The sequence below is a fragment of the Streptomyces sp. NPDC000345 genome (genome assembly GCF_042898825.1).
In the GTDB taxonomy this organism is placed as follows: Bacteria; Actinomycetota; Actinomycetes; order Streptomycetales; family Streptomycetaceae; genus Streptomyces.
Genome location: NZ_JBIAZE010000015.1, coordinates 112,952 through 217,943, shown reverse-complemented (window position 1 = coordinate 217,943; position 104,992 = coordinate 112,952). Strand labels below are relative to the sequence as shown.

The following is a 104,992-nucleotide window of genomic DNA, read 5'->3' as shown; positions in this document are numbered from 1 at the left end:
GGGCGGCGAGCGCGGTGTCGAGGTCGGCCGCCCGGGGGCGGTTGTGGGGCAGCCTGCCGAGGAGGGCCGCCATGCCGCAGGTGTTCGTGAGCGCGAGAAGACCGGGCCGCCCGCGATACCCGGCCGAGATCAGCTGGAGGAGCGCACGAGCAGACCGAGGACGATGCCGGTCAGGACCGGGCTGCCCGCGGTGAAGCGGACCGGGCGTTCCATGCTCCAGCCGGCGCGGGAGCCGCAGGCGACCGGCGTGTGCACGTCGTGTCCTCCTGCGGCCCAGGCACCGGTGCCGCCGGTGAGCGTGGCCGTGGGGACGCCCTGCGCGGCCGGCACGCCCGGCCGTCGGGGCCGGGCCTCCCGACGTGGGGCCCGGGAGCCCGCGCCGGGCAACCGGGCCGATCTCGTCGTCCTCGACCGGGACCCCTTCGCGGCCCCGCCCGAGGCCATCGCCGACACCCGCGTCCGCCTCACCCACGTCGACGGCCGCCGCGTCCACGCGGCCCCCGACGCCTGACGGCCCGCGGGGTTCTCCGGACCCCTCCCGGACTACCCGGAAGCGGTGAAGCGGGTCCGCCACAGGTCGCGGAGCAGCGCGATCTCGGCCATGTGGTGGATGAACTCCAGGTTGGATCCCGCCAGCACGTCGACGAACGGGTCGTCGGGATCCGAGCCGTACGGGTACTGCGGGAAGCCGACCGTGTCGAGCTGTTCGTCGGTGACGGCGCCGACGCTCTCGCGCCAGCGGTCGATCACGGTCCAGAACCGCTCGAGCGCCAGGGTGGCGGAGGGGGTGAAGTCGACCAGCAGCTTCGGATCCTGCCGCCGTGCGCCGAAGGTCCACTCCCAGCCGCCCGCGAAGCAGAAGTGCAGGTGCGCCAGCCGCCATGCGATGGTCGTGACCGGCGTCGTGTCGGGCTCCGGCGTGCCGGTGTGGGCGAGGACCTGCTCGACCCGCTCGACGCTCACGCTCCAGTCCTCGGCGATCCTGGCGACGGTCATGCCGCCGGCGGCCTGCCGGGCGACCTCGGCGTACTCGCTCGCCGGGATGTCCGGGGCCCCCAGGTCCAGCACCCACTCCCCCGGCCCGAAGGCCCTGGGCGTCGCCGCCTCCCCCCTGCGCCGGACCGACCAGCAGCCGGGCACCGGCTCCCACAGGTACTCCTCGTCGCCGAGACCCGTCAGCCGCACCTCGGCCATCTCCCTGGCCTGGTCGAACTGTTGGAGCAGTAAGCCCAGGCGGTCCGTCCGCGTGCCCCCGGTCTGCATGCCAGGCTCCCCTCACCCTCACGTCCGGCACCTCGTGGCGCTCAGGCGGAAGGTAACGGCTCGCCTCACGGGGCGCGACCGATTTCCTCGCGGACGGAGAAAGCAGCCATGGACATGGTAGCCATGTAACCTATCGGCCATGAGCAAGGGTCCCGCGCAGGCCACGCCCGGCTTCCTGGTGTGGCGTCTGTCGACGAAGTGGCGCGTGGCGGTCGACCGGGCGGTGGCTCCGCTCGGCCTCACCCACGCGCAGTACGCACTGGTGACGTCGCTGTACGGCATGCAGCGCCGGGGCGAACGCCCCAGCCAGCGCCGGCTGGCCGACCACACCGGTCTCGAGCCGCTCTACGTCTCGAAGCTGGCCCGCGCCCTGGAGGCCGGCGGCCTGATCGAGCGGACCCGGGACCCCCGGGACCCGCGCGCGGTGCAGCTCGCGCTCACCGAGCAGGGCCAGGACGTCGGCCGACGGGCGATCAAGGTCGTCCAGGGGCTGCTGGAGCGGCTGCTGGAGCCCCTCGGCGGTCTGGACAGCGCCCGGACGCAGGCGTTCACCGCCGAACTCACCGCCCTGCTCGACGTACCGCTCGATCTCGCCGAGACCCCGGGGAAGGCAGCGGAATAGGCGGCCACCCGGCGCGGTTGACGGCCGCGGAGGAGGTCACGAGTGGACATGACATACACCACGGCGTACGACACGGCGCAGGAGTCCGGGTACTACTCCCACGGCACTCCGGCCGAGCGCTGGGAGCGCGCGCGGCTGTTCTTCGACGCGCGGGACTACACCGCGGCCGCGCGGGTGCTGGACGGGCTGGTCGAGGAGGTGCCGGAGCAGACCGGTCCCCGGCTGCTGCTGGCCCGCGCCTACTACCACTCGGCCCAACTGGGCCGCGCCGAGACCGAGTTGCGCCGGATCGTCGAGCACGACCCGGTGGAGCACTACGCCCGGCTGATGCTGGGCCGCACCCTGGAACGGCAGGGACGGCACGCGGAGGCGGCACCGCATCTGCGGATCGCCTCGGCGCTGGCGGGGGACTTCCCGCAGGACTGACCGGCACGGAAGGAGCGGCCCGGCGGCGGACTTCGCCGCCGGGCCGCTCCCGTGTGCGGGCGTCGGGACCTTCGCCGGCCCCACCCGCCGGCGCGGGTTCACGCCGCCGTCGGCCGCCCCCGCCGGTGCGCGATCTCCCCGAGCACCACGTCCAGCACCCAGAACCCGGCGAGCGGGATGCCGAGGAGCGGGACGAAGTAGCCGAGCACGGCGATCACCGCCAGCAGCGGGACCAGGACGTACGGCGGGACCTTCGCCCAGGCGCCGCGCGGGACCGGGCGGCCGAAGGCGCCGCCGCGGCCGCGCTGCCACCACATGCGGTACCCCCACACGATCAGCAGGACCAGGGACAGCGCGAGCAGCATCAGCGCGATCTGGTTGGCGAGACCGAACAGGACGCCGGTGTGCAGGTCGATGCCCCAGCGGGTCAGTTTGGCGAGCAGCGGGAAGTCGTCGAAGCGCAGTACGTCGGTGACCTCGCCGGTGGCCGGGTCGATCGCGACGGAGTCCTGCTTCTCGGGCCAGCTGCGCTGCACCTGCTTCACGACGTACGCGGAGGTCGCGTCGGCGGGCGGGACGATCTCGACCGGGTCGCCCAGCCCCTCGGCCCGCGCGGCCGCCAGGATCTTGTCGAGGCCGACGCCGTGCTCGCCGTCGCCGCCCGCACCGGAGGCCGCGTCGTGGCCGGCGTGCTCACCGCCGCTCACCGTGGCCGAGATCGACGGGGTGGCCTGCTTGAGGGAGGTGCGCAGCTCGTCGATGTGGGCGCCCGCGTAGGCCGACCAGGTCAGACCGGTCGCGGACAGGAAGAAGAAGCCGGCGGCGGCCCAGACGCCGACGGTGCCGTGCAGGCCGAGCGTGCGGCGGCGGCCGCTGGTGCCGCGGACCTTGCGCAGGGCGCGGCGGCGGGAGAACCACAGCACGATGCCTCCGGCGGCTATGACCCACAGCCAGCTCGCGGCGAACTCGCTGTAGAGGCGGCCGGTTTCGCCGAGGTGCAGGTTGCGGTGGAGTCCGGAGATCCAGGTGCGCAGCGGCAGCGCGCCGGTCGAGCCGTACTGCTCCAGCGCGCCGCGCACCTTGCCGGTGTACGGGTCGACGAACACGGCGAGGGTGTGCTCGGGGTCGACTCCCTCCACGCCGGACAGCATCACCCTGGTGCTGGCGTCGGCCTCCGGGGAGGGCCGGACCGCCGCGACCGTGCCCTCGGGGTGCGCCTTGCGCGCCGCGGCCACCTGTTCGGAGATCGGCAGTCGGGCGTCGCCGACCGAGACGGTCATCTCGTGCGCGTACACGATCTTCTCGGCCTGGAACGCGCCCGCGTACAGGAAACCGGTGACGGCGGCGACCAGCAGGAACGGAGCGACCAACACGCCCGCGTAGAAGTGCAGGCGCAGGACAAGGGGGCGCAACGGGGCCCATGGACCGGGGGACTTCGGGGCGGGCGCTGCGGCTGCCTCGGGGGCCTCGTCCGGGGTGGTGGTCGGGGGGGCGGTGGACATCGGCGGGCTTCTCCGGGGTCAGGGGGACGTATTGAGCCGTGACGGTCCAGTAGTCGGACCGGGCCGGGGCCGAGTTCCCGCCACTTCCAGTGACCTGCGTCACATGGACTGTGGCCGTGGCATGCTGGCCCGATGGCAGCTCCCCCTCCCCGCACGCCCCTGGTCGACCGCATCGAGGAACTCCTCGCCCCCGGCGGCCCGTTGCCCATCGTCGCGGCCGGCGACCCGGTCCTGCGGCGCGGCACCGAGCGCTACGAGGGACAGCTCGGCCCGGCGCTGCTGGCCCGGTTCGTCGAGGCGCTGCGCGCCACCATGCACGCGGCTCCCGGCGTCGGTCTGGCCGCGCCGCAGGTCGGCGTGGAGCTGCGGATCGCGGTGATCGAGGATCCGGCACCGGTGCCGGAGGAGGTGCGGGTGGCCCGCGGCCGGGTGCCGCAGCCGTTCCGGGTGCTGGTCAACCCGTCGTACGAGCCCGTCGGTGCGGCCCGTGCCGCGTTCTTCGAGGGCTGTCTGAGCGTGCCCGGGTACCAGGCGGTGGTGGCCCGCCCCGCCGAGGTCCGCCTGACGGGCGAGGACGAGCGGGGGCGGGCGCTGGACGAGGTGTTCGCCGGATGGCCCGCCCGCATCGTCCAGCACGAGACGGACCACCTCGACGGCATGCTCTACCTCGACCGGGCCGAACCCCGCTCGCTCGCCGCCAACCAGGCGGTCCTGGAACGGTGGTCACAGCCGACCCCGGCGGATGCGGCAAGAGCGCTGACATTCGACCTGCCCCACTGATCCGCCCGCAGCCACACCCCGCCGCCCCCGACGGCAGCCGTGGGCGCGGGTCGGGCGTGCCAGGGGCGTGGCGGCCGTCGTCGGGTGGGGCGGTGCGGGAGGTACGCGCGACCCGCACACGTCACGGCCGAGGGGCACCGGCCCGCCCCGGCCCCGCGCACCCGGCGGCCGAGAGCCCTAACGCCTGGCCCCTCGTCGCGGCGCGGCGGGTGGGGTGCGGGGGCCGTTGACCGGGGCGGCGGCTGCTGTGGGCGCGTGGCTGGGGCCCCGCACCCGGCCTGCACGGCCTCCTTCCACGGTGGCCGGGCAGCCGCGCGGCATCGGCACCGGGCCGGCGCGCAGCCCTCCCGCGCACATCAGCCGGGAATCGCCGCTCAACCCGGCGCGCAGCCTCGCGCACATCAGCCGGGGAACACCGCGTGCCCCGACGCGCCCCCGCCCCGCGCACATCGGCCGTGGAACGCCGGACGACCCGGCGCGCCCCTCCCGCGCACACCCCCGCCGGAGCGCACCAGCCACTCCCGGCGGCCCGCGCCCCGCCCGTACCCCGGCCGAGGGACACCGGTCCCCCGGCCGGTCGGCGGAGGGGGTCAGTTGTCGCGGTAGGCCTCCAGCAGCCGCAGCCAGACCTCGCTGATCGTCGGGTAGGACGGGACCGCGTGCCACAGGCGGGCGATCGGGACCTGGCCGGTGACGGCGACGGTCGCGGAGTGGATGAGTTCGCCGACGCCCGGGCCGGCGAAGGTGACCCCGCGCAGGATCTCCTCGTCCAGGTCGACGACCATCCGGGCGCGGCCCCTGTAGCCCTCGGCGTACAGGCCGGCCCCGGCCACCGACGTCATGTCGACGTCGACGGCCCGCACCCGGTAGCCGGCCTGTTCGGCCTCCGCGAGGGAGAGGCCGACCGCGGCCGCCTCGGGGTCGGTGAAGACGACCTGGGGGACGCATTCGTGGTCGGCCGTCGCGGCGTGGGCGCTCCACGGCTCGGTCCCGTCCAGGGGGGTGCCGGCGGCGCGGGCGGCGATGGCGGCGCCCGCGATCCGGGCCTGGTACTTGCCCTGGTGGGTGAGCAGCACACGGTGGTTGACGTCGCCGACCCCGTACAGCCAGTCGGTGCCGGTGACGCGCAGGCTGTCGTCGACGGTGAGCCAGGAGCCGGGTTCGAGGCCGACCGTGTCGAGGCCGATGTCGTCGGTGCGCGGGGCACGGCCGGTGGCGAAGAGGATCTCGTCGGCCTCGATGCGGTCGCCGTCGCCGGTGACGACCACGACGGTGCCGTCCGAGCGGGTCACCGACTTCACCGAGGTGCCGGTCCGTACGTCCGCTCCTGCCTCGCTCAGCGCCTCGGCGACGAGTTCGCCGGCGAAGGGCTCCATGCGGTTCAGCAGGCCCTTGCCGCGCACCAGCACGGTGACCTGCGCGCCGAGGGCCTGAAAGGCGGTGGCCATCTCGGTGGCCACGACCCCGCCGCCGACCACGACGAGCCGGCCGGGCACGGACCGGGCGCTGGTCGCCTCGCGGCTCGTCCAGGGCTTGACCTCGGCGAGGCCCGGCAGATCGGGCAGGACGGCGCGGGTGCCGGTGGAGACGACGACGGCATGGCGGGCGGTGAGCGTGCGGTCCCCCACCGTCACCGTGCGGGGGCCGGTGAGTCTGCCGTGGCCGCGGTAGAGGTCGGCGCCGATGCCGTTCAGCCAGTCGGCCTGGCCGTCGTCCGTCCAGTCGCCGGTGTACCAGTCGCGGCGGGCGAAGATCGCCGCGGCGTCCAGCGGGCCCTGTACCGCCTGGCGCAGGCCGGGCAGGCGGCGGGCGTCGGCCCGGGCGATGACCGGTCGCAGCAGGGCCTTGCTGGGCATGCAGGCCCAGTACGAGCACTCGCCGCCGATCAGTTCGCTCTCCACGACCGCGGTGGTGAGACCGGCCGCGCGGGTGCGGTCGGCGACGTTCTCCCCCACGGGCCCGGCCCCGAGCACCACGACGTCGTACGCGATGGTTTCCGTTTCCGTCATGGGGTCAGTCTGGTGGGTGGTGTGCGGGGTGGCCACACGGGTAGGGGCGCGGAATACGCGGCAGGCCGCCCGTGTTGTGCGGACGGCTTCACCCCATGCCGGGAGGCACCCGGCAGGAAGCACCGGGAAGAAGGATTCAGGTCATGAGCAGCACCGTGGAGCTCACCAAGGAGAACTTCGACCAGACGGTCACCGACAACGACTTCGTCCTGATCGACTTCTGGGCGTCCTGGTGCGGGCCGTGCCGTCAGTTCGCCCCGGTCTACGAGAAGGCCGCCGAGGAGAACCCGGACCTGGTCTTCGGCAAGGTGGACACCGAGGCGCAGCCGGAGCTGGCCGCGGCCTTCGGCATCCAGTCCATCCCCACCCTGATGATCGTCCGCGACCGGGTGGCGGTGTTCGCCCAGCCCGGCGCCCTGCCCGAGCCCGCCCTGGCGGACGTGATCGGACAGGCGCGCAAGCTGGACATGGACGAGGTCCGCAAGGCCGTCGAGGCCCAGCAGGCCGAGGCCGCCGGCGAGTAGTCCCGGACCCGGTGCGCGTGGCCCGGATCCGGTACCGCGGCAGGCCACGTCTGCGCGACGGGCGAACGCCGCCCGTCGCGGAACTAGAAGGGGTACGGCGCCACGTCCCCGCGCACCGTCGTCCAGCGCACGTCGGTGAAGGCGTCCAGGTTGGCCTCGCCGCCGAAGCGGGCGCCGGTGCCGGAGGCGGCGACGCCTCCGAAGGGAGCCACGGCCTCGTCGTTCACCGTCTGGTCGTTGATGTGGACGATGCCGGTGGGGATGCGCTCGGCGAGGTCCAGGCCGCGGGCGGCGTCACGGGTGACGATGCCCAGGGAGAGCCCGTAGGCGCTGCGGGCGGCCAGCGCGGCGGCCTCGTCGGGGCCGGTGAAGGGCCGCACGGGGGCCACCGGCCCGAAGACCTCCTCCGCGTACGCGGGTGTGGCGTCGTCCACGCCCGCGAGGACGGTCGGCCGGTAGAAGAGGTTCTCGTGGGTGCCGCCCGCGGCGAGTTTCGCGCCGCCCGCCGTGCTGGCCTCCACCAGGCCGTGCACCTTGGCGAGCTGGCCGCCGTCGATGAGCGGGCCGAGGTGGACCTGCGCGCGGTGCGGGTCGCCGACGGCCAGGGAGTCCGCCTTGGCCGCGAGCCGTTCGACGTACTCCTCGTAGAGCGAGGCGTGGACCAGGTGCCGGCCGGTGGTCATGCAGATCTGGCCCTGGTGGAAGAACGAGCCCCAGGCGGCCGTGGAGATCACGGCGTCGAGGTCGGCGTCCTCCAGCACGATCAGGGCGGAGTTGCCGCCCAGTTCCAGGTGGGCGCGCTTGAGGTGGCGTCCGGCGGCCTCGCCGACCGCGCGGCCCGCGGCGGTGGAGCCGGTGAAGGAGATCACCGGCGCGAGCGGGTCGGCGACCAGGGCGGCGCCCGTCTCGGCACCGCCGGGCAGCACCTGCAGCAGGCCCTCGGGCAGTCCCGCCTCGGCGAAGACCGCGGCCAGGGAGAGGCCGCCGCAGACCGCCGTGCGGGGGTCCGGCTTGAGCACGACCGCGTTGCCGAGCGCGAGGGCGGGCGCCACCGAGCGGATGGACAGGATCAGCGGGGCGTTGAACGGGGAGATCACGCCGACCACGCCGACCGGGACCCGCCGGGTGTACGACAGCCGGGGCGCCTCGCTGGGCAGGACCTGGCCGGCCGGACGGGAGGCGAGGGCGGCGGCCTCGTAGCACTCCTGGGCGGCGACGTGCAGTTCGAAGTCGGCCTTGCCGGCGATGGAGCCGGACTCGCGGACGATCCACTCGCGCAGTTCACCGGCGTGCGCCGTGAACAGGTCACCGGCCTTGCGCAGCACGCCGGCGCGGACGAAGTGGGGCAGGCGGGCCCACTCGGTCTGGGCGGCCCGGGCGGCCTCGGCGGCCGGGGCCACGTCCTCGGCGGCGGCCAGGGTGACCGTGCCGAGCGGGTCGCCGGTGGCGGGTTCGGTGACGGTGTGCTGCCCGCCGGTCAGGGCGCGGGACGGCGAGGTCTGCCAGGTCTGGGGGTCGAGCAGCGGCATGGATGGCTCTCCGATCGGTGACCCGCGGGACGCACGGCGCGCAGGGGGCGGCGGTCCCATCTGGTTGAGCATGCAACATCCTAGTCCTGTCGGACGCGCCCTCCTCGGGTCAACTGGTTTCGCGCTGCACGACAGTTGCTCCGAACAGGTCGTGCGACTCGGGCTCGGCGCCCGGGTTGCGCACCGCGCGGTCGACCAGCGAGGCGAGGTCGCGGCCGGAGGGCAGCGCGATGCGGACGGTACTGAGCCGGGGCCGCAGCAGCCGGCCGAGCATCAGGTCGTCGGCGCCGATGACGGCCGTGTCCGTGGGGACACGCACCCCCGCGTCCTGAAGGGCCCGCATCAGCAGCATCGCGTATTCGTCGTTGTAGGCGAAGACGGCGTCCAGGCCGAGTTCGCTCCAGCGGGCGGCGAGGGCGGCCGCGGACTGCTCGGTGTAGGCGAGGGGCAGTTCGGTGACGGTGGCGTCGGTGCCCTGCAGGGCCTCGCGGGCGCCGGCCAGGCGGGGCGCGGAGAAGATCTCCAGGCCGGGCTCCTCGGGCACGACGACGCCGATCCGCCGTCTGCCGCGGGCGTAGAGGTGCCCGGCGGCGCTGCGGCCGACGCCGGCGTGGTCCAGCAGCAGCGCGTGGGCGCCCTCGACGGCCTCGGGGCTGAGGGTCACCACGGCCCGGGCCCCGGACCGTTTGAGGATGGCGACCCCCTCAGGACCGATGCCGGGGGTGGGCACGAGCACGGCCACGGGCCGCAGTTCGGCCCAGGCCCGGGCGGCGTCGTCGCCGCGCAGCCCGGTGGCCCCGTACTGGACGACGGTGTAGTCGAGGCGGCTGAGTCCGCCCTGGAACTCGTGCACGAACTGGCTGTAGAGCGGTCCCGCCGGGACGGGCAGCGTGGGCATCAGGACCATACGGCTGTGCCCGGCGCGCAGACTGCGGGCGGCCGCGTGCGGCACGTACCCGAGTTCCTTCGCGGCCTCGTGGACGCGGCGCCGGGTGGGTTCGCTGATGCGTACGGCGCTGGTGTTGTTCAGGACGTAGGAGACGGTCGCGCGTGAGACGCCGGCCAGACGGGCCACGTCGGCGCTCGTGGGCACGGAGCGCGGCGCCGGCGACTTCGTCGGCGCGGGCGTGTTGGGTATCTGCACCATGACGTACGGCATCTTGGCAGAAGCTGTGACCCGCGGTACGCGCGGGGGACACCCAAGATTGATGAACCGTCAACATACCAGATGGTCGGGCCCTCTGACCAGGAGGGCCGTTCGCGACCCGCCGTCAGGCGCCCGTCACCCGGTCGACCAAGTCGCTCCAGCCCCGCTCAAGACGCTCGAGCGGCGCCCCGCACTGCCGGGTGAGATGGTGCACCAGACCCGGGTTGAGGTAGCCCATCAGCGTGTGGGCGAGCAGCTCGTGGTCCGCGTCCGGCAGCACCTGGCGCAGCAGCAGCGCGAGGTGGCTGTGGTGGACACGGCGGGCGGGCACCGCGTAGCGGCGCTCCGGGCCCGGTTCGGCCGCCAGCAGCAGGTCCATCTCGTCGACGCAGCGCCTCAGCATGGCCGTACCGAACGCGCGCAGCCGTTCCACGGGCGGTGCGCCCGGCCCGAGTGGCGGGGGGCCGCTCAGGAAGGCGGCCTGCATCTTCTGCTCGGAGTGGTCCAGGAGGGCGGTGAGCAGGCCGGTGCGGTCGCCGAAGCGGCGGAAGACCGTCCCCTTGCCCACGTTCGCCGCGGCCGCCACCGCCTCCATCGTCACCCCGGCGGCGCCGTGTTCGGCGATCAGCCGGGCGGCGGCGTCCAGCAGCCGGGCGCGGTTGCGCGCGGCGTCGGCGCGCAGGCACGGCTCGTCGCCGGCGGGCCCGAGCCGCAGCAGCTGCTGGGGCTCGCCGATCCTCTCCTCGGGCTCCGGACACGGGGGCAGAACGCTGGACATGAACTCAGCGTAAAGCACCGGGAATGAAACTGGACCGCGGTCCGGTTAGGGTGCTAGAACATTAAACGGACCCCGGTCCGGATCGTAAACGCAATGTTTCAGCCCTTGGGAGTACCCATGTCTGTCCGCATCCTTGCGCTCGTCGGCAGCCTTCGCGCCGGTTCGACCAACCGCCAGCTCGCCGAGGCGGCCGTCAAGGTCGCTCCGGAGGGCGCCGAGGTCGAGCTCTTCGAGGGCCTGGCCGACATCCCCTTCTACAACGAGGACATCGACGTCGAGGGCAGCGTCCCGGCCGCCGCCGTCAAGCTGCGCGAGGCCGCCCAGGCCTCCGACGCCTTCCTGCTCTTCTCCCCCGAGTACAACGGCACCATCCCCGCCGTCCTGAAGAACGCCATCGACTGGCTGTCCCGCCCGTACGGCGCCGGCGCCTTCGGCGGCAAGCCCGTCGCCGTCGTCGGCACCGCCTTCGGCCAGTTCGGCGGCGTGTGGGCGCAGGACGAGGCCCGCAAGGCCGTGGGCATCGCCGGCGGCAAGGTCATCGAGGACCTCAAGCTCTCCATCCCGGGCTCCCTGACCCGCTTCGCCGAGACCCACCCGGTCGACGACGCCGAGGTCGCCGCCCAGCTGACCGAGGTCGTGGCCCGTCTGCACGGCCAGGCCGGCGAGCTCGCCGCCTGACCTCGGGCACGTCCCCGGCGTCCGGTACGTCACGAGGGGGCCGCGGCACCACTGCCGCGGCCCCCTGCCGTACCGCCCGCCGGACGGCCCGGCCCGTCGTTTCCCGCGGGTAACGACTGTCGAAAGTCGTTCAACCCGCAGACCGCCGCCCACCCGGTCTGATAAGGCTTGAGAGATGCAGACCCTTTATCGACGACTGCTCGACCTGATGCCCCGAATCGGCGTTCAGGTGACCGACCTCGGCCCGGGGGCGGCGGTGGTGTCCCGGCGCGGCGGCCCGTACGAGGTGACCGACGTGGGCCAGGGGACGAAGGTGCTCTCCCGGCGCGGCGGCCCCTACCGGGTGACCGGCGTGGACAAGGACACCTGGATCCTGCGGCGGACGCGGGGCGGTGTCCGGACCGAGGTCGCCGAGAAAGGTGTCGTGCCGCTCGGGGACACCGGCGCCATGCTGCTCATCGAGGACCCGGAGCACCAGGACGAGCGCAAGCTGCAGCTTTCCGCTGCCGAGTACCTGTGCGTCCAGCATGTCACCGCCATGCTCGGGCTGTACGGCGTGAACTGCGTCTTCGACGTCGGCGCCAACACCGGCCAGTACGCGAAGCGGCTGCGCAGGGCCGGCTACACCGGCCGCATCGTGTCCTTCGAGCCCACGTCCGAGACGTTCGCCCGGCTGGCGAAGGCCGCCGAGAACGACCCCGACTGGCTGGTCTTCCCGTGCGGACTGGGCCGCGAGGAGACGACCGCCGAGATCCACAAGAGCTGGATGACGATGAACTCCCTGCTGCCGCCGAGCGACTACGGCAAGGAGCGCTACAGCAGGTTCAAGAAGTCCGACACCGAGGAGATCCGCATCCGCCGCCTCGACGAGGTGATGGACGAGGCGCTGGACGGCCTCGCCGACCCCGTCCCGTATCTGAAGATGGACACCCAGGGCTACGACCTGGAGGTGTTCGCCGGGGCCGGCAAGCGTGTCGCGGACTTCGTGGGCCTGCAGTCCGAGGTCGCCTGTCTGCGGCTGTACGAGGGCAGCCCCGGGATGGGCGAGGCCGTCGCCGTGTACGAGGCGGAGGGCTTCGGCATCACCGGGATGTACCCGGTGACCCGCGAGGCGACCACGGGTCGCGTGATCGAGTTCGACTGCGTGATGATGCGCGCGCAGGCGGCACCCGAGCAGGCCTCCTAGGTCCGGCCGTCACCTTCCCGTCGCCGCCCGAAGGGCGGCCGTGCGGCGTCGTGGGGCGCTCCCGCGCGAGCGAGGCCGCGCGCTCCCGGCGGGCGCCACCCGCCGGACGGCGGGGAGGTTCCGCCGGACGGCGGTGCTCCCGCGGGCCCGGGCTGCGCGGATCATGGCCGCACGAGTCGCGATTCCGCGTGAGGAGAAGCCATGACGCCCGTTCCGCCGCCGTTCGATCCCGAACTCGCCGCCGCGCTGGAGCTGATCAAGGACGTGGTCCAGCCCGGGATGGCCCCGGAGGACATCGAGGCCGTCCGTCAGGGGCCGGGCCTCGCGCTGCTGACCGACCTGGACCTGACGGCGGGCGGTGCCTTCGAGGCCGAGGACCGGGCGGTGCCGGGTCCGCAGGGCGCTCCCGACATCTCGCTGCTGATCTGCCGCCCGGCCTCGCCGGCCTCCGACCGGCCGCGCCCGGTCGTCTATCACGTGCACGGCGGCGGCATGGTCATCGGCAACAACCGGGTCGGCGTCGACGTGGCCCTGGACTGGGCGCGCGAGCTGGACATGATCGTGGTGTCCGTGGAGTACCGGCTGGCGCCGGAGCACCCGCACCCGGCCCCGGTCGAGGACGTCTACGCCGGTCTGCTGTGGACGGCGGAGCACGCCAAGGAGCTGGGCGGGGACCCGGAGCGGATCGTGATCGCCGGGGCCAGCGCGGGCGGCGGCCTCACCGCGGCGCTCGCCCTGCTGCTGCGCGACCGGGGCGGCCCGCGCCCGATCGGCCAGCTGCTGATGTGCCCGATGCTGGACGACCGCAACGACACCGTCTCCGCACACCAGATGGCGGGCCTCGGCGTCTGGGACCGCACGGCCAACGAGACCGGCTGGGGCGCGCTGCTCGGCGAGCTGCGCGGTGGCCCGGACGTCTCCCCGTACGCGGCGCCGGCCCGCGCCGAGGACCTGTCCGGGCTGCCCCCGGCCTTCCTCGACGTCGGCTCCGCGGAGACCTTCCGGGACGAGGCCGTCGCCTACGCCTCCCGGATCTGGCAGGCGGGCGGGATCGCCGAGCTGCATGTCTGGCCGGGCGGCTTCCACGGCTTCGACGGGTTCGCCCCGCAGGCCGCGCTGTCCAGGTCGGCGCGGGCGGCCCACGTGGACTGGCTGCGCAGGCTGCTCGCCGAGTGACCCGCCTCTCCCCGGGGCCTGCGGCCCAAACGCCGGGCGCCCCCGACGGGACGGGCGGCCCGCGGCTCTCCTCACCGGCGGACGCGTGCCGCATCATGGCCGTATGAAAGAGCTGGCCGGGCGCCTGACCGCGCTGGATCCGGATGCCGGTGCCGCCGTACGGGTCATCGCCTACTTCGACCGGCTGGCCGAGGGCCGGGCCGGGGTGGAGGCGCTGGTGCGCGGGGCCGCCGTCCTGGCCGGGGTGCCCGCGCGGCTCGTCGACGCCGACCGGCGGGTGCGGGTCCGGGTCGAGGCCGACGGCACCCGCCGGGACTCGGACCTGCCGCCGGATGCGGAGTGGCCGTCCGCCGCGCTGACCCCGGACGGGGCGCCCGCCCTGTGGCTGGAACGCTCGGGTGCGGCGCCCAGCGTGGTCGACGCGGTGATCCTGGAGCGGGCCGCCGGAGCCGCGCGCCTCGTGCTCGACCGTACGCGCGGACGGGCCCCGCTCGACGATCCCGCCCTGGTCGAGACGCTCCTGGACGCCACGGCCCCGGAACCGGCCCGCCTGCACGCGGCCCGCCGCCTCGGCCTCGACCCGTCGGCCGCCGCCCGCGCCCTCGCCACCCCGGGCGGACGGCCCCGGGTCGTCCCGGCGACCGGGGAGGAGCACGGCGCCGCCGTGTCCGCGGGCGGCAACGGCGTCGGTGGCCCGGCGCGCGTCCCCGCGCCGGCCACGCCGGGCGGGCGGCCTCGCACGGTCCCGCCGGAGGGGCCCGCCGCCGAGCCGCCCGGCGTGCGGACCGGTGTCGGTCCGGCCGTCCCCGTGCTCGGCCTGCCGAGTTCCTGGAACGCCGCGCGCACCGCGCTGCGGTTCACCGCCGAGGGCACCGCGCAGGACCCCGGCCCCCGGGTGGTGCACGCCGACGAACTCGGCGGGATCGCCCTGCTGGCCGACCTCGTCGCGCCGGGCGCCGAGCCGCCGCCGGACGTCCAGGCGGTGGAGGCCGCCGCCGCGGACGCGCCCTGGCTGCTCACCACGCTGTACGCCGTCACCGCGACGGCGAGCCTGCGGGCGGCCGCGGCCGAGGCCAACGTGCACCACTCCACGCTCCAGGACCGGCTGGTGCACGCCGAACACCTGCTGGGCTGGCCGGTGCGCACCCCCCAGGGCCGGCTGCGGCTGCACCTCGCCCTGACGATGCGGCGGCTGGCACGGCCGTAGGACGGTCCCGCCCAGGACCATCTCCTCCCGCGGACCCGCCTTCAGCACCCACCCCCGGGCCCCGCCTCCGGCGCGCGTACGCCATCGGCTCGGCCGGCCGTACGAGGCGCTGCCGCCCCCGCGCTCCGGCCGGTACCGGGCATCGGGGGCGAGCCGGGCTCGCCCGGCACGGGTCCACCGCACCCCGGGCGCGGGCGACCGGGCGGCGGCAGGGCCCGAGGCGGTGGGCGGCGGGTGGTTGCCCGAACCGGCGTCGACACGCAGGAGGGGGCGTCCGCCGCACGGACGCCCCCTCCTGGACGGTCTCAGACCTTGGCCTGCTCGGGCTCGGGCGCCGGGTCGGACTCGCCCGCGCCGGAGGCGGCGGCGCGGGCCGCCGGGATCACGGCGGCGATGCCCGCGGAGACCAGGGCGAGGCCGCCGCCGACGAGGAGCGCGGTACGGAACCCGTCCTCGGAGGCGAAGGTGTGGCCGCCCATGGTCGTGGTCATCTGGGAGAGGATCACGCCGATGACGGCGGAGCCGATGGAGGTGCCGAGCGAGCGCATGAGGGTGTTGAAGGCGTTGGCGGCGGCGGTCTCCGTCAGCGGGACCGAACTCATGATCAGGGCGGGCATGGCGCCGTAGGCGAGGCCCACACCGCTGCTGGTGATGATCGTGACCAGCATGACGCCCCACGCGGAGCCGATCAGCGCCATGGACGCGAAGTAGCCGGCGGCCAGCACCAGGACGCCGCAGATCAGGGTGAACTTCGGGCCGCGGGCGTTGGTGAGCTTTCCGCCGAGCGGGGAGACCAGCATCATCGTCAGACCGCCGGGCGCCATCCACAGACCGGCCGCGAGCATCGACTGGCCGAGGCCGTAGCCGGTGGCCTCCGGGAACTGCAGCAGCTGCGGCATCACCAGCATGCTCGCGTACATGCCGAAGCCGACGAAGACCGAGGCGACGTTCGTGAGGAGCACCCGGGGACGGGCCGTGGTGCGCAGGTCGACCAGCGGGTCGGTGGTGCGCACCTCCCACACCCCCCAGCCGGCCAGCACCACGACGGCGGCGGCGAACAGCCCGAGCGTGACGGCCGACCCCCAGCCCCAGTCGGCGCCCTTGGAGACCGCGAGCAGCAGACACACCAGACCGGCGCCGAGGCCGATCGCCCCGGGCAGGTCGAAGCGCTGCCCCTTGGCGCCGGCGGGGACGTCCGGGACGAGCAGGAAGATCAGGACGGCGACGACGGCGGCCAGGGCGGCGGAGCCCCAGAACAGCGCACGCCAGTCGGCGTACTGGGCGACCGCGGCGGCCAGCGGCAGACCGATGGCGCCGCCGATGCCCATGGAGGCGCTGACCAGCGCGATGGAGCCGCTGAGCCTCTCGGCCGGTACGACGTCCCGCAGCAGCGCGATGCCGAGCGGCACCATGCCCATGCCCATGCCCTGCAGACCGCGCCCGACGATCATCGTCACGACGTCGGAGGCGAACGCGCACACCACCGAGCCCGCGACCAGCGGCACGGAACAGGCGAGCAGCATGCGGCGCTTGCCCACGAGGTCGCCGAGACGGCCGACGACCGGCACGCACACCGCCGCCACCAGCAGGGTGACCGTGATCACCCAGGCCGCGTTCGAGGACGTGGTGTCCAGGATCTGCGGCAGTTCGGCGATGAGGGGCGTGACCAGCGTCTGCATGATCGCCGCCGTGGTGCCGGCGAAGGCCAGCGTGGCGATCACGGCGCCCGGGCGGGCCGTGGGCTGTCGAGCGGGGGCGCCCATGAGGGACTCCTCGGGAAGAGTACGAAGGATGTGCATCGTACATGCCTTATGCATCAAGCACATGGCGTGGTCCATACACACCGGTATGCCAGGATGGGGCGCATGGAGACGCCCGCCCACGAGGTCGAGTACGAGCAGATGCTGCTCAGCCGCCACACGTTCCTGAACCAACGGGGCGGCCGCCGCAAGAACAGCCTCATGGAACGCAGCGCCTACATCCTGCTGAGCCGGATCAGGGTCCAGGGGCCCATGTCCATCGGCGAGCTCAGCGAGGCCTTCGGCCTGGACGCCTCCACCCTGAACCGGCAGACCGCTGCGGCGATGCGGGCGGGCCTCATCGAACGCATCCCCGACCCCGAGGGCGGGATGGCGCGCAAGTTCCGGCTCACCGACGAGGGCACGCGGCTGCTGGACGCGGAGCGCGAGGGGATCGTCGACGTCCTGGAGCGGGTGATGCACGACTGGTCGGACGACGACATCGCCGCCTTCGCGGGCTATCTGCGCCGGTTCAACAACGGCATCGAGGCGATCGGCGGCCGCCCGTGGCCGCGCCCTTAGGGCCTGTCCTTCGGATCACGCCGCGGACGCGGGGTCCGGCACGCACTCCCCCAGAGGGGGGACCCCCGGCGGCGTACGCGGTTCATCCCGCGTTTCGAGCGAGCCGGAACCCCACGTCGTCCACCCGGAACGTCGGGTGGCTACGACGCCGTACGGAAGCCCGGCAGCTCCAGTGCTCGTCGAACCAGCCGCCGCCCCGCAGAACGCGGTAGGTGCCGTAGACCTCGGCGTCGTAGACGTCCCAGCACCACTCCCAGACGTTGCCGAGCATGTCGTACAGGCCCCAGGCGTTGGGGAGTCTGGCGCCGGTCTCGTGGATCCGGTCGCCGGAGTTCTCGCGGTACCAGGCGATGTCGTCCAGCGGGCCGTAGCGCGGACCCTCGGTGCCGGCCCGGCAGGCGTGTTCCCACTCCGCCTCGGTGGGCAGCCGGTATCCGTCCGCAGAGGCGTCCTGCACGACGGTCTCGCCGTCGGACCGCAGCTCGTACACGGGGGTGCAACCGGCGCGCAGGGACAGGGCGTTGCAGAAGCGCACCGCGTCCCACCAGGACACGTCCGCCACGGGCAGCCGGTCCTCCCCGCGGGCGTCCGCCGGCGCACCGGTGACGCGCGCGTACAGGTCCCGGGTGACGGGATGGGCCCCGAGCAGGCAGCCCGCCACCTCCACGGTCCAGGCGCGGCGCGAACGCCGGTCCGACAGCGTCACCTTCCCCGGCGGCACGGCGATCATCCGGTGCTGCGGTCCCCTGTCCATGGTGAAGATGATCTCACCTGCGCGCCCCGGGCGCCGGGGGAAGCACCGTTCGCGGGCGGGCGGCCCGGGGCATGCTCGCTCCCGGGGCACTCGTCACCGTACGGCGCCCCGCAGGGTGTCCGGGGGAACTCGGACCTACCGACCCGACACAGGGGGGAAGATCCGTGGGGTGGATGACCGAGCAGTTCGGGGAGTCCCACGAAGGGATCGCGGGCGCGGTTCTCGCCGGGGGCGACGAACCCAAGCCGGTGTACCTGGACTTCGGCAGCGGCACCGACAGCGGTGCGGAGACCGGCGAATGGTGGGCCTACGACGGCCGGTCGGGCCGCCCGAGGGCCGCCGCCTTCCGCGCGGCGTGCGCGTGCGGCTGGCGGGGCGAGCCGTATCCCATCGACTGGGAGGAGTTGACGGACGGCCGCCGGCCCGATCCGGACACCGGCGACGCCTACCGCGACTGGAGTGAGCACATCCGAGGCGTGGAACGCCGTACCGTGCCCCTTCCCGACGAACTCACCTACCTGATGCACGCGTTGGAGGACCAACTGGCCGCACTGGCCGATCAGGCCCCGGTCGCCGCCCTCCGGGCCGCCACCGCGCTCCAACGCATCACCGCCGACATCGCGCAGGAGGCGGCGTACGCGATCCAGGAGGACGAGGTGCCGTGGGACCGGATCGGCACGGCCCTGGGGCTGACCCCGGACCGGGCCGAGTCACTGCTGACGCACTACCTGCTGCGGCAGTAGCGACGAGTCCTGCGACACGGTGTCCCGGCCGACGGCGACGGTCCCGTGGTCGCGGCCGACGCCGGCCACCGGCCGGCGGACCGGCGGACGTGGGTGCCCTGGAAGTCGAACGGCGCCTCCTCGGTCCACAACCGCCGGATCACCGTGCAGGCTTCGGCGAGGCTCTCCACGGCCTCCGCGGTGCCGGTGAAGGGCAGGCCGTGTGCCGCGTACGCACGGCGGGCCGCCGGAAGGCCGGGGCGCGAGCCGACGCCGATGCCGAAGTCGAGCCGTCCGCCGGAGACGACGTCGACGGTCGTGGCGATCTTGGCCGGCATCGCGGGCGGCCGGAAGCGGTCGCTCGTCACCATGACGCCGAGCCGCAGTCGCCGGGTCCGGGCGGCGAGGGCCGAGAGCAGCGTCCACCCTCGTAGGCCGGTCCGTCCGGGTCGCCCCCGATCGGCATGCGCTGATCCAACAGCCATGCGTGCTCGATCTCCGGGATCACGTCCGCGTCCCGCCAGACCCGCAGGACGTCGGGGTAGTCGACCTGCATGGGCGCGGTCGTGATCCCGAAGCGGGGCCGGGACGGGTGGGACATGGGGCGGCCGCTCCTTTCGGCGAGGGTGGTGTTGCGGACGGCGCTGCGGGCGGTCAGCGTCGGCGCAGCGAGGCGTCGAGCAGCGCGGGCGGGGTGTCGTGCTTCTCGTGCGCGGCCAGGTCGGTGCCGGGGGCGACGACGGCGTCGATCGCGTCCAGGACGTCGGCGGAGAGCACGGTGTCGGCGGCGGCGAGCTGCGCGTGCAGGTGGTCGAGCGTGCGGGGCCCGATGAGCGCACCGGTCACGGCGGGGTGCGCGGTCACGAATCCCAGCGCGAGCTGGATCATGGTCAGACCCGCCTGGTCGGCGACCTCGGCCAGCCGCTCGACGGCGTCCATCCTGGCCCGGTTGGCGGGGACGGTGAGGTCGAAGCGTTCCGGCATGAACGCCGAGCGGTGGGTGGTGACCTCCCGGCCCGCGCGGACCGCGCCCGACAGCCAGCCCGAGGCCAGCGGGCTCCACACCAGCACACCGAGCCCGTACTGCTCGGTCACGGGCAGCACATGGGCCTCGACGCCGCGCTGCAGGACGGAGTAGCTGGGCTGTTCGGTGACGTAACGGCCGAGGCGGTGCTCGCGGGCGGCCCACTGGGCCTGCACGATGCGATGGGCGGGGAAGGTCGAGGAGCCGAAGTAGCGTATCTTTCCCGCGCGTTGCAGATCGGTCAGCACCGAGAGGGTCTCCTCGTCGTCGGTGCTCGGGTCCCATCGGTGGATCTGGTAGAGGTCGACGTGGTCGACGCCGAGCCGGCGCAGACTGTCGTCCAGGGCGGTGACCAGCCAGCGGCGCGAACCGCCCCGGTGGTTGCGCTCCTGCCCCATCGGCATGCCCGCCTTGGTAGCCAGCACGATGTCGTCACGGCGGCCGGCGACGGCCTTGCCGACCATCTCCTCCGATTCGCCGTCGCCGTACATGTCGGCGGTGTCGATGAGGTTGACCCCCGCCTCCAGGGCGGTGTCGACGAGGGCGGTGACCTCGTCCTGGGTGGTCCGCCCGATCCTGCCGAAGTTCATCGCGCCGAGCGCGAGGGAGCTGACCTGCACACCGGTGCGGCCCAAGGTGCGGTACTGCATGACCGTGTTCCTCCATTGCGGATGAGGCGTGTCGACATGGCACGACTTGGCCGTCACCCCGCCGCTCTGCCATCATGAGCAAACGGAACGACGTCCCGTTTCGACGATACGGAACAGTGTCCCGTTTATCAAACCTGTCAGGAAGGGAACGCACGGTGAACGACGGCGACGGTGGCGCGGGGCAGGCGGCACGCCCCAGGAGGGCGGACGCCCGGCGCAACAAGGAGGCCTTGCTGGAGGCGGCCGCCGCGGTCTTCGTCGCGTCGGGCGTGGAGGCGCCGGTGCGCGACATCGCGGCCAGGGCCGGCGTCGGCACGGCCACGATCTACCGCCACTTCCCGACCCGGGCGGACCTCGTCATCGCCGTCTACCGGCACCAGGTCGAAGCCTGCGCCGAGGCCGGACCGGCCCTGCTCGCGAGCGCCCCGACCCCCTACGCCGCGCTGGGGCAGTGGATCGGCCTCTTCGCCGACTTCCTGGTCACCAAGCACGGCCTCGCCGCCGTGCTGCAGTCCGACAACCCCGGCTTCGAGACCCTGCACACCTACTTCCTCGACCGGCTCGTGCCCGTGTGCGGCGAGTTGCTCGACGCCGCGGCCGCCGCCGGCGAGATCCGCTCCGGCATCCCCGCCTACGCGCTCATGCGCGGCGTCGGGAACCTCTGCATCGGCGCGGAGAGCGATCCCCGCTACGACGCACGCCGGCTGATCGAGCTCCTGGTCGCGGGACTGCGCCGGCCGGAATGACCGTCAGCCGGCCCAACTGCCCCGGGGAGGAATGGGGATGAAGAGGCATCCGGGTTGAAGGACGGGACTATGTCCAGCATCCTGCCCTCATGTCTCTCACGGCCCCCGTCCCCGACCTGTCCGACCTGCGCGGCTACGCCGTCGACTGGGCCCTGGTGGACGTGGAGACGTCCGGGCTGACGCCGCGCCGCGACCGGGTGCTGTCCGTGGCGGTGGTGACGCTGGGTCCGGACGGGGAGCAGACCGGGGAGTTCTCCACCCTGCTGAACCCCGGCTGCGATCCGGGACCGGTCCATGTGCACGGTCTGACGGCGCAACGGCTGCACGGGGCGCCCACGTTCGACCAGGTGGCCGGGCAGATCGGCGCGATGCTGCAGGACCGGGTGATGGTCGCGCACAACGCGCAGTTCGACTACGACTTCCTCGCGCACGAGTTCGCGCGGGCGGGGCTGTGGCTGCCGGTCTCCCAGCGGCTGTGCACGCTCGCGCTGAACCGGCGGGTCGATCCGCCCGTAGGCGACCTCAGGCTGGGCACGCTCGCGGCGCACTACGGCGTCCCGCGGACCAGGGCGCATGACGCGCTCGACGACACACGCGTCCTGGCCGGGGTGCTGCGCGCGTCCCTGCGGGAGGCCGGGCGGCTCGATCTCCCCCTGCCGCTCGTGGCCTGTCCGCCCCGGCAGGACCCGCGGTTCGCGCCCAGACCGGCGAAGACCGCCTGCGCGTTCGTCAACCCCGGCCGGCTCGCGGCGGGCGGTGCGCTGGTGCAGGGCATGAAGGTCGCCGTCACCGGGGAGACCCGGACCGCGCGGGCCGAGCTGGTGGCACGGGCCGCCGCCGCGGGGCTGAACACGGTGACGTCGGTCAGCCGGCACACCAGTGTCCTGGTCGCGGGCGACCCCGCCTCCGGCACCGCCAAGGTCCGCCGTGCCCTGGCCGAGGGCGTGCCCGTCGTCGACGAGCACAGCTTCCTGCGCCTGCTGGACGACGTACGCCCCGGAACCCCCCACGAGGGTTCGGCCCCCGCCCCCGCTCCGGCCCCTGCTCCCCCGTCCCCGGTGGAGGCCGTACCCGCCCCCCGGAAGCCGGACCCGGCCGACTCCGTCCGGCCCATCCCGGCCGGACACCCGCAACCGCAACCCGCACCGCCCGCACCCCTGTCCGAGTCGGCGCCCCTGCCACCGGCCGCATCCCCGGCGCCGGCACCCCGACCGCCCGCACCCGCCGCACCGTCCGCCCCGGTCCCCCGGCCCGAGTCGCGGACCGAGCCGACCGCCCCGCTCCCGTCACCGGCACCGCCCCGGCGCCCCGCGAGGCCGGGCGGGCCCCTGACCGGCCGGCGTGTCCTCGTTCTCGGCGGCACGCATCCCGAAGCCGTCGCCGCCCGCGCCCGCGTCGTCGAGCTCGGCGGGGCGGCCGCGATCAACCTGTCCGCGAGCGTCACCGACGTCGTCCTGCTGGCCGGCGGCGACAGCGACCGCCGCATGTGCCGGATCATCACGCTCGCGCTGCCCACCCGCACGCCGCAATGGCTCGACGCGCCGGTGGTGGCACACCGGCCGGACGCCGGCGAGCCCCGCACGGCCGCCCACGTCCTGCCGCGGGGCGGGGTCGTCGACCTGCCGTACCCGGACGGAGGGGCGGCGACCGCCCGGTGGACGGTCACCGCCTCCTGGGCGGCGCAGACGGTGTGCGAGATCGACGTCGTCGCCTTCGTGGTGGACGAGGACGACCAGGTCGCCTTCGACGAGGACTTCGTCTTCTACGGCGCTCCGGAGAACCCCGGCGGGACGGTACGGCTCCACAGCGACGGGCCCACCGAGCAGACCGTCGGCATCGCTCTGGCCATGCTGCCGCCCTCGGCCCGCAAGGTCGTCGTCGCCGCAGCCATCGACGGCACGTCCACCTTCGGCGACGTCGGCGCCGTCCAGATCAGCGCCGGCCCCGGCACCAGCGCGGCGCCCCTGGTCCAGGCCACCCTGGACGCCGCCACCACCGAACGCACCCTGCTCCTGGCGGAGATCTACCGCCGCGGCCCCCGCTGGCGCCTGCGGGCCGTCGGCCAGGGCTACGACCACGGCCTCGACGCCCTGGCCCGCGGCTACGGCGTCGACATCGCCGACTGACCCGTCCGGCGTGCGGGCCGTCAGGCCCAGGCCGTCACCGGCGTGAACGAGCTGTCCTGCCGGAACAGGTCCGTCCCGTCCGACTGCTCCACGCGCAGCTGGTAGTTGTAGTGCCGCAGGTAGTAGCCCGGATAGTTGTACGACTCGAAGCGCACCGAGCCGCTCGTCGTGCCCGTGCGGGCGACGAAGGTGGCGTCCTTGGCGAAGGTCGCCGTGCCGTCGTTCGCGTCGAAGCGGCCGCGGAAGGAGTAGTGGCGCAGGTAGTTGCCGGCGGCGTCCCGGAAGGAGTAGCCGTTCGAGTCGGCGAGTCCCGCCACGACCGTGAAGGTGGACGCCTGCTTCTCCGCGGTGGTGCTGGAGCCGGTGACCACCGGCAGGTTGAGCAGCGAGGACTGCTCCTGCCAGTACCGCGTGGTGTAGTTGGCCGACTGGAAGGAGCGGGTGGCGTTCTTCGTGATGCTCACGCCGCCGGACACCGTCTCCTTGACGACGGTGAAGTGGCGGGCGGTGCCCGAGATGGCCGGCAGGGCCTTGGGCGCGCTCCAGGTGGCGAAGGAGTCGTAGCTGTCGCTGTAGTAGTAGTTGCCGTCGCCGTAGCCGTCGAAGAAGATCCGCCAGGCGCCGTTGTCGAGCTGGACCAGGGCCGGGCCCTCGCGGTAGCTCCCCCAGCCGGCCCAGTCACCGGTTCTGGAAATCGTGTAGGGGCCGGTGAGGCTGGTCGCGGTGGCGTACTCGATGTACTTGGTCGTCTCGTTCTTGGTGAAGGCGTGGTAGGTCGAGCCGGTCTTCACGATGAACGTGTCGATGTGGTTCGCCCCGATGCCGGACAGGGCGACCGGCGAACTCCACGCGGTCAGAGAGGAGTTGGTGGCCTTCAGCAGATACGGCGTGAAGATCCACTCGTCGCTGGTCAGCGAGCAGGACACGATGACGTTGACACTGCCGTCGCTGTCGACGAACCACTCCGGCGCCCAGGCCCGCGAGAGGTTGGTGATCGGGACCGTGTAGTCGTACAGGAACGTCCAGTTGACCCGGTCGGAGCTGCGGGCGAAGCCGATCGTGGTGCTGACGTCCTGCCAGGTGTGGGTGGTGTAGGTCAGGTAGTAGTAGCCGTTGGTGTGCTTGAAGATGCTCGCGTCCCGGATGCGGCCCGCGGGCGGGGTGTACGCGGAGGACTGCACCAGCCGGAAGTCGGTGGCGTCGTCGGACTGGTAGACGTTCACCGTGCCGTCGTTGCTGTTGAGGAACGGCACGATGGTGTAGCGGGTGGCGGAGCCGCTGGGCGGGGCGGCGGCGAGGGCGGTGCCGAGCAGACCGGGCAGCTCGCCGAGGACGAGCGCCGAAGCGGGCAGGACGGCCATCGCACGCAGCAGGGCACGGCGGGAGGGGGAGGCGGCGGGGCGGGGTGAGGTCATGGTCGGCTCTCTTCACTGCGGCTCAGTGGTCCGACATACCGAACAAGGTTCGGAAAGTCGATCAGAAGGTAGGGGTGGGACAGGAGCACGTCAATGCTTTGCGCAGGAACGGAAGACGCCTGTGGTACCGCTGTGCCGGGCAGCCGATCGCCCCGTCCCCGCGTGCCGTTCCCCCATCGGCCCGCGAGACGTTACCGTTCGGTAGTGGCAGACGACGTCGTCCCGGAGGTGCCCCCGTATGACACCCGACCGTGCCGCCGGCCTCGCCGAGACCGCCCGTGCGCTGGCCGCGGGGGAGGTCTCCTCGCGCACGCTGGTCGAGCGGACCCTGGCCCGGATCGAGGCCACGCAGGGCACCCTCAACGCCTTCCGGATCGTCCGGACCGAGGCCGCGCTCGCCGAAGCCGACGCTGCGGACCGGGAGTTGGCGGCCGGCACGCGCAGGCCCCTGCTGGGCGTGCCCGTGGCCGTCAAGGACGACATGGACGTGGCCGGTGAGCCGACCGCCTTCGGCTGCGCGGGCACCCACCCCGCCGTCGCCCGGGACGGGGAGGCGGTGCGGCGGCTGCGCGCGGCCGGGGCCGTCATCGTCGGCAAGACCAACACCTGCGAACTCGGGCAGTGGCCCTTCACCGAGGGGTCGGCCTTCGGCGCGACCCGCAACCCGTGGAACCCCGAGCACACCCCGGGCGGATCCTCCGGCGGTTCGGCGGCCGCGGTGGCGGCGGGCCTGGTGCCGGCCGCGCTCGGGTCGGACGGCGCCGGTTCGGTCCGCATCCCGGCCTCCTGGACGCATCTCGTCGGTATCAAGCCGCAGCGCGGGCGGGTCTCGACCTGGCCGCGCGGCGAATCCTTCCAGGGCATCACCGTCAACGGCACCCTCGCCCGCACGGTGGGCGACGCGGCCCTGCTCCTCGACGCGGCGAGCGGCAACCACGACCTCGACCCGCACCGGCCGCCCGCGATCGACGCCTCGGCGGCGGTGGGCCGCGACCCCGGCCGGCTGCGGATCGCGCTCGCGCTGAAGCCGCCGTTCACCGCGGTGCCCGCCCGGCTGGCGCCCGAGGTCCGCGCGCGGGTCGTCGAACTCGCCTCGCACCTCGCCGGCCTGGGACACGAGGTCGAGGAGGCCGACCCGCCGTACGGGCGGATCGGGCTCACCTTCGTGCCCCGGGCGACCGCGGGCATCGCCGAATGGGTGGCCGAGGCGCCCTTCCCCGCCCTCCTGGACCCCCGCACCCGCGGCGCCGCCCGGCTGGGCCGGCTGCTCGGCGGGGCACCACTGCGGGCGGCGCGCCGCGCGGAGGCGGTCCTGCACCGTCGTATCGGCGGCTTCTTCGCGTCGTACGACGTCGTCCTCGCGCCCACCACGGCCGCTCCCCCACCCCGCATCGGGGCGATGATGAACCTGAGCGGGTTCGCCACCGACCGCGCGATCATCGCGGCCTGTCCCTACGCCTGGCCGTGGAACGTGCTGGGCTGGCCCGGCGTCAACGTGCCCGCCGGCTTCACGCCGGACGGTCTGCCGGTCGGCGCGCAACTGCTCGGCCCGGCCCACAGCGAACCGCTGCTGCTCTCGCTCGCCGCGCAGTTGGAGGCGGAGCTGCGCTGGTACGAGACACGCCCGCCGGAAACGGCCGGTGTGCAAACCCCGGCGGTGTAACGGCGTTCCCGCCCCTACCCTGTGACCATGGACGATACGATGGTCGGGCTCATGGGACGGGTCACCGGAACGGTCGGGCCCGGGCTCGTCGGCGAGGTGATCGTCCGCGTGCGCGGCGGTGCCGAGCACTTTCTCGCCTACCCCGCCTCCGGCACGGAGCGCATCGAGCGGGGGACGATGGTCACCGTGGTCGAGTACCTGGCGCCGCGGACCGTCTACGTCTCGGCGGTGTACGGCGGTTGAGGCCGCGCGGGCCCGTGCGGCGCCGTGTGTACCAAGCGGGCAACAGGGGTTCCCCGACGTCTGTACACGGCTCGTGCGCGGGCCCACACTCCCGTTACGTTCGGTGCCCGCGGGCACCCTGCACTGGGGGAGTGCATGCCGATGGATGTCGGTTTCATCGCGGGGTCGGTGGTCGGTGCCGCCCTCGTTCTGATCGGTCTCTTCAAGCTGATGTGGCGTGTCGCGGAGCCCAACGAGGCGCTCATCATCTCCGGTTCGAAGCACCGGCTGGAAGGCCTCGAGGAGGGGATGGGATTCCGCATCGTCACCGGGCGGGGCACGCTCGTGCTGCCCGGTGTCCAGGCGGTCCGCAAACTCTCGCTCGACCTGAACCAGACGGAACTGCACGTGGACTGCGTGACGCACCAGGGCATTCCGCTGAAGGTGCGGGGCGTCGTCATCTTCAAGGTGGGCGACGACTTCGTGTCGATCGCCAACGCCGCCCGCCGCTTCCTGGACCAGCAGAAGCTGATGGCGGAGCGGGTGCACACCGTGTTCGCCGGCCATCTGCGGGCCATCGTGGGCGGGTTGACGGTCGAGGACATGATCCGCGACCGGGAGAAGCTGACCGGCCAGGCCCGTGCCGCGTGCGGCACCGAGATGGAGAAGCTGGGCCTGATCGTGGACTCGCTCCAGATCCACGAGATCGAGGACCCGACCGGGTACATCAAGAACCTGTCGGCCCCGCACCTGGCGGCCGTACGGCGGGACGCCCGCATCGCGCAGGCGGAGGCCGACCGGTTCGCCACCGAGGCCGAGCAGCAGGCGTTCGCCCGGATGGCCGAGGCCACCCGGGACAGCGAGATCCTCAAGTCCGGTTACCAGGCCGAACAGGACAAGGCCGCCGCCTCGGCGCGGCAGGCCGGGCCGCTCGCCGACGCCGCGGCGCGCCAGGAGGTCGTGGTCCAGGAGACACGGGTCGCCGAACTCGAGGCGCGCCGGCGCGAGCAGCAGCTCCAGGCGGACGTGCGCAAGCCGGCCGACGCCAAGGCGTACGAGAAGCGGACACTGGCCGAGGCCGAGCGCGACGCCCGGATCTCGGTGGCCGAGGCGAAGGCGGCGGAGACCCGGGCCACGGGTGAGGCGGAGGCCGCCGCGACACAGGCGAAGGGTCTCGCCAAGGCCGAGGCCAACCGGGCCATGGGGCTCGCCGAGGCGGAGGCCATCAAGGCACGGGCCGCCGCCCTCGCCGAGAACCAGGAGGCCGTCGTCGCCCAGCAACTCGCCGAGAAGTGGCCGGAGATCGTCCAGGCCGGCGCGTCCGCGTTCGGCAACGTCGACAACATGGTGCTGCTCAACGGCGCCGACGGCATGGCCGATCTGTTCGCCAAGGCGCTCACCATGGGCGGGACCGGGCTGGGGCTGGCACGGCAGCTGCTGGCGTCCATGAACCAGAACGGGCAGGCGCCGGGCGGACCTCCGTCCGTCAACGGGTCCGCCGCCCCGCCGTCGGAGAAGGTGCCCGTCGAGGACAGGTGAAGGGACGCGGTCACGGAGGCAGCCCTTAAGGTGCCTCCGTGACCGCGTTTACCGATGAGAACGTTCCCGGCCGCTTCGGCCGCACCGCCACCACCGAGGCCGACCCGCGCGAGGTGGGCCGGGTCCGTACGGAGTACTCGCCCGCGCACGACGGCGACCCGGATCCCGGTGAGATCGTGTGGACCTGGGTGCCCTTCGAGGAGAACGACGGCCGGGGCAAGGACCGCCCGGTGCTCGTCGTCGCCCGTGAGGCGGGCGGCACCTTCCTGGCCGTCCAGCTCTCCAGCAGGCGCCACGACGACGACCGGGACTGGGTGGCGATCGGCAGCGGCCCCTGGGACCGCTCCGGGCGGGACTCCTGGGTGGACGTCGACCGTGTCCTGCGGCTGCACGAGGACGGCATGCGCCGGGAGGCGTGCGCGCTGGACCGGATGCGGTTCAGCCTGGTGCGGCACCGGCTGCACGAGCGCTACGGCTGGACCTGAACCCGCCCCACGTCGAACGCCCGCTCGAAGGCGCCGCGCACCGCGCTCCCCGGCGTGCGGTCCAGCACCCCGAACACCACGTGCTCGAAGATCCGCCCGAACCGCGCGCCGGGAGCGAGCAGCGCCCGGAACGCCTCCGCCACCTGCGCGGGGTCGTTGTGGAAGACGCCGCAGCCCCACGCGCCCAGCACCAGCCGCCGGTAGCCGTGCGCGGCGGCCGTCTCCAGGACCCGCTCGGCGCGGACGGCGAGGGCGCGCGGCAGCTCCGGCGCCCGCTCGGGCACCGTGCGCAGCACCACGCCCGCGTTCGGCGCGGCGGCGGTGAGGAAACCGGCGGTGTACGGCTCGTCCAGCAGCCGGCCCCGGTCGTCGCGGAAGACGGGCACGGCCGGTGAGTGGATGACCCGGTCGGTGTAGAACGGGTCGCGGTGGGCGCGGTGGTGCTCGTAGAACCCGCGGGCCCGCAGCAGGCAGGTGTACAGCGCGGAGGCGCGGCACAGGGCCTCCTCCTGCGCCTGCGCGCCGTTCAGGAAGCCGCCGCCGGGGTTGCGGGCGGAGGCGAAGTTGAGCACCGCGACCGGGGTGCCGGCCAGCCGGCGGGCGGCTTCCAGGCTGCTCTCTCCGGTGACCTCGACGGTCGTGGCCCCGGCGGACGGGGCGGCAGCGGGCGGGTCCGGCACCGGGACCGGTTCCGGTCCGACCATCCGGGTGCCCGCCCGGGCGGCTTCGACGGCCGCCGCCAGGGACACCTCCCGTCCGTCGGACACCCGGTAGGCGCCCGCCGCGACGATCTCCTCCGTCTCGCGGGCGATGCCGCGCAGCCGCGCGCTCACGGCGCCACCCCCGTGCACCCCATGAGCGTCCCGGTCTCCCCCGTCGTCGTGTTCACGCACGCATCGTGAGCGATGACGGACAGGCGGTGCAACGAGATTTTCCCGGCGCCGGGAACGCCCGGGGAATTCTGGGCCAACAGCGTGCAAGCGGCACGGATTCGAAGGCCACCTGATCGATATACTCCGATTTGCACCCTTGTGCGTTTCGGGTCGAGGGTCTTGGGTGGGACAGATGTGATGCCGGTCCGGCGGCCCGGATGCCGGTCCGGTGGCATGGTGGAACCTCAGGAGGATCCCGACATGTCCGATTCGGTCAGCGACTGTACCGACAGCCCCACCGACTGTACGGAGCATCGCGACACCCTCTCCGAAGCCGAGGTGGAGGCCCTGGTCAGGGGCATCTGCTTCAAGACCGGTCCACCCCGGACCGTGGGCGTCGAACTGGAATGGCTGATTCACGAGCTGCGCGAGCCGCAGCTCCCCGTGACACCCGAACGGCTCGCGGCGGTCTACGCCGCTCTGGAGACCGTGCCCGTGCGGTCGGCGCTCACCGTCGAACCCGGCGGCCAGCTGGAACTCAGCTCGCCGCCCGCCGGCTCCCTGATGGAGTGCGTGGACACCCTCTCCGCCGACCTGGACGCCGTCCGCGCGGTCCTGCGCGAGCACGGCCTCGTCCTCGCCGGCCTCGGCACGGACCCCTGGCACACCCCTCGCCGGTTCCTGCGCGAGCCGCGTTACGACGCCATGGAGGCCTGCCTCGACCGCACCGGCCCGGCCGGCCGCGCCATGATGTGCACCTCGGCCTCCGTGCAGGTCTGCCTGGACGCCGGGTACGAGGAGCCCGGTCCGCTGGGCCACGGGCGGCGCTGGTGGCTCGCGCACACCCTGGGCGCGGTGCTGACGGCGGCCTTCGCCAACTCCCCGCTGCTGCGCGGCGACCCCACCGGCTGGTGCTCCACCCGGCAGCTGCTGTGGATGGAGATCGGCGCCGGCCGCGCGGGCGCCCCCGCCCTGGACGGCGAACCGCGCGACGCCTGGGCCCGGCACGTGCTGGACGCGCCGGTGATGTGCGTACGGCGCGACAGCGGACCGTGGGACGTGCCCGAGCGGCTGACGTTCCGCGAGTGGACCAGGACGGGGCAGCCCACCCGGGCGGACCTCGAATACCACCTGACCACGCTGTTCCCGCCGGTCAGACCGCGCGGCCACCTGGAGCTGCGCATGATCGACGCACAGCCGGGCGACGACGGCTGGATCGTGCCGGTGGCCGTGACGACGGCACTGTTCGACGACCCGGAGGCCGCCGAGTCCGCCTACCGCGCCGTCAAGCCCCTCGCCGAGCGGGCACTGCCGCGGCCCGCCCCGCACAATCCGCTGTGGATCGACGCCGCACGCCACGGCCTGGCCGACCCCGAACTGCACGAGACCGCCGTCGCCTGCTTCACGACGGCCCTGCAGGCCCTCCCCCGGCTCGGCGCCTCCGCCGACGTCGTGGACGCCGTCTCGGCGTACCGGGACCGCTATGTGCTCAAGGGCCGCACCCCCGCCGACGACCAGCTCGACCGCCTGCGCGGCACGGACACCCGCGCGTACGGGAAGGACCTCCGCCCATGACCACCGAGCCCGTCCTGGACGGCGACACACTGCGCGACCGCGCGCTGACCACCCTGACCACCGCACGCGAGCGCACCACCCTCCTGACGAGCTGCGTCGAGGACCCCGACCTCACCGCCCAGCACTCCCCGCTGATGTCCCCGCTGGTGTGGGACCTCGCGCACATCGGCAACCAGGAAGAGCTGTGGCTGCTGCGCACGGTGGCCGGCCGGGAGGCGATGCGCCCCGAGATCGACGGCCTGTACGACGCCTTCGAGCACCCGCGCGCCGAGCGGCCCTCGCTGCCCCTGCTGCCGCCCTCCGAGGCCCGCCGGTACGCGGCGGAGGTGCGCGGCAGGGTGCTGGACGTGCTGGAAGCGGCCGACTTCCACGGCACCCGGCTCACCGAGGCGGGCTTCGCCTTCGGGATGATCGCCCAGCACGAACAGCAGCACGACGAGACGATGCTGATCACCCATCAGCTCCGCACGGGACCGCAGGTCCTCACCGCCCCGGATCCGGAACCGGTCCCGCTGTTCACCGGTCCGGCCGAAGTCCTGGTCCCCGGAGGCCCGTTCACGATGGGCACCTCCGGCGAACCGTGGGCACTGGACAACGAACGCCCCGCGCACCAGCGCGAGGTGGCCCCCTTCCACATCGACACCACCCCGGTCACGAACGCCGCCTATCAGGCGTTCATCGACGACGGCGGCTACGACGACGAGCGCTGGTGGACGACGGAGGGCTGGGACCACATCCGCCGGCACGGCATCCACGCCCCGCTGTTCTGGCACCGCGACGGCGGCCAGTGGCTGCGCCGGCGCTTCGGGATCACCGAGGTCGTGCCGCCCGACGAGCCGGTGCTGCACGTGTGCTGGTACGAGGCCGACGCCTACGCCCGCTGGGCGGGCCGCCGGCTGCCCACCGAGACCGAGTGGGAGAAGGCGGCCCGCTTCGACCCCGCGACCGGCGGCTCGATGCGCTATCCGTGGGGCGACGCCGACCCCGCCCCCGAACACGCCAACCTGGGCCAGCGCCATCTGCGGCCCGCCCCCGCCGGGAGCTATCCGGCCGGTGCGTCCCCGCTCGGGGTACGCCAGTTGATCGGCGACGTGTGGGAGTGGACGGCGAGCGACTTCCTGCCGTACCCCGGGTTCCGGGCGTTCCCGTACAAGGAGTACTCGGAGGTGTTCTTCGGCCCCGAGTACAAGGTGCTGCGCGGCGGTTCGTTCGCGGTGGATCCGGTGGCCTGCCGGGGCACGTTCCGCAACTGGGACTACCCGATCCGGCGGCAGATCTTCTCCGGCTTCCGCACCGCCCGTTCGGGGGCCGTCTGATGTGCCGTCATATCGCCTGCCTCGGGCCGGTGGAACCGCTCGGCCGCGTCCTCGTCGAGCCCCCGCACGGCCTGTACCGCCAGTCGTGGGCGCCCCGCCGGCAGCGGTACGGGACGGTCAACGCCGACGGTTTCGGCGTGGGCTGGTACGCCGAGGGCGACCCGGTGCCGGCCCGCTACCGCCGGGCCGGCCCCGTCTGGGCGGACCTGTCCTTCGCCGACCTGGCGCGGGTGGTGCGCTCCGGAGCGCTGCTGGCCGCCGTACGGGACGCGACGCTGGCCGGGGCCGACGCGGAGGCCGCCGCGGCGCCGTTCGCCACCGGGCCCTGGCTGTTCAGCCACAACGGGGCGGTGACGGGCTGGCCGACCTCCCTGGAGCCCCTCGCGCACGGCCTGCCCCCGGCCGACCTGCTGTCCATGGAGGCGCGCAACGACTCCGCGTTCGTGTGGGCGCTGGTCCTGGCCCGGCTGCGGGCCGGGGACGGTGAGAGCCAGGCGCTGGCGGACACCGTGCCGGAGGTCGCCGCCGCGGCCCCCGGCTCCCGGCTCAACCTGCTGCTCACCAACGGCCGGACGATCACCGCGACGGCCTGGGGCGACACCCTCTGGTATCTGACGGAGCCCGGCGGCCGCACGGTCGTGGCCTCCGAACCGTACGACGACGATCCGCGCTGGCAGGAGGTTCCCGACCGCACCCTGCTGGTGGCGAGCCGCACCGAGGTGCTGCTGACCCCGCTCAAGGACCCGACCACGGACGCGGCACCCGTACCACCCAAGGAGACCCGCACGTGAGCCCGTTCCAGATCACCCGCACCCTCCCCGAGGACGCCACGGACGCCGCCCTGCGCGCCGACGTCCTCCAGGGCCTCACCACCACCCCGAAGACCCTCCCGCCGAAGTGGTTCTACGACGCCCACGGCAGCGAGCTCTTCGAGCAGATCACCGAGCTCCAGGAGTACTACCCGACGCGCGCCGAGCGCGAGATCCTCAGGGACCGCGCCGGTGAGATCGCCGCCGCGGCCCGCGCCCGCACGCTCGTCGAACTCGGCTCCGGCTCCTCGGAGAAGACCCGCCATCTCCTCGACGCGCTGACCGGCCTGCACACCTATGTGCCCGTCGACGTCAGCGACAGCGCCCTCACCCAGGCCGGACAGGCCCTGGTCGCCGAGCGGCCGGGCCTGGCCGTGCACGCCCTCATCGCCGACTTCACCGGCGACCTCGCCCTGCCCGACACTCCCGGCCCGCGCCTGCTGGCGTTCCTCGGCGGCACCATCGGCAATCTGCTGCCGGCCGAGCGCGCGGACTTCCTGGGTTCGCTGCGCGCACTGCTGGCCCCGGGCGACGCCCTGCTGCTCGGCACGGACCTCGTCAAGGACGAGCGGGTGCTGGTCCGGGCGTACGACGACGCGGCCGGGGTGACGGCCGCGTTCAACAAGAACGTCCTGACCGTGGTCAACCGCGAACTGGGCGCCGACTTCGATCCCGCCGCCTTCGACCATGTGGCCCTGTGGGACCCGCGCGACGAATGGATCGAGATGCGGTTGCGCTCACGCACCGGGCAGACCGTGAAGATCCCGGCGCTGGACCTCGCCGTGGACTTCGCCGCCGGCGAGGAACTGCGCACCGAGGTGTCGGCGAAGTTCCGCGAGGAGGGAGTGCGGGCCGAACTGGCCCACGCGGGGCTGGAGCTGACCCACTGGTGGACGGACCGCGCGGGCCGTTTCGCGCTGTCGCTGAGCACCGTGCGCTGAGGCGCCGCGCGGGAACCGTCAGCCCGGCGAAGGGCTCGTCGCGGGCGGTGACGTCCGCGCGGGCGCCGGCGCCGGGCCGGCGGGCCTGCCCGGGGCGGCGGGTGACGGATTCGCGGGCCTGACCGGGTTCGCGGGCCGGACGGGCTCCGCGGGCCTGACCGGGTTCGCCGGCCTGACCGGCTCCGCGGGCCTGACCGGGTTCGCGGGCCTGACCGGGTTCGCGGGCGACTGCGCCTGCGGACCGGCCGGTGTCTTCGGCGAGCCGTCCGCCGCCTCCGGAGTCCGGGAGCCGACCGGGTCGGCGGCGCCGGCTCCGTCCAGGCAGTCGACGAAGGTGACGAAGCCGGGCCGGCCGGCGCCGTCGGTCACGGCGAACTCGGCCTCCGGGTGGTTGCGCAGCAGACACATGTCGTAGCGGGCCACGTTGGGCAGGGTGTCGCGCGCGCCGTCCGTCCGGTACTCGTGGCGGCCGACCAGCTGGCAGGAGTCGTAGCGGACCAGTGGTCCGCGCGGGCCCACGACGTAGCGGTGGGGCCGGGCTTCGGCCGCGAAGTCCTTGAAGGCCTGCCCGGTGTCGTCGCAGTCGCTGAAGTGGACCGTGCCGCTCTTCCACACGCAGTCGATGATCCGCGCGTCCGGGTTGCGCACCTCGAACCGGATGTCCTGGGCGTGGAACCGCTGCACCGAGTCGTGGTGCTGGGCGACGGGGAAGCGGAAGAACGTGCTGGTGGTGCCGTACTCCTGGCTCGGCGGCCGGGTGCCGGTGATGATGTACGAGCCGCCCCGGCAGGTGATGGAGCCGCCGTAGGGGAACTCCAGGAAGTTGCCCCACTCGTACTCGACCTTCATGTCCGTGAACCAGTAGTTGAGGAACTGGTCCTGGTCGTTGGGCTGCTGACCGCGGCCGGTGAGGCCCGAGTAGAGGAACGCCCTGCGGTAGGCGCCGCCCACACGGCAGGCCTCCCAGCGCATCTCGGAGTTGGTGTCCGTGCCGTCCAGGGAGACGCCGTACTCCCACTCCCCCATCCACTCGCACTCCGAGAACCGGTAGTCCTGCGCCTGCCCGGTGGAATAGGAGCTGAGGAAGGAGGCGCCCGGGGTGGCCGAGCGGAACTGGATGCGTTCGAAGGAGAGGTTGGACCAGATGTCCTCGTTGCGGCAGAGGTAGGAGCCCGGGCCGACGGGCGGGCGGAAGACGAGGGTCGTCATCCGCTTGCCCGCGCCGGAGAAGCGCAGCCCGTTGGAGGGGCGCAGCGGCGCGGCTCCGTTCAGCAGGGCCCAGGGGCGGGTGATGAGGAACTCGCCGGGCGGGATCTCGATCACGGTGCGGCCGACACCTCGGGAGACCCGGGCGGCGGCGAGCTGGTAGGCGTACTCGAACGCCGCGCTGTCGTCGGCGCGTCCGTCGCCCACCGCTCCGAGGTCGCGGACGTTGATGACGCGCGACAGCAGGCCGGCCGAGCCCGGCCCCTGCCCGGGGCCGGCGGGGCCGACCGGTGCGGCGGGGCCGACTCCGGGTCCCGACGCGGCGGACGCGCTGTGGGCGGTGAGGACTGTCGCGCCGATCAGGGTCGCTCCGCCACGCAGAAGCTGCCGACGGCTGACAGGGGACTTCCCGCCTCCCCGTTCTGCCATAATTGCCTTCTTTCCAGCGGTTTTTCACTTAAGGAGGGTAATGACCGAGTTTGCCGAGGTTCTCAGGCAGCTGTCGGCGGCACAGAAGCCCGCGAAGGGGGTCTCGCTCTACACCCGGTTCGTCAACCGTCCGGCCGGCCGGGTCCTGGCCGCGCTGGCCTATCAGGTGGGGGCGACGCCGAATCAGCTGACCGTCCTCGGCGCCCTGTTCACCTTCCCGGCCCTTGCCGCGGTGGCCCTGCTGCCGCCCGCGCCGACGATGGCGGCCTGCGTGAGCGCGGCCCTGGCCGTGGGGTTCGTGCTGGACTCGGCGGACGGTCAGCTGGCGCGGGGGCAGCGCTCGGGGAGCCCGTCGGGCGAGTGGCTCGACCATGTCCTGGACTGCGTCAAGATCCTCGCCCTGCACCTGGTGGTGCTGGTGTCGTTCTACCGGTTCTTCAGCCTGCCCGGCCCGCACTGGCTGCTGGCGCCGATGGTCTTCCAGCTCGCCGCCGTGGTGATCTTCTTCGCCGGGATCCTGACCGAGAAGCTCAGGCGGCGCACGCCGGGCGAGGTTCCGCCCGGCTCGCCCCCGGCACTGCGTGCCGTCCTGCTGCTGCCGGTCGACTACGGCCTGACCTGCCTCAGTTTCCTATTCCTGGGCAGCCAGGACGTCTTCCTTGCGGTGTACTGCGCGCTGCTGCTGGCGCACGTCCTGTTCATGGCCGCCTTCCTGGTCAAGTGGTTCCGCGAGCTGCGCTGACGGGATCGCCGGCGGCTCGTGCGCGGACAGCATCCGCAGGGCACTGCGCAGCAGGGTGCTGGAGGTGTGCATGGTGTACGGGAAGTAGACGACCTCGACGCCGACCTCCCCGAACCGCCGCTCGTACTCCTCCCACTTGGGCGTGCCCCGCCAGTCGTCGCCCTTGAAGATGACGTGGAAGCCGACGCGCTTCCACGTCTTCAGCTTGTCGGTCTCCGTCTCCACGATGGCGTCGTCGACGTACCGCACACTGCGGACGATGTCGAGCCGCTCGGCGAGCGGGACGACCGGGACCTTGCCCTTCAGCCGCGCCGTCAGGTCGTCGGAGGAGACCCCCGCGACGAGCCGGTCGCAGTGCCGGCGGGCCTCACGCAGGATGTTGAGGTGGCCGATGTGGAACAGGTCGTAGACGCCGGGCGCGAATCCGATGCGGGTCACCTCGACTCACCCGCCGCTCGCTGCTCCGTCTCCGCCGACGCGGCCGCGGTCTGCGCCGCGGGCTTCTTCGGCACGCTCACCGCCAGGGAACGGGACTTGGCCGAGGTGTTCGAGCCGTCCGTGACCTCGATGGCGTAGCGGTGGCGCGATCCGGCGGGCACCGAGTCGGTCCAGGTCATCTTCGGACGGTCCCAGAAGGTGGACGACTTGGTCCGCCGCGCCACCAGCTTCCCGTCGCGGTAGATCCGGTACGTCAGGGAGGCGTCGTCGCGGTCCCAGGCGGCGCGCCAGGCGAGGGTGACCTTGCCGGGCTCGGTGGAGGCCAGGGACAGGGCGGGCACCTCCGGGGCACCGGTGTCCTTGTCCCCGAAGCGCGTGAGGCCCTGCTGGGTCCGCCCGTTGACCTCGGTGAACTCGCCGCCCGCCCACAGGAAGCCCCGCGACACCACCAGGGTGCGGGGACCGACCTGCTCCCCCAGCCCGCCGTTGGTGTCGGGGAACCAGTGCAGGATCCTGCGGTCCTCGACCCGCTGGGCCAGGAAGTGCTGGCGGTCGCCGCGGTCGGGGAACCCGCCGGGCGTCTCGTTGCAGTCGTGCGCGTGGGAGGCGCTGTAGAGGACGCCCCTGAAGGGCACCACGGACTGGGTGGCGCCGCGGCAGGTGTCGTTCCACATCATGGTCCCGTTGGCGAGCCGACCCGCGATCCGGCCGTCGTAGATGCCCGGCCCATGACCCTCGGCGCCCACGAAGAAGCGGGTGTTGTCCTGGGCGATGGTCTTCACCGACGACTGGGTCGGGAACCAGCCCGGGTAGGTGAGCACCGTGCCGCCGGTGACGGGGTTCAGCGCCACCAGGGAGCGCGCGGTCTGTCCGTTGACCTGCTCGAAGTCACCTCCGACGAACAGCCGCCCGTGCGGGAGCGCGGCCGACAGGGCACGCACCGGCTGGTCGATGTCCGCCTTGAAGGGCAGCACCGCGCCCTTGGGCGAGAGGGCGGCGACACGGCTCCTGGCCTGCCCGGAGACCCGGCCGAAGTCACCGCCCAGGTAGATCGCCCGGCCCGTGGTCTCGATGGCCCGGACGGTGGACGACACCGTCGGCTTGAACTCCTTGCGCACGGAGCAGTCGGCGGTGTTGATCGCGACGACGTTGGCCGCCTTGGCGGATCCGACGCTGTCGAAGGAACCGCCGACGTAGAGCACGCGTCCGTCCGCCGAGGCCTTCATGGCCCGCACGGTGTGGTGGTGGCCGGTGAAGGCCGGGGCGCAGGGCAGGAGTTTGCCGGTCGCGGCGTCGAACGCGGCGAAGTTGCGGCGCGCCACCAGGCGTTGGCCGGGCGCGGCACCGGGCGGCCGTACCGCGTCGAAGGTTCCTCCGACGTAGACGACGCCGTTCGCGGCGGCCAGCGACCAGACGATGCCCTCGGTCTGCCAGGTGGGCAGGGCGTCGGCGGCGAGCGTCTTCGGGCCGCCGTCGGCGGCCGCGGCCAGGGAGGCGTCGAGCAGGGCGGTGGTGCACACGAGGGCGATGGCGGCGACCCTGGTGACCGGCTTCGAGCGGAGCTTTCTCAGGTGCAAGGGAACCCCGGGTGACAGTGGTTGGGAGTGGGACGGAGGGAGGGACCTCCGCCGGGTGGGTGCCGGAACGCTGTGGCCGCGGCCGGTCTCATGCGGCGCGGCGGCGCAGCACTCCGACCAGCTCGCTCACCCTCAGCGACGTCCGATATCGCCACAAACTAATAGCAAATACACACATTCCCAAGGCCATCCCCACGGCGAGTCCTGACGGGTTGTCACCTTCCCTCGTGCGGGCGGCTCCCAGCACCACGGAGACGGTCAGGGCCACGGCGAGCGCGGTCGTGTAACCGCGGTCCACGGTCGTGAAGCCGAGGCGCAGCCGGATGAGCAGGGCCGCCGCGAGGTTCTCCACGACGATGGCCGCGCCCCAGGACACGGCGGCGCCGAGCACGCCCCAGACGGGGACGGCGAGCACGCCGACGGACAGCTGCACCGTGAACGCGACCGCGGTGACGGCCAGATGCCAGGAACTGCGGCCGGCCATGAGAAGCACGGTCTGGGCGTTGCCGACGGCGACGTTGACCATGGCGGCGGCGCACAGCACCACGAGGGCGGGCGCGCCCTGGACGAACTCCGGTCCGAAGGCGGACAGGAAGGTCTCGGGGAAGGCCGCGACGAGGACGAACAGCGGCCAGGAGAACAGCACGATCCAGCAGGTCGACACGCGGTGCAGGGAGTGCGCCTCGGTGTCCTCGCGCAGGGCGAGCAGCCGGCTGATCTCGGGGGCGACGGCGAGCCGGACGGCGAGCTGGAGGAGGGTGCCCGCGGTGACGACCCGGCCGATCGCCGTGTAGACGCCCGCTTCGGAGGCCGTGGCCAGGGCGGACAGCAGGATGACACCGACCCAGACCGCGCTGATGTCGAAGACGGAGGAGACCGCGCGGGGCGCGGCGAAGGCCCAGAACGTCCGCCAGGACACGGGCTCCTGTGCGGCCGGGTGCCTCGCGTCGCGGCCGGCCCGGCAGCGGCGCAGGGCGAACCAGGCGGCCACGGATCCCGCCAGCGCCGGCAGCAGCCAGGCGGAGGCCAGAGCCGTCAGGCCGGGCAGGAAGCAGGCCACGGGGAAGGCGATCAGCAGGCGCAGGGCCGGCTTGCCGATCTGTTCGACGCCGACGAACGGCACCACCGTGCCGTATCCCCGGGTGGCGCCGAGCAGGACCATGCCCACGGTGGCGACGGGCAGGAAGAGTCCGAAGAGCCGGACCAGCGCGACGGCGTCCGCCGGGGGCAGTTGGGGCAGGAGCAGGGTGGCCACGGTGGACGACAGCAGCAGGGGCGCGGCGGCCGCGGCGGAGACGGCGGCCGCGGGCAGGACGGCCATGCGCAGCAGGGCACCTGCCGAGCGGCCGTCGTGGAGGGCGAGGTCCCGGGGGATGAAACGGATGAGCCCGGCGTCGGCGCCGAGCTTGCAGGTGTTGCTGAGGATGGTGAACAGGGCGACGCCGGTGAAGATCACGCCCGCCCCGTCCGCTCCCACGGCACGGGTGACCAGGCCGACCAGGAGGAAGGAGAAGACGGCGTTCGCGGCGGACCCCGCCATCCCCCACCACCCTCCCCGGGCGACCGCGGCCACCCCGCGCGGGGCCTGGGCCCCGGCGCGGGGGAGAGCGGTCGCTTCGGAAGCGGTCATCGGCGGGAGACCGTGAGGGTGCTGTCCTGCGCGGGAAGCTCCATCGGCGTGGTGGTGTGGGACGCCGGACGGTACTTCGGGCGGCGGCGCGGCAGACTCAGGCGCCGGCGGGGCCGCGCGGCGTCGAGCACGGTGCCGAGCAGTCGTCCGCCGGAGCAGTCGATCAGCTCCTGCACCTGCCGCAGGTCGTCCTGCCGGGTGGCGCCGAGGCCGGCGACCAGGAGGACGCCGTCGACACGCTGGGCGAGGGCGAGCGCGTCGGCGTGCGCGAGGAACGGCCCGGTGACCACGACGGTGCAGGAGTCGGCGCCCGCCAGACCCCGGCCGGCCTCGGAGACGGCCGAGCGGGAGAGCGGGCCCATGCCGCCGCCGGAGCGGAAGGCGAACCGCCCGGACACCTCGGTGTCGACGAGGACGCTCCCGCTGGGCAGGAACGCCTCCTCCAGGGTGGGCGCCTCGTACGGCATCAGCGGCAGCCGGTCCGCGAGCCCGGAGGTGTCGGGGTCGGCGTCGATCAGCAGCACCTCCGCGCCGTCCTCGGCGAGGGCCGCGGCCAGGTTGGCGGCGACCTCCTCGGCGGGCTCGGCGTCACGCGGGGCGACGACCAGGATCCGGCCGGGGCCCTCCGTGCCGACCGCCTTGCGCAGACGGAAGGCCAGGGCCCGGAACGCCTCCGTGCGGACGCCGCCCACGCGGCCGACCTTCAGCAGTTCCTCGCCCGTCTCGTCGTCGGGCAGGATGCCGAGCACCGGCGCGCGCAGCGCGGCCCGCAGCTCGCCGACCGAGCGGATCCGGGAGTCCAGCGCGGAGCGCAGCCAGGCCAGCACCACGCCGAGCAGGAGACCGCACACCAGGCCCAGGGCGAGCAGGGTGCGCAGGCCCGGACCCACCGGCAGGCGGGGCGCGAAGGCGCGGCGGACGACGTCACCGGCGTCGGTGTCCCGGGACTTGATGTCCAGGACGCGCTTCTGCAGGTTGTAGAGCTGGCTCTGCGCGGCCGTCTTGGAGTCCGGGCGCTCCAGCTGGTCCTTCGCCAGCTGCTGGTTGAGCACGCCGATCTGCTCGTCCAGGGCGCCGGTGGCGCGCCGCACGGCGGAGTCGTTGCGGGCCTTGCGGTCGGCGAGGTAGGCCTCGGCGAAGGCGTTGGCGCCGCGTGCCGCGCGCAGCGGGGTGCCGGCGGTGAACTCGAAGCGCAGCACCCGGGACTTCATCGGGTTGGTGACCCGCAGCCGGGCCGCGAGTCCGTTCGCCTGGCTCTGGGGCCGGCCCAGAGCGCGCGCCACGCGCCGGGCGACCTCCGCGCTGGTGGCGATCTGCTGCTCCGTGGTCATGCTGACCTGGTTGTCGGCGGAGACACCGACCGCGCCGAACGGGTCGGCGGTGGAGCGCACCAGGACCTCGCTGGTCGCGGAGTAGGTGTTCGCGCGGTACTGGGCCAGCGCCAGCCCGCCGAGCAGTCCCAGGAGGAGGCCCAGCGCGATCAGGGCGCGGTGGCGAAGGATGCGGCGCAGTTGGTCGCGTAGTTGGTCCGGCTCGTCGTACCGGTCGTCGAGGTGGATGGGGCCGGTCACGGGTGCCCTCCTGTTCCGGGGATCGATGCGTGACGGGGGGATGCGGTCGGCATCGCCGATGAGCGGAACCGGGATGCCCGGGCGATGGGGGAGGTGATGAGCAGCGGGACGGCCACCAGCAGGCTCAGCGGCCCCGCGATGGCGAGCAGGCTGCCGCGCAGGAAGACCATCTGGTAGAAGGCGAAGGCCGGAACGAGCAGGGCCGCGAGAGCGCCCGGACTCTCGCGCAGCCGGTGGCGGATGTCGTCCACCCGTCGGCCGAGGACGCCCAGCAGACAGAACACGAGGACCACCGCGAAGGGGCCGGCCCACAGGTAACTCTCGATCCACAGCGGCGCGGAGAGGTTGTGGAAGTCGTAGCCGGCGTACTCGGCCAGGGAGATGCCGGTGTCCGAGGGTTTCCCCGGCCAGACCGAGCGCGGCACCATGAACAGCGGCGGGCCGAGCACGTTCTGCGGGGAGAAGCCGTTGTCGTGCGCGTAGTCGACGCCGGTCTGCACCTGCTGGAAGGCGTCGTAGTCGCCGTTGCCGGTGAACTGGTCGGCGAGGGAGACGACGGCGAAGTCCTCCCGGTCGCTGTAGCGGAAGTAGTCGCTGTAGGGGAAGACGAACAGCAGCGCCGCGAGGAGGGCGGCCGCCGTGGCCCGGAAGGCGCGCAGCCGGCACAGCCGGGGCACCGAGAACAGCAGGGTCAGCAGGACCATGCCGGCCCAGAACCGCGGCTTGCTGATGGGGTTGTTGACGACGACGTTGAGCGCGAGCAGCACCGGCAGCAGCAGCCAGCGCACCGCGCGCAGCCAGCGGTCGCCGCCGGGCCGGCGCGGGACCCGCAGCAGGCCGAGCAGCGCCCAGAACGCGGGCACCGACAGCGACCAGCTGAGCAGGGACCGCATCGAGGCGTCCTCTCCCCCGGCCTCGGTGATGGCCTGGCGGCTGGTGAAGTACGCGCCCAGTCGGCCGGGTTGGCCGGCGATCAGCACCGCGGCGAGGCCGAGGGCGAGCCCGCACAGGGCCAGCAGGCGCCAGGGCGCGATCCGGCGGGCGAGGAAGCGTTCCAGGAAGCCCGGGGGTGCGGTGTCCGCACGGGCGTGTTCCCGGCGGGCGGCGAGCGCCGTGCCCGCGCTGTAGGCGAGAAGCCCGAGTTCGACGAGGGCCACGGCCCCGAGGGCGGTCGTCTCGCCGGTCCGGTACGACCAGGGGTACGTGTCGGTGGCGAGCATCGCGAGCGCCGCCAGACCCAGCCAGATGTAGGCGAAGACCCAGAAGCCCAGGGCGACGAACCGCACCCGGGACGCGGTGAGCACCCGGGCGAGCGCGCCCCCGGCGTGCACCACGACGACGCCCTGGAGGGCGAGCGCGGCCGACAGGTGCACACCCTGCGACTGGAGGATCAGCCCCGGCAGCAGGACCGTCAGCACCACGGCCCAGAGGGAGACCGCAGCCACACTGCGGACGCGAGCGTCCTGCATCCCGGCCTCTCCGTCGAGCGAATATTTAGGCTGAAACATCACTGAAGGATATATAGCGCTTAGATCGCGCTAATCACCCCAGGCGCGCAGAAATCGATAAATTCTCGGCGCGCCAATTACCCCAAATCATGACAAGTCTGCATAGCTTATCGGCCATCAGATCTCCCGATTCACAGAGGAGTTGTGCATGAGCCAGCAGGTAGACGTCGTCGTCGCCGGGGGCGGGGGATTCATCGGCGGTCACCTCGTGGGCGACCTTCTCGCTCAGGGGCTGAGCGTCCGCTCCATCGACATCAAGCCGCGGCAGGAGTGGTACCAGGTCCACCCGGACGCCGAGAACGTGGTCGCCGACCTGTCGCTGCTGGACGCCGCCCGCACGGGCGTGCGGGGTGCGCGGCAGGTGTACATGCTGGCCGCCGACATGGGCGGCATGGGCTTCATCGAGAACAACAAGGCCGCCTGCATGATGTCCGTGCTGACCAGCACCCACATGCTGCAGGCGGCGCACGAGGCCGGGGTCGAGCGCTACTTCTACTCCTCCTCCGCCTGCGTGTACGCCGCCGGCAAGCAGACCGACCCGGACGTGACCGCCCTCAAGGAGGAGGACGCCTACCCCGCGCAGCCCGAGGACGGCTACGGCTGGGAGAAGCTCTTCTCCGAGCGCATGTGCCGGCACTACGCCGAGGACTACGGCTTCGTCACCCGCGTCGCCCGCTATCACAACGTCTACGGCCCGCACGGCACCTGGACCGGGGGCCGGGAGAAGGCACCGGCCGCGGTGTGCCGCAAGGTCGCCGAGGCGGCCCTGAGCGGCGACCACCGGATCGAGATCTGGGGCGACGGACTGCAGAGCCGCTCGTTCATGTACATCGACGACTGCCTGCACGGCAGCCAGATGATCATGAAGGGCGACAGCGGGGTCCCGGTCAATCTCGGGTCCTCGGAGCTGGTCACCATCAACCAGCTGGTCGACATCGTCGAGGAGATCGCCGGTGTCCGCTGCGAGCGCGCCTACCGCCTCGACGCCCCGCAGGGCGTGCGCGGCCGCAACTCCGACAACAGCCTGATCCGGGAGATCCACGGCTGGGAGCCCTCGGTGACCCTGGCCGACGGCCTGGAGAAGACCTACGCCTGGGTCTACGACCAGGTCAAGCGCTCCCAGCAGTGACGCGCGACCGAGCACGAGGAGACGGAGAACGCATGAGGATCCTCGTCCACGACTACAGCGGCCACCCCTTCCAGGCCCAGCTGAGCCGGGAGTTGGCGCGCCGCGGTCATGACGTCGTCCACTCGACCTGCACGGCCTACGTCTCCGGCAAGGGCAATCTCACCGCCGACACCCCGGGGCTGCGCTTCGTCACCATCGGCGACGGCACCGCGCTGAAGAAGGACGCCTATGTCCGCCGGCTGCGCCAGGAGACCCTGCTGGGCCTCGAACTGGCCCGGCAGGTACGGCAGGAGAGGCCCGACGTGGCCCTGCTGTCCAACCTGCCGATCCCGGTGCTGGTGGTGGCGGCGGGCGTGCTGCGGCGGATGGGCATCCCCTGGGTGCTGTGGCACCAGGACGTGACCGCCGTGGCGCTGAAGAGCTTCGCCGCCGAGGGTGTCGCGCGGTCCATGGGGATCGCCGCCAAGGTCTTCGGGGCCGGCGAGAAGTGGTCCGCGCGGCAGGCGGCGGCCGTCGTGGTGATCGCCGAGTCGTTCGTGCGCATCCACCGCGAGTGGGGCACGGCCGGCAAGGTCACCGTCATCCCCAACTGGGCGCCGCTGGACGAGATCGTGCCGGTGGAGCGGGCCAACGCCTGGTCGACCGAGCAGGGCCTGGACGGGGTGCGCACGGTGCTGTACTCCGGCACGCTGGGCCTGAAACACAACCCGGCCCTGCTGGTCCGGCTCGCCGAGCGGCTGCGCGAGCGGGGCACCCCGGTGCGGCTGGTCGTCGTCAACGACGGTCCGGCCGTGCCCGTCCTCAGGAAGGAGGCGGCGGCGCGGGACGTCGACCTGACCCTGCTGCCCTTCCAGCCGTACAGGCGGCTGCCCGAGGTGCTGGGTTCGGGCGACCTCCTCGTGGTGCTGCTCGGCGCGGACGCCGGGGAGTTCTCGGTGCCGTCCAAGACGCTGTCGTACCTGTGCGCCGGGCGCCCGGTGCTCGGTCTGATGCCCGCCGGGAACCTGGCCGCGCAACTGCTGCGCCGGGCGGGGTCGGCGGTGTTCCCGCCGCAGGAGTCCGCGCTCGACGAGGCGGCATCCTGGGCGGCGGAGATCCTGTCCGACCCGGCGCGGGCCGAGTCGCTGGGCAAGGAGAGCCGTGCGCTGGCCGAGCGGGAGTTCGCGCTGCAGGACTGTGCCTCGCGCTTCGAGGACATCCTCCGTACGGCGAGCCGCTCCCCCGCCGCGCCGCACCGGCGGCGCTGAACCAGCCGCGGAGAAACGGCGGTTCGGCCGCGCCCGCGGCCGAACCGCTCCCGTCACCCTCGTCCCGGGCGGTCCCGGTAGAGCTCCTCCAGGCGGTCCACGACCGCGCCGATGGAGAAGACCTCGTCGATGGCCCGCCGGCCCGCCTCGGCCAGCCGGCGGCGCAGCTCCGCGTCGGCGAGCAGCCGGCCCACCGCGTCGGCCAGGGCCTCCGGGCTGCCGTCGGTGACCAGGGCCGCTTCCCTGCGGGCCAGTTCGGCCGCGATGCCGCTGCTGTCCGTGCACACCACGGGAGTTCCCTCGGCCAGCGCCTCCAGGACCGTCATCGGGAACGGTTCCCGCACGCTCGGCAGGACGTACACCGCGGCCCTGCGGTAGGCCTCCAGCGCGCCACGGTGGTCCAGCGCGCCGCCGTAGGAGACCACCTCGCCGATCCCGCGGTCCCCGATGAGCCGCCGCACCCCGGGGAGCGATCCCTCGTCGGCTCCGTAGAGCGTGAAGCGCGCCTCGGCGAACTCCTTGTGGACCAGGGCGGCCATCTCGACGAACACCTCGGGGCGTTTGCGCGGGTGCAGCCTGGCCAGGAAGATCACCTCGTGGTCGCCGCGCGTCCCGGCGGCGTCGCCCCCGGCGGACACGCGCAGTCCGTTGGGCAGATGGACCAGTGGGGGTCCGTCCGGGCCGAGGACGGCGGACAGGGCGCGCCGTTCCCGGTCGGTGAGCACGAGACAGGCGCGGGCACCGCGCAGCAGGGGCACGAACAGCCGGTCGAAGATGCGCGCCACGCCGGCCGTGCGGGGCTCGACCATGCCGTGGGTCTGTGTGACGAAGTCCTTGCGCCGCAACCGGGCGACGGCGAGCGCGGCGAGGGAGACGAGGTCCCGGCCCGCGTGCAGGTGGACGGCGTCGGCGCGGCCCATGGCCCGCCACAGGTCCCACAGCAGCAGCGGGTGCATGAGCCCGAGGCATCCCCGGCCCGGGACGACGCGCAGGGCCGGGCGGGAGGCGAAGGGGACGGCGCCCGTGGCTCCGACACGTTCCGGGGCGCGGGCCGTGCCGTCGGCGGCGCGCCACAGCGCCACCAGTGTCACGTCGTGACCGCGTGCGGCGCACTCCTCCAGCTGGGCGGCCGCCACGCTGGTGGGGCCGCCGAAGGCCCCGTCGTCGCTGACGAGCGTGACCACATGGACGACTCTCATGCCGCGCCTCCCGTGGTCAGGACCGAGTGCGCCGGAACGTCCTGATGGGCGACGGCGCCGGCGCCGACCACGGCGCCCGGGCCGACGGTGACCCCGCGCAGCACGACCGCGCGGGCCGCGACCCAGCTGCCGGGCTCCAGCCGGATGGGTCCGTTGTCGAACTCGAAGGTGGCGCTGCGGCGGCGGTGGCTGCCGGTGCACAGCAGGGCGCTCTGCGAGACGCAGCAGTCGTGGCCGATGACGACCGGTTCGAGGTTGAGGATCCAGGCGTCCTCGCCGATCCAGACGTCGTCGCCGACGTCCAGCTTCCACGGCCAGTGGACGCGCACCCCGCGCCGGATCAGCACCCGCCGTCCGACGCGGGCGCCGAAGACGCGCAGCAGGGCCGGCCGCCAGCGGGCGGGGAACCACCATTTGACGAAGAGCAGATGAAGGGCGGCGAACCAGGCGGCCTGCGTCAGCAGGGGCCGCCCCTTGTCGTATCCCGCGCCCGTGAAACCGCGCAGGTGCCGTGCCGCGACGGGGCGTGGCGTCGCGTCCCGGACGGATGTGGTCTCTACCATGACGCGATCCTTCATGCCACCGGGGACGGATCACCGCCGGTGAACGGCGTGTTGGTGGCAGACCTGCCCGGATGGCGGACGCGGCCCCGGCGGGAGGCCGTGCCCGTCCTCAGTACGCGCCCTGACCGTCGAGCACCGCCCGCACCGTGCGGGCCATGACGTTCACGTCCCCGGACAGCGACCAGTTGTCGACGTAGCGCAGGTCGAGCGCGACCGTCTCGCGCCAGGACAGGTCCGAGCGGCCGCTCACCTGCCACAGGCCGGTCAGGCCCGGCCGGACGTTGAGCCTGCGCATCTCGACCCCGTTGTACTTGACGACCTCCTCGGGCAGCGGCGGGCGGGGGCCGACCAGGGACATGTGGCCGAAGAGGATGTTGAACAACTGGGGCAGCTCGTCCAGCGAGTAGCGGCGCAGGACCCGCCCCACCCGGGTGACCCGGGGGTCCCGGCGCATCTTGAACATGTGCCCGTCGTTCTCGTTCTCCGCCTCGAGACCGCTCTTGAGCCGGTCCGCGTCGACCACCATCGTGCGGAACTTCCACATGGCGAACCGCATGCCGTGCCGGCCGACCCTGGTCTGGCGGTAGAGGACCGGGCCCGGTGAACCGAGGCGGACGGCCAGGGCCAGCAGGAGCAGCAGCGGCGAGAACAGCAGGATCAGCAGCAGGGCGCCCACCCGGTCCAGCACCGTCTTCGCGGCGGTGTGCACGCCGCGCTGCGGCGGCGGGGCGATGTGCAGCAGGGTGAGGCCGGCCGCCGAGGTCAGCCGTACCCGCCGGCGCGACACGTCGGTGATGCCGGGCAGCACCATGAGCGAGCGGCCCCTGTCGTACAGCGCCCAGGACAGCCGGCGCATCCGTTCACCGGACAGGTGCGGGCCCGGCGCCACGAAGACCAGGTCGGCCCCGAGTTCGTCGGCCGCGCCGAGGACGGCGGCGGCGTCCGACTCGGGTGTCTCGGGCGTCTCGCGCGGCAGCCGTACGCACACCGGCACCCCGGAGGTCACCTCGTCCTCGCCGACCGGGCAGGCGCCGACGATGACGTACTCGTGGTCGGTGCGCTGGGCCAGCTGCTCGACCACGGCGTCGAGCGCCGAGGTCTCGCCGACGACCAGGACGTGGCGCAGGGCGCGGGCGTTGCGCCGGGCGGCGAGCAGATGACGGTGGATCACCTTCTGGCAGACGCCGGTGCACACCAGCGCGGGGATGAGCGCCGTGAACGCCTCGGCGGGCACGCTGTCCAGTCCACAGACCACGCGCAGGGTCGCCAGGGCGCCGACCAGGACCAGCCAGTCCCGTACGACGGCCCGCAGACCGCCTCCGTCGCCCCAGGCCACGGGCGTGTAGCGGTTGCTCACCACCCCGGTCAGCGGCCACAGCAGGGCCGCGGCGGCCGCCAGACGCAGCGGGTGGGGCTCGTGGACCTCCACGATCGTCGCCGCGACCGGCAGGGCCGCGGCGACGAGGTCCACACAGACCGAGAAGGGGCCGTACCAGCGCGCCCGTGTCTCCTCACGATGGACGGGGTGACGCACCACGGGAATCGGCGCCTGTCGGGACATCGCGATTCTGAACCGGCGCATGGTCTCCCTCGAACCCCCACTCACAGATCACAATCCTCACATGATCCTTATATCACCATGTGGGTAAGAAAATAGGCTTTTATGTCGGGGTGTGGCATGGCGGTGCGCCGCCCTTTGCGGCACGGTGGAGTGACGTGTGACAGACGTGACGCCGCCGTCACGGCCGAGAGGAGCACCTGATGTCGAACCACACCTACCGGGTCACGGAGATCGTCGGCACCTCGCCCGACGGCGTCGACCACGCCGTCCGCAACGGCATCGAGCGCGCCTCGCAGACGCTGCGCAACCTCGACTGGTTCGAGGTGACCCAGGTGCGCGGGCAGATCGAGGACGGCCGGATCGCGCACTGGCAGGTGGGACTGAAGGTCGGCTTCCGCCTGGAGGAGTCGGACTGACCGCCGGGGTCAGGTACGGCCCTCCCGCTCCTGCGCCTCGCGCAGTGCGGACGACGGGGCCGTCCAGCGCGCCCGGACGACCGTGAAACCGGCCCGTTCGGCGTCCTCGCACACGAGCGGATCGTCGTCCACCAGGACCCGCACCTCGCGGTCCCGGGCGAGCCGGCGCAGGATCTCCAGCTTGGTGCGCCGGGCGGGCCGGCGGTCGTGGTCGCGCCGCATGTACACCCGCCCCTCGGGCAGCCCGTGCGCGGCGAGCCACTCCTCGGTGTCCCGCCGGCAGCGCTCGGGCCGGCCGGTGAGGTAGACGATCTCGCACTCCGCCGCGCTCTCCCGCACCAGCGCGACGCCCCGCGGGATCGGCGGGTCCTGCGGCGCGGCCGCGAAGAACGCGTCCCAGTCGCGCGGTCTGCGCTCCAGGAACCGCTGCCGGTGGGCCGTGTCGGCGAGCGTGTTGTCCAGGTCGAACACGGCGAGCGCCGGTGTGCTGCTGTCGGTCACGCGTCCACCCTAGACAGGCCCGGCCACGCGGCACCCTCCGGTGGAGCACCCGGCCGGCCCTCCCCCGGTTCCCCCCTCACGACGCCGTCCCCGGAGAAGCCCGGAAGCCCGGGAATCCTGTGGGCCCTCACGTGTTGAACGAGGCATGAGCTCCGTGATCGCCTCGGCCCGCCTCTCCGTGCTCGACCGCTCCCGCGTCCGCGAGGGCCACACCGCGGCGCAGGCGCTGCGCGACACGGTGGCGCTGGCACGGGAGGCCGAGCGGCTCGGGTACCACCGGTTCTGGGTCTCGGAGCACCACGGTGTCCCCGGGGTCGCGGGTGCGGCGCCCACCGTCCTCGCGGCCGCCGTGGCCGGCGCGACCCGTACGATCCGGGTCGGCACCGGCGGGGTGATGCTGCCCAACCACCGGCCCCTGGTGGTGGCCGAGCAGTTCGGGGTGCTGGAGTCCCTCTTCCCGGGCCGGATCGACATGGGTCTGGGCCGCTCGGTCGGCTTCACCGACGGAGTGCGCAGGGCGCTCGGGCGCGACAAGGACGACGCCGGCGACTTCGCGGCCCAGCTGGACGAACTCCTCGGCTGGTTCCGGGGCACCTCCCCGACACGGGTGCACGCCTACCCGGCGGAGGGTCTGACCGTTCCGCCGTTCGTGCTGGCCATGGGCGAGGGGGCGGCGATCGCCGCCCGGGCGGGCCTGCCGATGGTCATCGGCGACCTCCGGAACCGGGACAGGATGCGGCGCGGGATCGACACCTATCGCGCGCTGTTCCGCCCCTCCCCCTGGGCGGCCGAGCCCTACGTCGTCGTCTCCGGCACGGTCGCCGTGGCCGCCACCCCCGAGGCGGCCCGCCGCCTGCTGCTGCCGGAGGCCTGGTCGATGGCGTACTCCCGCACCCACGGCACCTTCCCGCCGCTGCCGCCCGCCCGGCGGGTCGAGGCGCGCGCGATGACCGCGAAGGAGCGCGGCTTCTACGCCTTGGGCCTGACCGGGCACGTCGCGGGCACCGAGGAGCAGGTGGCCGGCGAGCTGGAAACCCTGTTGAAGGAGACCGGGGCCCAGGAGATCCTCGTCACGACCAGCACGTACGACCGTGAGGCGCTGCTGGACTCCTACCGGCGCCTGGCCGGGATCGTGAACGGGGAGAACGCCACCGGGTGACCGCGGAAGCACCGCTGTCGGAGTACGACAACCGGCCGCGCGGCCTCGCGCCGGCAGACCTGCTGTGGGCCTCCGGTGTGGTCACCGAGCGGGACGGGCCGCTCGTACGGGTCCGCTACGGGCCCACGGAGCCGTCGTCCACGAGCCGTTGAAGGGGGAGGCGGCCCGGGGGCCCCTGGTCCGCCGCAACGTGTGGGCCTTCGGGCCTTCCGGCCGGGGTGACGGACCGCGCGCATAGAATCGCGGGGTTTGTCCACCCGGCACGCATCCCGCCGCCGACCCCACGAGCCGTACGGAGCCGCACCCCATGCCGAGCGCACACGACCCCTCCGCGCGGGATCCGTACGTACGGGTCCGCGGGGCCCGGGAGCACAACCTTCGGGGCGTGGACGTCGACATCCCCCGGGACGTGGTGGCCGTGTTCACGGGTGTGTCCGGCTCCGGCAAGTCGTCGCTGGCGTTCGGGACGATCTACGCGGAGGCCCAGCGGCGCTACTTCGAGTCGGTCGCGCCGTACGCGCGCCGGCTGATCCACCAGGTGGGCGCGCCGAAGGTGGGCGAGATCACCGGGCTGCCCCCGGCGATCTCGCTCGAGCAGCGCCGCTCCGCGCCCTCGGCGCGCTCCTCGGTCGGCACGGTCACGAACCTGTCGAACTCGCTGCGGATGCTGTTCTCCCGCGCCGGCCACTACCCGCCGGGCGCCGGACGCCTCGACTCGGACGCCTTCTCCCCGAACACCGCGGCCGGGGCCTGCCCCGCGTGCCACGGGCTGGGCGAGGTGCACGGGACGACGGAGGAGTCCCTGGTCCCGGACCCGTCGCTGTCGATCCGGGAGGGCGCGATCGCCGCCTGGCCGGGCGCCTGGCAGGGCAAGAACCTGCGGGACGTCCTGGACGCGCTCGGGTACGACGTCGACGTCCCGTGGCGCGAACTGCCCGCCGAGCAACGGGAGTGGATCCTGTTCACGGACGAGCAGCCGGTGGTCACGGTCCATCCGGTGCGGGACGCCGACCGTATCCAACGGCCCTACCAGGGCACCTACATGAGCGCCCGCCGCTATGTGCTGAAGACGTTCTCGGACTCCAGGAGTCCCGCCCTGCGCGCCCGGGCCGAACGCTTCCTGACCTCCGCCCCCTGTCCGGGGTGCGGCGGCCGAAGGCTGCGCCCGGAGTCCCTCGCCGTGACCTTCGCGGGCCGTACGATCGCGGAGCTGGCCGCGCTGCCGCTCACGGAGCTGACGGGCCTGTTGCGGGAGGGGGCCGGTTCCGAGACCGCCCGGGTGCTCACCGGGGACCTCGCCGCCCGGATCGCCCCGGTCGTCGAACTCGGCCTCGGCTATCTGAGCCTGGACCGCGCCACCCCGACCCTCTCGGCGGGCGAGCTGCAGCGGCTGCGCCTGGCCACCCAGCTGCGGTCCGGGCTGTTCGGGGTGGTGTACGTCCTCGACGAGCCGTCGGCGGGACTGCACCCGGCGGACACGGAGGCCCTGCTCACGGTCCTGGCGCGGCTGAAGGCGGCGGGCAACTCGGTGTTCGTGGTGGAGCACCATCTGGACGTGGTGCGCGCCGCCGACTGGCTGGTCGACGTGGGCCCGCGGGCCGGTGAGCACGGCGGGCGGGTGCTGCACAGCGGACCGGTGCCGGAACTGGAGCACGTCCGGGAGTCGGCGACGGCACGGTTCCTCTTCGACCGCTCCCCCGTCCCCGTCCGGGCCGTCCGCACCGCTCGAGAATGGCTGACGGTCGGTCCGGTGACCCGGCACAACCTGCGCGGGGTGACGGCGGAGTTCCCGCTGGGGGCGCTCACGGCGGTGACCGGTGTCTCCGGGTCCGGGAAGTCGACGCTCGTCGGGGAGATCACCCAGGACCTGGCGGGTGTGGACCGGCTCGTCGCGGTCGACCAGAGGCCCATCGGCCGGACCCCGCGGTCCAATCTGGCCACCTACACCGGTCTGTTCGACGTCGTCCGCAAGGTCTTCGCGGCCACCGAGGAGGCGCGGTCGCGGGGGTACGGGGCCGGCCGTTTCTCCTTCAACGTGGCCGGAGGGCGCTGCGAGACCTGCCAGGGCGAGGGCTTCGTGAGCGTGGAGCTGCTGTTCCTGCCGAGCACGTACGCGCCGTGCCCGGACTGCGGCGGGGCGCGCTACCGCCCCGAGACGCTCGAGGTGACGTACCGGGGACGGAACATCGCGCAGGTGCTGGATCTGACGGTGGAGTCGGCGGCGGACTTCTTCGCCGACATCCCGGCCGTGACCCGCAGCCTCACCACCCTCCTCGACGTGGGCCTGGGCTATCTGCGGCTCGGCCAGCCCGCGACCGAGCTGTCCGGCGGGGAGGCCCAGCGCATCAAGCTGGCCGGGGAGCTGCAGCGCGGCCGCCGCGGCCGCACCCTCTGTCTCCTGGACGAACCCACCACCGGTCTCCACCCGGCGGACGTCGAGGTCCTCATGCGGCAGCTGCACGGCCTGGTCGACGCGGGGCACACGGTGGTCGTCGTCGAGCACGACATGTCGGTGGTCGCGGGCGCGGACTGGGTGGTCGACCTGGGCCCGGGCGGCGGCGACGCGGGCGGCACGATCGTGGCGACGGGGACACCGGCGGAGGTGGCCGGGGCGGAGGGGAGCAGGACGGCGCCCTATCTGCGGCGGGCGCTGCGGGGTTCCGATGCGGGACGGGCCGCCGGCCCGGGGACGTCATGACCGGGGGTGACCGGGACGACGGCCGGGACCACCGGCGGGCCGTCCGGCGGACGGAGCGCGCGACGCGGCCCGGCCCGGCTCGGCTCGGCGGCGATATCAACGTGTACGCGTGGTGCGCTGCTCCCGCCAGGATTCGTAGTGGTCCACCAGGGTCTCCTCGATCGGACGGTAGGTGAGGCCCAGTTCCTCGGTGCTGCGCCGGTTGTCGACGCGGAAGCGGATGCCGAGGTGGTTGCGGATGTAGTCCTGGGAGAGGCCGAAGGCGGGGCCCAGGACGCGGACGGGCCAGTGCGGGAGGGCCGTTCGGGGCAGGCGCGGGTTTCTCGGACGGTGCTCCAGCAGGATCCGCGCCATCCGGTGGAAGGAGGTCATCTCCTCGGCCGCGAGGATGTACCGGCCGTGCGCCTCGGGGTGCTCCGCCGCGGCGATGTGGGCCGCGGCCACGTCCCGCACGTCGACCGTGGTGAAGCTGAAGTCCGGGGCGCCGTAGAAGAAGTAGCCCTTGAACAGCTCGTCCAGGAGGAAGAGGCTGCCCGAGTCCGAGGCGGGGGTGAGAGAGGGGCCGAGGATCAGACCGGGGTTGAGGGCGACCATGCGCCAGCGGCTCTGGGCCGCTTCGGCCTCCCAGGCCGCCTTCTCCGCGACCGTCTTGGCGTAGTGGTACGGGTTGTTCGCCGCCGTGCTGGTGGTGTTGAAGTACTTCTCCGAGAGGGTGCGGCCCTCCATCGCGTCGACGTCCGAGTAGTCCCCGAAGATCGCGCCCACCGTGGAGGTGAGGACGAGCCGCCGCACGGTCTCCGTGCGGTCGATGCCCGCGACGACGTTGCGCGTGCCCTGGAGGGCGGGTGCGACGACGTCCCGCATACCGTCCTTGATCTTCTCCGGCATCAGGAAGGGCGAGGCCACGTGGAAGACCACCGAGCAGCCCTTCATCGCCTCGTCGAAGGAGCCGTCCGCCAGCAGGTCCGCCTCGAAGAGGTCGAGGCGGCCGGGGTGGGCGTCCTGGAGGGCGCGCAGGGGGGCGAGCTTCGCCGTGTTCGCCGTACTGCGCACGGTGGTGTGCACCCGGTGACCGCGCTCCAGGAGCTGCCGCACCAGATGGGCGGCGACGAAGCCACTGCCCCCCGTCACCAGGACCGTCCCGTCGGCCGGGTTCCCTCTCACAGGCGCTCCCCTCAGATCGTCGGCCCGGTCATGATCCCACCACAACCGCTCGACGGACCCTCACAGTTCGCGGGTGGACGGCTGGGGAGGCAGCATCACGTCTCCGCTGCGCTTGAGTCGCTGCCAGGGCAGTCGGTAGCCGTTGATCGCGGTCAGACACGCCTGGACGAGAACCAGGTACATCAGCTGGCGGTAGACCACCTGCTGCAGGGGAAGCGCCCAGAGCGGGCGGAGCCTTTCGCCGTCGAGGTGGAACGCGTAGACGGCGCAGACTGCCTGCACCGCCAGCACGCCGGTCCAGGCCAGCATCGTGCCGAGCCGGTTGCCGAACACCAGCCCGTAGACGGTCAGGATGTCGATCAGCGGGGCGAGGAGTGGGGTGAAGATCTGGAAGACGGCCAGCAGCGGCAGACCGATGCGGCCGAAGTGGCCCGCATGACCGCGCTCGAACAGCGCGTGACGGTGCTTCCACGCGGCCTGCATGGTGCCGTAGCTCCATCGGTAGCGCTGGCGCCACAGCTCCCGCAGCGAGGCCGGTGCCTCGGTCCACGCGAGGGCGTCCTCCGCGTAGCGGACCTCCCATCCGGCCCGGTGGAGGGCCATGGTGATGTCGGTGTCCTCGGCGAGGGTGTCCCCGCTCATCATTCCGGCGTCCCGCAGCGCCGTGGCGCGGAACGCCCCGACGGCACCGGGGATGGTGGGCAGGCAGCGCAGCAGGTCGTACGCGCGGCGGTCGAGGTTGAAGCCCATGACGTACTCGATGTGCTGCCACCGGCCGAGCAGACGCCGGCGGTTGCCGACCTTGGCGTTCCCGGCGACGGCGCCGACGCGCGGGTCGGCGAACGGCTGTACCAGGCGGTGGACGGTCGAGGGGGCGAAGACCGTGTCGGCGTCCAGCATGACGACGAGGTCGTTCGAGGCCCGCAGGATGCCGGTGTCGAGGGCGGCCGACTTGCCGCCGTTCGGCCTTCGGACGACGGTGACGCCCTCGATGGCGAGGGACTCCGCCACGTCCGCGGTGCCGTCGTCGGAGCCGTCGTCCACGACGATGATCTCGACGGGGTGGTCGCCGGCCGCGAGGGAGCGGAGTGTCTTGGCGATGCACACCCGCTCGTTGTAGGCGGGGACGACGACGCTCACCGGCCGGGTGACGGGCCGGCCGCGGTCGGTACGGGATCGCCGGGCCCGGCGGGCGTGGTGCCGGGCCAGTACGAGCAGCAGCACACACCGGGCGAGGACGAGGGATCCGACCACCAGCAGCAGCACGCCGGCGACCGACACCGCTGTCCTGGACACGGTCACGGCGGCCACGAAGACCCGGCCCCGCCACAGCTCCGCCGTGTCGACGGGGCCGGTGAGACGGTCGGTGCCGAGGGCGTCCGCGAAGGTGGTGAAGCGGTAGCCCTGCGCCCGGAGCCGGGGGATCAGGGTCTTGAGGGCCTCGACGGTCTGTGATCTGTCCCCTCCCGCGTCGTGGAGGAGGACGACCGCGCCCCGGCCCGGCGTGCTCGGGGTGGCCGCTTCGACGATCGCCCTGGCGCCCGGCCGCCGCCAGTCGTTGGTGTCCTGGTCGATGAACGCCAGGAGGTATCCCTGGTCACCGAGGTGCCGGGCCACGGACCATGCCGGGCCGTCCAGGGCCGCGGGGGTCGCGGAGTAGGGCATCCGCATGAGCGAGCTGTTGATGCCTCCGGCCCCCGCGAGGGCGAGTTGCGTCAGGGCCAGCTCACGGTCGACCTCGCTCGCGGACTGGGTGGTCAGGTCCCGGTGCGAGAAGGTGTGTACGCCGATCTCGTGGCCGGAGCGGATGAGCTCGCGCAGCACTCCGGGGTGGCGGGCGACCTGCTGCCCGGTGACGAAGAAGGTGCCGGGGGTGCCGTAGTGGTCGAGAACGGCCCGTATGCGGGGCGTCCAGGTGGGGTCGGGGCCGTCGTCGAAGGTCAGCACCACCGTCCTGTCCGGGGTGCGGTGGGTGCGCAGGTGATCACGCGTGGTGTCGACGATCGGGCCGCCCTCGGCGACCTCCCGGGGGACACCGGCGGCCGGTCCCCCGCCGCGCCCCGCCTGGTCGCCGGCGAAGCCCCGGGTGGTGTAGGCCTCGACCAGGAGGACCGAGACGAGGAAGGCCAGCAGGACGAGCGGTACGGCGATGCGGAAGCGGTGCCGGGACGGCAGCGGCCCCCGGCTCCGCCCCGGACCGGGCGACGCCGGTGAGCGGCGGACCGGCCGGTGGGCGCGCCGGCGCATCAGGGAGCCTCGGCGACCGGTGCGGCGGAGGGCGCGGACGTACCCGGGTCCGCGGACGGTACGGAGGAGGTGGCCGGCGGCGGGGTGGGCTGCGGCGTGGGCGCGGGTGGCGCCGGGGCGGGTGGCTCACTGGTTCCTGGAGCGGGCTCGGGCGAGGGCGGGGGCGGTGCGGGCGTGCCGCCGGTGCCGGGTTCCGGTGCGGGAACGGACGGATCGCCGGCCGGGGTCGTGGGTGCGTCCGGCGGGGAGGGCACCGGTGACGTCGGCGCCTCCGGCGCGGCGGTGGCCGGGGGTGCCGGCGTGACGGTGACCGAGGGGCTTGCGGGAGCGAGGGGCGAAGCACCGGGCGGGGCGGGCGGAACGAGCTGCGGAAGGAGGAGGGTGCCCGGACCGTCGGCGACGCCCGGACCGTACAGCCCCGGGCGGTCCGGCTCGGGGGGATCGCCGGGTGCGTCGGGCGTCCGGCCGGGCGGATCCCGTTCCGGTGTGGCGGGCGCCGCCGCGTCGCCGGGGGCGGGGACGGGGAGGATCGTCTGCGGCGCGAAGGGCGTCGCTCCCATCAGGCTCAGCCCCAGCACGGCCATGTACGAGGCAGCCAACCCGGCGAACCCGTATCCGGCGCGCCGGAGTATCAGGGCGCGTCGGCCGGAGGCGTCGACGAACACGGGGGTACTCGCGCCGGTCGGCGCCCCTGCCACGACATGTCCGGACTTAGCATGCTTGAGCAACATGAAGAAAGCGTACGTCCGTACGGGGCATGCCCAGCAGGGGGTCCCCGCCCGGGCCGGACACCACGACGGGCACAGCCCCGCGCGCCCTCTCTCACGCGTCGAGGCTTCGGCCCGCCGGGGCGCGCGTGGTGAGGTGCCGGCCGCCCGGGGCGAAGACGTGCGTCCGACGCGTCCGGCCCAGTGAGCGTGCCTCGGCGGCGCGGGCGAGTGTCCTGCGGTCGCGGTGGCCGTCCGGCTCGATCAGCGGCAGCACCTCGACCTCCGCGACCAGCCCGCGCGCCGACACCACCCGCCACAGGGAGGCCGCCAGGGAGTCGTCGCCGACGTACGCCGGTGCGGTGCTGGCCGCTCCCCGGCTGTCGCGGTAACGGATGCGGACCGGCTGGACCGGGACCCGGGCGTCCAGCGCCGCCTGGAACACCGCCCGCCGGAAGTGCCCCTGGGCGCGGCCGCACCAGGTGCTGCCCTCCGGGAACGCCGCGACGGCCTGCCCGGCGCGCAGCACCCCGGCGATCCGGGCGACCGTGCCGGGCAGGGCGCGCAGCCGGTCCCGGTCGATGAACAGCACGCCGCCGCGCGCGGTCAGCGCGCCCGCCACCGGCCAGCGCCGGATCTCGGCCTTGGCGAGCATTCGCGCCGGACGGACGGCGGCCAGCAGCGGGATGTCGAGCCACGAGATGTGGTTGGCGACCAGGAGCAGCCCGCCGGCGGGCGGGGCGGCCACGCCGCTCACCCGGATCCGGACGCCCGCCGCGCCGACGACCGCCCGGCTCCACCGCCGTACCGCGCCGGCCGGAAGCCTCCGGCCGAGCGGTGACAGGGCGATACCGGCGAGGACGAGCGCGGCCACCGCCAGCAGCCGCAGCGCGGCCCGGGGCACGGCCGTCAGGGACGCCGTCGCCTCGACGCACGCCCGCGGGGTGCAGGGCGCGCCGGGCAGCCAGACGCTCATGAGGCCGGGACGAGGGAGAGGAAGTGCCGCAGGTAGCGGGGGTCGACCCGGCGCATCGGCAGCAGCACGTAGAGGTCGGCGACGCCGAAGTCGGGGTCGTGTGCGGGCTCCCCGCAGACCCAGGCGCCGAGGCGCAGGTAGCCGCGCAGCAGGGCGGGCAGTTCGGTGCGGGCGGCCGGTGCCGCTTGTTTCGGCTGCCACGGCAGCCGCGGGCGGACCCGGTACTCCTCGGGCGCCAGGTGCCGGTCGCGGACCCGGTCCCAGGTGCCGGCCGCGAGGGCGCCGCCGTCGGCGAGCGGGATCGAGCAGCAGCCGGCCAGCCAGTCGTGGCCGCGGTCCACCATGTAGCGGGCGATGCCGGCCCAGATGAGGCCGATGACCGCGCCGTCGCGGTGGTCGGGGTGCACACAGGAGCGGCCGACCTCGACCAGGCCGGGCCGGATCGCGTCGAGCGCGGTCAGGTCGAACTCGCCGTCCGAGTACAGCTGTCCGGCGACCGAGGCGCGCTCCGGCGGCAGCAGCCGGTACGTTCCGACGACCTGCCCGGTGTCCGTGTCGCGCACGAGCAGGTGGTCGCAGTGGGCGTCGAACGGGTCGACGTCGAGGCCCGGCTGCGGGGAGGACAGCAGGGCGCCCAGTTCTCCGGCGAACACGTCGTGCCGCAGCCGCTGCGCGGCCCGCACGTCGGCCTCGTCGCGGGCCAGGGTGACGGTGTAGCGGACGGGTGCCGTGGACTGCTGGGGGCGGTCGAGCGTGGAAACGCCGGTCATGGCTCACTCCTGGGCACGGGCCACATCGGGGACGGTGGCGCTCCCCCTGTTTCTCCCGACCCCGGTTGGCGTGTACGTGACCGGTGCCGGGAGAGGGGATGTGGGGATGTTGAATGCCAGGCGCTCGCGCGGGTGCGGGAACACGAGACGGGACCGGGCCTGAGCACCACACCCGGTCCCGCCCGTCCGCACTGTTCGGCGAACGTTCTCCGTGCCCGGGTGGCCCTACCGCTGGGCCACCTTGCGGGTGGCCCGCAGCCACTCCTTGTTCATGCTGGTGATGGACACCAGGGGGATGCCCTTCGGGCAGGCCGTCGCGCACTCGCCCGCCAGCGTGCAGCCCCCGAAGCCCTCCTCGTCCATCTGGGCCACCATGTCGAGCACCCGCGTCTCGCGCTCGGGCGCTCCCTGCGGCAGCACGTTGAGGTGGTTGACCTTGGCGGAGGTGAACAGCATCGCCGCGCCGTTGGGGCATGCGGCGACACATGCACCGCACCCGATGCACTCCGCGTGCTCGAACGCGAAGTCCGCGTCCGGCTTGGGCACCGGCGTCGCGTGCGCCTCCGGCGCGGAGCCGGTCGGGGCGGTGATGTAGCCGCCGGCCTGGATGATCCGGTCGAACGCCGACCGGTCGACGACCAGATCCTTGATCACCGGGAACGCCGACGCCCGCCACGGCTCCACGTCGATGGTGTCGCCGTCCTCGAAGGACCGCATGTGCAGCTGGCAGGTGGTGGTGCGTTCGGGTCCGTGCGCGTCGCCGTTGATCACCAGGCTGCACGCGCCGCAGATGCCCTCCCGGCAGTCGTGGTCGAAGGCGACGGGGTCCTCGCCCCGCAGGATGAGCTCCTCGTTGAGGGTGTCGAGCATCTCCAGGAAGGACATGTCGGGCGAGATGCCGTCCACCTCGTACGTGGACATGGCGCCGTCGGTCTCGGCGTTGCGCTGCCGCCAGACGCGCAGGGTGAGCTTCATGCGTAGCTCCGCTGGGTGGGGTGGACGTACTCGAAGACCAGGTCTTCCTTGTGCAGGGTGGGGGCCTCGCCGGTGGCGGTGAACTCCCAGGCGGCCGCGTACGCGAACTCCTCGTCCCTGCGGGCCGCCTCGCCGTCCGGGGTCTGCGACTCCTCGCGGAAGTGGCCGCCGCAGGACTCGGCGCGGTGCAGCGCGTCGAGGCACATCAGCTCGGCGAGCTCCAGGTAGTCGACGACCCGGTTGGCCTTCTCCAGCGACTGGTTGAACTCCTCGCCGGTGCCCGGGACCTTGATGCGGCGCCAGAACTCCTCGCGGATCTGCGGGATGCGCTCCAGCGCCTTGCGCAGTCCGGCGTCCGTGCGGGCCATGCCGCAGAACTCCCACATCAGCTCGCCGACCTCGCGGTGGAAGGAGTCGGGGGTGCGGTCGCCGTCCACGGACAGCAGCAGGTGGAGCCGGTCCTGGGTCTCGGCCAGCACCTCCTGCACGGCCGGGTGTCCGTCGGTCACCTCGCCCTGGTGCGGGTTGCGGGCGAGGTAGTCGTTGATGGTGGCGGGCAGGACGAAGTAGCCGTCGGCCAGGCCCTGCATGAGCGCGGAGGCGCCGAGCCGGTTGGCGCCGTGGTCGGAGAAGTTGGCCTCGCCGATCGCGAAGAGGCCCGGGACGGTGGTCTGCAGGTCGTAGTCGACCCACAGGCCGCCCATCGTGTAGTGCACGGCCGGGTAGATCCGCATCGGCACCTCGTACGGATCCTCGTCGGTGATCCGCTGGTACATGTCGAAGAGGTTGCCGTACTTGGCCTCCACGGCCTTGCGGCCCATGCGCCGGATGGCGTCGGCGAAGTCCAGGTAGACACCCTGTCCGCCGGGGCCGACGCCCCTGCCCTCGTCGCAGACGTTCTTCGCGGCGCGGGAGGCGATGTCGCGCGGGACCAGGTTGCCGAAGGACGGGTAGACGCGCTCCAGGTAGTAGTCGCGCTCGTTCTCGGGGATCCTGTTCGCCGGCCGGGTGTCGCCCTTGGCCTTGGGCACCCAGATCCGGCCGTCGTTGCGCAGCGACTCGCTCATCAGCGTCAGCTTCGACTGGTGGTCGCCGGTGCGCGGGATGCAGGTGGGGTGGATCTGGGTGAAGCAGGGGTTGGCGAAGTGGGCGCCGCGCCGGTGCGCCCGCCAGATCGCGGTGGCGTTGGAGTTCATGGCGTTGGTCGACAGGTAGAAGACGTTGCCGTAGCCGCCGCTGGCGAGTACGACGGCGTCCGCGAAGTACGTGTCGATCTTTCCGGTGATCAGGTCCCGGGCCACGATCCCGCGCGCCCGCCCGTCGATCACGATCAGGTCGAGCATCTCGGTGCGCGGATGCATCTCCACGTTCCCGGCGGCGATCTGCCGCGACAGCGCCTGGTACGCGCCGAGCAGCAGCTGCTGGCCCGTCTGGCCGCGGGCGTAGAAGGTCCTGGACACCTGTACGCCGCCGAAGGAGCGGGTGTCGAGCAGGCCGCCGTACTCCCGGGCGAAGGGCACGCCCTGGGCCACGCACTGGTCGATGATCTCGACGGAGATCTGCGCGAGCCGGTGCACGTTGGACTCGCGTGCCCGGAAGTCGCCGCCCTTGACGGTGTCGTAGAACAGCCGGTGGACGGAGTCGCCGTCGTTGCGGTAGTTCTTCGCCGCGTTGATGCCGCCCTGGGCGGCGATCGAGTGGGCGCGGCGCGGGGAGTCCTGGTAGCAGAACTGGACGACGTGGTAGCCCTGTTCGGCGAGCGTGGCGCCCGCCGAGCCGCCGGCGAGGCCGGTGCCGACGACGATCACGGTGTGCTTGCGGCGGTTGGCGGGGTTGACCAGCCTGGCCTCGAAGCGGCGCTTGTCCCAGCGCTCGTGGATGGGGCCGGACGGCGCCTTGCCGTCGACGAGGGGTTCGCCGGTCCGGTAGTCCGTGTAGGAGGTCATGTCAGCTCACCACTCCGGTCATGACGCCCACGGGTACGGCGATGAATCCGGCCGTGAGCAGCAGCGCGAGGATGTCGGCGGCGGTCTTGAGGGCGCGGTCGCGGGTGCGGCTGCCGACGCCGAGGGTCTGGGCGGCGCTCCAGAAGCCGTGCCGGATGTGCAGGCCGAGCGCGAGCATCGCGACGATGTAGATGACGTTGCCGTACCAGGTGGAGAAGGTGTCCACGACGTTCTGGTACGGGTGGCCCTCCTGGAAGCCGCCGCTGTGCACGGTGCCCGTCGTCAGGTCCAGGATGTGCCAGACGATGAACAGGCCGAGGATGATCCCGCCCCAGCGCATGGTGCGGGTGGCGTAGCTCGCCCGGGGCTTCCTGTGCACGTACTTGCTCGGGCGCGCCCTGATGTCGCGGCGGCTGAGCTGGTAGGCGGAGGTGGCGTGGGCGACCACGGCCACGACCAGCACCACGCGGACCAGCCAGAGCGTCCACTCGTAGTGCATGAACGGTTCGCCGACCGTGCGCAGCCAGTGCGCGTAGTGGTCGAACTCCCCCGGGCCGAAGAAGATCTTCAGATTGCCGATGACGTGGGCGACCAGGTACAGCAGCATGATCAAGCCGCTGACGGCCATCACCGTCTTCTTGCCGACGGAGGAGTCCCACACGGTACGCGCCATCGACGGCCGTCGGTCCGTCCGCGTTGCCAGAGCCATGGGTCAAGACGCTAGGGCCGTTCGGCCCCATCGGTCCAAGACATGAAACGGCTCGTTTCCATAGGAAGGACCTATGCTGGGTGGGTGCAGTTCCAGCAGCTCCAGTACTTCGTGGCGGTCGCCGAGACCCGGCACTTCACCCGGGCCGCCGAGCTGGTCCATGTCGCCCAGCCCTCGCTCTCCCAGCAGATCAGGTCGCTGGAAAGGGAGTTGGGGGCGGATCTCTTTCTGCGGGCACGCGGCAACATCACGCTCACCGACGCGGGCGAGGCGCTGCTGCCGCTGGCCCGGCGGATCCTCGCGGACACGGAGACGGCGCGGTACGAGGTGCAGGAACTGGTGCAGCTGCGCAGCGGGCGGGTGCGGCTCGGGGCCACGCCGAGTCTGTGCACCGGCCTGCTGCCGGACGTGCTGCGCGCCTTCCACGACCGGTACCCGGGCGTCCGGCTGCTGGTCGAGGAGGGCGGCTCGCACGACCTCGTACGGCAGCTGGCCCGGGGCGCGCTCGACCTGGCCCTGGTGGTGCTGCCGCTGCCGACCCCCTCCCCCGCGCTGACGACGGTGGAGCTGCTGCGCGAGGACCTGGTGGTGGTGTCCTCCCCCGAGGCGCCCAAGCCGGGCGGGGGACGGCGCACGGTCCGGATCGCCGATCTGGAGGGCGAACGCCTGGTGATGTTCCGGCACGGCTACGACCTGCGCGAACTCACCGTGGCCGCGTGCCGGGCGGAGGGGTTCGAGCCGGACTTCGCGGTCGAGGGCGGCGAGATGGACGCGGTGCTCGGGTTCGTCCGGGCCGGACTCGGGGTGGCCGTCGTGCCCCGGATGGTCGCGACCCGCTCGGGCCGGGGACTGCGGGTCACCTCGCTCGCCCGACCCGGACTGCACCGTACGATCGCCCTCGCGCACCGCAGCGATGTGGCCCCGCCCCGGGCCGCGCGGGAGTTGCAGCGAATGCTGCTGGAGCGGTGAACGGACTCATGCCGGCCTGAGCACCTCCTCGACGAGCCGACCGTTCCTCACGGAACCCCGGCGGGGAGCGGGGAAAGCGCACGGCGGGCCGAAGTGCCGTGGCCCGGCAGACCGGGCCGGGCCAAGACGGGCGCGCCCCTGGCGGGCCGGGCGAGCCGGCCGCGCCCCGCAGAACCCCGGCGGAGAACGGGGAGGGCACACGCCGGACTGACGGACCGTGGCCCGGCAGACCCGACCGGGCCAAGGCGGGCGCGCCCCTGGCGGGCCGGGCGAGCCAGCTGCGCCCCGCAGAACCCCGGCGGAGAACGGGGGGGAGCGCACGCCGGACTGACGGGCCGTGGCCCGGCAGACCCGACCGGGCCGAGGCGGGCGCGCCCTGGCCGCCCGGGGAGCCGGCCGCGCCCGCGGAAAGCCCGTGCCTGGCCGGGGTGTTCCGTCAGCCCGTCGCGTCGGCCAGGGCCAGCTCGTGCAGCCGCTCCGGCGGGCCCGGGCGGGCGTAGTACCAGCCCTGGGCGGTGTCGCAGCCCAGGATCCGGAGCTGTTCGGCCTGGGCGCCGGTCTCCACGCCCTCCACCGTGACCGCGAGGTCCAGGCTGTGGGCGAGCGAGACGATCCCTTCGACGATCTTGAGGTCGACGGGGTCGGCCGGGAACTGCTGCATGCTCTGGGTGAAGGAACGGTCCAGCTTGAGGACGCTCACCGGCAGACGGCGCAGGTTGGCGAGGTTGGAGTAGCCGGTGCCGAAGTCGTCCAGGGCGATGTCGACGCCCATCTCGGCGAGCCGCCGCAGCGGTTTGAGCAGGTCGTCGTCGGCGCCGATCAGTGCCGACTCCGTCACCTCCAGGCAGAGGGCGTCCGGTGTGACGCCCGTGCGTTCCAGGATGTCGACCGTGTCCTGCACCAGACCGGGGTGGTGCAGCTGGCACGGCGAGAGGTTGACGTTGATGCGGAGCGGGCTGCCCGGAGGGTTGGTGTCCTCGCCGCGTTCCCGCCACGCACGGGCCTGGCGGACGGACTGTTCGAGGACCCACCGGCCCAACGGCACGATCAGACCGGTGTGTTCGGCGAGCGGGATGAACCGGTCGGGGCCGAGCACCCCGTGCTGCGGGTGCAGCCAGCGCACCAGCGCCTCGGCGCCGCGCACACTCCCGTCGCCGAGGTGGACCAGCGGCTGGTACTCGATGAAGAACTCACCGCGCTCCAGCGCCGCCGGGAGGGCGGTGGTGAGGCCGTGGCGGGTGATCGCGCGGGCGTCGGCCTCCGGGTCGGCGAGCTCGAAGCGGTTGCCGCCCGCGGACTTGGCCCGGTACATGGTGATGTCGGCGCTGCGCAGCACCTCCGCCGCGCTGCGCTCCGCCGCCGGGCCCTCCACGATGCCGATGCTGCCGCGCACGGTCAGCTCACGGCCGTCGATGCGCACGGGCGCGACCAGGGCGTTCTGGATGCGTGCGGCGAGATCGTCGACCTCGCGGCGGGTGTCGGAGCCCGTCGTCAGCGCCACGAACTCGTCGCCGCCGAGGCGGGCCACCATCTCCCCGGGTGCGGTCGCGCACGACTGCAGCCGGTCGGCGACCTCCACGAGCAGCCGGTCGCCGGCCGCGTGGCCGAGGCTGTCGTTGATGGTCTTGAACCCGTCCAGGTCGAGGTAGCACAGACCGAAGCGCTGGTGGTCCCCGGCGCCCAGCACCTTCTCCAGGCGCTCGAAGAACAGCGTGCGGTTGGGCAGGCCGGTGAGCGCGTCGTGGGTGGCCTCGTAGCGCAGCCGCAGGTTGAGCAGCCGGCGCTCGGTGGTGTCCTCCATCAGGGCCAGCTGGTACTGCGGCTCGCCGTCCGCGTCCCGCAGCAGGGAGACGGTCAGATTGGTCCACAGAACCGTTCCGTCAGGACGGTAGAACGCCTTTTCCAGGTGGTAGTGCTCACGCTCGCCGCGCACGAGTTCGTCGTACAGCTTCCAGGTCTGCGGCGCGTCCTCGGGATGCGTCCACTCCCTCACGTTACGGCCGTGCATGGTCTGCTCGGAGACGCCGAACATGCGCAGCAGCGCGCCGTTGACCTGGAGGATGCTGCCGTCGAGGTCGGCCATGCCGATCCCTATCGCGGCGCCCTCGAAGACGGTGCGGAAGCGGGCCTCGCTCGCGTGCAGCGCCTGCGCCACCACCCCCTGGGCCTGCAACGCGGCCTGTGCGATGGCCTCCTGCTCGGCGAGGGTGCGCTCCCGCAGGGCCTGCGCGTACCCGGCGGCCATGGCGTGCTGGAGCCGCGCGGCACGCGTGCGCAGGTCCTCCTGGGGTCCGTCCTCGCCGCAGTAGAGCACCAGGTAGGCGTCGACGCAGTCGAGGGCGCGGCTGAGCGCCTCGGGGTCGGTGCAGTGCGCCTCGACGAGGGCCGCGCCGACCGCTCGGCCGGCGTCCGCGTCGAAGGTCCGGGCCAGCAGCGCCTCCCGCAACCGCCGCGCCGACGGCAGGAGTTGTTCCTCGAACTCGGGCCGGGTCAGCGACGTCGACGTCACCGGGAACACGGCCCGGCTCCAGATCGTCGCGAACCGGCGCAGTCTGTCCTCCGGCCCGTCCGGCTCGGCGGTCACGCGGTACGCCCCACGCCGGCGAAGCCGCAGAACGTGTACGGATCCTCGTCCTGAGGCTCCGACTCCGGCCGCCAGCAGGGCATCGGCACCAGTCCCGGTTCCACCATGTCGTACCCCTCGAAGAACCGCGCGACCTCGTCACGCGTGCGCATGATCAGCGGGTTGCGAATGTCCTCGTACACGTCCACCATCGCCTCGGTCTGCTCCCGGGGCAGCGGCATTCCCTCGTACGAGGCATGCGTGAGGACGAGCACGCTGCCGGGCGCGAGCGCCTCGGTCAGCTCGGCCACCGCCCGGTACGGGTCGTCCGCGTCCTCCACGAAGTGCAGTATGGCAACGAGCAGCAGCGCCACCGGCCGTTCCAGGTCGATGAGGTCGCGCACCTGCGAACTGCCCAGGATCTCCTGCGGCTTGCACAGGTCCGCGGCGACGACGCCCGCGTGCTCGTTGCCCTCGAGGACGGCCTGGCTGTGCGCGACGGCCACCGGGTCGTGGTCGACGTAGACGACACGGGCGCCGGGGCTCGCGGACTGGGCGACCTCGTGGACGTTGCCGAAGGTGGGTATGCCCGAGCCGACGTCGAGGAACTGGGTGATGCCCTCGCCCGCCGCCCAGCGCACCGCCCGGCGCATGAACGCCCGGTTCGCCTGCATGATCTTCGGCAGTCCCGGCGCGAACTCCATGGCCCGGCGGGCGGCTTCCCGGTCGACCTCGAAGTTGTGCGAACCGCCCAGGAAGTAGTCGTAGATCCGCGAGACGCTGGGCACCGAGATGTCGATGCTCCGAGGGGCCCAGGCGGGACGCTCCATCTATCTCTCCAAGGCGTAGGCGATCCGGTGTTCGAGCTGAGGCTACTGATCGCCCGCCAAAGGGGCGAGTGGAAACGGAAATTGACCGTCCGTTCCCGGTCACTGCCTGCGGCACGTGCCGGATCGGCATCCTCGAAGGGCCTACGAAAAGTACCCGGGGCGTTCCGGAGAGTCCCGAAGCGGCCGGAGGGCAGCGGAAGTCCACGCATACAAGGCGTGAACGGACGGACAGCGGTCCGCCCCCTCCGTGCGGCGCGGAGGGGGCGGACCAAGGGTCGTACGTACCGGGGCGGTTGCGGGGATCAGCCCTGGGGAGGTGATCTCTACTGCCCCGGCGCGCCGACCAGCTTTCCGTCGGGGGCCACGGCGTACCACTGGCCGCCCACGCCCTGGCCGTTGATGTCACCGGGGGACTTGTCACCGGAGAAGGTGTAGATCGGCGAGCAGTTGACCGTCTGCTGCTTCACGCCGTCGGACCGGGTGAAGCTCATCAGGCCCTTCTTCTGGACGCCCTCGGTGTCGTTGGCCTCGACCGGCGCGACGACGGGCCACTTCTCCAGGCAGGCGCCGTTGCAGTTCGAGACCGGCTCGGGCCAGGCCTTGTCCTTCAGGAACCGGTAGACCGTCATGCCGTTCTTGTCGACGACGATCTCACCGAGGTTGGGGTCCTTGCGGACGGACAGCCCCGCCAGGGCGGAATCCGCCTTGGCCTTCTTGCCGTCGGGCGCCAGCGCGAACCACTTGTTGCCCACGCCCTGGCCGGAGGTGTCACCGGGGTTGGCGTCCTTGGCGTAGTAGTAGGCGGGCCAGCCGTCCACGGTGAGCTGCTTGGTGCCGTCGGACCGGGTGACCTCACCGAGCAGCGACTTGTCGATGCCGTCGCCGGCGGAGACGTCGTCGGCGGACACCGGCGGCCAGGTGGTCGCGCAGTCGCCGTCGCAGTTCGACTTGGGCGGCTCGGCGGTGTCCTGGTCGAAGCGGTAGAGCGTCATGCCCTTCGCGTCGGTCAGGATGTTGCCGAGCTCGGTGTTCGTGGAGATGGCCAGCTCACCGGCGGCACTGCCCCCGGCGCCGGCCTCACCGGCGGCGCTCGGGCTGGCACTCGTACCGGTGCCGGCTCCGGCGCCGCCCGTGATGCCGGTGCCGACGCCGCCGATGCCGCCGGCCTGGGCCGTGGCGCCGACGTTCTGGCTCGACGCCGACGTGCCGCTTTCCTGACCGCACGCCGTCGTCAGCGCCAGCACGCCCACAGCGCTCGCCACGAGTGAGGCGCTCCGCCAGGAGGTCTTCATCGTCAACAACTCCCCGATAGTCCAAAGGGTGTTGCAGCGCCCTGCTGCGCCGCCGCACGGCACTGGGTACGCATGGCGGCGGTCGTTGTGTTCAAACGCGGCACAAAATTCTTTCCGGCGCCTGTGATCCGCGGGCTGACGGACGGGTTCGCGCCGGTGTGATCCGGGGCCCACGGACCGGTTCGGGCCGGGCGGCGGGGCGCGCCGTGGGCAGGGGCGGCGACACGCGGCGCGGCGGCCGCGATCGTACGCCTGTGCGGGAAGGGGGCACGCCGACATCCGCCCGCCAAACCTCCGGACTCGGACTTCCCCCCGTTCGAGGGCAATCCCCTCGGTGGCGGGGGTACGCCCGTCCGCCGGGCCGCATGATCTCCGACGTGGATGGACCCGAACCGACCCGATCCGCCCTCGTCATCAGGACGTTGTGCCTGGTGACCGCGGCCTGGATCCTCACGGCCGCGCCGGCCGGGGTGGCCGCGGCCGACGCGTGCGCGTACGCCTCGACGGGCCCGGACGGCACCGCGGCGGTGGCGGTCGCGGGACGCGGCTCCTGGCCGACACCGCCGGCGCCGCCGGCCCTCCCGGCACCCCCGAAAGTGCCGGGGCCCGTGATGCCCACGGTCTGCCCGGTACCGACGCCGACGCCCCCACCGCCCCCTCCCCCGCCTCCGAAGCCGACCCCCACACCCACGCCGAAGCCGACACCCAGGCCCACACCTCCCCCGAAGCCGCGCCCCGTTCCGCCCCACAGGCCCGCGGCGAAGCCCCCGCCGCCGCCCGCGCCCGTGGCGCCGCTCCCCCGGCAGGTCCCCGAGCCGAAGCCGTCCCCCACGCCGCCCGAGCCCGCTCCGCGCCCGTCGGCGACCCCCGTGAGCTACCCGGCGTACCACTCCCCGCCGCGCCCGAGGCCCCCCGCCGACCCCACCCCGCCGGTCACCTACGTCCTGCTCATCACCGTGCCCGCCCTGGCCGCCGTCGCCGCGCTGCGGCCCCGCTAGGGGGTTTTTCGAAAGTCCCGCACAGCACCCGCGGCGCCCGGCACGCTCCCCCACTCTCGGCTTCGCCCGAGCGGGAGGCACCCCCACCGCCGCACCGGCCGAAAGACCGAGTACACCCAGTACGTGGGCTTTCGTCCGGCACGCCGGGAGCACGCACCGGACACCCCGGGGCACCGCACAGGACTTTCGCAACACCCCCCAGAGCCCACCCTGGAGGCATGTCTTGCCGGAATGGCTTGTTCTCACCCTCGCGATGCTCGCCGCCTGCGCGGTGGTGATCGTCGTGACCTTCGTACGGGACCGCACGGCGGCCGAGGACGAGGACCCCTCCGAGACCCCGGACGTCATCGAGTACATGACGATGTGGATCGGCGTGGTGTACGCCATCGTCCTGGGGCTGGCCATCGCGGGCGTCTGGGACGCCCGGGGCAGCGCCGAGGACCACGTCCAGGCGGAGGCCCAGGCCCTGCACGAGATCTCGGAGCGGGTGCGGGTGTACCCGCCCGACGTCCGCGACCGCATTCGGGAGGATGTCAACGCCTATGTCGGACACGTCGTCACCACCGAGTGGAAGGCGATGGCGGACCGGGGCGAGGTGACGCCGCGCGGCGACGAACTGCTGCGGCGGGTGCGGGCCGGCATCACGGACTACCGGCCCCGGGACGACTTCCAGGCGCAGGCGTACCAGCCGCTCCTGGACCAGATGGCCGCCGCGGACCAGGCGCGCAACGCCCGGGCGGGCTCGACCGGGGCGACCATGCCCGGGGTGGTGTGGTTCGGGCTGCTGGCCGGCGCCGTCATCACCATCGGCATGGTCTTCGCGCTGCAGATCCGGCGAACGCCCCGCGAGCTGGTGCTGGCGGGCCTGTTCTCCGCCCTGATCGCCTTCCTGCTGTTCCTCATCTGGGACTTCGACGCGCCCTACAGCCGGGGCATCACGGCGTCCGCCGAGCCCTTCCTGTACCTCTTCCCGGACGCCACGGGGTGAGGCCGGGCGCCGGCACGTCCCCGGGGGGCGGAGGCGGCCGCCGCGCCGTGGCCGTCCCCCGGTCGCGGGACGGGACGTCCCCCGAGTGGCCCACGGGTGTGCCCCATTCGCGCGACTGCGATCGCGCGGGCGCACGGCTGTTCCTAGCGTTTCGGTCACCGAGGTGCATGTACGGCACGAGCGGAACAGGTCCGCCGCTGCCCCTCGGGGACCGGAGGATCCACCATGCGCGCGATACGCGTCGCTTCGGCCGCGCTGCTGGGCTTGACCGCCCTCGCTCTCACCGCACCGGCCGCCGTCGCGAGCGACGGTGACGACCACTACGTCATGTCCAACGGCTACAGCGTCCTGCCCGCCACCGTCGTGGCCAGCGGCCAGGTCACGCTGCGGGTGGACCGCTCGGCCAGCGGCTGCCGGGGCTCCGTGACGGTCTCGTCGGGGGTGTTCGACGCGGTCACCATCCCCAAGGGCTCGTCATCGGCCGTGGCGCTGGTCGACTGGGACGCGAAGGCCGGGGCGATGTACCGGGTGACGTTCAGCTGCGGCGGCGTCAGCGCCGTCAAGGAGCTGACCATCGCCGCCGGCCGGCCCGCTCCCGTGCCGTACCCGGTCCCCCAGGGGGTGCGTGCCGGTGAGGGCGGCACCGTCGCCGGCTTCGACCTCAAGGAGATCGGACTCGGCGCCGCGCTGATCGCGGGCTCCCTCGGAGCGGCGTACCGCCTGTCGCGTCGCCGCGACGGCGCGGACGCCGCCTGACGGGGCAGCGAAGGGGGCCTTCGCCCCGGTTCCCGGCAGGGAGGGGGCGAAGGCCGGTCGGTGCACTTCCGTTGCGGTCTTGCTGGGAGGTCTTCCGGTGCGGTCCTGTTCGTCGGGGTCTTCCTGTGCGGTCTTCCGAAGGGGCACTCCTCAGATGCGGCGTTCGGCGCGGCGGCGCATCCAGAACAGTCCGCCGCCGGCCACGGCCGCGGCGACGAGGCCGCCGCCGATGGCGATGTCGGTCGGGGTGGCTCCGGTGGAGCTGCCGCCGCCGAGACCGCCGCGGACCCCGCCGAGGACGGTGAAGGCACGGGGGCTGACCAGGGTGCGGCCGGAGCAGCTGACGGTGAGGTCGTAGCTGCCGGGGCGGGCGTTGTTGCTGATGGTCGCGGTGCCCCTGGCGGTCTGGTTGGCGCCGTTGATCGAGGTCAGGGTGGCGGTCCCGAAGGCGTCCGAGGTCATGGTGCCGCCGGCCGGGCAGCCGTCGACGGTGACCGTGATCTGGCCGCCGCGGGCGATCACGCTGGGCTGGACGACGATGTTGGTCGGGTTGACGTTCATGCCGTCGCGCGCGACGGCCACGGGGGCGGCGAGGCCCAGGGCGGCGACCGCGGCGGCCGAGACCGCCGAGGCCGTCGAGACTCTCAGGGAACGAGTGGTGCGCATGTGATCCTCCGCGGAAGGCGCCCCGGGTCCCGTCCCCGGTCTGTCGGCGAGAGAACGCCTCCCGGAACGACCCTCAGATGCCGTGCACGCGCCCGCATTTCGGGAATGGTCCGTCCTGGTGAGAGGACACGCCGGGGGAAAAGCGCGCGATCGGATATCGCCGCAGGTCACGGACCGTCAGAAAAATTCCTTTCGACGGCGACTCGGATGGCGCACCGAAAGGCGCGGCGGCCACCCGTTCGCACGTGAGGCGTCGCCGGTTTCCGGTGGGGGACTTAGCGTTCTGGTATGCGCGAAAGGACGTGGCGACGGCCGCGTCGAAAGGGGATGCCGCATGTCTGCGTACGAACTGTCCGAGGTGGCGGAAGAGGAGGAGCGGCGGAGAAAGCGTGCCCCGTGGGGAGTGATAGCGCTGGTTCTGCTGACCGGTCTCGCGCTCATCCGCAACGGTTCGGGGGAGTTCGACTTCGGCCCCCCGCAGCCCGCCTCGGCCGCGGCCGCGGACAGCCGTACCGTCCCGGGCACCTTCGGCCGGACGCCGGACCCGCTGCCTTACGCCCTGCCCGACCGGGTCGTGATTCCCGCGATCCAGGTGAACGCCCCGGTGATGCCGGTCGGTCTCGACGCGGACGGCTGGGTCGGCGCGCCACCGCCGGAGGACCCGAATCTCGCGGGCTGGTTCACCGGGGGCGTCACGCCCGGTGAAAAGGGAACGGCGGTCGTGGTCGGCCATGTCGACAACAAACTGGGCCCGGCGGTCTTCTACGGACTCGGGGCCCTGAAGAAGGGAAATCGCGTCGAGGTGGCGCGCAGGGACGGCAAGACGGCGGTGTTCGAGATCTACGGCATCGAGGTCTTCGCCAAGAACAACTTCCCCGGCGACCGTGTCTACGCCTCGAAGGGCGCGCCCGAACTGCGGGTCATCACCTGCGGGGGCGGTTTCTCCAAGGCGAACGGATACGACGGGAACGTCGTCGCCTTCGCCCGCCTCGTCGAGGTCCGCTGAGCGGATCCCGGCCGGGCGGGCGGGGCGGCCCCGCTCAGGTGTGCTGCCGTTGCGGGACGGTGAGGTGGTAGCCGGAGTCCAGCAGCCGGGGCAGGTAGCGGCGCAGTGCCTTGACGCTCTGGGTGCGGTCGCCGCCCGCGTCGTGCGAGAGGATCACGACGCCGGAGCCGGCGCCCTGCTCGACCCGGTCGACGATGGTGCGGACGCCGGGGGTGGTCCAGTCCAGGGTGTCGACCGTCCAGGCGAGGGGTTCCATGCCGAGTTCGGCGCCCAGCTGGAAGGCGGCGCGGTTCCAGGCGCCGTAGGGGGCGCGGAACCAGCGGGGCCGCTCTCCGTATCCCGCCTCGATCACCTCGCTGGTGCGGGTCATCTCGGAGCGGATCCGGCGGCGGGACAGGGCGGTGAGCAGGGGGTGGGACCAGGTGTGGTTGCCGACGACGTGGCCCTCGTCGGCCATCCGCGCGAGCAGATCCTGGTGGCCGACGGCCATCTCCCCGCACACGAAGAACATCGCGCGGACGCCGTACTCGGCGAGGGTGTCCAGGATGCGCGGGGTGTAGCGGGGATCGGGGCCGTCGTCGAAGGTCAGCACCATGGTGCGGCCCCGGCCGGACATCCTCAGCAGCGGTTCGCGGCGGACCGGGGTGCGGCCGGGCGCGGCGCGCGGGGAGCCGTATCCGGTGAGCGGCTGGAGACGGTAGGCAGAGGGCTTCAGTGCGAGGCGGCGGGCAGGGGCACCGGCGGCCGGGCCGGCGGGGTCGGCCGGTTCCCCGTCCGGGCCCCACGCGAAGAGTCCGGCCGTACCGGCCGCCCCTGCGGCGGCCGTGGCGCCGAAGAGCAACAGCCGGCGCCGCGTGAACAACTGATCCTTCTTCATGCAGTCATCAGTCGCCCGCCCGGCCCGCGGCGCACCGCACCGGTCACACGATTCCTCCCACCGGCGCAGCGCCGGCGGGTCGCGGAGCGCGGCCGCCGGCGGGCCCGGGCACCCTTCCCGCCGCCTGGGCGCCGGACGGGTCCGGGGGGTCCGATAGCCTCGGGCCGTGACGGAACAGCACTCGCAGCAGCCCTCGCAGGAGCCCTCGCAGCGGTTCGAGCGGGGCACCGACGGCCCCAAGGTCATCCTGGTCGGGGTCGACGGCTCCGAATCCTCCCTGCGGGCCGCTGCCTACGCGGCCGGTCTGGCCCGCCGCCAGCACGCGCTGCTCGCCGTGGTGTACGTGCAGCCGGTGATGGCGGCGGGGGCGGCCTTCGGGGTGCCGGTCGCGGAGACGACCGGGCAGATCGCCGAGGACCTGGTCGCGCAGATCCGGGAGGCCACCGAGCGCACGCGCGGGATATTCGACGTGCGCTGGGAGTTCCACACCTTCCCCGGCGACCCGTACGCGGGTCTGGCGAAGGCCGCGGACGACCTGACGGCCGACGCGGTGGTGGTGGGCGCCTCCGAGCAGGCCGGGCACCGGATCGTGGGCTCGGTCGCGGTGCGGCTGGTGAAGGCGGGGCGGTGGCCGGTGACGGTGGTGCCGTAACGGCACGCGTCACAGGGTGCGGAGGAACTCCCGGATCACGGCGGTGAACTCCGCGGGCCTCTCCATGTTCGGGTAGTGCCCGGTGCCCTCGATCAGTACGGCCCGCCCGTGCCGGACGCCGTCGGCCAGTCGCTGGGCCGCGGCGATGACGTCGGCGGTCTCCAGGGCGCCGTTCACGGTGAGCACGGGGACGTCGATGTCCGGCACCCGGGACCAGGTGTCGGTCACCGGCACATGCCAGTCCTTCTCTCCGGGGGTGTGCTTGGAGAGGGTGTTCAGGGCCATCTCGCGCAGTCGGCGCAGGATGTCCGGGTCGACCTGGTCGAGCGTGCGGTGGGGGCCGGGCACGTAGTTCAGGAAGGCCTTCAGCCAGCCTTCGACGTCACCGGCCGCCAGGGCGCGGGCGGTCGCGGCCTGGATCTCCTTGTGCCAGGGGTCGGAGTCCTCGAACTCGCCGGTGGAGGCGCCGCACACGACGGCCGCGCGGACCAGTTCGGGGTACTCCAGCAGGGTGTCGCTGACGATGACGCCGCCCATCGAGACGCCGACGAGTACGGCGGGGCCCGCGTCGAGGTGGCGCAGCAGGCCGGCGAGGTCGTCCGCCCAGCGGAACGGCCGGGTCGCGTTGGCGGAGGCGCCGTGGCCGCGTACGTCCACCGCGATCACCCGGTGGGTCCCGGCGAGATCCGGTATCACGGCGTCGAAGACGCGATGGTCGGCGAATCCGGAGTGGACCAGGACGACGAGGTCCCCGGCGCCGGCCTCGCGGTAGGCGAGGTCGCCGTCGGCCGAGGCGAAGCAGGTCAGTTCCGCAGCAGCTGTCATGACAACCAAGGTGTCACCTTCGGCCGACTTTGGCAACCGAGGTGTCATCTTCGGGTGCCATGATGGCCGGGTGAACGAGAGCCCCCAGCCCCTCCCCTCCGGCACGCCCGTCCCCTCGGACGCCCCCCTCCCGCCCGACGAACTCGGCCACCGCCTCACCGAGGTCTTCGACCTGGTCGGCCCGCTCTACCGGCGCGTCCTGCGCAAGGTGGAGCAGGGCGAGGCGGTCGAGGGCGCCTCGGTGGGGGTGCGCTCGGTACTGGACCTGCTGCACCGGAAGGGAGACATGACGGTCCCGCAGATGGGCCGGGTCATGGCGCTCAGCCGGCAGTTCGTCCAGCGCATGGTCAACGACGCGGCGGCCCGGGGCTGGGTGGAGAGCATCCCGAACCCCGCGCACCAGCGTTCGTCGCTGATCCGGCTCACCGAGGAGGGCCGCCGGCTCATCACGCTCGTCCTGGGCCGCGAGCACATGCTGAACCGCCAGGTCGGCGGCGATCTCACGGACGCCGAGGTGCGGGCCTGCGTACGGGTCCTGACGCAGATGCTGAGGACGTTCGAGCACGTCGACGTCGACGACTGACCGCCCGCCGCGGCCTACTCCCCCATCACCAGGCCGTCCTTCGCCGCGCCCCGGCTGAGCACGACGTCCCGGATCCGGTCGCGCACGCCCTCCACGCCGGCGCCCTGCGCGAGCGCCTTGTCGAGGTCGACCACCCGGCCCGCGTCGACGTCGAACTGCTGCGGTACGAACTCCGCCTTCGCCACCTCCCAGCGGCCGCCGGGCCGGGCGGGCGGGGCGAAGGTGAAGCGGGCGACGGTGGACTCGTTGCCGCGCGGGTCCTGCACGCCCTGCTGGTTGACCATCTCACCGGCGATCTGGTCGCCCATGCCGTAGACGACCCAGGTGCCGTTGACCTTCTCGTACGCCTGCGGGACATGGGCGTGGGTGCCGAGGATCAGGTCGATGTCCGGACGGTCGCCGGTGCGGAAGGCGGTGAGGGTGCGGGCGAGGGCGAGCTGGCGGTCGTCCGGCGCGTCCTGCCACTCGGTGCCCCAGTGCAGGGACACGACGACCACGTCGGCGCCGGCCGTACGGGCGGCCCGGGCGTCGGCCCGGATGCGGTTCTCGTCGATGAGGCCGACGGTCCAGGGCTGGTCCTGGGGCACCGGCCGGCTGGTGCCGTAGGTGTAGGCGAGGTGGGCGACGGTGGCGGGGCCCGCGCGCAGGAGGGTGACCGAGCGGGCCTCGGCCTCGGAGCGGGCGGTGCCCGCGTGGCGTACGCCGGCGCCGTCGAGGACGTCGAGGGTGCGCTGGATACCGGCGGCGCCGTCGTCGAGGCTGTGGTCGGAGGCGGTGGAGCAGCCGTCGTAGCCGGTGGCGGCGAGGGCCTGGGCGATCTCCGGCGGGGACGCGAAGAGGGGGTGGCCGGTGTAGGCGCCGTTCGCGCCGTAGACGGTCTCCATGTGACACAGGGCCAGGTCGGCCCGGGAGACGACGGGCTTGACGGCCTCGAGCATCGGGCGGAAGTCGTAGCCGGCGCCGCCGGCGTCGAACTGGGCGCGGTCGATGACCGAGCTGTGCGGCAGGACGTCGCCGGAGGCCACGAGGGTGAAGCCGCGGGCGGCGGAGGGGGCCGGGGGGCCCGGCCGTTGGGGTGGCCGCTGGTCACGGGCCTGGCAGGCGGCGCCCGCGGCGAGGAGGGCGGTCACCGCCAGGGCCACCAGGTGTCTGCGTGCGAGGATCACGGATCACCCCTGCTTCGGATGGATTGTCATATTTACGCACCTCTCACTCCTAGCGCATGGCTCCGGACAGACCGACCCGCCGCTCCCTGCGGTCGGCCCGATGCGCGCGATCGGCGTAGCCCGACCCCTCGTCGATCCGCGTGGCCCGACCGTTCGTCGAACCGTTCGTCGACGCGATCGACCGTCCGCCGCAGAGCCGTGTGCGCGCCCTGTCCGGAACCGGCCCCTTGCGGTGCCATACGCCCATGACCGCCGGAGCCACCCTCGCCGCCAGGACGACGACCGCCGACCACGAACTCGCCGCACTGCAGCGCGAGCACGGCCGGCCGCTCTTCGCGCTGCTGCTGAGGCTCTGCGACGGCGACCGCCAGCGCGCCGAGGACCTCGTGCAGGAGACCCTCGTCCGCGCCTGGCAGCATCCCGAGGCCCTGCGCGCCGACGCCTTCGACTCCGTGCGGCCCTGGCTGCTCACCGTCGCCCGGCGGCTCGCGATCGACGCGCGGCGGGCCCGGCAGGCGCGGCCCCCGGAGGTCGGGGACGCGGTCCTCGAGAACGCGCCGATCTGCGCCGACCACGCCGAGCGGGCCGCCGCGGCCCTCGATGTGCGCGAGGCTGTGAAGACACTCACTCCCGAACACCGTGAAGTCCTGGTGCTGGTGTACTTCCAGGGGGCGAGTGTGGCGGAGGCCGCCGCGACCCTCGGCATCCCGCCCGGTACCGTGAAGTCCCGCGCGTACTACGCGCTGCGCGCCCTGCGCCGGGTGCTTCCCGGATACGCGCCCGACCTGGGCTGAAACCCACGGTCGAGTCAAGCCTTCGCAAAGCGCCTTGCCGAGGACCTCGGTTGAGTAATCGGGTGTCCTTATCCGTGTTCCGGACTGAAGGCCGGCCACCGGACTCCAGGGGCCCGGCGACGGGCGACGCGCACGCACCGGAGGAAGGCAGGAAGGGATGCAGCACAGAGGTCACCAGAGCACGGACGGCGCCGGCGGCGGTGAACTGACCGTCCCCATGGCCTGGTTGTATGCCGAGTACATCGCCGACGAACTGCTGCGGACCGGCGATCTGATGCCGCCGACGTCCTTCGAGTTCCGCGCCGGGCGCGACGCCCTGGCGCTCACCATCTTCCTGTCCGACACCGACGGCGAACTGCCCGGCATCCGGGTCGTCACCCAGCTGGAGACCTGGCTTTCGCTCACGGCGTACGACCAGCCGTGGCAGGACTGGGTCGCCGAACGTATGGAACAACTGACGGCCGAGGCCGCCGAGTCGGAGGGGCCCGCTCCCGATCTGGAGCTGGCCGCGGCCGCCTGGCGATGGCTGGAGGAGACCGAACTGCTCGCCCCCGACCTCAACGCGGTCCCGGGCGGCGCGCCGGCCGGCGAGGACGAGGGACCCAAGGTCTGGACACCCGCCTGGCAGCTCGGACTGCCCCTCGGACACCTCGCGATCCATCTTTTCTAGATTCCGACCAATCCGGGGGCCCGGCCGCTCCGAACACTTGGGTCACGATTCGGTATGCGTCTTGAGTGATTCGGGTGCCTGGTCCGTACCGGTGGGAGCAAGGAGTAACCCCACTGGCACTCAACGGCACGAGGTTTCGGCATGAGGTCCCTGGAGAGGCATCGCGACGTCGGCGCGTACGCGCTCGGCGTGCTGGACGAGGCGGAGGCCTTCCGCTTCGAGGACCACCTCATGGAGTGTCCTCAATGCGCGGCGCAGGTCACGGAGTTCGGCCCCACCGCGCGGCAGATGATGCTCTACCGGCGGGCCACCCCGCGCACCGTGCACCCCTTCGCGGGGCCCGGGCCGCGCCTGCTGGACAAACTGCTCGCCGAGGTCTCCGTCCGGCGCCGGGCCGCGCGCCGGCGGATGATGTTCGCCCTGGCGGCCTCCGTGGTGATCGCGCTCGTCGGCCCCGCGGTCGCGATGATGTCGGGCGGCGACGGCGACAGCGAGGCCGTACGGGTCACCGCCACCGACGAGAAGTCCGGCGTGTGGGCGCAGGTGACCATCGAGGACGAGGTGTGGGGCAGCGGCATCGAGCTGAAGGTGAAGGACGGGGCGGGCCCGCGTGACTGCCGGCTGATCGCCGTCGGTCACGACGGCTCCGAGCAGACCGTCACCAGCTGGAACGTTCCACTGCACGACGCCCGCCCCAACACGATGAAGGGCGGAACGGCGTACCACCCCGACGAGGTGGCCCGCTACGAGCTGCGCACGGCCGAGGGCGAGCATCTGGTCACGCTGCCCTCCAGCTGACACCGGCCCGGAGTGAGTTCAGGTCACTTCTCTGCCGATTTCAACCAAAATCCCCTTCAGTGATTCCACCGTCTTTCCGTCGAATAAATCCGTTGACCGCGATTTGCGGCGCGCCACGCTTCGGCAGAAAATATTGTCGAGGACGTGGGAGCCACCGATGGATAAGACTTTGCGAATCCTCCTGACCGAGGAAGGCGCGGAAGCCGAGGACATCGCGGCGCTGACCGGATTTCTGCGCGCGGAACTGCTGCAGCTCGACGTGGACGACGTCACGACGGTCGTCGGTGAGCAGGAGGTTCCGCCCGGTGCCCGGGCCGTGGACATCACCACGATCGGCGCCCTGCTGGTGAGCCTGGGCAGCTCCGCGGCCGGACTGTCCCAGGTGATGAACGCCATCCGGGAGTGGCGTGGCCGCTGCCGGGGCTCCCCGCCCACCCTGCGGCTGACCTTGGACGACGACGAGCTGGAGATCTCCCAGGCGACGACGGAGCAGGTGTCGCAGGCCTTCGACCTCTTCGTCAGCCGCCATTCCACCATCGAGGCGTGAGCCATGACCACCACCCGGCATGCGCTGATCATCGCCAATGACCGGTATGACGACCAGGGCCTCGGACAATTGCGGGCACCGGCGCAGGACGCGGACTGCCTCGCGGAAGTCCTGGGCGATCCGGAGATCGGCGATTTCGATGTGGAAGTGTTGAGAAATGAACGGGTGGACGCCATCCGGCGGGGCATCGAGCGTTTCTTTTCCGAGGGCCGGCGCGACGACACGCTGATGCTGCACTTCTCGTGCCACGGACTGAAAAGCGAATCCGGTTCCCTGTATTTCGCGGCCCGTGACACGGAACCCCGGCTGCTGGAGGCGACGGCGGTCTCGGCGCGGTTCATCCGCCACTGCATGTTCCGCACCCGCGCCCGGCGCACCGTGCTGTTCCTCGACTGCTGCTACGGCGGCGCGTTCTCCCGTGGTTCGTCCTCGGTCCGCGCCGCCGGGGACGTGCACGTCCTGGAGTCCTTCGCCGGGGAGCGGCTCGGCGGCGGACGGGGCTGGGCCGTGATCACCGCCTCCGACTCCATGGAGTACGCCTTCGAGGGCACCCAGCTCACCCGGACCGCCGCCCCCCGGCCCTCCGTGTTCACCCGCGCGGTGGTGGAGGGACTGACCACCGGCGAGGCCGACCTCGACGCGGACGGCGAGATCTCCCTGGACGAGTTGTACGAGTACGTCTTCGACCACGTCCGCAAGCAGAGCCCGAACCAGACGCCGGGCCGCACGGTCGACATGCGGGGCGACATGTACCTCGCGCACAGCCGGCGCCGGCGCATCGTGGCCAAGCCGGTCCCGCCCGCCCTGCGCAAGGCCATGGGTGCCGCCAACTTCTACACCAGGCTGGGAGCGGTGGCGGAGCTGCACGCCTGGGTGGAGAGTCCCGACCTGGCGAAGGCGCTGGGGGCGCGCGACGCCCTCGAGGAGATCGTGCAGAACGACATCCGGGTGGTCTCGGACGAGGCGAGGAAGGCGCTGGCCGACGCCGTGCTGCGGCCCGATCCGATGCGTCTGGACTTCGGGCGGGTGCCGCAGGACGCGCAGGCCCCGCACCGGCCCGTCCATCTGCTCGGCCCGCCCCTGGCCCGCGCCTGCACCCCGCACCCCACGCCTCCGGCGGGCGAGTGGCTGCGCGTCGAGGAGTCGCCCGAGGGGCTGGACGTCAGCGTCGACACGTCGAAGCCGGGGCGGCTGAGCGGCGAACTGCGGCTGAAGGGGGTCGCCGAGGAGGCGACGCTGTGCGTGGAGGCGGAGGTCGTACCGGCTCCCGTCCCGCAGCCCGAGCCCGAGCCTCCGCCTCCCGAGCCACCGCGCCCCACGGCGACGATGGTCCGGCCGGTGGAGGAGATCCTGCCCACCATGGAGCGGGGCCCGGCCCCGGCCCGGGGCGAGGCCCACGACAGCCCGGCCGGCGGTGACGGGGGCGCCGTCCACGGCGGGCCGCCGGACCGGGGCGGCCGGGGTGGCCGGGGCGGAGTCCATGACGGCCCGGGCGGTGACCGGGTCGCCGTCCGCGACGGCCCCCCGAGCACCGGGCGGGACGCCGTTGCGCACGGCCCCATGGGCCCGGGGCGGGACGGCCCCCTGAGCACCGGGCGGGACGACTTCCGCCACGGCCCCGCCGGCAGCGGCCGGGACGCCGTCGCGCACGGACCGACGGCTGACGGCCAGGGCACCGTCCGCACCGGACCCCCCGCAGGCGACCGGAACGCCCTCCCTCACGGGCCGACAGACGACGGCCACGGCGCCGTCCCCGCCGGACCCCCCGCAGGCGACCGGGACGCCGTCCACGACGGACCGACGAGCGACGGCCGAGGCGCCGTCCGCACCGGACCCCCCGCCAGGGACCGGGACGCCACCCCTCACGGGCCGACGAGCGACGGCCAGGCCGCCGTCCACACCGGACCCCCCGGCCCCGGCCGAGACGCCGTCCGCGGCGGACCGACCGGTGAGGGCCTGCGCGCCGTGCGCACCGGGCCCCCCGGCAGTGGCCGGGGCGTCGGTCAGGGTGAGCCGGCGAACGGTGGGCGGGGACGGCGGCCGTGGAGCACAGCGGGCGGGCCGGTCCAGGCGCCGCCCGCCGGTGGCGGCCGAGCGCCGGTCCGTCAGGAGTCCGCGCCACCCGCCCGACCGCGCCGGACGCCGTCGCCCGACCGCTCGCCCCGGCGCGCGCCGGTGCTCGCGGGCGTCGCGCTGGCCTTCGCCGTCGCCTCGGTCGGCACCGTCGCCCGGGCCGTCTTCAAGGCCAGGGCGGCCCTGCAGGCGCTGCACGACCTGAAGGGGGACCTCGGGGCCCACGTCCGCGACTCGGGCATGCTCACGGCGCTCGTCGTCTCGCTGCTCACCGCGGCGGTCGCGCTGCTGCTGTGCGCCCTCGCCCGGCACGAGCTGGAGACGCACCCACGCCGGTACCCGGCGTCCTCGTCGAGCACGACGCGATCGGTGGTCTGGACGGCGCGGCTGCTGGCGATCCCCGCGCTGGTCGTGGGAGCGATCATGGTGATCGCGTATCCGATCACCAACAGCGTCTGGTGACCTGGTCCCCCGGCGTCACTTCAGCAGCCGCGACATCCGCCGGTCGGCGAGCGGCCTGCCGCCGGTCTGACAGGTGGGGCAGTACTGGAGCGAGGAGTCGCTGAAGGACACTTCGCGGACGGTGTCGCCGCAGACCGGGCAGGGCTCGCCGGTACGGCCGTGGACGCGCAGACCGCTCTTCTTCTCGGCCTTCAGCCGCCCGGCGGCAAGGCCCCGGGAGCGCTCGACGGCCTCGGTGAGCGTGGCGCGCAGGGCCTCGTAGAGGGTGTGGGTCTCCTGCGGGGTCAGGGAGGCCGCGAGTTTGAACGGAGACATCCTGGCCGCGTGCAGGATCTCGTCGCTGTAGGCGTTGCCGACGCCCGCGATGAGGCTCTGGTCGCGCAACGCGCCCTTGAGCTGCCGGCGTTCGCCCGCCAGCAGCGCGGCCAGGCGCGGTTCGTCGAAGTCGGCGGCGAGGGGGTCCGGGCCGAGGCGGGCCACGCCGGCGACCTCCCGCGGGTCGCGGACGACGTACACCGCGAGCCGCTTCTGGGTGCCGGCCTCGGTGAGGTCGAAGCCCTCGCCCGTCTCCAGGGCGACCCGCAGGGCGAGGGGGCCCTTGCCGGGGCGGGGCGGGCCGTCGGGCAGGCGGTCCTTCCACTGCAGCCAGCCGGCGCGGGCGAGGTGGGTGACGAGGTGCGGACCGTCAGCGGTCTCCAGGCCGAGGAACTTGCCGTACCGGCGCACCGCGGTGACCTCGTGGCCCTCGACGGCGGTGACGGGCGGGTCGTACGTCTTCAGGACGCTGATCGCCACCGGCAGCACGCGCACGATCTCGTGGCCGACCACGTGCTCGGTCAGGAAGTCCTTCAGCGCTTCGACCTCGGGGAGTTCCGGCATAGGTCCAGAGTGCCACGAGGAGTCAGCGGTCCTCCCGTACGACGAACTCGCACCACACGCACTTGCCGCCGCCCCGCGCCTCCACGCCCCACCCGTCGGCGAGCAGGTCCACCAGGAGCAGGCCCCGCCCGGAGACGCCCGACTCGCCGGCCTCGCGGCGGCGCGGCAGGGCGCTGGAGGAGTCCTCGACCTCGGCGCGCAGCCGTCGTTCCCCGCCGCCGGTGAGGACCCGCAGGGTGACGATGGCGGCGCCCTCGGTGTGCATGAGGGCGTTGGTGATCAGTTCGTCGGCGACCAGTTCGATCTCGTCGGCGGTGTCGCGCGCGCCCCAGGCCCGGACGGCGGCCCTGATCATGTGCCGGGCGGCGGTGAGCGCCTCGGGGTCCCCGGGCGCCACGTGCTGCTGGAGCCGGCCGCCGGTCCGCGGGGTGTCCAGGCCGCGCCGGCGCAGCAGGAGCAGGGCGACGTCGTCGTCCCCGCCGCGTTCGTCGGCGACGTCGATCAGCTGGTCGGCGAGGCGGCGTACGTCGTCGGGGCCGGCGGCGATGAGGGCGGCGAGCCGGCGCATGCCGTCGTCGAGGTCGACGCCGGGCTGTTCGACGAGGCCGTCGGTGCACAGCAGCAGGGTGTGGCCGGGGTCGAGCTCGATGGTGCCGACCGGGTACTCCAGGCTGCCGAACTCGGCGGACAGCCCGAGCGGCAGCCCGCCGGGCACGGGGACGCGCCGGCAGGCGCCGTCGGGGCCGCGCAGCAGGGGGTCGATGTGCCCGGCCCGGACCACCTGGACGACACCGGTGGACAGGTCGGCCTCGGCGTAGAGGCAGGTGGCGAAGCGGTCGGTGTCGAGTTCGTGGAGGAAGACGGAGGCGCGGGCCATCACCGTGGCCGGGGTGTGTCCCTCGGCGGCGTAGGCCTTCAGGACGATGCGCAGCTGGCCCATGACGGCGGCGGCGTGCGTGTCGTGCCCCTGGACGTCGCCGATGACGGCGCCGACGCGGCCGCCGGGCAGCGGGATGAGGTCGTACCAGTCGCCGCCGATGTCCCGGCCGTGGGAGCCGCCGATGGTGGCGGCGCGGTAGCGGACGGCGACGTCGGCGCCGGGCACGCTGGGGATGGTGCGCGGCAGCATGGCCTGCTGGAGGCCCTGGGCGATGTCCTTCTCCTGCTCGTAGAACATCGCCCGCTGCAGGCTCTGCGCGATGCTGCTGCCGAGGGCGACGAGGATGTTGCGCTCGTCCTGGGAGAAGCCCTCGCGGTTGCTGTAGAGCAGGCCCATCGCGCCGATCGGGCGGGCCTGCACGATCAGCGGCAGATACGCCGCGGAGGTGATCCTCAGGTCGGTGATGTGCGGCCACAGCACGGGATAGCCCGCCGCGAACTCCTCCGGGGACTCGATGAAGCGGGGGGTGAGCGTGCGTACGACCTCGCTCATCGGGTACGGCTCGTCGATCCGGGTGACCAGGGTGCCGGGGACGAAGCTGCCCTCGGGCCCCTCGGCGACCAGCCTGATGCGGCCGGCCTCGACCAGGCCCATGACGAGACTGGTGGCGCCGAGGTGGGTGAGGCCCTGGGTGTCCTTGAGGACGTCGATGACGTCCTGCACGGTCCGGGCGTGGGCGAGTGCGGCCGTGGTGAGCTGCACGACGTTGGTCTGCTCGCGGCGCGCGTCGTCGAGGGCGGCCGCCTCGTGGCGGTCGGCGAGGTCGTGGAGCTCGTCGGTGGCGTCGCGGACGATGCCGACGATCCGGCGGGGGCGGCCGGTGCCGTCACGGCGGATGTAGCCCTGGGTGTGGGTCCAGCGCAGCGTGCCGTCGCGCAGCCGCATACGGAAGTAGGCGCCGTAGTTCTCGCTGCCGTCCTTGATGGCCTGGGCGACCAGTTCGTCCAGGCGGCTGCCCTCGGCCGGCGGCACGCGGACGGCGAGGGAGGCCGGGTTGCCGTCGTACTCGTCCGGCCGCAGGTCGAAGATCTCGTACGCCCGGGCATCCATGTGGAAGAGCCCCGAGTCCAGGTCCCAGTCGAAGCTGCCCATGCGGTTGAGCGCCAGGATCGGATCCGGGTGGGCGGGCCAGTCGTCCGGGAGTGACAGGGCACTCGCTCCCCGATCAACCATGGGGCCACCTTGCCAGGATTCGTCCGATTCTTCGACCGGGGAGCGGTACGGGTGCCCCGCGGCAGGTCGTCCTCGGCGGGTCACCTCGGGCGCGGGCGCCCCCGGCGGGCCCGGGCCGCCGGGGGCGGTGCGGGTCGCGACGGGTACTCGCACCTCGGTCTCCCGGACGACGGGGGTCGTTCGCCCGCCCCGGTCCGCTTCACCCGTCCGGGTCACGCGAGCGGGGGCATGAATCACGCAGCGTCACGATGGCCGGAACGCAGCGAAGGAGCGCACGGACGTGGACTGGTTCACCGCACCCGACTACTGGCTGAGCCGTCTCGTCTTCCAGCGGGCGCTGGCCGGTGTGTACCTGGTCGCGTTCCTGACGGCGGCCCTGCAGTTCCGCCCGCTGCTGGGCGAGCGGGGGATGCTCCCGGTCCCCCGTTTCGTGGAGCGGGTGCCGTTCAGGCGCGCGCCGAGCTTGTTCCAGTGGCGCTACTCCGACCGCCTGTTCGCGCTGTGCGCCTGGACCGGGTGCGCGGTGTCGGCGGCGCTGCTGGCGGGGCTCGACGGCCTGCTCCCGCTGTGGGCGGGCATGCTGCTGTGGCTGGTGCCGTGGGCGCTGTACCTGTCGATCGTGAACGTCGGTCAGACCTGGTACTCGTTCGGCTGGGAGTCGCTGCTGCTGGAGACCGGTTTCCTCGCGGTGTTCCTCGGCAACGACGAGGTGGAGCCGCCGGTCGTGGTGCTGTTCCTGGTGCGCTGGCTGCTGTTCCGGGTGGAGTTCGGGGCGGGTCTGATCAAGATGCGGGGAGACGCCTGCTGGCGGAAGCTGACCTGTCTGTACCACCACCACGAGACACAGCCGATGCCCGGCCCGCTGAGCTGGTTCTTCCACCATCTGCCGAAGCCGCTGCACCGGGTGGAGGCGGCCGCCAACCACGTCACCCAACTCGTCGTGCCGTTCCTGCTGTTCGCCCCGCAGCCGGTGGCCACGGCGGCCGCCGCCCTGATGATCCTGACCCAGCTGTGGCTCATCCTGTCGGGCAACTTCTCCTGGCTGAACTGGATCACGGTCGTCCTCGCCGTGCCCGCGCTGGAGCTGCCCTCCGGCCACCGGCCGGCCGCCGGGGGAAGCACACCGCTCTGGTACGAGGTGGTGGTCCTCGCCGCCGCGGCGCTGATCGTCTTCCTCAGTCACCGCCCGGTGGTCAACATGCTCTCCCGCCGCCAGGTCATGAACCGCTCGTTCGACCCGCTGCACCTGGTCAACACCTACGGCGCGTTCGGCAGCGTGAGCCGGATCCGCTACGAGGTGGTGGTCGAGGGCACGCTGGACGACGTCCCGCGTGAGGACTCCGACTGGCGGGAGTACGAATTCCGGGGCAAGCCGGGCGATCTTCGGCACTGGCCCCGCCAGTTCGCCCCCTACCATCTGCGCCTGGACTGGCTGATGTGGTTCGCGGCGCTCTCCCCGGCATACGCGGGACCGTGGTTCGGTGCGCTGGTGGAACGGCTGCTGGAGAACGACCGCGACACACTGAGGCTGTTGCGCCGCTCCCCCTTCCCGCCCGACGAGCCGCCCCGCTACGTCCGGGCCCGGCTGTTCCGCTACCGGTACACCACCTGGCGGGAGCTGAGGGAGACGGGCGCCTGCTGGGACCGGACGTACGTGCGCGAGTATCTGCCGCCGACGCGGCTGACGGCGGTGGCGCGCAGGCCGTAGACGCGGACGGCCGCGGGGATGCGGCGGGCTCTCGACGCGGGGGCCCGGGCGGGGCACAGTTCTCCCTACGTACTCGCCAGTAGTGGACGACATGTGCGCGCCGGTCGTGGGCGCCGTACGTGTCCGTCGTCACGCACACCGAGGGAGCTGCCGTGACCACCTGGGTCGGCCGGACCGCCGTCGAGATCGCCGCCGCCGTGCGGGACAAGCAGGCCACGCCGCGCGAGGTGGTGGCGGAACATCTCGCGCGCATCGAACGGCTGGACGGGCGGATCGGGGCGTTCCGGGTGGTGCGGGCGGAGCCCGCGCTCGCCGAGGCCGACGAGGTGGCGGCCCGGGGCGATCTGGCCGAACTGCCTTTGGCCGGGGTGCCGGTGGCGGTCAAGGACAACCTGGGCGTGCGGGGCGAGTCGATGCGGGTGGGCTCGGCCGCGACCCCGGACGCACCGGTCGGCGCCGACCATGTGACGGTGGCCCGGCTGCGGGCCGCCGGCGCGGTGGTCGTGGGGCTGACGAACGTGCCGGAGCTGTGCGTCTTCGGCACCACGGAGGGCGTGCACGGCACGGCCCGCAATCCGTGGGACACCTCGCGCACGGCGGGCGGCTCGTCGGGCGGCAGCGCCGCCGCGGTGGCCGCCGGGATGGTGCCGGTCGCGCTCGGCAACGACGGCATGGGCTCCTTGCGCATACCGGCCGCGAACTGCGGTCTGGTGACCATCAAGCCGGGTCACGGGGTGGTGCCGGCGGGCATAGGCGACGGCGACTGGTTCGGGATGTCGGAGAACGGCCCGCTGGCCACGACCGTGGCGGACGCCCGGCTGATGCTGTCGGTCCTGGCGGACGGCGGGGCCGTACGGCGGGACGGGGAGCCCCGTGCGCTGAGGATCGCGGTGTCGGTGCGCAGCCCGCTGGCCGGTGTCACGGTGAGCGCCCCGTACGCGGGGGCGGCGCGGGACGCCGCGGGGGTGCTGATGAAGGCGGGCCATCAGGTACGGCGGGCCGACCCGCGGTATCCGCTCTCGCTGGGGGTCACCTCGCTCGCCCACTGGACGGCGGGCACGGCCGTGGACGCGGGAGGTCTCGACGCCCGGCTGCTGACCCGCCGCACCCGGGTGCACGCCGCCCTCGGCCGGCGCTTCCTGAACGGCGTGCGGGGCGGCGCGGCGCGGGAGGATCTGCGCCGGCGGCTGGAGCCGTTCTTCGAGGAGCACGACGTGCTGCTCACGCCGGCGCTGGCGCGGCGCTCGCCCCGGTCGGAGCCGTGGCACGAGCGGGGCTGGCTGCGCAACGTCCTGGTGAACACGAACTACTCGCCGCTGACCCCGCCGTGGAACCTGACGGGCTGGCCCGCGATGGCCGTCCCGTTCGGCACCCTGCCGTCCGGTGCGCCGACCGCCGTGCAGCTGGTGGGGCGGCCGGGCTCGGAGGCGGAACTGCTGCGGGTGGCGGAGCAGTTGGAGGGCCTGCGTCCCTGGCGGCGGACGGCGCCGCTCGACTGAGAGCGAGCGGCCGGGGTCCGTATGGGCGTGGCTCGCGTACGCGCACGCCCATGGGCGGGGTCCTCGTGCGGGACCGGTCCGTCCGGACTCAGTCCACGCTGGGCAGGATGTGGTCCTCGGCCAGGTCTTCCTCGTAGCCCGCCAGGCGGATCGGGGCGGAGCGCGCCCACACGTCGAGGCTGCCGAGCTCGCCGGGCCTGCGGTGGGCGCGCTCCACGCGTTCCTTGGGGCGCTGTTCTCGATTCGTCTTCTCCGGTGTCACCGCGCACTCCTTATGTGTCGGGTCACCCTGGGGGCGGGCCGGCCAGTCTGCGGTCCGGCGCTGAACGCTCCCTGGGGTCTGGCTGGAGTCGGTGGCGACGCGGTGGTGCCGGTGACTCCTCGGAGAGCTGGCCGTTGTGAACCGGCTTGTCCCAGACGGACGGTGGGTGTGGGTGGCACTCCGTCCTGCTGTCCGTCGCTACAGATTAACCAAATGAGCGGGGTACTGCTCGATAGCGCCGAAAATTTGGGGTAACCATGGCGCGTCACCCACATGTCCTCGCAGGTGAATTGAACCCTTTCCGCCGTTTTTCCGCCGCTTTTGCCTGCGGTGAGTTCACCCGTCCGGCGTACACGGTGAACACGGCAGCGGCCCCGTCACGGCGTTCAGATCCCGTTCGTCCGGTCGCAAGCACGCCATGATCTGCTGAGGTACCGAACGGCTGTCTCGCGGGAGGACCGACGCATGGAGCTGCGCAGCGTCGAGGAGCTGATGGACCTGCTGTACGCGTGCCGCGGCGTACGGGAGACCCCGGGCGGCACGGCCCGCGGGGTCGACCTGCACGACCACGCGCTGCAGACGGCGGCGCTGCTGCGCCGAAGTCGCCCCGCGGACAAGGAACTCCAGCTGACCGGGCTGGTCCACCCCGTCGGGCACCTCCTGAGCCCCACCGACCCCGCCCGGCGCGCGGAACGCGCGGCCGACGCCGTACGGCCGCTGCTCGGCGCCCGGGTCGCCCGGCTGATCGCTCTGCACCCCTGGCTCGGTGCGCCGGCCGACGACGACCTGCTGCGTCTGCGGCAGGCCGACGAGGACGGCCGGGCCGCCGGGGTCGACGCGGGGGTGCTGGAGGACTGGCGGACCGTCCTGGAACTGGTGGCCGCCCGCACCTCACGCCTCGGCGCGGTCGACTGAGGATCCGCGCGCCGAGGCGGCCCTCACCACTTGCCCGGCGCGTAGTCCTTCAGAAAGACCCCGTACACGTCCTCGCCGGCCTCGCCCCGCACCACGGGGTCGTAGACCCGCGCCGCACCGTCCACCAGGTCGAGCGGCGCGTGGAACCCCTCCTCGGCGAGCCGCAGCTTGTCGAAGTGCGGGCGCTCGTCGGTGATCCAGCCGGTGTCGACGGAGGTCATGAGGATGCCGTCGGCCTGGAACATCTCCTGCGCGCTGGTCCGCGTGACCATGTTCATCGCCGCCTTGGCGGCGTTCGTGTTCGGGTGGCCCGCACCCTTGTAGCCGCGGCCGAAGACGCCCTCCATGGCCGAGACGTTCACGACGTACGAGCGCCCGCTCGTCGCCTTCCTCGCGGCGGCGGCCATCGCCGGGCGGAGCTTGCTGATCAGGATGAACGGCGCCGTGTAGTTGCACAGCTGGGTCTCGAGGAGCTCCACCGGGGAGATCTGCTCGATGGTCTGCACCCAGGTGTTGGTCTCGACGACGTCGGGGACCAGGCCGCCCGCGTCGATGGCGGTGCCGTCGAGGTGCCGGGCGACGCTGGCGTTGCCCGCGACGAGGGCGAGGTCGGCGACCTTCTGCGCGTCCAGACCGCTGGTGCCGACGGGCAGCGCGGCCAGGCCGTCGACCGCGCCGGAGTTGAAGGCGCCGATGACGTGGTGGGCGGGCAGCTCACCGGCGGGCAGCGGGGCGCTCTCGCCGTCGACCAGCGCGGCGTAGGCGGACGGCAGGCGGCGTACGGTCTGCGTCGCGTTGTTGATGAGGATGTCGAGCGGGCCCGCCTCGGCGACCTGGTCGGCGAGCGCCACGGCCTGCGCCGGGTCGCGCAGGTCGATGCCGACGACCTCCAGACGGTGCAGCCAGTCGGCCGAGTCGTCCATGGCCTTGAAGCGGCGGATGGCGTCCTTCGGGAAGCGCGTGGTGATCGTCGTGTGGGCGCCGTCCCGCAGCAGCCGCAGCGCGATGTACATGCCGATCTTGGCGCGGCCGCCGGTGAGCAGGGCGCGCTTGCCGGTGAGGTCGGCGCGGGCGTCGCGCTTGGCGCGGTTCAGGCCGGCGCAGTCGGGACAGAGCTGGTGGTAGAAGTAGTCGACTTCCACGTACCGCGTCTTGCAGGTGTAGCAGGAGCGGGGGCGCTGGAGTATCCCCGCGATCTTCCCCGCCTCGGTGACCGACGAGGGGAGGATGCCCTCGGTCTCGTCGTCGATGCGCTGGGCGGAGCCGGTCGCGGTGGACTCGGTGACCGCCTTGTCGTGGGCGGTCTTGGCGGCCCGGCGCTCCTGGCGGCGGCGCTGCTTGACCGTGCGGTAGATGCCGGCGGTGGCCCGGCGCACGGCGATCGCGTCGGGGTGGTCCACCTCCAGCTTGTCGAGTTCCTCGAGCACGCCGAGGCAGACCGCCAGCCGCTCGGGGTCGATGCCGGGCCCGTACACGACCTCGTCCACGGCCTCGTCCGTGATCGCCGAGCCGTCCTCTGTCACCGTCATCGCGCTGCCGTTCCCTGCTGAGCCGTGCGGCGCTCCGACCGCGTCCGCTTTCGAACGGGGAAGTCTACGGAGCGCCGGGCCCCTCCTCCAAACCCGTTCCGGTCAGGAACCGCAGGCCGTGATGAGTGTCTCCACCTCGGCGGTCAGCGCGTGTGCGAACCGGTCGAGGTCCGGGACGGCCTCGGCGTCGGCGACGAGCCCGTAGTGGACGCGGCCGCGGTACGTCGAGACGGCGACCGCGAGGGACTGACCGCGGGCCAGCGGCGCGTACGGGTACACCTCGGTGACCGGGTTCCCGCCGAGCTTCAGGCCGAAGCCGGGCAGGGGCACGCTGGTGACGAGGATGTCGAACCAGAGCCGGGCGGCCTGGCCGACCAGCGGTCCGCCGAGCCGGTGGCCGAGCGCCGGGACGTGGTCGGCGAGCAGGGCGACGGCGCCCGCGCCCCGGCCGGGTCCGGCGTCCTTGTTGGCGTCCATCGCCGTGCGGACGTGGGCGAGCCGGGCGAGCGGGTCGGGGTCGTCGACCGGAAGCCGTATCAGGTACCCGGAGAGCCGGTTGCCCTGCGGGTGCGCGGTGCGCGGGCGGCGCTTGGAGACGGGGATCAGTGCACGGGGCCGTACGCCCTCGCTGCCGTCGCCGCGCTCGTCGAGCCAGCGGCGCAGGGCCCCGGCCACGACCGCGATCAGGACGTCGTTGACGGTGCCGCCGACGACCTTGCGGACGCGGTGCACGTCGTCGAGGTCGAGGACCACGCCGGCGGTGCGGCGGGTGCCGGTGGGTTCGGCGGCGAGCGCGGGGGTGGACCGTACGCCCAGGGTCGACACGGCCACGGACGCGCCGATGTCCAGGGCGCGCCCCACGTCGGAGACGGCGCCGCGCAGCAGTCCGGGGAGCCTGCGCACATCGGGGATCAGACCTCGGGCGGGCTCCGCCGGGCGGGGCCGGGGCGCGGGCATGTCCATGGGGTCCAGGACGGCGGCGGCCAGCGTCAGGGCGCGCAGTCCGTCGGCGAGGGCGTGGTGGAACTTGAACAGCACGGCGAAGGACACGCCGTCCCGCCCCGGCAGCACGTGCGCCTCCCAGGGCGGGCGCTCGCGCTCCAGCGGGCGCTCCATGAGCCGGCCGGCCTCGGCCTGGAAGTCCGCGGTGGGCGCGTGCAGCCGGACGTGCCGCAGCGGGTCGAAGTCCGGGTCGGGTTCGCGCACCGCGCCCCCGAAGGCGAGCGGCCGGCGCAGGTCGAGCGGCAGTGTGGTGCCGAAGGGCCGCCACACGTCCCGGATCCGCATGCGCAGTCCGGGGACGGCGGCCGCGCGGGCGGCGAGCAGGTCGGCCGCGTGGGCACCGGCGGTGGGCGACTGAGCGGAGAAGACACCGAGCGCACCGAGGTGCATCGGGTGCTCCGCGGACTCGATGTTCCAGAACGCAAGGTCGAGGGGTGCCAGGAGATCATCAGCAGACAAGGGCTTGCCTCGCGTCGACGACGGGTGAGGAAGCAGTCAACCCCTTCGAGGTGATTACGGTCAAGCACCTGCAGGCTACGCACAGTTAACAGCCGATTAAGTTCATGACACCTGCTGCCCCTTGCCGAGGGCGATCACCCCGGCCCTCGACACCGTGTACAGCTCCGCGTCGCGCTCCGGGTTGACGCCGATCGTCGCGCCGGGCGGGACCTCGACGTTCTTGTCCAGGACCGCCCCGCGCACCACCGCGCCCCGTCCGATGTGGACGTTGTCGTGGAGGATCGAGCCCTGTACGACCGCTCCCGGGTCGACCCTGACGCCCGGCGACAGCACGGACCGGGTGACCTGGCCGCGGATGAGGCATCCCGCGCTGATGATCGACTCGCTGGCCATGCCGCCGGCGTTGAAGCGGGCCGGGGAGAGCTGGTAGGAGTGGGTGTAGATGGGCCAGCTGCGGTTGTACAGGTTGAAGGCCGGGCGCTCGGCGATCAGGTCCATGTGGGCGTCGTAGTAGGCGTCGAGCGTGCCGACGTCCCGCCAGTAGCCCTGGTCGCGGGTGGTCTCGCCGGGGACGTGGTTGTCGTTGAAGTCGTACAGCCCGGCCTCGCCGCGCTCCGTCAGCTGGGGCAGGATCGAGCCGCCCATGTCGTGCACCGAGTCCTCGTCCTCGGCGTCCCGCTGGAGGGCCTCGATGAGGGCCTTGGTGGTGAAGATGTAGTTGCCCATCGAGGCGAAGACGGTCTCCGGGTCGTCCGCCAGGCCGGGCGGGTCGGCGGGCTTCTCCAGGAAGCGCTCGACCGTCTGGCCGTCGGAGCCCGGCGTGATCACCCCGAAGGAGGAGGACTCGGTGCGGGGGACGCGGATGCCGGCGACGGTGACGCCCGCACCGCTGTCGATGTGCTGGGCGAGCATCTGGCGCGGATCCATGCGGTAGACGTGGTCGGCGCCGAACACGGCGACGTACTCGGGCTGTTCGTCGTAGACCAGGTTCAGCGACTGCAGGATGGCGTCGGCGCTGCCCAGGTACCAGCGCTTGCCGAGCCGCTGCTGGGCCGGTACCGGGGTGACGTAGTTGCCGAGCAGACTGGACATCCGCCAAGTGGTGGTGATGTGCCGGTCCAGCGAGTGCGACTTGTATTGGGTGAGCACGCAGATGCGCAGGACGTCGGCGTTGACGAGGTTGGACAGGACGAAGTCGACGAGCCGGTAGGTGCCGCCGAAGGTGACCGCTGGTTTGGCGCGGTCCGCGGTCAGGGGCATCAGGCGCTTGCCCTCACCGCCCGCGAGTACGATGCCGAGCACCGAAGGTCCGCCACGACGCATGGCCGCTCCCCTCACCTGTTGGAACCCATGAATGCCCCGCTGCGGGGCCCGCTACGCCTGTTTGACGATCTCCTCGTACAGCCGGACCGTCCGCCGGGCCACCGCGTCCCAGCCGAACTCCCGCACCGCGCGCTCCCGCCCGGCCTCCCCCATGCGGCGTCCGGCCTCCGGATCACCCAGCACCGAGTCCAGCGCCCGGGTCAGCCCCGCCTCGAACTCCTCGTCGCCGCCGTCCACGGGTACGAGCAGGCCGGTCACCCCGTCCTCGACGACCTCCGGGATCCCGCCGACCCGGGAGGCCACGACGGGAGTGCCGCAGGCCATCGCCTCCAGGTTGACGATGCCGAGGGGTTCGTACACGGAGGGGCAGACGAACACGGCCGCGTGGGTGAGGAGTTGGATCACCTCGGGGCGCGGCAGCATGCGCGGGATCCAGCGCACGCCGTCGCGGGCGCGGCTGAGCTCGGCGAAGAGGTCGCGGAACTCCCGGTCGATCTCCGGGGTGTCGGGGGCGCCCGCGCAGAGCACGACCTGGGCCGCCGGGTCGATGTCCCGTACGGCGCGCAGCAGACGGGGCACGCCCTTCTGGCGGGTGATGCGGCCGACGAACAGCACGAACGGGCGGTCGGGGTCGAGGCCGAGGCGGGAGACGGCGTCGGTGCCGTGGTCGGGCCGGTACAGCCCGGTGTCGATGCCGTTGTGCACGACGTGGACCCGCTCCGGGGTGAGCGCCGGATAGCAGGTGAGGATGTCCTCGCGCATCGCGCCGGAGACGGCGATCACCGCGTCCGCGGCCTCCACGGCGGTCCGTTCGGCCCAGCTCGACAGGGCGTAGCCGCCGCCGAGTTGCTCGGCCTTCCAGGGGCGCAGGGGTTCCAGGGAGTGCGCGGTCACCACGTGCGGGATGCCGTGGAGCTGCTGGGCGAGCCGGCCGGCGAGGTTGGCGTACCAGGTGTGCGAGTGGACGAGCTCGCGGCCTTCGAGTCCGGCGGCCATGGCGAGGTCCACGGAGAAGGTGCGCAGCGCGTCGTTGGCGCCGTCGAGGGCGGACCAGGGACGGTGGCGCCGGACGCCCTCCGCGCGTTCCCTGAGGGAGCCCTCACCCCAGCAGTGCACGTCGAGATCGACGAGCCGGCGCAACTCCCGGGCGAGGAACTCGACATGGACGCCCGCGCCGCCGTACACGTCCGGGGGGTACTCCCGGGTCAGCAGTCCCACACGCACCCGGAACCCCCCATTCTCAACGGCTGGTTCCTTTCATGGTCACCCAGACGGGGCGCGCGGGGAAGAGCGCGGGGGTCGTGTGAAGCAACAGTCGCCGCAGACGCCCCCGCCGGGCACCCGGTAGTAGAGGCAGCAGCTGCGGCGGCGGAAGGCGGTGCCGGCCGGGGTCTCGGTGCGGGTGCCGGTGCCGGCGAGGAGGGGGTGGGCGAACAGCTCGGCGGTGAGGGCCCGCGCGCGTGCGGCGGTCTCGGGGCGGCCGTGCGTACGCGCCCACAGCCGCAGCTGCCGGTCGGCTCCGGCGAGGGCGGAGGCCGCGTTGCCCCGCAGCAGGCCCGGAGCGACGGGGTGGTGGGCGCGCAGGGCCGCCGACAGGGGTTCGAGGTGGGCGTCCAGGACGGTCGCGGCCAGCGTGGCCGCGTCGCCGGGCAGGGCCCTGACCTCGGTCAGCCACAGGTCGTCGGGCGCGCTGCCGTCCGGGTCCCAGCGCAGCAGCCGTGGATCGAGGTCGGGGAGGGCGCCGTACAGGGCGGCGCAGCCCAGCGCCGCCGACCACAGCCGGGCCGCGAGTCCCTGCTGGGCCACGGAGGCTCCGATCCGCTCCTCGGAGGCGCGCAGGGCCCGGGTCACCTTCCGGACGCGGAAAGTCAGGGAATTTCCGTAAACATCCGATGACTGGCCGGCGTAGGTCTGGGCGAGGGTCGGCAGGGGCCGCGGCGGCGCTCCGGCGACGCGTAGGAGGAAGAAGCCGCCGAGCGGGCGCAGCGCGGCGAGATCGGGGTCGAGGTCCACGATCCGCAGTAGTACCAAGGGGCTCCGGAGCCGCGATCAGGGGGATCCCCTAGACGTCACCCGTCTGAGGGAGGACGGCGGGTCCGTCGTACTCCATCGGCAGTAGGACGCAATGCGTGCTCAGGGACGACGACGGGAACAGATCGGCAAGGCATCGTGTTGGTTATGGAAGCCGACCGTTCGCCGCGCCGGGCCCCGAGCTCCGGCCTCACGCAGAGGAGCAGCTCATGAGCGCCCTCGCGTTGTCCGTGGTCCTGTCACTGATCTCCGCCGTGGCGTACGCGTCCGGGGCGATCGTGCAGGAGCAGGTCGCGGTGTCCTCGCCCCACGAGGAGTACGCGCCGCTGCGCCGACCCGGCTGGTGGGCGGCGGTCGCGCTGAACGGCCTCGGCGGACTGCTGCACGTGGTGGCGCTCGCGTACGGTCCCCTGAGTCTGGTGCAGCCGCTGGGCGCGCTGACGATCGTGTTCGCGCTGCCCATGGCCGCGCTGTTCGTCGGCCGCAGGGCCGGGGCGACGGCCTGGCGGGGCGCGATCATGGCGACGGTGGGTCTGGCCGGTCTGCTGTCCCTGGTCGGCGCCTCCGACGCGCAGTCGCTGAGCACCCCGCAGCGGGTGAGCGTGGCCGTGGTCACCGCCGGTGCGGTGGTGGCGCTGATGGCCGCCGGGCGGGCCGCGCACCGGCACCCGGCGGTGCGCAGCATGCTGCTGGCGACGGCGTCGGGCATCGCGTTCGGCATGTCGTCGGTGTTCACCAAGACCGTCGCGGTCGACTGGACCGACGGCGTCTCGGCGGCCGATGTGCCCTCCCTGGCCGTGATCGGCGTGCTGGCCACGGCCGGCATGCTGCTGTCGCAGGCCTCCTACCGGGGCGCGGGCCTGGCGGCCCCGCTCGCGACGCTGACCGTGGTCAACCCGGTGGTGGCGGCCGCGGTCGGCATCACGATGTTCGGCGAGACCTTCCGTTACGGCACGACGGGCACCGTGCTCGCCCTGAGCTGTGGGGTGGTGGCGGCGGGCGGCCTGATCCTGCTGACCACCGAGCGTCTTCCAGGCGGATCCCCTGTGGCCGGGCTTCCGGCCGCACCGGCGGAAGCGGCGCTGACGCGGTCCGTCGAGGAGGTGCCGGAGGACCTGCTGCGGCCGGTCGCCCCGCCGCTGCGGGAAGAGGTGGACGAGGAGAAGCTGCTCGTGCCGGCCCAGGCCGGGGAACCCCCCTACGGGGAGGGCCCGGCGGGCCAGGCAGAGGGGCAGCCGGTCGTCTTCCACAGTCCGTTCTACGGCGCCGCGTACCTCGCGGTGCCGGCCGTCGACCGGCACCGGGTGCGCGTCAAATCCTGACGCCGCCGGCCCGCAGATAGGCCAGCGGGTCGACATCCGTTCCGAATCCGGGCCCCGTCCGCACCTCGAAGTGCAGATGCGGGCCCGTGCTGTTGCCGGTGGAGCCGGAACGCCCGATGCGCTGACCGCCGCCCACCGACTGCCCGTCCCGCACGGAGATCGCGGACAGGTGGGCGTACTGGGTGTAGCGGCCGTCGGCGTGTCTGATGACCACCTGGTAGCCGAAGGACCCGCCCCAGCCCGCGCTGACCACCGTGCCCGCCGCGACCGCCTTCACGGAGGTGCCGGTGGGGACGGGGAAGTCGACGCCGGTGTGGTAGCCCTTCGACCAGGAGGAGCCGGTCGCGTGGTACGGCGTTCCGGTGGCCGCGGCGACCGGGGCGACACGGGAATGGCCGGTCTGCGCCTTGTCGTCGGCCCCGGAGTCCTTCTCGGTGCGGGACGGGGAAGTGCCCGGCCTCTTCCCGGAGGTGGACGTGCCGGCCGGAGCGCGCAGTTTCAGCCGCTGACCCGGCATGATCAGGTCGGGATCGGCGCCGATCGTGGTCCGGTTGGCGGCGTAGAGCCGACGCCAGCCGCCCCGCACCTCCTGGCGGTCGGCGATGCCGGAGAGGGTGTCGCCGTGGACGACGGTGTACATCTCGGCCTTGCCCGCCCGGGACTGGGGCGTGGACTGCGGCTGCACGTCCCGCAGCGACGTCTTCCCGGACTTCGGCGTCCCGCTGGAGGTCCCGCCCGACGTCCCGCTCGGACGGATGTCGGGGGTGTCGCCGCCCCGGGTCAGTCCGGCCCGCCCCGAGCACACCGGCCACGCGCCGGGGCCCTGGCCTTCCAGGACCTTCTCCGCCACGGCGATCTGCTGGTCCTTGGTGGCCAGGTCCGCGCGCCCGGCGTAGCGCTTGCCGCCGTACGCCTCCCAGGTCGACTGGGTGAACTGCAGGCCGCCGTAGAAGCCGTTGCCGGTGTTGATGTGCCAGTTGTTGCTGGACTCGCACGCGGCGACCTTGTTCCAGGTGCCGACGTCGGCCGCCTGGGCGGCGCCTGCGCCGATGAGCGGTATCGCCATGCCGGCGCCGCCGGCCGTGACCGTGAGCGAGGCCCGGTTGATCCTGTTCGGCTGATACCGGCGGTGCCGGCCGCGTACGGCCATGGAGATCCCCCTCGACATGCGTCAGGAGGGGAAAAAGTAAGGGGCGCCGACAGGCCGTGACAAGACGTCAATCAGCCGCTCCGGCTCCCCCACGAAGACCGGAAAACGCGTAAGGATGGCCCCGGAAAGAAGAGAGGCACCACCCCCTAGGAGCCAGCCCTATGAGCACTACAGCGCAGATCGGCGTGACGGGACTCGCGGTCATGGGCCGCAATCTCGCCCGCAACTTCGCGCGCAACGGTTACACGGTGGCGCTGCACAACCGGACGGTGGCGCGGACGCACGCGCTGGTGGAGGAGTTCGGGCACGAGGGCGCGTTCATCGCGGCGGAGACCGCCAAGGACTTCGTGGCGGCGCTGGAACGGCCCCGCCGCCTGGTGATCATGGTGAAGGCCGGTGAACCGACGGACGCGGTCATCCAGGAGTTCGCCCCGCTCCTCGAGCCCGGCGACATGATCATCGACGGTGGCAACGCGCACTTCGCGGACACCCGGCGCCGGGAGCGCGAACTGCGCGAGCAGGGCCTCCACTTCGTCGGCGCGGGCATCTCCGGCGGCGAGGAGGGCGCCCTGCACGGGCCCAGCATCATGCCGGGCGGCTCGCCGGAGTCGTACGACTCGCTCGGTCCCATGCTGGAGAAGATCTCCGCGAAGGCGGCGGACGGCGCCCCCTGTGTGACGCACGTCGGGCCGGACGGCGCCGGGCACTTCGTGAAGATGGTCCACAACGGCATCGAGTACGCCGACATGCAGCTGATCGGTGAGGCGTACCAGCTGCTGCGCGAGGTAGCCGGGTACACGCCGGCGCAGATCGCGGAGATCTTCCGTACGTGGAACACGGGCCGGCTCGACTCCTACCTGATCGAGATCACCGCCGAGGTCCTGTCGCACGTCGACGCGGCGACGGGCAAGCCGTTCGTGGACGTGGTCGTGGACCAGGCCGAACAGAAGGGCACGGGCCGCTGGACGGTCCAGATCGCCCTGGACCTGGGTGTGCCGGTGTCGGGCATCGCGGAGGCGGTGTTCGCCCGCTCGCTGTCCGGGCACGCGGCGCTGCGGGAGGCCTCGCGGGGGCTGGCCGGGCCGAAGGCGGCCGCGCTGGGCGAGGCGGAGGCGGCGGCCTTCGCCGACCGGGTGGAGCAGGCGCTGTACGCCTCGAAGATCGTGTCGTACACGCAGGGCTTCCACGAGATCGCCGCCGGCAGCGAGGAGTACGGCTGGGACATCGACCTGGGTGCCGTCTCGGCGATCTGGCGCGGCGGCTGCATCATCCGGGCGGCCTTCCTCGACCGGATCCGCTCGGCGTACGACGCGCGGGCGGATCTGCCGAGCCTGCTGTCGGACGAGACGTTCGCCTCCGAGATCGCCGCCGCGCAGGACGACTGGCGTGAGGTGCTGGTGGCGGCGACGCGGCAGGGGGTGCCCACGCCCGGGTTCTCGGCGGCGCTCGCGTACTACGACGCGCTGCGGGCGGAGCGGTTGCCGGCGGCGCTCACGCAGGGGCAGCGGGACTTCTTCGGGGCGCACACGTACCGGAGGGTGGACCGGGAGGGTTCGTTCCACACGCTGTGGGGCGGGGACCGGTCGGAGGTGTCCGCCTAGCGTCGGGAGACGATCCGCGGTCGGACGGGCCGGGGGCGGGTGCGGGTACGGGTGCGCGGGGGAGCTTGTGGCTCGGCCTCCCCCGCCCGCCCCGGCATGGTGGGCGGTGGGCGGTGTCCAAGCGGGTACCGCCCACCGGTCGTCACGACAGGGGTGGGCCGGGTTCCGGGTTCGGAACGGGTTCCGGCCCCGGAGGGACCGGAGAGGGCGAGGGCCCGGGCGGTGGGCCCGGGACGGGGGGCGGCTGGGGGGTCGGCAGGGGCTCCGGGCTGGGTACCGGACTGGGGTACGGGTCCGGCGGTCCGGGAGTGGGCGGGACGGGGTCGGGCTGCGGGTTCGTCATCGTGTCCTCCGGCCAGTGGTGAAGCGTGGCTCTGGACTACTCCCCCGCGTACCCGGCGCCGCCCCGGGCACTCACCCGGGTGGGGGCCCTGCGGGTGGGGGCCCTGGCGGCGGGCGTCCGGCGGAGGGCATCCCCGGCCGGCGGGTGCCCTGGCACGTGCCCCTCCCCGGCGGGCGGGTGCCCCAGCCGGTGGCCTCCCGGCCCCGACACGCGGGCGCCCGGCAGGCAGGCTCCCGGCGGGCGGGTGCCCCGGCGGTCAGAACCGGCCGGGGTGCGCCCGCAGCCAGTCCTTGGCGGCGGCCAGCAGCCCGGGGTCGGCCACCGGGGCCTCCTCGGGGTGACGGGCCGCCCACTTCACGACGTACGGGCAGAGCGGGGCGACCGGGATGCCCTCGCGCGCGGCGGTGGCGTACAGCTCGCGGGCCAGGGAGCCCGCGATGCCCTTGCCCTCGTGGGCCGGCTCCACGATCGTGTGCACCGGGACGAGGGCCCGCGCCGGCGACTCCAGCACGAAGTACTCGATGCGGCCCACGACCTCGCCGCCGTCACCGACGGCTTCGAGGCGGCCCGCCGCCCGGTCGTCGCGGATCTCTGTGTCGCTCATGGGCACTCCCGGTGCGCTGCGTACGGACTCGGCGGCCGACGCGTCGCTCAGACGGACACCGCCTGCGGGCTGCGCCGCTGGTCGGAGCCCGGTACCGGCTCCGAGGCGTCGGCCCCCAGGGCCACGATCCGGTTGTCGCGGTCCACGTGCACGACCCGCGGCGTCAGCGCCCTCGCCTCGGCGTCGGTGACCTGAGCGTAGCTGATGATGATCACCAGGTCTCCGGGATGGACGAGGTGGGCGGCGGCACCGTTGATACCGACGACCCCGGAGCCGCGCTCCCCCTCGATGACGTACGTCTCCAGCCGCGCGCCGTTGGTGATGTCGACGATGTGGACCAGCTCACCGGGCAGCAGATCGGCGGCGTCCAGCAGATCGGCGTCGATGGTCACGGATCCCACGTAGTGCAGGTCGGCCTGGGTGACGGTGGCGCGGTGGATCTTGGACTTGAACATGGTACGCAACATCGGGGCACTCCCACAAGTAGGCTCCCTGCCTGCGTTTTTGCAGGTCAAGGGCTGTTTCCATACCCTACAACGAGTCGCATGTCCGGGCAGCTGTCCCCAGGTTTTCCAGGACTCATGCTGACCACTTGCCGACTTCTCTGACGCCTCGTCAGGTGACCGGAGGAGGGCTTCACCCCCTCTCGCGGACCCCACCGTGGCGACGGCCCAAGCCTACGCAGCACCCCCCGAAGGACTCCGTGATCACCGTCACGCGTCCTCGCCTCCTACGCCGCCGCCAACCGGCACCCCGGCCTGCACCAGGACGCCGACCAGTTCGACGCCACCCGGATCAGCAAGCACCTCGCCTTCGGGCACGACGTCCACTTCTGCCTCGGTGCCCCGCCGGCCCGCCTCGAAGTCGCCACGGCCCTGCGCTGTTCTTCGCACGAGCACGAGCAGCTCAGCGGCCTCCTGGACGCCCTCGAACGTCCCACCGGCATCACCAGCCGCTCCACCTTCACCGGGCACGTCCGTCAGTGGCTGTGTCCTGGTTCGCCGTGCCCCTCGGCGGCGCCGAGGCACCGCCAGGGTCGGGGGCCGTGGGGGCGCCGACCGGCAGTTCGGCAGGCGTGGGCGCGGTGCGTGGCAGTCGGAGGCGTTTGAGGGCGAGGGCGTTGACGGCGACGATGATGCTTGAGCCGGACATGGACAGTGCGGCGATCTCCGGGCGGAGTACCAGGCCGGAGGCGGGCTCGAAGACGCCTGCGGCGATCGGCAGGGCGATGGTGTTGTAGCCGATGGCCCAGCCGAGGTTCTGCCGCATCTTGCGCAGGGTGCCGCGGCCGATGCGCAGGGCGGTGGGCACGTCGAGGGGGTCGGAGCGCATCAGGACGAGGCCGGCGGTCTCGATGGCGACGTCGGTGCCGGCGCCGATGGCGATGCCGAGGTCGGCCCGGGCCAGCGCCGGGGCGTCGTTGACGCCGTCGCCGACCATGGCGACCTTGCGGCCGCCGCGCTGCAGCTCGGCGACCTTGGCCGCCTTGTCGCCGGGGAGGACCTCGGCGATGACGGTGTCGATACCGAGGCGTCCGGCGATCCGCCGGGCAGTGGCCTCGTTGTCGCCGGTGAGCATGACGACCTCGGCGCCGAGGGCGTGCAGTTCGGCCACGGCCTCCTCAGAGGTTTCCCGGGGTGCGTCGGCGATGCCGATCAGTCCTGCCGCGTGTCCGTCGACGGCGGCGACGACGACGGTGCGGCCGGTGTCGGCCAGTTCCTCGCGGCGGTCGGCCAAGGGGCCGAGGTCCACGCCGTCGCGCAGCGCCAGGCGGCGGTTGCCGACCGCGACCCGGCGGCCGTCGACGACGGCGGTCGCGCCGTGGCCGGGGACGTTCTCGAAGTGCCGGGCCTTCGCGGGCTCCACAGCCCGGGCGTCGGCGTGGCGTACGACGGCTGCGGCCAGCGGGTGCTCGGACTCGCGCTCCACCGCCGCAACGAGCCGCAGCAGCTCTGCCTCGTCGGTGCCGGGGGCGGTGACCACGTCGGTGACTTCCGGTTCGCCCTTGGTCAGGGTGCCGGTCTTGTCCATGACGACGACCTGGATGCCGGCGGACGCCTCCAGGGCGACGGCGTTCTTGAACAGCACGCCGCGCTTCGCCCCGAGGCCGGTGCCCACCATGATGGCCGTCGGGGTCGCGAGTCCCAGGGCGTCCGGGCAGGTGATGACCACGACGGTGATGGCGAACAGCATGGCGGCGCCCAGCGAGCGGTCCGTGGCCAGCAGCCAGACCGCCAAGGTGACGGCGCCGCCGATCAGGGCGACGAAGACCAGCCAGAACGCCGCCCTGTCCGCGAGCCGCTGCCCCGGCGCCTTGGAGTTCTGAGCCTCCTGGACCAGCTTGACGATCTGGGCCAGGGCGGTGTCGGCACCGACCTTGGTGGCGCGCACCCGCAGCGTGCCGTTGGCGTTGATGGTCGCGCCCACCACCTGCGCGCCGGGCGCCTTGTGCACCGGCAGGCTCTCGCCGGTGACCATCGACTCGTCGGCCTCGCTCTCGCCCTCTTCCACCACTCCGTCGACAGCGATCTTGGCTCCGGGGCGGACCAGCAGCAGGTCGCCGACCACGACCTCAGCGGTCGGCACCTCGACCGGCACCCCGCCGCGTACGACGAGGGCCTTGGGCGGGGCGAGATCCAGAAGCGTACGGATGGCGTCGTTGGCGCCGCCCCGAGCGCGCATCTCGAACCAGTGGCCGAGCAGGACGAAGGACGCGAGGACGGTGGCGGCCTCGTAGAAGACGTCGCCGCCCCCGGTGAGCGTGATGATCAGGGAGTACAGCCAGCCGGAGCCGACGGCGACCGCGACCAGCACCATCATGTCCAGCGTGCGGGCACGCAGGGCCCTTACGGCGCCGTCGAAGAAGATCGTGCACGAGTAGAAGATCACCGGCAGGCTCAGCAGGAGCGCCCACACGTCCTGACGCAGACCGAAGGGGACCGGCACATCGAGGCCGAAGACGTCCTCGCCGATCGGCGACCAGATCACGATCGGAACCGAGAACATCAGCGCCACCAGGAAGCGGTTGCGCATGTCGGCAACCATCGCCGCCATGGACATCTCGCCGTGGCCACCGTGGCCCATCACCTCGTGCGGGGAGGGCATCGCCCGGGGTGCGGCCGGAGCCTTGGCGTGTTCCGCGTGCGCGGCTCGTGCCGGCTCTGCGGGTTCAAGCAGTGCGGCCGCGGCCCGGACCTCGTGGCCCGCGTGCTCGCCCGCGCCCTCCCCCACGGGCGGATCGGGTTCGGCCATCGGGTCGCAGATGTGGGAGGGCACCACCTGGCCCGCGCAGTGGTAGCCGCACTCGGTCACCCAGCGGCGCAGCTCGGCCAGCGATGTACGCCGAGGATCGAAGACCACCGTCGCCGACTGCGCGACCGGATTGACCTCGACCTCCAGTACGCCGGGGCGCCGCCCCAGCACGGCGGCGACGGTGCTCTGCTGCGACGCCCACGCAAGACCGCGGACATCCAGCACCGCGGTGCCGCGCTCCTTGCGCGGGACCGCCGGGTCATGCCTGTGGTGACCGTGGTCGTCTGCGGGGTGAGGCACGGTCATCCCTCCTTCGGCGCTCCATTCCGCCGCGCTGCCCCCTCGGGGCGCCTGGGGTGCGCAACCATCGCAGAAGCCGGGGCGGACCGGCGAGCACGGCCCAGATCCGC

The 104,992-nt window shown here is 73.1% G+C and carries 91 protein-coding genes and 5 pseudogenes; 46 read left to right on the top strand and 50 right to left on the bottom strand.

Translation table 11 applies throughout. The features are described from left to right. Window positions 1-324 (bottom strand): annotated as a pseudogene (locus ACFY30_RS30960) (transporter); the annotation flags it as partial. Between the two features lie 58 nt (window positions 325-382). Between ACFY30_RS30960 and ACFY30_RS30955 the strand changes: the two are divergent. Continuing rightward, window positions 383-511 (top strand): annotated as a pseudogene (locus ACFY30_RS30955) (amidohydrolase family protein); the annotation flags it as partial. Between the two features lie 32 nt (window positions 512-543). On the opposite strand, the gene ACFY30_RS30950 reads toward ACFY30_RS30955, so the two are convergent. Beyond that, window positions 544-1,263 carry a DinB family protein gene (locus ACFY30_RS30950; protein WP_390848437.1) on the bottom strand — a complete coding sequence of 240 codons (720 nt, stop codon included), beginning with the start codon at window positions 1,261-1,263 and terminating at the stop codon, window positions 544-546. 139 nt (window positions 1,264-1,402) lie between these two features. Between ACFY30_RS30950 and ACFY30_RS30945 the strand changes: the two genes are divergently transcribed. Both ACFY30_RS30945 and ACFY30_RS30940 read left to right on the top strand, forming a co-directional pair. Beyond that, window positions 1,403-1,885, top strand: coding sequence for a MarR family winged helix-turn-helix transcriptional regulator (locus tag ACFY30_RS30945; RefSeq protein ID WP_390848436.1), 483 nt, complete (start codon window positions 1,403-1,405; stop codon window positions 1,883-1,885). A 48-nt stretch (window positions 1,886-1,933) separates the two neighbouring features. Next, window positions 1,934-2,311: a tetratricopeptide repeat protein gene (locus ACFY30_RS30940; RefSeq protein ID WP_390848435.1), complete on the top strand. Its 378-nt coding sequence runs from the start codon at window positions 1,934-1,936 to the stop codon at window positions 2,309-2,311. Window positions 2,312-2,409: 98 nt separating this feature from the next. On the opposite strand, the gene ACFY30_RS30935 is transcribed toward ACFY30_RS30940, so the two are convergent. Next, window positions 2,410-3,813, bottom strand: coding sequence for a PepSY-associated TM helix domain-containing protein (locus ACFY30_RS30935; protein ID WP_390848434.1), 1,404 nt, complete (start codon window positions 3,811-3,813; stop codon window positions 2,410-2,412). Between the two features lie 132 nt (window positions 3,814-3,945). On the opposite strand from ACFY30_RS30935, the gene ACFY30_RS30930 reads away from it, so the two are divergent. Further along, entirely contained in the window at window positions 3,946-4,593 is a 648-nt protein-coding gene (locus ACFY30_RS30930; RefSeq protein WP_390848433.1) for a peptide deformylase, read from the top strand. Between the two features lie 590 nt (window positions 4,594-5,183). Here ACFY30_RS30930 and ACFY30_RS30925 read toward each other — a convergent pair. Beyond that, window positions 5,184-6,602: a dihydrolipoyl dehydrogenase family protein gene (locus ACFY30_RS30925; protein ID WP_390848432.1), complete on the bottom strand. Its 1,419-nt coding sequence runs from the start codon at window positions 6,600-6,602 to the stop codon at window positions 5,184-5,186. A 143-nt stretch (window positions 6,603-6,745) separates the two neighbouring features. On the opposite strand from ACFY30_RS30925, the gene trxA reads away from it, so the two are divergent. Next, entirely contained in the window at window positions 6,746-7,126 is a 381-nt protein-coding gene (gene trxA, locus ACFY30_RS30920) for a thioredoxin (RefSeq protein WP_390848431.1), read from the top strand. An 83-nt stretch (window positions 7,127-7,209) separates the two neighbouring features. Here the strand turns inward: trxA and ACFY30_RS30915 are convergent, their stop codons facing one another. The 3 genes from ACFY30_RS30915 to ACFY30_RS30905 all read right to left on the bottom strand — a co-directional run bounded on the left by ACFY30_RS30915 (window position 7,210) and on the right by ACFY30_RS30905 (window position 10,580). Further along, the gene (locus tag ACFY30_RS30915; protein WP_390848430.1) at window positions 7,210-8,655 is read right to left on the bottom strand and encodes an aldehyde dehydrogenase family protein; all 1,446 of its coding nucleotides are present in this window, start codon (window positions 8,653-8,655) and stop codon (window positions 7,210-7,212) included. Between the two features lie 109 nt (window positions 8,656-8,764). Further along, window positions 8,765-9,814: a LacI family DNA-binding transcriptional regulator gene (locus ACFY30_RS30910; RefSeq protein WP_390848429.1), complete on the bottom strand. Its 1,050-nt coding sequence runs from the start codon at window positions 9,812-9,814 to the stop codon at window positions 8,765-8,767. A gap of 112 nt (window positions 9,815-9,926) precedes the next feature. Further along, entirely contained in the window at window positions 9,927-10,580 is a 654-nt protein-coding gene (locus ACFY30_RS30905) for a TetR/AcrR family transcriptional regulator (protein WP_390848428.1), read from the bottom strand. Between the two features lie 117 nt (window positions 10,581-10,697). On the opposite strand from ACFY30_RS30905, the gene ACFY30_RS30900 reads away from it, so the two are divergent. The 4 genes from ACFY30_RS30900 (at window position 10,698) to ACFY30_RS30885 (ending at window position 14,827) form a co-directional block, all read left to right on the top strand. After that, complete coding sequence (locus tag ACFY30_RS30900) at window positions 10,698-11,258, top strand: NADPH-dependent FMN reductase (protein WP_390656472.1); 561 nt, start codon at window positions 10,698-10,700, stop codon at window positions 11,256-11,258. A gap of 175 nt (window positions 11,259-11,433) precedes the next feature. Beyond that, entirely contained in the window at window positions 11,434-12,444 is a 1,011-nt protein-coding gene (locus ACFY30_RS30895; RefSeq protein WP_390848427.1) for an FkbM family methyltransferase, read from the top strand. A 201-nt stretch (window positions 12,445-12,645) separates the two neighbouring features. Further along, window positions 12,646-13,620, top strand: a complete 975-nt coding sequence (locus tag ACFY30_RS30890) for an alpha/beta hydrolase (RefSeq protein ID WP_390848426.1) — start codon at window positions 12,646-12,648, stop codon at window positions 13,618-13,620. Between the two features lie 103 nt (window positions 13,621-13,723). Further along, complete coding sequence (locus ACFY30_RS30885) at window positions 13,724-14,827, top strand: helix-turn-helix domain-containing protein (protein WP_390848425.1); 1,104 nt, start codon at window positions 13,724-13,726, stop codon at window positions 14,825-14,827. 305 nt (window positions 14,828-15,132) lie between these two features. On the opposite strand, the gene ACFY30_RS30880 is transcribed toward ACFY30_RS30885, so the two are convergent. Beyond that, window positions 15,133-16,590, bottom strand: coding sequence for an MFS transporter (locus tag ACFY30_RS30880; RefSeq protein WP_390848424.1), 1,458 nt, complete (start codon window positions 16,588-16,590; stop codon window positions 15,133-15,135). A 102-nt stretch (window positions 16,591-16,692) separates the two neighbouring features. Here ACFY30_RS30880 and ACFY30_RS30875 point away from each other — a divergent pair, with 102 nt between their 5' ends. Next, on the top strand, window positions 16,693-17,148 hold the full coding sequence (locus tag ACFY30_RS30875) for a MarR family winged helix-turn-helix transcriptional regulator (protein ID WP_390848423.1): 456 nt from the start codon (window positions 16,693-16,695) through the stop codon (window positions 17,146-17,148). Between the two features lie 82 nt (window positions 17,149-17,230). Here the strand turns inward: ACFY30_RS30875 and ACFY30_RS30870 are convergent, their stop codons facing one another. Continuing rightward, window positions 17,231-17,902: a formylglycine-generating enzyme family protein gene (locus tag ACFY30_RS30870; RefSeq protein ID WP_390848422.1), complete on the bottom strand. Its 672-nt coding sequence runs from the start codon at window positions 17,900-17,902 to the stop codon at window positions 17,231-17,233. Window positions 17,903-18,075: 173 nt separating this feature from the next. On the opposite strand from ACFY30_RS30870, the gene ACFY30_RS30865 reads away from it, so the two are divergent. Further along, entirely contained in the window at window positions 18,076-18,645 is a 570-nt protein-coding gene (locus ACFY30_RS30865; protein ID WP_390848421.1) for a hypothetical protein, read from the top strand. A gap of 89 nt (window positions 18,646-18,734) precedes the next feature. Here the strand turns inward: ACFY30_RS30865 and ACFY30_RS30860 are convergent. Together ACFY30_RS30860 and ACFY30_RS30855 are read right to left on the bottom strand one after the other, a co-directional pair. Continuing rightward, window positions 18,735-19,225, bottom strand: a pseudogene (locus ACFY30_RS30860) (LLM class flavin-dependent oxidoreductase); the annotation flags it as partial. A 53-nt stretch (window positions 19,226-19,278) separates the two neighbouring features. After that, window positions 19,279-20,298 carry an aldo/keto reductase gene (locus ACFY30_RS30855; RefSeq protein ID WP_390848420.1) on the bottom strand — a complete coding sequence of 340 codons (1,020 nt, stop codon included), beginning with the start codon at window positions 20,296-20,298 and terminating at the stop codon, window positions 19,279-19,281. A 155-nt stretch (window positions 20,299-20,453) separates the two neighbouring features. On the opposite strand from ACFY30_RS30855, the gene ACFY30_RS30850 reads away from it, so the two are divergent. Together ACFY30_RS30850 and ACFY30_RS30845 are read left to right on the top strand one after the other, a co-directional pair. Next, window positions 20,454-21,044 (top strand): TetR/AcrR family transcriptional regulator, encoded by a 591-nt coding sequence (locus ACFY30_RS30850; RefSeq protein ID WP_390848419.1) that lies wholly within the window; start codon window positions 20,454-20,456, stop codon window positions 21,042-21,044. A gap of 89 nt (window positions 21,045-21,133) precedes the next feature. After that, window positions 21,134-23,170: a TerD family protein gene (locus ACFY30_RS30845; protein ID WP_390848418.1), complete on the top strand. Its 2,037-nt coding sequence runs from the start codon at window positions 21,134-21,136 to the stop codon at window positions 23,168-23,170. Window positions 23,171-23,190: 20 nt separating this feature from the next. Here the strand turns inward: ACFY30_RS30845 and ACFY30_RS30840 are convergent, their stop codons facing one another. Beyond that, window positions 23,191-24,585 carry a glycoside hydrolase family 43 protein gene (locus ACFY30_RS30840; protein WP_390848417.1) on the bottom strand — a complete coding sequence of 465 codons (1,395 nt, stop codon included), beginning with the start codon at window positions 24,583-24,585 and terminating at the stop codon, window positions 23,191-23,193. Window positions 24,586-24,823: 238 nt separating this feature from the next. On the opposite strand from ACFY30_RS30840, the gene ACFY30_RS30835 reads away from it, so the two are divergent. The 4 genes from ACFY30_RS30835 to ACFY30_RS30820 all read left to right on the top strand — a co-directional run bounded on the left by ACFY30_RS30835 (window position 24,824) and on the right by ACFY30_RS30820 (window position 28,494). Then, entirely contained in the window at window positions 24,824-26,248 is a 1,425-nt protein-coding gene (locus ACFY30_RS30835; RefSeq protein WP_390848416.1) for an amidase, read from the top strand. Between the two features lie 27 nt (window positions 26,249-26,275). Further along, complete coding sequence (locus ACFY30_RS30830) at window positions 26,276-26,491, top strand: hypothetical protein (RefSeq protein WP_390656460.1); 216 nt, start codon at window positions 26,276-26,278, stop codon at window positions 26,489-26,491. Window positions 26,492-26,626: 135 nt separating this feature from the next. Further along, the gene (locus tag ACFY30_RS30825) at window positions 26,627-28,009 is read left to right on the top strand and encodes a flotillin family protein (RefSeq protein ID WP_390656459.1); all 1,383 of its coding nucleotides are present in this window, start codon (window positions 26,627-26,629) and stop codon (window positions 28,007-28,009) included. 38 nt (window positions 28,010-28,047) lie between these two features. After that, window positions 28,048-28,494: a type II toxin-antitoxin system PemK/MazF family toxin gene (locus ACFY30_RS30820; RefSeq protein WP_390848415.1), complete on the top strand. Its 447-nt coding sequence runs from the start codon at window positions 28,048-28,050 to the stop codon at window positions 28,492-28,494. Here ACFY30_RS30820 and ACFY30_RS30815 read toward each other — a convergent pair. Next, entirely contained in the window at window positions 28,479-29,327 is an 849-nt protein-coding gene (locus ACFY30_RS30815; RefSeq protein ID WP_390848414.1) for a TIGR02452 family protein, read from the bottom strand. The two genes, ACFY30_RS30820 and ACFY30_RS30815, sit on opposite strands and share 16 nt — an antisense overlap. A gap of 300 nt (window positions 29,328-29,627) precedes the next feature. Here ACFY30_RS30815 and egtA point away from each other — a divergent pair, with 300 nt between their 5' ends. The 4 genes from egtA to egtD are packed head-to-tail and all read left to right on the top strand — an operon-like array spanning window position 29,628 to window position 34,007. Next, window positions 29,628-30,941, top strand: coding sequence for an ergothioneine biosynthesis glutamate--cysteine ligase EgtA (gene egtA, locus ACFY30_RS30810; protein WP_390848413.1), 1,314 nt, complete (start codon window positions 29,628-29,630; stop codon window positions 30,939-30,941). After that, the gene (gene egtB, locus ACFY30_RS30805; protein WP_390848412.1) at window positions 30,938-32,257 is read left to right on the top strand and encodes an ergothioneine biosynthesis protein EgtB; all 1,320 of its coding nucleotides are present in this window, start codon (window positions 30,938-30,940) and stop codon (window positions 32,255-32,257) included. Before egtA ends, egtB begins: the two co-directional genes overlap by 4 nt. Further along, window positions 32,257-33,048: an ergothioneine biosynthesis protein EgtC gene (gene egtC, locus ACFY30_RS30800; RefSeq protein ID WP_390848411.1), complete on the top strand. Its 792-nt coding sequence runs from the start codon at window positions 32,257-32,259 to the stop codon at window positions 33,046-33,048. The genes egtB and egtC overlap by 1 nt, the downstream gene beginning before the upstream one ends. After that, a complete protein-coding gene (gene egtD / locus ACFY30_RS30795; protein ID WP_390848410.1) occupies window positions 33,045-34,007 on the top strand; it encodes an L-histidine N(alpha)-methyltransferase in 963 nt (320 codons plus the stop codon). Before egtC ends, egtD begins: the two co-directional genes overlap by 4 nt. Window positions 34,008-34,025: 18 nt before the next feature. Here egtD and ACFY30_RS30790 read toward each other — a convergent pair whose 3' ends face one another. After that, window positions 34,026-35,642 carry a glycosyl hydrolase family 28-related protein gene (locus ACFY30_RS30790; RefSeq protein WP_390848409.1) on the bottom strand — a complete coding sequence of 539 codons (1,617 nt, stop codon included), beginning with the start codon at window positions 35,640-35,642 and terminating at the stop codon, window positions 34,026-34,028. A gap of 40 nt (window positions 35,643-35,682) precedes the next feature. Here ACFY30_RS30790 and ACFY30_RS30785 point away from each other — a divergent pair, with 40 nt between their 5' ends. Further along, entirely contained in the window at window positions 35,683-36,384 is a 702-nt protein-coding gene (locus ACFY30_RS30785) for a CDP-alcohol phosphatidyltransferase family protein (protein ID WP_390848408.1), read from the top strand. Here the strand turns inward: ACFY30_RS30785 and ACFY30_RS30780 are convergent. The 5 genes and pseudogenes from ACFY30_RS30780 to ACFY30_RS30760 form a co-directional block, all read right to left on the bottom strand. Next, window positions 36,385-36,813: pseudogene (locus ACFY30_RS30780) on the bottom strand (adenylyltransferase/cytidyltransferase family protein); the annotation flags it as partial. A gap of 5 nt (window positions 36,814-36,818) precedes the next feature. Next, the gene (locus ACFY30_RS30775) at window positions 36,819-38,399 is read right to left on the bottom strand and encodes a fibronectin type III domain-containing protein (protein WP_390848407.1); all 1,581 of its coding nucleotides are present in this window, start codon (window positions 38,397-38,399) and stop codon (window positions 36,819-36,821) included. A gap of 88 nt (window positions 38,400-38,487) precedes the next feature. Continuing rightward, window positions 38,488-40,029 (bottom strand): oligosaccharide flippase family protein, encoded by a 1,542-nt coding sequence (locus ACFY30_RS30770; protein WP_390848406.1) that lies wholly within the window; start codon window positions 40,027-40,029, stop codon window positions 38,488-38,490. Continuing rightward, on the bottom strand, window positions 40,026-41,600 hold the full coding sequence (locus tag ACFY30_RS30765) for a hypothetical protein (RefSeq protein WP_390848405.1): 1,575 nt from the start codon (window positions 41,598-41,600) through the stop codon (window positions 40,026-40,028). The genes ACFY30_RS30770 and ACFY30_RS30765 overlap by 4 nt, the downstream gene beginning before the upstream one ends. Then, on the bottom strand, window positions 41,597-43,069 hold the full coding sequence (locus ACFY30_RS30760; RefSeq protein ID WP_390848404.1) for a hypothetical protein: 1,473 nt from the start codon (window positions 43,067-43,069) through the stop codon (window positions 41,597-41,599). The genes ACFY30_RS30765 and ACFY30_RS30760 overlap by 4 nt, the downstream gene beginning before the upstream one ends. Window positions 43,070-43,256: 187 nt before the next feature. On the opposite strand from ACFY30_RS30760, the gene ACFY30_RS30755 reads away from it, so the two are divergent. Continuing rightward, window positions 43,257-44,237, top strand: a complete 981-nt coding sequence (locus ACFY30_RS30755; protein ID WP_390848403.1) for an NAD-dependent epimerase/dehydratase family protein — start codon at window positions 43,257-43,259, stop codon at window positions 44,235-44,237. Between the two features lie 32 nt (window positions 44,238-44,269). Continuing rightward, window positions 44,270-45,484 (top strand): glycosyltransferase family 4 protein, encoded by a 1,215-nt coding sequence (locus ACFY30_RS30750; protein ID WP_390848402.1) that lies wholly within the window; start codon window positions 44,270-44,272, stop codon window positions 45,482-45,484. Between the two features lie 53 nt (window positions 45,485-45,537). Here the strand turns inward: ACFY30_RS30750 and ACFY30_RS30745 are convergent, their stop codons facing one another. From ACFY30_RS30745 to ACFY30_RS30735, 3 genes are all read right to left on the bottom strand, one after another. Next, complete coding sequence (locus tag ACFY30_RS30745) at window positions 45,538-46,683, bottom strand: glycosyltransferase (protein WP_390848401.1); 1,146 nt, start codon at window positions 46,681-46,683, stop codon at window positions 45,538-45,540. Then, on the bottom strand, window positions 46,680-47,246 hold the full coding sequence (locus ACFY30_RS30740; protein WP_390848400.1) for a putative colanic acid biosynthesis acetyltransferase: 567 nt from the start codon (window positions 47,244-47,246) through the stop codon (window positions 46,680-46,682). Before ACFY30_RS30740 ends, ACFY30_RS30745 begins: the two co-directional genes overlap by 4 nt. 109 nt (window positions 47,247-47,355) lie before the next feature. Continuing rightward, the gene (locus ACFY30_RS30735; RefSeq protein ID WP_390848445.1) at window positions 47,356-48,717 is read right to left on the bottom strand and encodes a sugar transferase; all 1,362 of its coding nucleotides are present in this window, start codon (window positions 48,715-48,717) and stop codon (window positions 47,356-47,358) included. A gap of 290 nt (window positions 48,718-49,007) precedes the next feature. Between ACFY30_RS30735 and ACFY30_RS30730 the strand changes: the two genes are divergently transcribed. Next, the gene (locus tag ACFY30_RS30730) at window positions 49,008-49,223 is read left to right on the top strand and encodes a dodecin (protein WP_390848399.1); all 216 of its coding nucleotides are present in this window, start codon (window positions 49,008-49,010) and stop codon (window positions 49,221-49,223) included. Between the two features lie 9 nt (window positions 49,224-49,232). On the opposite strand, the gene ACFY30_RS30725 is transcribed toward ACFY30_RS30730, so the two are convergent. Continuing rightward, window positions 49,233-49,724, bottom strand: a complete 492-nt coding sequence (locus tag ACFY30_RS30725; RefSeq protein ID WP_390848398.1) for a hypothetical protein — start codon at window positions 49,722-49,724, stop codon at window positions 49,233-49,235. A gap of 145 nt (window positions 49,725-49,869) precedes the next feature. On the opposite strand from ACFY30_RS30725, the gene ACFY30_RS30720 reads away from it, so the two are divergent. From ACFY30_RS30720 to ACFY30_RS30710, 3 genes are all read left to right on the top strand, one after another. Next, the gene (locus ACFY30_RS30720) at window positions 49,870-50,883 is read left to right on the top strand and encodes an LLM class flavin-dependent oxidoreductase (protein ID WP_390848397.1); all 1,014 of its coding nucleotides are present in this window, start codon (window positions 49,870-49,872) and stop codon (window positions 50,881-50,883) included. Beyond that, window positions 50,880-51,035 carry a hypothetical protein gene (locus ACFY30_RS30715; RefSeq protein WP_390848396.1) on the top strand — a complete coding sequence of 52 codons (156 nt, stop codon included), beginning with the start codon at window positions 50,880-50,882 and terminating at the stop codon, window positions 51,033-51,035. The genes ACFY30_RS30720 and ACFY30_RS30715 overlap by 4 nt, the downstream gene beginning before the upstream one ends. A 155-nt stretch (window positions 51,036-51,190) precedes the next feature. Continuing rightward, the gene (locus ACFY30_RS30710) at window positions 51,191-53,581 is read left to right on the top strand and encodes an ATP-binding cassette domain-containing protein (RefSeq protein WP_390848395.1); all 2,391 of its coding nucleotides are present in this window, start codon (window positions 51,191-51,193) and stop codon (window positions 53,579-53,581) included. Between the two features lie 96 nt (window positions 53,582-53,677). On the opposite strand, the gene ACFY30_RS30705 is transcribed toward ACFY30_RS30710, so the two are convergent. The 8 genes from ACFY30_RS30705 to ACFY30_RS30670 form a co-directional block, all read right to left on the bottom strand. Further along, entirely contained in the window at window positions 53,678-54,745 is a 1,068-nt protein-coding gene (locus ACFY30_RS30705) for an NAD-dependent epimerase/dehydratase family protein (protein ID WP_390848394.1), read from the bottom strand. A 60-nt stretch (window positions 54,746-54,805) separates the two neighbouring features. Further along, complete coding sequence (locus ACFY30_RS30700; RefSeq protein ID WP_390848393.1) at window positions 54,806-56,992, bottom strand: bifunctional polysaccharide deacetylase/glycosyltransferase family 2 protein; 2,187 nt, start codon at window positions 56,990-56,992, stop codon at window positions 54,806-54,808. Then, window positions 56,992-57,723, bottom strand: a complete 732-nt coding sequence (locus ACFY30_RS30695; protein ID WP_390848392.1) for a hypothetical protein — start codon at window positions 57,721-57,723, stop codon at window positions 56,992-56,994. The genes ACFY30_RS30700 and ACFY30_RS30695 overlap by 1 nt, the downstream gene beginning before the upstream one ends. Window positions 57,724-57,814: 91 nt before the next feature. Next, window positions 57,815-58,675, bottom strand: a complete 861-nt coding sequence (locus ACFY30_RS30690) for a lysophospholipid acyltransferase family protein (RefSeq protein WP_390848391.1) — start codon at window positions 58,673-58,675, stop codon at window positions 57,815-57,817. Continuing rightward, entirely contained in the window at window positions 58,672-59,445 is a 774-nt protein-coding gene (locus tag ACFY30_RS30685) for a GNAT family N-acetyltransferase (RefSeq protein WP_390848390.1), read from the bottom strand. The genes ACFY30_RS30690 and ACFY30_RS30685 overlap by 4 nt, the downstream gene beginning before the upstream one ends. A gap of 225 nt (window positions 59,446-59,670) precedes the next feature. Then, window positions 59,671-60,420: a succinate dehydrogenase/fumarate reductase iron-sulfur subunit gene (locus ACFY30_RS30680; protein WP_390848389.1), complete on the bottom strand. Its 750-nt coding sequence runs from the start codon at window positions 60,418-60,420 to the stop codon at window positions 59,671-59,673. Continuing rightward, window positions 60,417-62,366, bottom strand: a complete 1,950-nt coding sequence (locus tag ACFY30_RS30675; RefSeq protein WP_390848388.1) for a fumarate reductase/succinate dehydrogenase flavoprotein subunit — start codon at window positions 62,364-62,366, stop codon at window positions 60,417-60,419. Before ACFY30_RS30675 ends, ACFY30_RS30680 begins: the two co-directional genes overlap by 4 nt. A 1-nt stretch (window position 62,367) precedes the next feature. Beyond that, on the bottom strand, window positions 62,368-63,039 hold the full coding sequence (locus ACFY30_RS30670) for a succinate dehydrogenase (RefSeq protein WP_390848444.1): 672 nt from the start codon (window positions 63,037-63,039) through the stop codon (window positions 62,368-62,370). 120 nt (window positions 63,040-63,159) lie between these two features. Here ACFY30_RS30670 and ACFY30_RS30665 point away from each other — a divergent pair, with 120 nt between their 5' ends. Further along, the gene (locus tag ACFY30_RS30665; protein ID WP_390848387.1) at window positions 63,160-64,044 is read left to right on the top strand and encodes a LysR family transcriptional regulator; all 885 of its coding nucleotides are present in this window, start codon (window positions 63,160-63,162) and stop codon (window positions 64,042-64,044) included. A gap of 436 nt (window positions 64,045-64,480) precedes the next feature. Here ACFY30_RS30665 and ACFY30_RS30660 read toward each other — a convergent pair whose 3' ends face one another. The 3 genes from ACFY30_RS30660 to ACFY30_RS30650 all read right to left on the bottom strand — a co-directional run bounded on the left by ACFY30_RS30660 (window position 64,481) and on the right by ACFY30_RS30650 (window position 68,729). Next, a complete protein-coding gene (locus tag ACFY30_RS30660; RefSeq protein ID WP_390848386.1) occupies window positions 64,481-66,628 on the bottom strand; it encodes a putative bifunctional diguanylate cyclase/phosphodiesterase in 2,148 nt (715 codons plus the stop codon). Further along, window positions 66,625-67,437 carry an SAM-dependent methyltransferase gene (locus tag ACFY30_RS30655; RefSeq protein ID WP_390848385.1) on the bottom strand — a complete coding sequence of 271 codons (813 nt, stop codon included), beginning with the start codon at window positions 67,435-67,437 and terminating at the stop codon, window positions 66,625-66,627. The genes ACFY30_RS30660 and ACFY30_RS30655 overlap by 4 nt, the downstream gene beginning before the upstream one ends. Before the next feature lie 323 nt (window positions 67,438-67,760). Next, window positions 67,761-68,729, bottom strand: coding sequence for an SCO0930 family lipoprotein (locus ACFY30_RS30650; protein ID WP_390848384.1), 969 nt, complete (start codon window positions 68,727-68,729; stop codon window positions 67,761-67,763). Between the two features lie 869 nt (window positions 68,730-69,598). Between ACFY30_RS30650 and ACFY30_RS30645 the strand changes: the two genes are divergently transcribed. From ACFY30_RS30645 to ACFY30_RS30635, 3 genes are all read left to right on the top strand, one after another. Continuing rightward, complete coding sequence (locus tag ACFY30_RS30645; RefSeq protein WP_390848383.1) at window positions 69,599-69,727, top strand: hypothetical protein; 129 nt, start codon at window positions 69,599-69,601, stop codon at window positions 69,725-69,727. Between the two features lie 223 nt (window positions 69,728-69,950). Beyond that, window positions 69,951-70,715, top strand: a complete 765-nt coding sequence (locus ACFY30_RS30640; protein ID WP_390848382.1) for a hypothetical protein — start codon at window positions 69,951-69,953, stop codon at window positions 70,713-70,715. 225 nt (window positions 70,716-70,940) lie between these two features. Next, window positions 70,941-71,471: a hypothetical protein gene (locus ACFY30_RS30635; protein ID WP_390848381.1), complete on the top strand. Its 531-nt coding sequence runs from the start codon at window positions 70,941-70,943 to the stop codon at window positions 71,469-71,471. 150 nt (window positions 71,472-71,621) lie between these two features. On the opposite strand, the gene ACFY30_RS30630 is transcribed toward ACFY30_RS30635, so the two are convergent. Next, window positions 71,622-72,137 carry a hypothetical protein gene (locus tag ACFY30_RS30630; RefSeq protein WP_390848380.1) on the bottom strand — a complete coding sequence of 172 codons (516 nt, stop codon included), beginning with the start codon at window positions 72,135-72,137 and terminating at the stop codon, window positions 71,622-71,624. Window positions 72,138-72,471: 334 nt separating this feature from the next. Between ACFY30_RS30630 and ACFY30_RS30625 the strand changes: the two genes are divergently transcribed. Next, window positions 72,472-73,143 (top strand): class F sortase, encoded by a 672-nt coding sequence (locus ACFY30_RS30625; protein ID WP_390848379.1) that lies wholly within the window; start codon window positions 72,472-72,474, stop codon window positions 73,141-73,143. A 34-nt stretch (window positions 73,144-73,177) separates the two neighbouring features. Here ACFY30_RS30625 and ACFY30_RS30620 read toward each other — a convergent pair whose 3' ends face one another. Beyond that, the gene (locus tag ACFY30_RS30620; protein ID WP_390848378.1) at window positions 73,178-74,020 is read right to left on the bottom strand and encodes a polysaccharide deacetylase family protein; all 843 of its coding nucleotides are present in this window, start codon (window positions 74,018-74,020) and stop codon (window positions 73,178-73,180) included. A 166-nt stretch (window positions 74,021-74,186) separates the two neighbouring features. On the opposite strand from ACFY30_RS30620, the gene ACFY30_RS30615 reads away from it, so the two are divergent. Then, window positions 74,187-74,672, top strand: a complete 486-nt coding sequence (locus tag ACFY30_RS30615) for a universal stress protein (RefSeq protein ID WP_390848377.1) — start codon at window positions 74,187-74,189, stop codon at window positions 74,670-74,672. A gap of 9 nt (window positions 74,673-74,681) precedes the next feature. On the opposite strand, the gene ACFY30_RS30610 is transcribed toward ACFY30_RS30615, so the two are convergent. Beyond that, window positions 74,682-75,497 (bottom strand): alpha/beta fold hydrolase, encoded by an 816-nt coding sequence (locus tag ACFY30_RS30610; protein WP_390848376.1) that lies wholly within the window; start codon window positions 75,495-75,497, stop codon window positions 74,682-74,684. A 70-nt stretch (window positions 75,498-75,567) separates the two neighbouring features. Between ACFY30_RS30610 and ACFY30_RS30605 the strand changes: the two genes are divergently transcribed. Beyond that, window positions 75,568-76,080: a MarR family winged helix-turn-helix transcriptional regulator gene (locus ACFY30_RS30605; protein ID WP_390848375.1), complete on the top strand. Its 513-nt coding sequence runs from the start codon at window positions 75,568-75,570 to the stop codon at window positions 76,078-76,080. 14 nt (window positions 76,081-76,094) lie between these two features. Here the strand turns inward: ACFY30_RS30605 and ACFY30_RS30600 are convergent, their stop codons facing one another. Beyond that, the gene (locus tag ACFY30_RS30600; protein WP_390848443.1) at window positions 76,095-77,243 is read right to left on the bottom strand and encodes a CapA family protein; all 1,149 of its coding nucleotides are present in this window, start codon (window positions 77,241-77,243) and stop codon (window positions 76,095-76,097) included. A gap of 248 nt (window positions 77,244-77,491) precedes the next feature. On the opposite strand from ACFY30_RS30600, the gene ACFY30_RS30595 reads away from it, so the two are divergent. The 5 genes from ACFY30_RS30595 (at window position 77,492) to ACFY30_RS30575 (ending at window position 82,590) form a co-directional block, all read left to right on the top strand. Then, window positions 77,492-78,040 carry a sigma-70 family RNA polymerase sigma factor gene (locus ACFY30_RS30595; RefSeq protein ID WP_390848374.1) on the top strand — a complete coding sequence of 183 codons (549 nt, stop codon included), beginning with the start codon at window positions 77,492-77,494 and terminating at the stop codon, window positions 78,038-78,040. Window positions 78,041-78,197: 157 nt separating this feature from the next. Next, window positions 78,198-78,710: a hypothetical protein gene (locus tag ACFY30_RS30590; protein WP_390656418.1), complete on the top strand. Its 513-nt coding sequence runs from the start codon at window positions 78,198-78,200 to the stop codon at window positions 78,708-78,710. Window positions 78,711-78,851: 141 nt separating this feature from the next. Further along, on the top strand, window positions 78,852-79,508 hold the full coding sequence (locus ACFY30_RS30585; RefSeq protein WP_390848373.1) for a zf-HC2 domain-containing protein: 657 nt from the start codon (window positions 78,852-78,854) through the stop codon (window positions 79,506-79,508). Between the two features lie 157 nt (window positions 79,509-79,665). Further along, window positions 79,666-80,055 (top strand): hypothetical protein, encoded by a 390-nt coding sequence (locus ACFY30_RS30580; RefSeq protein WP_390848372.1) that lies wholly within the window; start codon window positions 79,666-79,668, stop codon window positions 80,053-80,055. Window positions 80,056-80,058: 3 nt separating this feature from the next. Then, entirely contained in the window at window positions 80,059-82,590 is a 2,532-nt protein-coding gene (locus ACFY30_RS30575; protein WP_390848371.1) for a caspase family protein, read from the top strand. A gap of 15 nt (window positions 82,591-82,605) precedes the next feature. On the opposite strand, the gene ACFY30_RS30570 is transcribed toward ACFY30_RS30575, so the two are convergent. Together ACFY30_RS30570 and ACFY30_RS30565 are read right to left on the bottom strand one after the other, a co-directional pair. Then, a complete protein-coding gene (locus tag ACFY30_RS30570; protein WP_390848370.1) occupies window positions 82,606-83,469 on the bottom strand; it encodes an Fpg/Nei family DNA glycosylase in 864 nt (287 codons plus the stop codon). Between the two features lie 22 nt (window positions 83,470-83,491). Continuing rightward, a complete protein-coding gene (locus ACFY30_RS30565) occupies window positions 83,492-85,582 on the bottom strand; it encodes a SpoIIE family protein phosphatase (protein ID WP_390848369.1) in 2,091 nt (696 codons plus the stop codon). Between the two features lie 280 nt (window positions 85,583-85,862). Between ACFY30_RS30565 and ACFY30_RS30560 the strand changes: the two genes are divergently transcribed. Next, window positions 85,863-87,290 carry a lipase maturation factor family protein gene (locus ACFY30_RS30560; RefSeq protein WP_390848368.1) on the top strand — a complete coding sequence of 476 codons (1,428 nt, stop codon included), beginning with the start codon at window positions 85,863-85,865 and terminating at the stop codon, window positions 87,288-87,290. Between the two features lie 152 nt (window positions 87,291-87,442). Further along, window positions 87,443-88,789: an amidase gene (locus tag ACFY30_RS30555; RefSeq protein ID WP_390848367.1), complete on the top strand. Its 1,347-nt coding sequence runs from the start codon at window positions 87,443-87,445 to the stop codon at window positions 88,787-88,789. Window positions 88,790-88,877: 88 nt separating this feature from the next. Here the strand turns inward: ACFY30_RS30555 and ACFY30_RS30550 are convergent, their stop codons facing one another. Continuing rightward, window positions 88,878-89,051 (bottom strand): hypothetical protein, encoded by a 174-nt coding sequence (locus ACFY30_RS30550; RefSeq protein ID WP_390848366.1) that lies wholly within the window; start codon window positions 89,049-89,051, stop codon window positions 88,878-88,880. A 465-nt stretch (window positions 89,052-89,516) separates the two neighbouring features. Here ACFY30_RS30550 and ACFY30_RS30545 point away from each other — a divergent pair, with 465 nt between their 5' ends. Then, window positions 89,517-89,966: a hypothetical protein gene (locus tag ACFY30_RS30545; RefSeq protein ID WP_390848365.1), complete on the top strand. Its 450-nt coding sequence runs from the start codon at window positions 89,517-89,519 to the stop codon at window positions 89,964-89,966. A 23-nt stretch (window positions 89,967-89,989) separates the two neighbouring features. Here ACFY30_RS30545 and ACFY30_RS30540 read toward each other — a convergent pair whose 3' ends face one another. From ACFY30_RS30540 to ACFY30_RS30520, 5 genes are all read right to left on the bottom strand, one after another. After that, on the bottom strand, window positions 89,990-91,495 hold the full coding sequence (locus ACFY30_RS30540; protein WP_390848364.1) for an SDR family NAD(P)-dependent oxidoreductase: 1,506 nt from the start codon (window positions 91,493-91,495) through the stop codon (window positions 89,990-89,992). Window positions 91,496-91,597: 102 nt separating this feature from the next. Continuing rightward, window positions 91,598-92,956 (bottom strand): wax ester/triacylglycerol synthase family O-acyltransferase, encoded by a 1,359-nt coding sequence (locus tag ACFY30_RS30535; RefSeq protein WP_390656407.1) that lies wholly within the window; start codon window positions 92,954-92,956, stop codon window positions 91,598-91,600. A 102-nt stretch (window positions 92,957-93,058) separates the two neighbouring features. Next, window positions 93,059-94,279, bottom strand: a complete 1,221-nt coding sequence (gene glgC / locus ACFY30_RS30530; protein WP_390848363.1) for a glucose-1-phosphate adenylyltransferase — start codon at window positions 94,277-94,279, stop codon at window positions 93,059-93,061. A gap of 51 nt (window positions 94,280-94,330) precedes the next feature. Next, window positions 94,331-95,503, bottom strand: coding sequence for a glycogen synthase (gene glgA, locus ACFY30_RS30525; protein WP_390848362.1), 1,173 nt, complete (start codon window positions 95,501-95,503; stop codon window positions 94,331-94,333). A 39-nt stretch (window positions 95,504-95,542) separates the two neighbouring features. After that, window positions 95,543-96,310: a (2Fe-2S)-binding protein gene (locus ACFY30_RS30520; protein WP_390848361.1), complete on the bottom strand. Its 768-nt coding sequence runs from the start codon at window positions 96,308-96,310 to the stop codon at window positions 95,543-95,545. Between the two features lie 209 nt (window positions 96,311-96,519). Between ACFY30_RS30520 and ACFY30_RS30515 the strand changes: the two genes are divergently transcribed. Next, window positions 96,520-97,632, top strand: a complete 1,113-nt coding sequence (locus ACFY30_RS30515) for a DMT family transporter (RefSeq protein ID WP_390848360.1) — start codon at window positions 96,520-96,522, stop codon at window positions 97,630-97,632. Here ACFY30_RS30515 and ACFY30_RS30510 read toward each other — a convergent pair. Then, window positions 97,622-98,782 carry a transglycosylase family protein gene (locus tag ACFY30_RS30510; RefSeq protein ID WP_390848442.1) on the bottom strand — a complete coding sequence of 387 codons (1,161 nt, stop codon included), beginning with the start codon at window positions 98,780-98,782 and terminating at the stop codon, window positions 97,622-97,624. The two genes, ACFY30_RS30515 and ACFY30_RS30510, sit on opposite strands and share 11 nt — an antisense overlap. 161 nt (window positions 98,783-98,943) lie before the next feature. Between ACFY30_RS30510 and gndA the strand changes: the two genes are divergently transcribed. Beyond that, a complete protein-coding gene (gndA, locus tag ACFY30_RS30505) occupies window positions 98,944-100,383 on the top strand; it encodes an NADP-dependent phosphogluconate dehydrogenase (protein WP_390848359.1) in 1,440 nt (479 codons plus the stop codon). A 599-nt stretch (window positions 100,384-100,982) separates the two neighbouring features. Here gndA and ACFY30_RS30500 read toward each other — a convergent pair. After that, complete coding sequence (locus ACFY30_RS30500) at window positions 100,983-101,330, bottom strand: GNAT family N-acetyltransferase (RefSeq protein WP_390656401.1); 348 nt, start codon at window positions 101,328-101,330, stop codon at window positions 100,983-100,985. Between the two features lie 47 nt (window positions 101,331-101,377). After that, window positions 101,378-101,797 carry an aspartate 1-decarboxylase gene (gene panD, locus ACFY30_RS30495; protein WP_390656400.1) on the bottom strand — a complete coding sequence of 140 codons (420 nt, stop codon included), beginning with the start codon at window positions 101,795-101,797 and terminating at the stop codon, window positions 101,378-101,380. A 252-nt stretch (window positions 101,798-102,049) separates the two neighbouring features. Here panD and ACFY30_RS30490 point away from each other — a divergent pair. Then, window positions 102,050-102,211: pseudogene (locus ACFY30_RS30490) on the top strand (cytochrome P450); the annotation flags it as partial. 82 nt (window positions 102,212-102,293) lie between these two features. Here ACFY30_RS30490 and ACFY30_RS30485 read toward each other — a convergent pair. Beyond that, a complete protein-coding gene (locus tag ACFY30_RS30485) occupies window positions 102,294-104,882 on the bottom strand; it encodes a heavy metal translocating P-type ATPase (RefSeq protein ID WP_390848358.1) in 2,589 nt (862 codons plus the stop codon). Window positions 104,883-104,992: the final 110 nt, after the last annotated feature.

Bases quoted from the DNA above. Each gene is read 5' to 3' on its own strand.
- ACFY30_RS30950 (WP_390848437.1), bottom strand. From the start codon at position 1,263: ATGCAGACCGGGGGCACGCGGACGGACCGCCTGGGCTTACTGCTCCAA.
- ACFY30_RS30945 (WP_390848436.1), top strand. From the start codon at position 1,403: ATGAGCAAGGGTCCCGCGCAGGCCACGCCCGGCTTCCTGGTGTGGCGT.
- ACFY30_RS30940 (WP_390848435.1), top strand. From the start codon at position 1,934: ATGACATACACCACGGCGTACGACACGGCGCAGGAGTCCGGGTACTAC.
- ACFY30_RS30935 (WP_390848434.1), bottom strand. From the start codon at position 3,813: ATGTCCACCGCCCCCCCGACCACCACCCCGGACGAGGCCCCCGAGGCA.
- ACFY30_RS30930 (WP_390848433.1), top strand. From the start codon at position 3,946: ATGGCAGCTCCCCCTCCCCGCACGCCCCTGGTCGACCGCATCGAGGAA.
- ACFY30_RS30925 (WP_390848432.1), bottom strand. From the start codon at position 6,602: ATGACGGAAACGGAAACCATCGCGTACGACGTCGTGGTGCTCGGGGCC.
- trxA (WP_390848431.1), top strand. From the start codon at position 6,746: ATGAGCAGCACCGTGGAGCTCACCAAGGAGAACTTCGACCAGACGGTC.
- ACFY30_RS30915 (WP_390848430.1), bottom strand. From the start codon at position 8,655: ATGCCGCTGCTCGACCCCCAGACCTGGCAGACCTCGCCGTCCCGCGCC.
- ACFY30_RS30910 (WP_390848429.1), bottom strand. From the start codon at position 9,814: ATGCCGTACGTCATGGTGCAGATACCCAACACGCCCGCGCCGACGAAG.
- ACFY30_RS30905 (WP_390848428.1), bottom strand. From the start codon at position 10,580: ATGTCCAGCGTTCTGCCCCCGTGTCCGGAGCCCGAGGAGAGGATCGGC.
- ACFY30_RS30900 (WP_390656472.1), top strand. From the start codon at position 10,698: ATGTCTGTCCGCATCCTTGCGCTCGTCGGCAGCCTTCGCGCCGGTTCG.
- ACFY30_RS30895 (WP_390848427.1), top strand. From the start codon at position 11,434: ATGCAGACCCTTTATCGACGACTGCTCGACCTGATGCCCCGAATCGGC.
- ACFY30_RS30890 (WP_390848426.1), top strand. From the start codon at position 12,646: ATGACGCCCGTTCCGCCGCCGTTCGATCCCGAACTCGCCGCCGCGCTG.
- ACFY30_RS30885 (WP_390848425.1), top strand. From the start codon at position 13,724: ATGAAAGAGCTGGCCGGGCGCCTGACCGCGCTGGATCCGGATGCCGGT.
- ACFY30_RS30880 (WP_390848424.1), bottom strand. From the start codon at position 16,590: ATGGGCGCCCCCGCTCGACAGCCCACGGCCCGCCCGGGCGCCGTGATC.
- ACFY30_RS30875 (WP_390848423.1), top strand. From the start codon at position 16,693: ATGGAGACGCCCGCCCACGAGGTCGAGTACGAGCAGATGCTGCTCAGC.
- ACFY30_RS30870 (WP_390848422.1), bottom strand. From the start codon at position 17,902: ATGGACAGGGGACCGCAGCACCGGATGATCGCCGTGCCGCCGGGGAAG.
- ACFY30_RS30865 (WP_390848421.1), top strand. From the start codon at position 18,076: ATGACCGAGCAGTTCGGGGAGTCCCACGAAGGGATCGCGGGCGCGGTT.
- ACFY30_RS30855 (WP_390848420.1), bottom strand. From the start codon at position 20,298: ATGCAGTACCGCACCTTGGGCCGCACCGGTGTGCAGGTCAGCTCCCTC.
- ACFY30_RS30845 (WP_390848418.1), top strand. From the start codon at position 21,134: ATGTCTCTCACGGCCCCCGTCCCCGACCTGTCCGACCTGCGCGGCTAC.
- ACFY30_RS30840 (WP_390848417.1), bottom strand. From the start codon at position 24,585: ATGACCTCACCCCGCCCCGCCGCCTCCCCCTCCCGCCGTGCCCTGCTG.
- ACFY30_RS30835 (WP_390848416.1), top strand. From the start codon at position 24,824: ATGACACCCGACCGTGCCGCCGGCCTCGCCGAGACCGCCCGTGCGCTG.
- ACFY30_RS30830 (WP_390656460.1), top strand. From the start codon at position 26,276: ATGGACGATACGATGGTCGGGCTCATGGGACGGGTCACCGGAACGGTC.
- ACFY30_RS30825 (WP_390656459.1), top strand. From the start codon at position 26,627: ATGCCGATGGATGTCGGTTTCATCGCGGGGTCGGTGGTCGGTGCCGCC.
- egtA (WP_390848413.1), top strand. From the start codon at position 29,628: ATGTCCGATTCGGTCAGCGACTGTACCGACAGCCCCACCGACTGTACG.
- egtB (WP_390848412.1), top strand. From the start codon at position 30,938: ATGACCACCGAGCCCGTCCTGGACGGCGACACACTGCGCGACCGCGCG.
- egtC (WP_390848411.1), top strand. From the start codon at position 32,257: ATGTGCCGTCATATCGCCTGCCTCGGGCCGGTGGAACCGCTCGGCCGC.
- ACFY30_RS30790 (WP_390848409.1), bottom strand. From the start codon at position 35,642: ATGGCAGAACGGGGAGGCGGGAAGTCCCCTGTCAGCCGTCGGCAGCTT.
- ACFY30_RS30785 (WP_390848408.1), top strand. From the start codon at position 35,683: ATGACCGAGTTTGCCGAGGTTCTCAGGCAGCTGTCGGCGGCACAGAAG.
- ACFY30_RS30770 (WP_390848406.1), bottom strand. From the start codon at position 40,029: ATGACCGCTTCCGAAGCGACCGCTCTCCCCCGCGCCGGGGCCCAGGCC.
- ACFY30_RS30760 (WP_390848404.1), bottom strand. From the start codon at position 43,069: ATGCAGGACGCTCGCGTCCGCAGTGTGGCTGCGGTCTCCCTCTGGGCC.
- ACFY30_RS30755 (WP_390848403.1), top strand. From the start codon at position 43,257: ATGAGCCAGCAGGTAGACGTCGTCGTCGCCGGGGGCGGGGGATTCATC.
- ACFY30_RS30750 (WP_390848402.1), top strand. From the start codon at position 44,270: ATGAGGATCCTCGTCCACGACTACAGCGGCCACCCCTTCCAGGCCCAG.
- ACFY30_RS30745 (WP_390848401.1), bottom strand. From the start codon at position 46,683: ATGAGAGTCGTCCATGTGGTCACGCTCGTCAGCGACGACGGGGCCTTC.
- ACFY30_RS30740 (WP_390848400.1), bottom strand. From the start codon at position 47,246: ATGGTAGAGACCACATCCGTCCGGGACGCGACGCCACGCCCCGTCGCG.
- ACFY30_RS30730 (WP_390848399.1), top strand. From the start codon at position 49,008: ATGTCGAACCACACCTACCGGGTCACGGAGATCGTCGGCACCTCGCCC.
- ACFY30_RS30720 (WP_390848397.1), top strand. From the start codon at position 49,870: ATGAGCTCCGTGATCGCCTCGGCCCGCCTCTCCGTGCTCGACCGCTCC.
- ACFY30_RS30710 (WP_390848395.1), top strand. From the start codon at position 51,191: ATGCCGAGCGCACACGACCCCTCCGCGCGGGATCCGTACGTACGGGTC.
- ACFY30_RS30700 (WP_390848393.1), bottom strand. From the start codon at position 56,992: ATGCGCCGGCGCGCCCACCGGCCGGTCCGCCGCTCACCGGCGTCGCCC.
- ACFY30_RS30695 (WP_390848392.1), bottom strand. From the start codon at position 57,723: ATGTTGCTCAAGCATGCTAAGTCCGGACATGTCGTGGCAGGGGCGCCG.
- ACFY30_RS30690 (WP_390848391.1), bottom strand. From the start codon at position 58,675: ATGAGCGTCTGGCTGCCCGGCGCGCCCTGCACCCCGCGGGCGTGCGTC.
- ACFY30_RS30685 (WP_390848390.1), bottom strand. From the start codon at position 59,445: ATGACCGGCGTTTCCACGCTCGACCGCCCCCAGCAGTCCACGGCACCC.
- ACFY30_RS30680 (WP_390848389.1), bottom strand. From the start codon at position 60,420: ATGAAGCTCACCCTGCGCGTCTGGCGGCAGCGCAACGCCGAGACCGAC.
- ACFY30_RS30675 (WP_390848388.1), bottom strand. From the start codon at position 62,366: ATGACCTCCTACACGGACTACCGGACCGGCGAACCCCTCGTCGACGGC.
- ACFY30_RS30670 (WP_390848444.1), bottom strand. From the start codon at position 63,039: ATGGCGCGTACCGTGTGGGACTCCTCCGTCGGCAAGAAGACGGTGATG.
- ACFY30_RS30655 (WP_390848385.1), bottom strand. From the start codon at position 67,437: ATGGAGCGTCCCGCCTGGGCCCCTCGGAGCATCGACATCTCGGTGCCC.
- ACFY30_RS30650 (WP_390848384.1), bottom strand. From the start codon at position 68,729: ATGAAGACCTCCTGGCGGAGCGCCTCACTCGTGGCGAGCGCTGTGGGC.
- ACFY30_RS30635 (WP_390848381.1), top strand. From the start codon at position 70,941: ATGCGCGCGATACGCGTCGCTTCGGCCGCGCTGCTGGGCTTGACCGCC.
- ACFY30_RS30630 (WP_390848380.1), bottom strand. From the start codon at position 72,137: ATGCGCACCACTCGTTCCCTGAGAGTCTCGACGGCCTCGGCGGTCTCG.
- ACFY30_RS30625 (WP_390848379.1), top strand. From the start codon at position 72,472: ATGTCTGCGTACGAACTGTCCGAGGTGGCGGAAGAGGAGGAGCGGCGG.
- ACFY30_RS30620 (WP_390848378.1), bottom strand. From the start codon at position 74,020: ATGAAGAAGGATCAGTTGTTCACGCGGCGCCGGCTGTTGCTCTTCGGC.
- ACFY30_RS30610 (WP_390848376.1), bottom strand. From the start codon at position 75,497: ATGACAGCTGCTGCGGAACTGACCTGCTTCGCCTCGGCCGACGGCGAC.
- ACFY30_RS30595 (WP_390848374.1), top strand. From the start codon at position 77,492: ATGACCGCCGGAGCCACCCTCGCCGCCAGGACGACGACCGCCGACCAC.
- ACFY30_RS30590 (WP_390656418.1), top strand. From the start codon at position 78,198: ATGCAGCACAGAGGTCACCAGAGCACGGACGGCGCCGGCGGCGGTGAA.
- ACFY30_RS30585 (WP_390848373.1), top strand. From the start codon at position 78,852: ATGAGGTCCCTGGAGAGGCATCGCGACGTCGGCGCGTACGCGCTCGGC.
- ACFY30_RS30580 (WP_390848372.1), top strand. From the start codon at position 79,666: ATGGATAAGACTTTGCGAATCCTCCTGACCGAGGAAGGCGCGGAAGCC.
- ACFY30_RS30575 (WP_390848371.1), top strand. From the start codon at position 80,059: ATGACCACCACCCGGCATGCGCTGATCATCGCCAATGACCGGTATGAC.
- ACFY30_RS30570 (WP_390848370.1), bottom strand. From the start codon at position 83,469: ATGCCGGAACTCCCCGAGGTCGAAGCGCTGAAGGACTTCCTGACCGAG.
- ACFY30_RS30565 (WP_390848369.1), bottom strand. From the start codon at position 85,582: ATGGTTGATCGGGGAGCGAGTGCCCTGTCACTCCCGGACGACTGGCCC.
- ACFY30_RS30545 (WP_390848365.1), top strand. From the start codon at position 89,517: ATGGAGCTGCGCAGCGTCGAGGAGCTGATGGACCTGCTGTACGCGTGC.
- ACFY30_RS30540 (WP_390848364.1), bottom strand. From the start codon at position 91,495: ATGACGGTGACAGAGGACGGCTCGGCGATCACGGACGAGGCCGTGGAC.
- glgC (WP_390848363.1), bottom strand. From the start codon at position 94,279: ATGCGTCGTGGCGGACCTTCGGTGCTCGGCATCGTACTCGCGGGCGGT.
- ACFY30_RS30515 (WP_390848360.1), top strand. From the start codon at position 96,520: ATGAGCGCCCTCGCGTTGTCCGTGGTCCTGTCACTGATCTCCGCCGTG.
- ACFY30_RS30510 (WP_390848442.1), bottom strand. From the start codon at position 98,782: ATGGCCGTACGCGGCCGGCACCGCCGGTATCAGCCGAACAGGATCAAC.
- gndA (WP_390848359.1), top strand. From the start codon at position 98,944: ATGAGCACTACAGCGCAGATCGGCGTGACGGGACTCGCGGTCATGGGC.
- ACFY30_RS30500 (WP_390656401.1), bottom strand. From the start codon at position 101,330: ATGAGCGACACAGAGATCCGCGACGACCGGGCGGCGGGCCGCCTCGAA.
- panD (WP_390656400.1), bottom strand. From the start codon at position 101,797: ATGTTGCGTACCATGTTCAAGTCCAAGATCCACCGCGCCACCGTCACC.